A 115,343-nucleotide genomic window follows, 5' to 3' on the forward strand; every position below is an offset into this window, starting at 1 on the left:
GCGCTTATCTTAGACAGCAAAATTGCTTCGCCTCATGATCCAAAAACACTTTCTGCCAATTTACCAAACATTTTGAAGGATCAGACGCAACCTATCCAGCCAGAGCACACTCAACCCTCAACCGTGCAGAGTGTAATACAAGGCCAACAGCACAAGCTTGACAAGGCAACCCAGAAAATCGATCCGACAACAAAAGATGCCGCTGCTTTTGTTGATTCCAAAGCTGTGTTATCCACCCTTGAAGAGAAGATTAAGCCGCTCAAGCACGTCGAACTGAGTCATCGCTCAGAGTCGGAGGCTAAGTTGCCACCGACAATAAACCCGGGCCAGTCACCAACACAAGGTGACAGTATTCTTAGGAACATTGAAACACAAGCGCCGAGTAGCAGAACGCAAGACGTGACAGAGTTGATTAACAAATTAGTTAAAGAGATCCACGTTTCTCTTCCTTCAGTCAACGCGAAAGAAGTGAGGCTGCTTATCAATGAAGGTCAGTTAAAAGGTGGCGAGATCTCCATTAAACAAGACAACTTTGGCTACAGTGTTGTAATTAGGCAAGAACACGCCCTGTCTCTGATCAGTCAGACAGCAAAACAAGATTTAACCAACCGCCTAAATAGCTTAGGGATTGAACAGCCGATACGAGTTACCGTAAGCGAACAAATGAACCACCAGCAAAACCAACAAGATCAACAAGATCAACAGCGTTCACGACAGCAACGCAGCATTTATGATGAATGGCAACCTGAGGACGAAATATGATCGCTGATTTCCCAAAGGTCGATCCTTCAAGTATCACACTGAGCAATCAACTGTGCGCAAAACAATGCCACTTTCAAGATAGCCAGAGTAATAGTTTGTCACTCACTCTTGGACAAAAGCCCGAATTTTCGGGCCACCGTTTGACGCTACTCATAGGCGGACAAACCATTCAAATTGATTTCAGTGGTGCGCAATTACAGCAATGGTTGCATGGCATTCTTGACTCAACGGCATTTGAATCACTACCGAACTCATTGCAACTATCATTGCTAAACAACCAAATTGACCCCTACGCCGATGTGATTAAAGGTCTATTTGGTCAGCTTCCAGTGTTGAGCAAGCTACAAGCTTATGAACAGCAAACCTCGCAAGAAAACGTCTTACTGATCACCATCAACCGTGAGGATGTATCTCTTAGCTTGTGGGTCCACGAAGGGCGAGATGTGCTGATTGATACACTGCCGCAAGCCCCATCTTACCTGAGTCAAAACATTGAACTGCCTTTGTGGTTGAGCTTTGGTAAAACACGTTTGACACTCAGTCAATTCGATCAACTGGAACTGGGCGACGTGGTATTTTTCGATGATTGCTACATCGCTCAACACCAAGTGCTGCTTCAGGTATCCAGTCAAAACCTTTGGCGAGGCCAACTCGACAATACAACTCTCCATATCCAAGAAAAAGAATCCAATATGAATGATATCAATAGCTCTGAAGCACTCACCGACCACCAGCAATTGCCAATTGAACTGACTTTCGATGTTGGTCAGCAAACCATTACTTTAGAACAGCTTAATGCGCTGCAGCCGGGTTTCACCTTTGAGCTAAACCAGCCAGTTTCTAACCCTGTGACCATGCGAGCAAATGGCAAAATTATTGGTGAATGCGAGCTTGTGAACATCAATGAACGCTTAGGTGTACGTGTACTCGAACTGTTTGGCGGCAGTCAGGAGCCAGTATGATCCAGTTACCTGATGAACTGAACCTCATCGTCTCACTCGCTCTACTTGCTTTGATTCCTTTTATTGCAATGATGGCGACTTCTTTCGTCAAGCTCGCTGTGGTTTTCTCCCTGCTGAGAAATGCACTGGGTGTGCAACAAATTCCACCCAACATGGCGCTGTACGGGTTGGCGATCATTTTGTCGATCTTCATCATGGCACCCGTTGGTTTTGAAACCTATGACTATGTGAAGCAACATGATATCTCGCTCGAGGATTCAGAGACTATTGAAGGCTTGATTGAAAGTGGATTACAGCCATATCGTGAATTTCTGAAAAAGCACATTCGTGAAACTGAGTCAGCCTTTTTTACCGATGCAGCAAAAACCTTGTGGCCACAAAAATACGTCGACCGCCTGGAATCAGACAGCTTATTGTTACTCCTCCCCGCCTTTACGGTCAGCGAATTGACGAGGGCTTTTGAAATTGGTTTCTTGTTGTACCTACCATTCATCGCTATCGACTTGATCGTATCCAACATCTTATTGGCGATGGGCATGATGATGGTTTCACCAATGACCATATCACTGCCATTTAAGCTTTTGCTCTTCGTATTGCTAGACGGGTGGACCAAGCTGACCCATGGCTTAGTGCTCAGTTACGGGTAAAAGGAAAGAAGTATGAATCCAGCTGAAATCATCCACTTTACGACTCAAGCTCTAACACTTGTTCTTTTCTTGTCGCTACCACCAATTTTGGTAGCGGCACTTGTCGGTACTTTGGTCTCTTTGATCCAAGCGCTGACACAAGTGCAAGAACAGACATTGGGATTTGTCGTCAAACTGATTGCCGTCATCATTACCTTATTTGTCACTACTCAATGGTTGGGCGCAGAACTACACTCATTTGCCACATTGACTTTGGATAAAATCCCTTACATACGATGAGTTATGATGACTTACACCAAGCCCTATTCCTATACAGCTTGACGCTTCCTAGGCTAATGGCCTGCTTTATATTTTTGCCCATCTTAAACAAGCAAATGTTGGGTGGCACCATGGTAAGAAATGGAGTCTTGTGCTCGCTTGCACTGTTTATCTTCCCAATGATCAACCAACAAACCCTGCCCGAAGAAACCGATGGGATTTGGTTAATGGTGATATTAGGTAAAGAGATACTATTGGGCCTGCTGATCGGGTTTGTTGCGGCGATACCTTTTTGGGCAATTGATGCAGCAGGCTTTCTTGTGGATAACCAACGTGGCGCTGCAATGGCGAGTATGTTCAATCCTACTCTCGGCTCACAATCAACACCAACGGCCGTGCTATTAACTCAAACGTTGATTACCTTATTCTTCTCAGGTGGTGGCTTCATTGCTTTTATGTATGCGCTGTTTCAAAGTTACGTCTCGTGGCCCGTGGTCAGCTTTTTCCCAACTGTCACCGAGGAATGGGTACACTTTTTCTACGCTCAATTCGAGCAATTGATGTGGTTGGGCGTTTTGATGTCTGCGCCTCTGGTTCTTGCCATGTTCCTTGCAGAATTTGGACTTGCGCTGATTAGCCGATTCGCACCGCAACTGAATGTATTCTCGTTAGCCATGCCGATCAAAAGTGCTGTCGCTAGCTTGCTATTGATTGTCTATTTGGCATTGATGATAAATCACTTTGAAGCACTTTTCTTTGAAATCATCCTGTTCAAAGAACAGCTCAACACCATATGGTAAAATAAACAGGAAAAGTAATGAGCGGAGAAAAAACCGAACTCCCCACCCCGAAAAAGCTTAGGGATGCCAGAAAAAAAGGGCAGGTAGCAAAAAGTCAGGAAGTCGTCTCTTCGGCGCTCATCCTAGCTTTGATTGCTGTCTTATTTGCCTTTGCCGATTACTATATGTCGCACATCTCCGCCCTACTCTTGCTGCCGAGTAAGTTAGCCTATCAGGGGTTTCATGATGCGTTAATCGACGTTGCTATCGCTATCGCTGAAGAAATAATTTACCTGCTGGCACCAATCCTAATCGTTGCAGCCTTGGTTGCGATTATGTCTAACATGGCACAGTTCGGCCTGTTATTTAGCGGTGAATCTGTTAAGCCGGACATCAAGAAGGTCAACCCTGCAGAAGGAGCAAAACGGATTTTTTCGCTCAAAAGTATTATTGAGTTTATTAAATCCATTCTCAAAGTCTCGCTACTTTCCTGCATTATTTGGGTAACACTGCGCGGAAACTTAAACACACTACTGCAAATACCTACCTGCGGATTGGAGTGTGTCCCAGCCATCACTGGGGTGTTGGTAAAACAGCTCATGATCATCTCTTCCGTCGGATTTATCGTCATTGCAGCCGTCGATTATGCTTACCAAAAATTTAACCACACCAAGCAGTTGAAGATGTCCAAAGATGAGGTAAAACGCGAATACAAAGAGATGGAAGGCAGCCCTGAAATCAAGAGTAAACGGCGTCAGCTGCACCAAGAAATGCAATCTTCAAACCAGAGAGATAACGTAAAACGATCGAATGTATTGGTCACCAACCCAACTCACATCGCTATTGGTTTGTATTATAAAAAAGATGAAACGCCATTGCCTATCATTACCCTCAAAGAAACCGATGCGATGGCGAAACGTATGATTGCAATTGCCCGCGAGGAAGGAATCCCTGTTATGCAGAAAGTACCTCTCGCACGTGCGCTGTATGCCGACGGCCAGTTAGATCAGTACATCCCAGGTGAACTTATTGAATCCACCGCCGAGATACTGCGTTGGGTTGCTTCTTTAGAACAATCTGAGGAGTCTTGAAGGAAAAACTCTTTTAAGACTCCCCAGTCATGCTTGTCGTTCTCATGAATAAAATAGTAACGATCAAAACAAGTACAGTTAACTAATTTAATTACTATTTTATGAAAATAAAAGCATGCGATGTACTCCTAATACTTAACCCATAATCTTTTGGTTATTGTTTGTTGAAGAGTAGGCGTTTTGTCCATAAAACTGTAAAGTTGACGCATAAGCTTTGTCTAGTAAATCCCTGATAGCAGTTTTGTCATCGTGTTTTGCAAGGGAGACAATGTCTTCGTAATTAATATGATAATTATTAAGAATTGTTTCTCTGTCATCCCCCTCAACTTGCAGCGCTTTGTATACAGACATACTTTCATTAAGAGAGTGGCCTCCATCGAAAGTCAGGAAAGCGAGTGTATTTAATTGGCTCTGTTCTGTAGAAAAGTCATCATTAATTTCTGCTAAATATTTTGCCATATGGGTCAAAATATTGGTTGAACCAGATGCACCAGTAACAACTGCAACACCATTTTCAATCGCATTTTTATCATGTTGACTTAGTTCATCTACTCTGATTGCTTTTGAATCAGGAACACTCCTGCCACTAATGAAATTATCGTATACAGTACCCTTGGGTTGATACGCTAAACCTGTACCATAATGTTTGGTTTGTGGTGTTTCGGCGGGGGTTTGACCTGAAGGTGAACGAGCCTTAGTGATCGGCCGACCGTAGAACCTATCTCCCTCCAACTTGTAGGATTTAACATCAAACCCCATGTTAGCATCGGTATGCATTTTAACAGCAAGAAAAGGCATTTTTATCACACCAAAGCCGTCGTCAACGTGACTCATCATCTTTTCAAAGTTTTCCATTGTAGGAGAATCGATATAAGTCGTGACTTCGGGTACTTGGCTAAACCAAGGTCGAACATCACTATTAATCGTTCTTGCAAAAGATCTTAATGTTCTGTCAACTGACGATTTATCTTTGTTTTCCATCCTCGCAGTGAAATCATTCAGTAAGTATTCTCCAATTTTCTTGGCATTATCTAATGCCCCTTTCGATGGAGATTTAACCATTTCATGGGCGATTTCTGAGTCAAAACGTCGATTGAAGATTGCGTCCATATATTGGTTGGTATGTTTTTCTTTTTTTGCATCTGAAATTTGTTTACTCACCAAATTTTGTAATGGGTCATCACTTGATAACTTACTTTTTGCTTTTTCTAATAAGTTCAGTAATGAGTTTTTATTTACACCTCCCATCCATAAAGACTTCGCCTCATTCGCTAACTCCTTTGCTTCGGTAGAGCTACTTTGAGAAAATTTAAAAGCAAATTCAATGATACTTTCACTTTCTGTTTTAGGCGCTGTTCGTTCAGCCATTGAATTCAATTCAGTCAACGGTGTAGTAGCACTATTCTTTAGAATATCGAGTTTAGCCTGAGAGATTTGACCTAGTCCTTGTACTCTACCTAAATGATCAAAAGTCACTGAGCCACTATGAAATAATTCCGCTTTATTAGGATCAACAGAAAGATTCAGCACTCCAGCATCTTCAGCTCTATTAGCTTGAATTTTTTGTACTAAACCTTTAATTTCATATTGTAACTCTTGGATTCTACTACCTCTATCCTCTACCTCTTTAGGATTATTTTCTTGCCATATTTTCAGGGCACTCTCCAACTTAAATAGATTAGCTTCAGATGGCGTTTTTTGAACAATTTTTATCTGTTGAACTATATTTTTCAGCTCTTTGCTTTGATGATGAGTGATATTTCTTGTCACTGACTGTTCAAAATTATTGTTGCCTTTCTCTAGTAATCCAAACGAAAAGCCTCTCGTATCTTTTTCTTTGTTAAATTGAGATTCATTGTAGAGTATTTTCAAATCTTTCTTGTGAGTAGCCGAGATAGGATCGTGGTTTCGTGCCAGATGAATTGCCTCAGCAGAGGGGGCTGTTGTTGACACACTTTTTTCCCCCAGTTTACCTGAAATTTGTTGATTTCCCTGACTATACTGAGTGTTTATATCTTGCGCTTTATTAATTATTTTCAATTTTAGGCCTTTTCAGTTCATACTTTTAAATATTTGTCTGATTTAGAAATCTGTATGTCATTAGGTATCTCAGATTCTCTCAGCCATATCTGATCGAGTGTTTCACTAATAAATGTCAGCTGTTCCTCTATTGAAATAGAATCCGCATTATTAATGTCGATTCTATTCCATAATATCCAACTTTGTGTTTTTTCAGATTTACCTAATACAGGCTTCATCGCAATTTGACTAAACATATTCTGCTGGCTGAAGGATTCTTCCGTCGGAGAAAACTCTTTCGGTAAGTTAGCAAACATTAAAAGCTTACCTAAAGGATATTCGGTAATACTGATTTCTTGCCCATCAAGTAAGAAGCTAACAACTTCGTCAACTTTTAACGGCTTCTTGATAGATAATAGAAGGTGCAGTCTTTCGATAACACTTAAAAACTCTTTACTTAGACTCATGACATTACTTATAAATTAAATCATTTCCATAAGTTTATAATATGTAACGAAATAAATAAAGATAACTTGAGTTAAACTTGATTTTTACTAGTATGCGATCGTTAGGATATCTAATTGATCTGCTTCAACCAATTCATGTATATCGAAGGCCCCCATATAGCCTTTAGTATTAAATTTTTTAAACCCGGCACTAATTGCAAAATATCACTTTATCTTTTAAAAATAAGAGCAACCTCTATCTGATAAGGTCTGGAGTCGCTCCTAACCCCGCTCAATTAGCACAAGGGTTTCTGCTACTTGCGCCAATTTATAATTAAAATGCTGCCAAAACAAAGCTTCCTGTTACGATGGAATAATCACCATCATATTCTTACCATCCTACATACGTAAATCTTCATCGGGTAAAAATCCCCCCTGATGATAGCTGTAAAAAAGTAAGTTAGCAGACCGTGGATTTATCGCGAAATACATGACTAGAGGGAAACGATTGACAAGGCTGTCATTGTTCTAGTTGTTTCTCAGTAGCTAGCAACTGAGAAGCAAAAAAAAACCCAGCAGAGCTGGGCTTTCAGGGAATAGAGGAAAGAGGTTAAAGGTGTATCTTCTGACGCTCACTCAATTGCTTGGTAATGGCCTGTTTGAGCGCTTGAAGCTGTCCATCAATACTTGCATCGATAATACCAACTTCGGTCTCTAGAATGCAGCCGCCATTTTTTAAACGTGCATCGGCGATGACGTCAACATAACCCACTTCAGGAAAATCACTGAGTATTGAGGAAACCTTCTCGCGCACATCAGCAACCTGATCCGGATGCACGTGGAGAATGACTTGCTTTTGATTGCTCACCAGTTGAAGCGCCTCTCTTACAACACTGGCGGTGGTATCCACATCATCAAAACTACTAATGATCTTCCTTACCGCATCAAGCACAACGCCTGTCATTTTCTGTTCGACTTGCAAATAGTATTCGTTGCATCGATCAAGGGTTGCCAACATAGTTTCGGCATTTTCAGCCTTAGCCTGGTCAATACCATCCTGATAGCCACGCTGCCTCTCTAGCTCATAAGCTTCGTCTGCTTTGGCAACAATACTCTCCGCTTTGGAGTGTGCCGCTTCGACCAAATGCTGCGAATCTAAGTAACTCACATAATCTTTTGCTTTGAGCACTTTTAAGCCCGGCGCTAATTGCAAGTTGTCCGTTTTTATTTCAACAAATGAAACCATTGAGGAATTACCTGTTTTGCGATTTTCTTAATAAGTCGATATGCAAGATCTCGATGCGCATCATCTAACCAGTCGGTCCTGAGATCAGTGAGGGTCAACTGACGATTGACCTTAAATTGCCATCGTTGTACTAGCTCTGATGGCGATTTCTCCAGTAAAAATCTTACCCACAAATAACCAAGCTCTCTGGCTGTGTTTTCAAAGCTCTTTTCATCGAAACTTTCTGGCAGCGCTTTTTGCCAACCGGTGGGCCAGTTGGAAATCATCATCGGCCCTTGTTGAATGAAAAAACGCGTTTCATCCACACCAAAGATCTGGTTGAGGCACTGCTTGGGCTGTTTTAGCACCACTTGACGCATCGCGTGACAATGCATTATTCCACCAATCATTAACAGTAGTCGGTTTGTCGCCTCAACAGGCAGTAGTACCAAGCTACTGTACGGATGATTAAAGACATGGTCAGTGATTGGTGACAGTGCCCAATTTTCAATACACCACTGATTGATCGCCGCCTGCTCTCTCCAACCTTGAAGGTTCAGTAACCAAGGTTGGTTCTCGGTTATCCAGCTTTCATCTATATAGCTACAAGGGCGATAATTAAACTGATGCTCAGCTTTTGAAACCATCGCATCGGAATCAACCACGTTTGGCATTCCTGCGACACAAAGCATAGGTCGCCAAGTTAGAACCGATGATGAGGAATACCAAGAAAACAAGAATAGCAATCAAATGACTTGCAGTATCTTTGGTCACTTGAATCGACAATATACTTTCAAATTGGCTCCCCTGAGAGGTAATACGAGCCTCTGAAGATGGAACCATCACCACGCTAATACGATCGTAATTGAGTCCTTCAATACTGTGGTTCACCAGCAATTTAATTTGAGGAACATAAGCATCCAGCGCCACATCAGCAGCATGCTTAATGAAGACCGAAGCTGATGCTGGCGTTGGTCGCTCTCCTGGACGAAGATTTTGATCTTCCAAGACAACGTGCACACGTGCGACTAATACACCATCAATTTGTGACAATGTAGAAGACAACTCTTGTGATTTCGCGTAAATAAGTCTTGCTCGTTCGGCAAGTGGGGACGAAATCAAGTCGTCTTTCGGAAACACTTCTTTTAACGTCGAGAACTGTTCTTTTGGGTAGCCGTTTCGCTTAAGCGCATCAACAGCAAACGCTATTTGCGCGTTGTCCACCAGCAACTTTACGGTATTGTCTTTATCCGGCTCTTTCGTTGCAACCACCCCCTCGGAAAGTAAGATTGACAACATTTCATTACCTTCTTGCTGGTCTACACCTGTATAAAGTTCCGTCTGACAACCCACCAAAAAGACAACCAGCAACATGCCTAAAGCACGCATTGTTTTGATCATGACTATTGTTTTCATTATGGATATTATTTTCATTATGGCTATTGTGCCTTCAGTAGTGTTTCTACGTTTTGCGTCGTTTTACCTACCGTTTTGGCGATCAGCTCCTCTTGAAAGGTAATTCGAGTCAATGCCCATTGCATTTGCAAAAGCTCAGCAGGATTGTCACCCACCACTTTCATGCTATCGGTTAAAGTGCTTTTAGCGGTATCAATGGTGTTTTTAAGTTCGCTGATGTTCTCTAAAAAGCCGCCCTCTAAGCCATTGTTTCCCTCTGAAGCCGACATTGCCTGATCAAAACGTTCGCTAAGCCCATCTTGAGGTTGAGCATCTTGTAATTGCTCAAGGTTCGTCTGAATAACTTCGGTGTACTGCGTATTGATCATATGCGTTCCTATGAGAAATCGATTTTATGGCTGTTATTCAGCATGTTTTTGACCAAGGAATTAATTTGCATGACCGTGACCGTCTCTTTCCTAACCATCTCTAACAATGCGTCTTGGTCAGAGGCACCTTTCAATTCAGCCCAGCTACGCCAAAGAGCTTGCTCTTTTTGAGCGTTAAAAGGAAAGTGCTCAGACAACAGAGCTTTTAGCTCTGCACGGTCTTGGGGGGGATCCGCTAACAAGCGTCTAGAAAAACTGCCCAACAACTCTTGTTCGAGTGACACGAATAGCTCAGGTGATGCGTTATCGGTACCTTTTAAGCTCTTTTCCTGGTTAAAGGCATACCACAGTGCATCCCTCATAGCACTAGAAGAAGTAAACCTCCCCTCAAGTGAGCGGCTAACCGCGGTTGCGCTGAAGTTTCCGGAATTTTTTAGCGACTCATACCACTCTTTTAATGGTTTAACCTTGGCCTCAACTTGAGCGGGAATCTCGGAAGTTTTTTGCACTGTTGATGTATGATTGGCCGATAAACTTTCACTCATTAGACGGCTCATCTTGTCTGCCTCATAAGGATCAACTCTCGAAGGGAGAGGCGTGTCGCTACGCGTATAGTGCGCGATGTTGTCTTCAATCTTCATTAAAAGTTCCGGATATCTTGAGAAAAACTCATTGCAAAAGCTTGACTCTCTTGACTGCCTTTTGAGGCTATCGCTAACCAAGATTCCGCTTTACTGGCTAATCCGGCTTTACCCGCAGCCAGTGCCGCCAAGCAGATCAAGTCCGGATAATTCGCGCACATAGGTTCAAGCAGCTGATGAGCCTCTTCGTAACGACCACGATTCATCAAACTCGTAGAACGAATCATCGATACGACTTCTGCTGTATCATCATGAGATTCCAAGCAAGATGCGATAGTCTCTGCCTCTTCGTGGCGATGTATACCTGTTGCCATCAAAGCCGTTTCGGCGAGAAGTCGACGCATGTCTTTTTCCATAACTTACACCTTCTGCAGAATCGATTGCATCACATCCTTAATGGCTCGAGTGGTGGTAGCATTAATGTTGTAAATCATCGACCACTTGTTGATTGTGTGTTGCAATTCGGCCAGCTTTGATGGATCGTCGGCGTTTTCGCTAAGATTATCGATTGCGGCATTGACGGCCTCATTTGCGAGCTTAGCTTGTTCCTGTAATTTATCTTTAACCTCGTCAAGATAAACACTGCTATTTTTATCATAAAATGAACTGGTAGTAGTTGCCATAATTAACCCCTCTTATTTGTTGTATTTAATCGTTTCTATTACAGCCAAAGCCGCTTGATACGCTTTATGTTGTTCTAACAGTGACTGGTATTCTCGAGGTGAACAACCAAGATCAAGCTGGCGCTTAACCGTCGATTGAGCTTGCTTGAACTTGAGGAGAACTGCCTCTTTATGTTCCTGCCCTGATTCACTTTGTAGTAGTTTTTCAAGATTTGTCATTGGTATTTCCAGCTTTGAAACCTAAATCGATTGAGATCACTCGCCCACCTTTCACTAGCTCTATTCCTTCTGGGGTCACACTAGAAATACGATACCCTTGAGGGGTTCGTGACCCAACCATATAACGCACATTATCCGTAAGAATGACGTATGGGACTTGGCCAAAATTCACACTGCGAAATGGAAAATCGATGTTAGTACCTTTGCTTACTTTAGGAATAGACTTCAAAACTAAGTAAGGCTTTTCACCATACTGCTCTCGAAAATCCCTCGTTACGCCATAAAAGCGAGTACTCTCAATATCATCCAACTCACCGCGAGCTTCGATACGATCGCCACTTGTTACTAACTGAACCTTCTTTAGTAACTCAGCTTTTTCGAGTAATGATCTGAGCGTATCCATGTAAGCGCCGGCTCTTTGCAACTCAACCTTCCAAGCCACCAAACCAGGAACGTCGCGTTCGAGTATCTGCTCAACTTGGCTCCAACGTCCCGCATCGTCGATGTAGCCCGTTAAGAGCAATGTGCCTGTCTCTTCGCCATTCTCAACTTTGACTTGGTGATAACCGAGGTTACGTAAGATAAAACTTACACCACGGCGGATCTCCTCCATGGTTCGCAAATCACTCTTGTAGTTAATGCCCAAAATATCAATTCGACCAAGCAATTGAAGCTTTTGCGTTCTATCTTCGACATAACCTTCTAGAATTGCCTGCTTTGCCATGGCATTCCATTCGACACGTACATCATCCAGCTTCAATTCACTCAAAATATTACGTACTAAGGCAATGGGTTCAGCTTCAGAGATAACTTCAGTATCGTTTGCTCGAATTTGACTATACCAAATACCCGAAAATATGAAGGTCGGTAACAAGCTAAACAGCAATCCCAAACTAAGCGTTCTCTTCCAGCCTGAAAACGGTTTGTGACTAACGGGGGGTGTTTGTTTATCAACGACATCTGTAGCATCGACAGCCAAATCATCACCCTGGTATCCCACAGCAAAGGTTAAGCGGCCTACAGAAATGAGGGCGTTACGCGCTAACTCAACACCCTCAGTGTCGACAGTAACGCTCTCATTATTGACTGTGACATCTTCGCAATCACGCAGTAGAACGGTTTCACCATCGCACACCAACACGAGGTGACTCTCCTTGATATCCGAGTCCGTTAACACAAGATCTGCGGTAAAATCGTCGCTGCCCAATACCAATGAGTCATGAGGTAAGGTCACCTCTACCCCGGCATGGACGCCAGAAAGAATTCGAATTTTCCATTGCTGCATTGAGGCTACTGCTCCTCTAATGGTTGAACGCAATGATTTTGTGACTCATCACACTCTTTAATTTGCACCCGCCATCCTGTCTTTCCTGAAGGTAGCTCACATTGTGATAACAACGACGACTTGCCCTGTGACGATAAGTCTTGCTGATGGCGTTCCGCTTGTATTTGATTTGTACAGCTATACAGTGCGAGGGCTGATTTCAAATCCTGGCTGTTATTGGAAATATTGTTCAATGTGCCGAGCTTGGGTCTCAAATCATGTTCATTACCGACAAGCACGTTATCTCCGATTCCATCAACAACAATTCGCGGCTCAATAATAAACATGCGGACCGTTCTTCTGGTGGTATCGGTGGTGCTTCGAAACAACGCACCAAGGTAAGGTATGTCGCCTAACAAAGGTACTTTACGCAATTGGTGACTTATCTCATCACGGTAGACACCACCGATGAGTAAACTCTGCCCTTGCTTCACTGTTGCCAACGTGCTGATTTCTGTCTTTCGAATAGATGGCACATCATCAACACCACCATCTGGAATTTGAGCGCCATCTTCAAGATGCAAACTTAAGTTGATTTCAGGCCGCTCAACAAATCGGTCTCCTACGATTCGTGGGACGATTCGTAGTAAGGTGCCGTAAGTTACTTCTTCGAGCGCTGCGGTCTCTTTACCAATTAACTTGACGTAGAACGTGCTGCTGTTATTCAGGACCGCTTCAACGTTTTCTTGAGTTAACAAGGTCGGTCGAGAGACGACTTGAGCACTACCCTGAGATTCCAGCAGACGGATTTGAGCCAACAGGTAATTTAAGTTGGTTACATCAAGCAATGATTTAAAAGTTTGCCCACTTCCGAGTGTCACATCACCACCAGCAACGTCACCTGTGGTTTTGATGTCTAGAACACTATTGTTTCCTGCCCCGATACCCGCTCGCCAATCGATACCAAGTTGACTCAAATCGTTCGCGCTAATGTCGACAATTGAGAGCGCCACTTCAATTCGTGACTGCGGCTGATCCAATTGAGCCACTAACTTATGATACAAAGGTAGTCTTGCTTGCGTATCACGGACGATGATGGCATTCAAACCAGGTTCAGCCTCAACTGACGCTCCACCATGAACCGAAACATTTTTTGAAGTAGTTGCAGTCGTATTCGCGCCCGCTTCGTCACCTTGATTGGTTGTCTTAATTTGAGTTTGCACACCAGACAATACTCGGCTCAACACCGATGCAATACCCGGGACCGTAACCTCTTGGTCACGATAACTGATCTGTCTATCCGTTGCCGAAGCGTACTTCAAAGGAATAATTTCAACATACAGCTCATCGGTAGAGTTAGATTTTTGAACCAATCGGCTCTCTAACGCTTCTGCCGTTTGCACAACCAAATCGACATACCGAGGAGGGCCAGCTAAGTATACTAGACCTTTATTTTCTGCTGCACGCCAACCGTAGCGAGGATCCCAGATACCCGTCGATATTAGCGTGCTGCGCAACTCACGCGCAGTCAAAAGCTCAAGTTGTAGTAACCGTGAACGGGTTTCTGTCGCTTTGTATACGTGCAACACCGCGCCATCGAAGAACCACATCAAGTTGTATACCTGCGCGAGGTAATCAAGAAACTCTGCCGGGTCTTCTGGCGTAAATCGACCACTTACACGTTCGTTCACCTTGTCACTGACCGATACAGAAATACGATAATTTGCGCCAAAGTTATTTAATAGATCTTTTAATGAATCGTTGTCCGCATAATAACGAAACGGTTGATCGGGCCAATTAAGCTCTGATGAGTGTGAAGGCAGTGCCACCAATAAACTCAGAGTAAATGAGACAGACCAAGCAAGTTGGCCTAATTGTCTTTTTAGAACGGCAAGCATTATGGAATCCAGATACTGTGACTGACGGTATGATTAACACGTTGATGCTCGAGCACTTCACTAAACAACTCCACCAAATTCACATGCTTGGAAAGCTCTGCACATAGTGCTTCTGTTGTTGTCGTTTCCATGTTCATCTTTCCTTGCACTATCAACTGCTCTTGATCATTGACAGTCAATGTACTTTTCGTATCACGCAGTGTTTTCAGAGAGAGCTGCATACAGCGCTTTAGTGCCTGCTCTTTTTGGTAATCAAGGGGCTGTACAAACTGAAAAGGGAGTATGGTTTCCCACAGGACCCATGATGATTGCTGCCGAATGTTAAGCAACATTTGGTCAACTTCAATATCGTAGGAACCATTTTTTGAGGAAACAAAGCCTCCCGTCCCCAACGTTGCCGCAAGAGATTTCATCATTTGATCTAACATATTTGGCTCTATTTAAATCTGTCTGAGATAGTTATAAGCTTTCCCACACTGGTTGCTCTGAACATCAAAATAATAGTGATCGACTTTGCCAACAGTTTGCATGTCTTGAAACCAATGCCAAATCTTCGCAGCGGCATTTAAATCGCTGTACACATGTTCGCAAGCATCCCACACATCGTTAAGTTCAGGCGCATGCAATCTGGCTTCAACGCACCAGATTTTCCACTTAGAAATAAATTTATCTGATGTCTCAGTGTATTGAGATAAGCCTTTTAGCTCATCAAGTGTTGGCTTCCACTCTTCCAACATGACACGATGAGATTCAATCACTTGGTATTGTTGATCATTGAGAATATTTAGCTGCTCATACAGTTCACTTTGCTGGCTCTGAATAAGCGCCAACTGCTGCTCTGCAAAAATCGCGCTGTTTTCCTCTATCGATAATCTAGACCAGTACTCTTTTTGAATACTTAACTGATTGATCAATTGCTCAAGCTTAATGGTGTCACTCAACACAGTTTGATCTGTCTGGCTGTTAAGCCATTCGTTCAATGTCAAATGCATTGATAGGATCAACGTTCTAGGAGACGCTAAATTAAAACAAAATCCCAATCGATTATTAATGAAATCCAGCCTTTGCTCGAAAGTGCTCAACAGATGATTGTCACTCAGCTGTCCACCTATTTCGAGAAAAAGGCGCATAGCGAACTTGTCTATAGAAGCACCGAGCTTCTGATAGGTTTTCATCACTTGGCTAGCACATAAACAATCGACAACGTTGCGATCAAGTAAGCGTTGCAGCAAAGATAAATTTTCGCTACTTAAAGTGTCTTCACTGAGAAGCTGTCGGTGGTTAACATTAACAACATTAGGCACTTGCGATGATTGAGTTAAACCTTCGTATCTTGTGCCTTTCTGCAATACAGTGACCTTCCTTTGCGTCACAATGTTGTTAGGAAAAAGCGAACGGCGTCGCCAATGCAGCTTTTTCATCGGTTTTGTTCTCCGCATCTACTCCGAACAATCCAGAAGGAAGTAGAGGTAATAGTTTTGTTCGTTTTCACTCTGTACATAATAGAGTTTAAGTAAGTTCATGCCTTGCAAAATTAGTCAGAAAATTTTAGACGTCAGACATTTTACCTAAGAAATTGTCACTTGTTCGTCACCAGATCGAACCCGACTTGGTGTTGTACCAAAACGACGTCGATAGCTTTGCGTAAAGTAGGATTGGCTGGAAAAGCCTGCTTCCATCGCAACATCGACAATACTCATTTTGCTGGTTAGCAATAATTTATGGGCATGCAGCAGGCGACGCTCACTGATCCATGCTCTAGGAGACATACCATAGTGCTCATTGAAAAGCTCTTTAAACGTCGTCAGACTTGCACCAAATTCTTGCGCATAATCCGTCAGCTTCCACTCTTTCAGATAGTGAAGCTCCATAAAGCGGCGAAGTCGGTCTGAGACCTTATTGGTAAGTTGTGACAATAACGCGTACAGGTGCTCACCTTGCTCACCATGCAAAAGTAAGATGAGCATTTCCTCGTACTTTAAGCGCATAATGGTCTCTGGGTAAGATTGCTCTTCCAGGGTTTTCATTCCTGATAGCGTATGCTCTATCAATAAATTGAGAGTAAACGGGAACAATCCAGATTGAACATTTTCAACTTTAGACAACGACATCAACAAGTCACTGTGCTTTTGTAAAAACTGACTGATAAGCTCATTATCAAATTCAATCACTGACGCCGTATATTGACCATCTAACGGCGTACACTCTAATAGGTAATCCCCTTGGGAAAGATAAACTCCACTGCCAGCGACAACATCTAGCGTGCAATCTCCCGTCTGAACTCGCAATTGTCCATGATGAACAACAACAATATGAGATTGATGAGAATGAAAAACTTCATCATATTTTTCGTAGTAACAAGTACTATGGACTTTTCGCGATAGCGAGTTGACCTTTTCTGTGTTTAGTTGGCCTAACACATCCATTTTCTACCCTTCATAATTCTAATTTCTCTAATACAACTAGAGAAAAGCCAAAGCTCGACTCACACCTAGAAAACGTACTTACAGATGTGTAATCAGAACGATGTCAATTAAAGAAGCAAAGAAAAGAGCATAGCTGCAATAGCACACCAATACTCCCCGAATAAAATTATAAATAGCTCAAAAAACTACCAGAGGTAGTAAAGTTTTTTGGTAAAATTATCGAGATTGATTTGTTATATTTTCGACAATTAATAAGGTTTTGCTAAAGTTCATCTTATTACTAGTGATACTAAAGCAATCAAAGCCATTCTTATATTAGAATAAGTGAAAGTACCAATGTTGAGTCTACTTTCACCTTTATCGTTTTTATAGAAAAATGGAATGCTTCGTTGAAGCACTCTATCTAGCCAACTTCTCAAAAATGAGGGATATAAACATAAAACTTATAGTAAGTACAACTGATATTCTTACCTATAGCTACTGAGACAATGACTAACCCATTGCTATTTGAAGCTGAAGCACTGGTTTTAGCTTCATTTATCTTGTTTATTAAAAAATAAAACCAATTATTTTTTTAGTCATTATTGTAATGTTCTTAGCCTCAAGTCTTTGTGCACACTACCTTGCGTAAAAACATAATCTACTTCTTTGTGAGCTCTGATTTCCCCTTGAGAACGTAATTTCGCTCGGATTTTCATTTCACCCTTACCTGCTTGTATCGGCGCGATAACAAATGAGTATTGCACAGGCAACTGCACACCTTGATATGATTGTTTTGCGACAACGACGCAATTCTCTCCGTTGACTTGGCATACATCAATATCGACAGACGTACTCACTGGTGCAATATACTCGTCAAAGGTTACCCACCCATACAGAACAGCTTGAGAATGACCAACCCCTCCATCCTTTGATGAGTTGTTGTAAGTGCAAGCACTCAAGAAACACATGGTCAGCAACCCGGTAATCAACCTAAATTTCACTATAGACTCGATCTAATTATCTTTTTTCTATAAAAATTACAACCGCAATTTTGGTACAGAAATAGACAAAAAATCAACCTGTATTTTATATAATACTCAAAAAATAAATCTTGAATGATAAGAAGCGTCTCATTAGCGTCGAACTCGTTAGCTTGACAATTTGATATTAGTTCCATAAATCTAATCGCACAGGGTATAATTTAAAAGCTCACACCTCAGATTCATAAGCAATCATGTTAGTAAAAACGCTACTTATATACCAGAAAACCCTTGTTATAAAAAAGTCCAACTAATTTTGATAAACATATTAGTTAGCTTCTCATATCTTGGACCATAAAATTCATAAAAGGATGACTTCTATGTCTGCGCGCCAAATCGTAGATGAGGTTTTACTTAAATTTGCTCATCAAATAGGGTTACCTAAATTACAGTTGATTGAAGATGAGTTGGGTTTAGCTTTTGATGACAACTTAAAAGTCCATTTAATTTTTCACCCAACGACAGGGATGCTTCAATTAGAAGCCGAAATCGTCGATTTACAAATTGTCAATTCAGAACTTTATCGTTCTTTTGTAGCTTTTAACTACCATTGGTCTGAACATCAATTATTTTTTAGCCTAGACAACCACAGGCACAAACTTTGTCTGAATAGATTGCTTCAAGCAGAGTTGCTAGACAACGATCTATTTGAGCATGCTCTCTCTGAGCTGCTTACACAAAGCGAATCTTGGGAAGACTTATTATCCGCTCATATCGCCGTGGAAACTTTACCCCCCCAACTTCAAGGCTCGGATTTAAGAGTTTAGGTAATCTATGTCCAATGATATCCAATCAACACAGCGCCACATACCTATTGATTGTATCAATAGCAATAGGCAAACCACCTCGCTACAGAAGGGAATCTTTCTAGGCAGAGAGGTGGTTCAAATAGATCATAAAGAAAGAGAACAAAACCGCGCTAACTCAAAACTTGAGTTGAGCGAAACGCTTTCTATGCTTACGAGTACTGAGCTTACCAACGAGGTGTTAAGCTTTGAAAAGGATACGAACGCAGTGCAGAGCCTGTTTAATAGAAAGGTTCAAGTGATCACGCCCAATAGGACAGTGAGTTAGGGTCACCACTCTCTTTTCGAAAAAAGCTCCAAGTGTTGGAGCTTTTTTTCTAGATGACAAACGCCAACTCATGTTTGCACACAGTGGATCCTATTTGTGAATCATCTGTTGTAAATAGCTTGGGGCGCACTGGCTAGTAACTTGGGCGGTAGGTTTTATTGAGTGGAAGAAACTCACTAGATAGGTAAGTCATATTCAAGGCATAAAAAAAGACGTCCTAGGACGTCTTTTTTTATGAATGTGGCGGTGAGTGAGAGATTCGAACTCTCGATACGTTGCCGTATACACACTTTCCAGGCGTGCTCCTTCAGCCACTCGGACAACTCACCGAATCAAATTTTGGTTGGCATTGCTGACCAACGAGGCGACAATTTAATGATTATCTGCACGATGGTCAAGGCTAAAAACGAAAAAAAACACCTCTTTTCGTTTTTTTGATTATAATTTCGCTAAATTGCATACAAAACAGGCTATTACACGCAAGTAGCCTCAAGATGCTTGTTTCTGTGAGAGTAACTGTATATTGCTTAATAGTAAGTTAGCACTTGGAACCACATCGACATAAGGTGAGAGCTTAACTGACCATTCTCCCACGCATTTTCGAGACGCATACTTGCCATTACTCGCTTTAAAGGAATTATTGATCTGCCAACAATATGGTGAGCTTATCGATATCTTCTTGCTTAGGGGATAATGCTTTGACTAAGTGGCTCTCAATACGCTCTATCACGCCTCTCAACTCCGCTGTCATGCTCGGCTGCACACTATCGAGAATATAAGAAAGCGTCGTAAGCGCTTGCGAAAGGTTTTCTTCATCTAATTCCATATAAAAGGTCAAAAGCAACGCCTCTAGATTACTTGGGGTTACTTTCTCATTCTCCTCGCGCGCTCTGTATTGAAACAGGATTGAGGCGTGACGATACAAAGCATCATCCAACTCAGACTCAACAATAGGTTTAGCGATGATGTGGTTCGCGCCAACATCAAGCAGACGCTCTTGTGTTTCTTTGAAAACATCAGCGGTACAGCCGAAGATCAATACAGAGTTTGCACGAGAATCCATGGCGCGTATTACCGTGATTGCACCAACGCCATCAAGCACAGGCATATGGTTATCCATTAATACCAAATCAAAATCCTGACTTGCCACCTGCTCTACCGCTTGTTTTCCATTATCGACACACACACAAATGAATCCCTTTGAGCGCAAGAAAGTTTCCATAATAATGGTGTTGGTGCGGTTATCTTCGACAATAAGCGCACGTAAACCCTGGCAATTGATCTTATGTGTACTTTGAGGCTCCAATACTCCAGCTTCACAAGGATTTAGTTCAAGTTCAACAACAAAATTGGTACCGATATATTCTTGGCTTTGTACAGTAACACTACCGCCCATGTGATCAGAAATCTGTTTAACAATCGCCAATCCAAGCCCTGTCCCCCCATATCGACGTGTGGTTGAGGACTCCGCCTGCTCAAACGGGCGGAAAATACGTTTCTGAGCATCAGGGCGAATCCCTATACCTGTGTCTTTTACACTAATATAAAGGTGAGTTTGGTCCCCACTTACCTGCTCCGTCAGCTCTACCTCCACATAACCTTGATCGGTGAACTTAACCGCGTTATTGATCAAATTGAACAATACTTGACGCAATCGCGCTTTATCATTGTTGTACCAACGTCCCTCTGGCACATTCGAGATCACTCGGAATTCAAGCCCCTTCTCTGCACACAAAGAATCATAGATGCTGTTAATACTGCCCAAAATCGAATCAATCGGAAATGGCGTGTTATCGATCTCGATATGTCCTTGCTCAATCTTAGAATAATCCAAGATTTCGTTAAGCAGCGTCATCATATGATCGCCAGAGTCATACAGAGTATTAAGGTACTTTCTTTGCTCTTCGTTTAACCGGGTTTTCAGCAGTATTTGCGCCGTCCCTAATACACCATTCATCGGCGTTCGAATTTCATGGGATAAGGTTGCCAAAAATGCAGTTTTCGCGTTTGTCGATGCCAATGCTTTGGCTCGCTCTTGTTCTAGGTACACGGTTTTCTCATTGAACTTAGTGATCAAGTGCCCGATTTCGTCTGCGCTGTCATAACCAATATCTATGATGCTTCCAGCTTTAGAATCATCGATTTTTTGCGCGATACGGACGATGGGTTCAACAATATAACGATTGAGTAGGTAGTAGCCCACCAGCACGCAGACCAATAAGAAAGGTATGATGCCCCGCTCTACACTCATGACTTGTTCAAACACTTGTTCAGAAACTTGAACCTTGGCATTCACAACGTCCATTTTCCAATGAAAAGCACCAAATTCAAGCTGGCTGATGTAAATGTCTTTCGTGAGATTGAAATTATGCTCAACCACAACTTGCCCATCCGCATCACGTATCACTACGCCTAAAGAGTAGTGGTTAGTATGCTCGCGAATGAATTGGAGTAAAGCTTCAAGCGATACATCGACAGTAGCCACACCAGCAAACACGCCCTCTCTGTAGTAAGGCGCAGAAGCAGTGATCATCTGAACTTGGGTGAAGGTATCGATGTAAACACCAGACCAACTTACATAGCCCGCAGGTTTATTCACCGCAGATTGATACCATGCCTCATTGTCATAACCTCCAGACTCTGGATTATTGTAAGAATGGATGAGATCTAAGCTGCCATGCTCATTCTTATTGAAGAATAAGCTTGAGTATGACCAACGTTCACCCTCAAATCTTGGCTTCGGCCACAAGCCTCCACTAACAATAATATCATCACTCACAGCGAGCAGTTGGGGGATGGTATCTTGCAGGGAAACATCAGCCGCCGCTGTTTGCCCTAACCCGACCAAACTATTGAGCAAACCGACAGAATTAGTCAACGGCCGCTCAATGTGAGACGCGAGTAACTGGGTACGTAAATTCAGGTTACGTTCAAGCTTCGCTCTTACTGGTGGCTCGACCACAAGGTACACAACTGAACCAATGGTCGCGATGAAAAAACACAAATAAAGCGTTAGAGCGAGAATACTTTTTTTTCTGAGTGACGAACGAATATCCATAGATTTAAACGAATCATTCCCTAATATCGATTTATCGATGATTGATTGGTAACATGAGCACAATTAATCAGCCCGTTAACAGATGGTATTCGATTTTGAAACTACAAGACATCCTTTCTCTTCCAGAACTTGATGGAAAACTACTTAACCTAGCGAAAACTCAAGGCTTTGTAACGTCAATGGCTTGTGCGCCAAACGTTCTAAATCCTCAAGAGTGGCTGCCATTTCTATGGGGAGGGGAAGAAACTGCGCCCTTTTCAGATGGTGAACAACTAGAGCAGTACATTGATGAGATAGTTCAAATGTGGAACCAAGCTCGCCCTGCACTACTGGAAAGTACATGGCAATGGCCAGAAGGTTGTCAACTGGATGATCAAGATATCGTGTCGGCAAGCGCACGTGACTTCTGCGAAGGCGTACTTCAAGGCTGGCAAATCACCCGCGACGATTGGGAAACATTAATGCCTGAAGACAGCGAAGACAACGCGCTGCTTGGGGGCGTTCTGCTTTCTCTCACCATGCTTTACGATCCAGAAACCACGATCGCAACACTGGCAGACCAAGGCATGGAAGGTTTGGAGCAGTTTGAAGAGATCTTCAATGCAATGCCGACGATGCTTTCCGGCCTCACTCAGCGTGGTGTCATACTGGCAGAAGCAGAATAAGCTGTCTGCTCTGCCGATGCAAAATGCATAGCATGAAAAGCTCTCCAAAACGGAGAGCTTTTTTGATCAGTCTAAAATAACGTGTGGGATATAACGTGCCATATCTTGCGTAACCAGACTGTTGTCTTCTCGAATCGAAATGCCTGCGGCTTTGTCATTGACTAACCAGCTGCCAATCAAGGTATGGCTTTGACCAAATTTCGGTAGCGGATGATATTGCTGGACGATGTTGTGACACGAATCATACGGTCCGGGCGTTTTAACTAAGCGCTGTCCGTTTTTGATGATCTCTATGTTCGCGCCTTCGCGAGAAAATAGTGGCTTGATGACATAATCTTTCAAACTGTTCGCTTGGGGATCGTTGGCAAAATACGCAGGCAGAAGGTTAGGGTGATTCGGAAAGCGTTCCCATAGCAAAGGTAACACCGCTTTATTAGACAGAATCGATTTCCACATCGGCTCTAACCAGTTCACACTCGATGTTGCAAGGTACTTGCTGTATTCCTCTTCGAACATGAACTCCCACGGGTAAAGTTTAAACATCCAGCGGATGGCTCGGTCGTCAGCATCAACAAAGTAGCCCTGTTCGGTCACACCAATATCTTCAACAAAAACAAATGCTGTGGTTAAGCCTGCTTCACGTGCACAATCTTCCAGATACTGCACTGTTCCTTTGTCTTCTTCGGTGTATTTACAGCAACTAAAATGCAGTATTTGGCCAGGGTGTAGTTTGGCGATATCAGCAAAGCGCTCGATAAGAAAATCTTGCAGAATATTAAACTGATCCGCACTTTGGTGGATTCGGCCTTTGTTGACAACGTCCTCTAACCACACCCACTGCCAAAAGCCCGTTTCAAATAAAGAGGTTGGCGTGTCAGCATTATTTTCTAATAACTTTGCTGGCGATAAGCCGTTGTAAGCAAAATCCATTCTTGAATATAGCGACGGCTCTCTTCGTTGCCAAGAAGACGCGACTTGAGCCCACATGGTCTCTGGAATCGCGCACCGAGTCAGTAATCGCTCGCTTCGTACCACTTCATCCACAATCTCAAGGCACATTTGATGAAGCTCCTCGGTAGGCGCTTCAATGTCTCGCTCTATTTGCTCAAGGTTAAATTGGTAGTAAGCGCTCTCATCCCAGTAAGGTTGATCGTACATGGAGTGGAAGCCGAAACCAAACTGGCGTGCCAAATCACGCCAGTTTTCTCTTTCTTGTATCTCTCGTCGAAACATAGTTGTTAACCGCCACGACTCACGGACACTGCTTTACCGAAGCCACCTCGGGACATGGCACGCCCAATCGTACCACCACCACGCTTGTTTAGGTTGCTACTAGCGACTTTGGTCGCTTGATTGCGGTAAGAGCCATAGAACTGCCCTGCTCCGTTGTAATACTTAGACTTATAGCGATACATAGGTTCTGAATAGTAACTTTTGTTGTAACCGCTTAGACCACTGATTGCGCGACTGAAGAAATACCCCCCCACAAACGGGACGTAAGAACGATGTCGTGAGCTGTAATAACAATCATCCTCATAAAAATCATCTTCACATTCGAACTGGTTGTTATAACGCGGAGCGTTGTCTTCCGCTCTCGCCATCGCCTCTTGATAAGCTATGTCACACTGTTCGCTAAATTCAGGAGAATCCGATTTACACTCATCGGCATTCGCGTATATGTAGCCTTCTGTTTTGGACTCATGCGTTGCTAAAAAGAAGATTCCGCCAAAAGCAACGAATGGGATAATTCGCCCAACTTTAAAGCTTTTATCCATTGAAGAACGTTTGACGTTAGAACTGCGTTTCATCGCTCCTCCTAATACGTCATGCAAGCCGCGTTCAACACGCCGACAGAGACAGAGACAGCCGCAAGCACAATACCCGCTGGCACTTCATTATTCTCGATACGCTCTGAGACTTTTGGTAACAGAATAAAACGCACGATACCAAAGGCTATGAGCTGGGCAAGCATGGCCACTATTCCCCAAACCATAAAGTCGATGATGTTCACTGAGTTCGTCGCAGCCCCTGAAATCGCCAAACAGTAACCAAGAAACGCACCACTTAACGCAATCGCGGCCGCGGTATTTTTCTCTTCTTTGATCAGGTGCCATTCATCGTACGGTGTCAGTTTTACATAAACGAACTTGAACGCCAGAACGAAAATAATCGAAACGGAGAAATAGATAAGAAAGTTAGGAAAACCTGCCAACAGGTCTGCAATTATGTGCATTATTTGTCCTTATTCATGTCTGTCCAAGCAAAAGCATCAATTCGCTCATCAGCAATATAAAACAGTTTAGTGCTCGGTGGTACTTGAGCACCGAGGTCAGGGTTCAGCTCAATACCGCCGCCAAGATCAAAAGCGATCAAGGTAGCTTGATGGTGCTTCTTAATAAACCCAAAAATCGTCTCGACATTCGTCGTTGGTTGATCTTCCGGGTAAACCACGGAGTACTGGGTCATGCCTCGGGTCGAAGCAAGTAGCTCTTGATGCAGCGCACTTGATCCCGGATCCACTGCCGCTTTAGCGAGCATCTCGGCCCCAACTGCCGGAATACATTCCGCTCTCGGGCAATGCTGGCTCAGTAGTCGCCCCAACGCGTCATCTTTAAAATAGGCAAGTAAATGTGCATCTGGGTTTACAGAGGCACAATATAAAGCAGCTGAGAGCGTAATGTCATCGGTGAGGTTATCAACGATGATACAGTTTGCTTCGGTGATGTTGGCGTTCTTCATCTCCTGTGCGTCAGTATAGCTGTTGACCTTGATAAAACCGATCTCACCCGGCAATGGGTTTTCAATATCAGAACGGCTGCACAACACAATCGGACGCTTGCCATCCTCTTCATGTTGTAACATTCGAATCAGATGCATGGTACGTGCACCATTCCAACCCAATAATACGATATGGTTTTCCACTCTTACTCTCCGTTTGCCCAGTATTCCCGCTCGCCAATAGTCAATTGCTCCACCTGCTACTCGCCCCAAAATAGCAGCAAATAAGCTCAAACCACCCGGGATAATAAATAACACCACAACCCATTTACCCAAATCCGTAACGGGTGAATGATCGCCATAGCCAACTGTAGAGGCCGTAACCATTAAGTAGTAAATAAAGTTTGAGAAGCTATCAGTTAATGCATGCTCTCCCGCAAGGTCTAACAATATCCATGAAATGATAATGTAAGCGCCACTGATAACGAGGAGGTTTCGGTTACTCAATTTGAAAAGATGACCTCTCAGCCACTTTTTCATTACCAGCCATACAGCCATAGATCTCAGATCCCTCTCTGATTACAATAACTTAATACTAACTCATTGATTGTAAAAAACAAAAAAACCAGCCATATTTGGCTGGTTTTTGAGGATAATCTTAGCAAACCGCTGTGTTTACAATAAAATACTTAAGCGTTGCCTTTTACTTGTAAATTAAGCTGATCTGCGAAATCTAGCATGCGGTTCAGTGGGATCAGAGATTTCACACGTAGCGCTTCATCAACAAAGATTTCGTGCTCTGCACCACCTTCGCTCAATGCTTTTTCAATCGCTTTAAGGCCATTCATTGCCATCCAAGGACAGTGTGCACAGCTGCGACACGTTGCACCCGCACCTGCTGTTGGTGCTTCAATCAGCTCTTTTTCTGGCACTAGCTGCTGCATCTTGAAGAAGATGCCTTTATCAGTAGCCACGATCATTTGTTGCTGAGGAAGCTCTTTCGCCGCTTTGATTAGCTGACTTGTAGAACCCACTGCATCCGCAAGTTCCACCACACTCGCAGGAGACTCTGGGTGCACTAGGATAGCGGCATCTGGGTATACGCTCTTCATCTTGCGTAGAGCGTCTGCGGAGAACTCATCATGAACCACACATTCACCTTGCCATAGCAACATGTCGGCGCCAGTCTGGTTTGCGATGTAGGAGCCTAGGTGACGGTCAGGCCCCCAGATAATTGGCTTATCTTCTGCATCTAAGTGCTCAACGATTTCAAGGGCGATACTTGATGTTACGACCCAATCTGCGCGCGCTTTTACCGCTGCGGACGTGTTGGCGTATACGACAACGGTATGGTCTGGGTGGGCATCACAGAATTCACTGAACTTATCTGCCGGGCAGCCAAGGTCGAGAGAACATTCTGCTTCTAACGTTGGCATTAAAATGCGTTTTTCAGGCGTAAGAATCTTTGCAGATTCGCCCATGAATCGTACACCACCAATGATCAGTGTGCTTGCTGGGTGACGGTTACCAAATTTCGCCATTTCCAGCGAATCACCAACAAAACCGCCGGTCTCTTCAGCCAAAGCTTGGATCTCAGGATCGGTGTAGTAATGCGCGATCAAAACCGCGTCTTTCTCTTTAAGCAGCTTTTTGATTCGCTCGATGTAATCGGCTTTTTCTTCTTGGCTTAGTGGGATTGGTTTTGGCGGGAATGGGTAAACTGTCTCGATTTTATCTAGTATGTGGCTCATTGCTCTTGCTCTACGCAACTTCCTTTAATCCGCATATTGTAACCTCGTTGATTTTTAAACACCAACCCGTAACTAGAATTTATAGCAGTCTAGCCGTATATCTTTGTTGTAAATAATAATTCTAACTGTAGATAATGTGCACTTTCTTACCAAAGTCAGCAGATCGGAGACTGACAAAAACAAACTGTAAAGAAAAAGGGAGCCTAAGCTCCCTTTATTATCTTGATGTTAATTTAGCGTAATTACTTCAGCTTGGAGCCTGCCACTTTCGCCGAGGCACTGCCTGGGTATTCATCCACGACTTGCTGATAGTACTTCTTCGCTTGCGCGTCATTGTTGTTGCGCTCTGCGATATCGCCTAGCTTAACAAGTGCGTCTGCACGCTTGTTGGAACCTTTGTCAGAAACCACAGCAGCAAAACTTTTCACTGCTTCTTTGTCCTGTTTCTTCGCGAAGTACAACTGACCTAACCAGTAATTCGAGTTCGCAGAATAAGTGGAGTCAGGGTAGTCCTTTTGAAACTGTTGAAATGCAGCAATAGCGCCGCTGTAATCTCGTTTCTTGAGGATCAAGTCCACCGCATCTTGGTAAGCGGTTTGCTCATCAGCGTTGGATGAGTACTTACCTACCTTCTCCGCTGGTTTGGTTTCTTTTGCTGGCGCTGCTTTGATTTCACCACGCACTCGATCTAACTCAACGAACAACTCTCTCTGACGTTTCAGCATTTGTTGCATTTCGTAGCTGTTGCGTTCTAGCTGACCACGTAGTTCACTGATCTCTTGTGACATTTGGTCAATATGCTCTTGCATTTGAAGCTGGACGCGATTGCGATTTTTCAACAAACGCTCTAAACGCTCGACGTCACTTTCAGAGGAAGACCGAGTGTATGCTGATGTTGTGCTGTTGAGATCGGATACTGGAGCTGGTGCAGCGAACGCGAAGTTCGCTGCACTTGCCAGCAACGTAAGCGTAACAGCGCGCTTAGTGTTACTGAACATGAGGTCTACCTCTATTAGTATACTAGAACCGCACGACGGTTCTTAGCGTAAACATCTTCAGATTGACCCAGAAGAAGTGGCTTCTCTTCACCGTAGCTAACGATAGAGACTTGGTCGGCTTGAACACCTAGCGCTTGAAGGTAGTTCGATACTGCTTCAGCACGACGCTCGCCCAGTGCGATGTTGTACTCAGGCGTACCACGCTCATCCGCGTGACCTTCAATCGTTACGTTTAGACCAGGGTTCTTGCTTAGGTAAGAAGCATGTGCCGCTAGCATTTCTTCGTAATCGCCCGCAATGGTTGAGTTATCAAATGCAAAATAGATAGTTTGAGTTTCACGTAGCGCTTGCTCTTTTAGCTCTTGCTCAGCTAGCTGACTATTTTGATCGATCGGCGTTACTACTGTTGTTTCTGAAACACCAGTATTCATGTTTGTTTCGGCACCAGCGTTAGACGCCGCGTCATCGCTTGAGCTACATGCTGTCATAGCCATAACAGGAATCGCGATTAGTAGTCCTTTTAGAACCTTGTTCAGTTGCATCTTATTTTCCTTTATTAATCAATTTTTCTTAACTACAAGAACGGTGACCAAGCGGGTGCTCTTACACGCCCATTTGTTGCGGGTAATCTGGCTTTGAATCGACCATCAATTGATACCATTGAAAGTACGTTTTTCTTGTTGTAGATCGAGCTATAGATGACCATGCCACCATTTGGAGCAATACTTGGAGACTCATCAAGTAATGTTTGCGTAAGAACCTGAAGAGCACCTGTTTCCAAATCTTGTTTCGCCAAGTTGAAACCCGAATCACTGCGGTTCACCATGACCAGAAATCGACCATCAGGGGTGATTTGACCACCTAAGTTTTGGCTACCTTGCCAAGTTAAACGGTTAGTCGAACCGCTGGCCAAATCTACTTTATAAATCTGAGGTTTACCACCCCTGTCAGAGGTGAAAATCAGTGATTTACCATCAGGGTGCCAGAAGGGTTCTGTATTATTTGATCTGCCACGCGTAATTTGTGACAGCTTGCGAGTTTTTAGATCCAAGGTGTAAACCTGAAGCGAACCAGTCTTAGATAGAACCAGCGCTAACTGGCTGCCATCAGGTGAGAATTTTGGCGCACCATTATGACGAGGGTATGACGTGATCTTTTCTCTTTCACCCGTGTAAATATTCATGATGAAGATTTCGGCTTGGCCATTTTGGAAACTGACATAAGCCAATTTTTTGCCATCTGGAGACCATGCGGGAGACATCAGGGGCTGCTTAGACCTAAGTACCAAACGCTCGTTATAACCGTCATAATCTGATATGCGAAGTTGGTAAGGGAAGCTATCTTTGTCGTTCACTACCACGTAAGCAATACGCGTCATAAACGCACCACGATCTCCGGTGAGCTGCTCGTAAACCAAGTCAGAGATGCGGTGTGCATATTCACGCATGCGTGGGCCTTGGACCGTCGCAACCTTGTTGAAAAGAATATGATCTTTCGAGAGGACCAGTTCACCATCGCCCAATGCTTTGCTCTTACCGCCAGTTAGCTGGCCGCGTACTACATCGACCAATTGGTAGTTAACCACGAAGTTGCCCTGCTCGTTCTTTTTGATTGAGCCCGTCAGCAATGCGTCCACACCTAGGCCCGTCCACGCATCAAAGTTCACCTCTGATTCGTTGAATGGCGTCTGGGGCATTTTGTTGGTCGGTACCGGGCTGAATTTACCACTGCGTTGCAAGTCAGAAGCAATCACAGCAGAAATATCAGTCGGAAGAGGCTCACTGCCTTCCCACTTAAAGGGAACAACAGCGATTGGTCGCGCTGAATCAATACCATCGGTAATCACCAGCTCTAATGCAGCGTGAGCTACACTCGTTAGACTGCCAAGCAGTACAAACATTCCTAGTAAAAGACGTTTAATCACGGCTTATCCCTTATCGTTTTAGTTCGACCGTAAGATTAATATCCTTCAGCCTTTGGTTAACTGTTGAATCGGTAGACATTGGAAAACTTGGCACTTGCGCGATTGCACTTTTTGCCGCTGCACACACTCTAGAGTCTCCAGAAAGCACACTCACCGATGAGACGATCATGTCTGCCCCTGTCGGAATCAGCTTAATGTCAACTCTACACTTCTTTCCCAATAGGTAGTCATCCTTTAGCAACTTACTTTGAATAAGCTGAGTATAGATTGAGCTATAGCGAGACACTTCATCAGCCACAAATTTCCCCTGCGCCTGTTGGTTTGCACTCGACTCACTCTCTAAACCAGCAAAGATGTCATCCAATGCCGCTTCTTGCTCTTTACGCTCACGCTCTATTCGCTCAAGACGCTGTTTTTCTTTGCGTGCTTTCTCTGCGGCCTCTTTGGCAGCCTTTTCTTTTGCGATGCGTTCTTGTTCGGCTTTTGCCGCGGCTTCGCGTTCACGCTTCGCTTTTTCTTCCGCATCTTTGGCGGCTTTCTCACGCGCTAAACGTTGCTGCTCCGCTTTACGTACTGCCTCTTCTTTGGCTTTACGCTCTTGCTCGGCTTTTGCCGCTTGCTGTTTCGCTTTGCGAGTGCGTTCTTCTTCGGCCTTACGTTCTTGTTCTTTCTTCTTACGAACCGCTTCGGCTTCTCGAGCGGCTTTAGCGTCTTTCGCCTGCTGCTCTTTTAGTTTACGAATCTGCGCTTCTTCTGCTTTGCGGTTTTTCTCTAACTGCTCCGCTTCGCGGCGAAGCTTATCGAGACGGTTTTGCTCTTTCTTCGCTGCTTTTTCACGTTGCTGACGAATTTCTTTGGCTTGTTGTTGGACAAGTTTAGGATCAATCACCACAGCCTGAACCATCTGACCTGTCGGCTCTGGCTTGGTCATGTTGAAATCCGTCCCCCAAAGCAGAGCTACAACAAGCAGCATGTGCAAACCAACCGATATTGCTATCGGTTTGGTGTATTCTTTGGTTTTCTTCTTATTGTCTTTCATAGATGCTCGATGTCTATTCTTTGATATCGGTCATCAGACCCACTTTCGGGATGCCTGCACGACTAAGCTCATCAAGCAAAAGTACCACGTCAGCGTATGGCGTTGCCGCATCACCACCGACGGCAACAGGAGAGTCAGGTTTAATTTCACGTTCAGCTTTTACTCTTACGATCACGTCTTGTAAGGATAGACCGCGTTGCACCTCTTCATCATTCACGCTCAGGCCTAAATTCCCGTCACGATCAATCTCAATGATAATGAAACTGCTGTCAGTATCACCCGCCAGGTCTTGCATGGACTCAGCCGTCGAAGTTTGTGGAAGATCGACATCCACCCCCTGAGTCACAAATGGAGCGGTCGCCATGAAAATGATCAACAGAACAAGCATTACGTCGATATAAGGTACAACGTTGATCTCTGCCGTCATTTTTCGCTTTTTAGGTTGGTAACCCGCCATGACTTATTCCTTACTTGCGCTGTCTCGACCCGCCATCGCTTGACGGTGCAAAATGCTGTGGAATTCTTCAGAGAAAGTGGCATAGGTATGTTCTAGCTTGCTTACTTTATTGCTTAAGCGGTTGTAGAACATAACGGCAGGGATTGCTGCAAATAGGCCCATGGCTGTTGCAATCAGTGCTTCTGCAATACCTGGTGCGACCATCGAAAGTGTCGCTTGCTTTACTTCGCCTAATGCGATGAAGGCGTGCATGATGCCCCAAACGGTACCAAACAGACCTATGTAAGGGCTGATGGACCCTACCGTTGCCAAAAATGGTAAGCTCGTTTCAAGTTCATCCACTTCACGAGCGACTGCCACACGCATGGCGCGACCAGTACCCTCCATAACGTAATCTGGTGAGTTCGCGTTGCTCTTACGCAGACGTGCAAACTCGGTAAAACCCGCGTAGAAGATTTCTTCTGTGCCGGTAATCTCGTCTTTACGGCCTTTCACTTTTTGATAAAGCAGCGAAAGGTCTGTGCCCGACCAAAATTTGTCTTCAAATGACTCAGCACTTTTTGACTCTTGAGATAAGACCTTGCTGCGTTTAATGATCATAGCCCATGATGCGATAGACATGCCTAGCAGTGTCAACATCACAAGCTTAACCAATAGACTGGCCTGAAGAAAAAGATCTAAGATGGAAATATCAGCAGTCACTATTTGTTAGCTCCGAATTGATAAAGGATGGAATCGCAATTGGCTTCATTTTCTTATTATCGATACATGCTACCTTAACCATTGCCTTGCACAATGTTCTGCCTTCATCATTGACTAACTCTTGACAGAATTGCAGAGATGCACGTTTGACCTCTGACACTCGGGTTAAGACAGTTAAATGCTCGTCCAACCTTGCGCCATGATTAAAATCGATATCCATATGTCGGACAACAAAGCCAATGTTTTGTTCCAGTAACACATGTTGAGAAATGCCTTTTGCACGCAACATCTCGGTGCGTGCTCGTTCAAAGAATTTCAAATAATTTGAGTGATATACAACGCCACCCGCATCAGTATCTTCATAATACACGGTGATTGGCCAGTGGAAAGGGTTTGATGTGCCTTGCAAGGGAGTACCAGTTATTTCAATTCTTTAAAGCGATTACTATAACTGAAGCGTCAGTAATTGGTACTGAGCGAAGAAAATATTTTTGAAATTTGTGGAAAAAATAAAAGCCAGACGAGTTGTCTGGCTTTTATTCGATGATTTAGTAACCGACTTTATTTCAGGATGTCACGTTTACATGAAATACAGTGCAGTCAGATAAATTAAGATAGCGAATGAGAAGTATGGGCTGAACAATACTTGCCAGTACCACTTTCTCGGCTTGAAGCCAACACCATATACCATGCTTGAACATACTGCCCAAATCAATGCAGGCGCGATAAACGCATTAAAGCCACCAATTTCTAGATGGTACGCGTTTGGATCCCACATCACCAATCCCACGTGCAAACCGCCGAGGATTAAGGCCAAGACCCTCAAAAGAGTCTTGTCCATTGGTAAGTGAAACTGCGCTATCTTATCAGCGAGGTTAGTCACTATCTTTATCCATCATTTCAGAATGCTCTAACCAAAGAGCGTTGATGATACCGAATGCGCAAGCAAGCAGTACACCTAGAATCCATGCGAAATACCACATAATTGTCGCTCCTTAGTAAAGTGAGTTTTTGTTGTCTTCGATGAACTGATCATCCAAGCGACCAAACATCTTGTAGTAAGTCCAAGACGTGTAAGCCAAGATGATCGGAACCATAACAAAGGCTACCCCCGTCATTAGGTTCAGAGTTAGCTCAGATGACGTGGCATCCCACATTGTCAAGCTATGTGCGTAAACCTCACTTGAGGGCATAACGAATGGGAACATTGAAATACCTGCAGTAAAGATAATGCCCGCAATTGCCAAACTAGACGTCAAAAACGCAATACCACACTTCTCTAGGCGAGATGCCAAGATAGCAAGCAGCGGCATTGCAACCCCTAGTACAGGCGCAGCCCATAGTAGCGGATAAGTTTCGAAGTTTGCCATCCACGCACCAGCTTGACGGATAACCTCTTTGTTTAGCGGGTTAGATGGTCCAGCGGTGTCAATGCCACCTACGATGACGTAGCCTTCAATGTTTTGGATCCAGAAACCAGCTGCAACAAAAGCAACGATCGTCAGTAGACCAGTAAGCTGAGCGACGTTGCGAGCGCGGGTATGTACCTCGCCCGTTGTTTTCATCTGTAACCAAGTCGAGCCTTGCATCAGGATCATAAACAAACTGACTAGACCACATAGCAATGCAAATGGGTTAAGAAGACTGAAGAACGAACCGTGGTATGTTGGCATTAGGAATTCGTTCAGTTCGAACGGAACGCCTTGTAGCAAATTACCAAACGCTACACCAAAGATGATTGGTGGAACGAAACCACTGATTGAGATACAAATATCCCAGGTGTTACGCCATTTTTTATCTTCAATCTTCGAGCGGTAATCAAGTCCAAGTGGACGAAGCCAAAGTGCTGCTAGCGTTAAGATCATCGCCAGATAGAAACCAGAGAACGATGTCGCGTAAACAAGAGGCCATGCAGCGAACAATGCACCACCAGCTGTGATAAGCCATACTTGGTTACCATCCCAGTGTGGAGCGATTGAGTTGATCATCACACGACGTTGCGTGTCGTTTTTACCGATGACAGGGACGAGCGCGCCCACCCCCATATCGAAACCGTCAGTGACAGCGAAACCAACGAGTAAAACGCCGATCAACACCCACCAGATGAATCGCAATATTTCGTAATCAAACATTTTGTTTTCTCCTTAACTTACGCTTCTACTTGGCGGCTAACTTTGTCTTCAATAGAGTCAGCGTTTTGCTCGAAGTGGTAACGGCCAGTTTTCAGGCTGCTTGGACCTTTACGAGCGAATTTCACCATCAGGTATACTTCTGCAATTAAGAACACAGTGTAAAGCGCCAGGATTGCAAATAATGAAGTCCAGATTTGACCTGCAGAAAGCGCTGAAGCAGCAACATTGACCGGTAGAATTTCACCAACAGCCCATGGCTGACGACCAAATTCCGCAACGAACCAACCTGCTTCGATAGCAATCCATGGCAGTGGAATGCTCAACAGTGCCGCTTTTAGAATCCATGGTTTCTGTTCAATCTTCTGACGACATGTCTGGATGAATGATGCACCAAAAACAAATAGCATGATAAATCCACAACCAACCATAATACGGAACGCGCTAAACAACGGCCATACAGTTGGAATTGAGTCATCAGCTGCTGCTTGGATTTGATCTTCTGTCGCGTCAACAACTTTGTCTGTGTAACGTTTTAGAAGTAGACCGTAACCCAAGTCACCTTTCACTTCGTCAAACGCGGTCATGTTTGCTTCAGACTTATCACCCGCACGCAATTTCTCTAGTAGCTCGTAAGCGTACATACCATTGCGGATGCGATCCACGTGCTCATCTCGAAGGTCACGTAGACCTGTTACTTGTTCATCAAATGAACGTGTCGCGATGATACCCATGACGAAAGGAATCTTGATGGCGTAGTCGGTTTCCATTGTTTCTTGATTTGGAATGCCAAACAGCGTGAATGCGGCTGGTGCAGGCTCTGTGTGCCATTCTGATTCGACAGCAGCTAGCTTCACTTTTTGAACTTCACCCAACTCGTAACCAGATTCGTCACCTAGAACGATTGTCGATAGGATCGCAGCCATACCGAAAGAAGCAGCGATAGCAAATGAACGGCGAGCGAACGCAACATCACGACCTTTCAGGAGGTAGTATGAGCTGATACCTAGCACAAACATTGCACCACACGTGTAACCAGACGCTACTGTGTGTACAAATTTAACCTGCGCAACCGGGTTGAATACCACTTCAGCAAAACTCACCATTTCCATACGCATGGTTTCGAAGTTGAATTCTGCGCCTACTGGGTTTTGCATCCAGCCGTTGGCGATAAGAATCCAAAGTGCAGAGAAGTTAGAACCCAGAGCAACCAGCCAAGTGACGGCTAAGTGTTGACGTTTTGATAGACGATCCCATCCGAAGAAGAACAGACCAACAAAAGTAGACTCCAAGAAGAAAGCAACCAGTGCTTCGATCGCAAGTGGTGCACCGAAAATGTCACCTACATAGTGGGAGTAGTAAGACCAGTTCGTACCAAACTGGAATTCCATGGTAAGGCCTGTAGCCACACCAAGTGCAAAGTTAATACCGAAAAGCTTACCCCAGAACTTAGTCATGTCCTTGTAGATTTGCTTATTCGTCATTACGTACATTGATTCCATAATGGCCAAAAGGAAGGCCATACCAAGGGTCAATGGTACGAATAGGAAGTGATACATCGCAGTAAGTGCAAACTGCAACCGCGACAGATCAACGACGTCAATCATGGTAACTCCTATGTGTCGGCTGAATGACACTCTCTAGATATTGCAATCCATATACAAGTGTTATTCACACCCGAAAAATGTTGAATTATCACAACGCTTTGTTGCAAAAATGTGCTTTATTAGTTAGTTAATTGTTAAGCATGAGCTAATATAGCTTGGACTAATATTACTGCTAAAAACGGATTGTTTCAAAAGGTTTATAGTGAGGAAACGTTTTGATGTATATCAATCTTTCCTTTTTGAATTTGGACAAAAATCCACCAAATTGATCCAGATCAAAAAAGTCAGATTGGTATGTTAATGAAGGGTAATCAGGAGAGGTATCTATCACCAAGGCAACTACACAGAGTTAACAATAGATAGATTTTTATTATCAAATGAGAATAAAAATAGAGTCAATAAATGAGATATAAGTCAAAAATACGTCAACACCGAGCACCATGCACTCAGTGTTGAAATCTTACTTTTCAATTCCGAAATGCAAATAAGCACGATCAGTGGCAATTCTGCCCCGCGGAGTGCGTTGCAAATAGCCTTGTTGGATCAAATATGGTTCAAGAACGTCTTCTATGGTGTCTTTTTCTTCACCAATGGCTGCCGCCATGTTATCTAAGCCTACTGGACCACCGCCAAATTTCTCCATGATCGCCAACAGCAGCTTACGGTCCATATAATCAAAACCTTTGGCATCCACATCAAGCATATTCAGCGCTTTGTCTGCGGTATCGGCACAAATATGACCATTCCCTTTCACTTCAGCATAGTCACGAACGCGGCGAAGCAGCCGATTGGCTATACGCGGCGTACCACGAGCACGACGAGCAACTTCTAGCGCACCTTCCGGCTCCATTGATAAGCCCAAGCAATCAGCGCTGCGCTGAACAATATCTTTTAGGTCCTGTACTTTGTAATATTCAAGACGCTGTGTGATTCCGAAACGATCACGAAGAGGTGACGTCAAAGAACCTGCACGTGTCGTTGCACCTATCAGAGTAAAAGGCGGCAAATCAATCTTGATTGAGCGCGCTGCAGGGCCTTCACCAATCATGATGTCTAATTGGTAGTCCTCCATAGCTGGATATAACACCTCTTCAACCATTGGGCTTAATCGGTGGATCTCATCAATGAACAAAACATCGTTTTCTTCTAAGTTAGTCAGCAGAGCGGCTAAGTCCCCTGCTTTCTCTAACACAGGTCCCGAAGTGGTTCGAATGTTCACTTCCATCTCATTGGCGACGATATTCGCAAGCGTGGTTTTACCCAAACCCGGAGGACCAAAAATTAAAAGGTGGTCGAGCGCTTCATTTCGCTGTTGAGCGGCTTTGATGAAAATTTCCATCTGATCACGCACATGATCCTGACCTTGGTAATCCGCCAGTTTCTTAGGACGAATCGCACGGTCGATGACATCTTCATCACGAAACGAAGGATTCTCTGGCGCGATTAAACGATCGGCTTCAATCATATTGTTCCCTTGAACTTTCCATTACACCATTGATTTTAGTGCTTCACGGATCAGTTGCTCACTGGTCATATCCGGTTTAGCGATCTGAGACACGACTTTCGATGCCTGAGTTGGCTTGTAGCCTAAAGCAAGAAGCGCACTTATCGCCTCTTCTTCTGCGTTGTTGGACGCTGCAGAACCGGAGTCTGCTGGTGCCGCATCCGTAAACGGAGTAAATAGGTCGCCGGCGCTCCACCCTTTCAAGCGATCTTTCATTTCTACGACCAGTCGTTCAGCCGTTTTCTTTCCAACACCTGGTAGCTTCACAAGCGTTGATATGTCCTCACGCTCCACGCAAGAAACAAATTGGCTGGCTGTCATGCCAGAAAGAATCCCCAAGCCTAACTTAGGACCGACACCATTCGCTTTAATGACTTCGCGGAAGAGCGCGCGCTCTTTTACTGTATTGAAACCATAAAGCAATTGTGCGTCTTCACGAACAACAAAATGAGTATAAATAATGGCTTCTTCGCCTACATTTGGCAGTTCGTAGAAACAGCTCATAGGCATCTGAACTTCATAACCTATGCCATTAACTTCAATTAAAACTTCAGGTGGTTGTTTTTCAAGCAGCGTGCCGCGAAGACGTCCAATCACTATAGATACTCTTTGGAAATGAATTTGCGACAGGATAATAAAGAACTGGATAGACATCCAGTCCTTTATGCGGATGGGTGAGACTTTGCAGGCAACTTAATCATCAAACCTGGCTGATATTTCACATTTTTAATATGAGAACACACTTAACGATAGCGGCCTTTTCTTGCACTGGTCGCTTTACCTGCAAGCGCCACTAGCGTCTTATTCGTGTTAGCGTGACAAATGGCTACGCCCAACGCATCAGCTGCATCGGCTTGAGGTTTCGCTGGCAACTTAAGCATGTGCTGAACCATATGCTGAACCTGTACTTTGTCAGCGCCGCCTGTGCCAGTTACCGCTTGTTTAATGAGTCGAGCAGCGTATTCATACACCGGAAGATCGGCATTCACGGCAGCAACAATTGCACTACCACGTGCCTGTCCAAGCTTGAGTGCTGAGTCAGCATTCTTTGCCATAAACACCTGCTCAATGGCAAAAACATCAGGCTGGAACTGGGTGATGATTTCCGTAACACCAGCATATATTTGCTTGAGTCGACCTGGCAACTCTTTTTCAGAAGTACGGATACAACCGCTGCCCAGATATTGAAGATGACGACCTTGTTGGCGAATCACGCCATAGCCAGTGATACGAGAGCCTGGGTCAATGCCCAAAATAATCGACATGAAGAGTCCTAATTAATCACTCACTAAATTTATAACAATATATGCCATTAAAACAAAAACTCCCGCAAGTGCGGGAGTATTTTCTTTAATTGCGGGGCGCTTATTCTGCGTCTTTTTCTTTCGCAACGGTTACTGCAATCGCTAGCTCCTCTAGAGCCGCTGGGTTTGCAAGGCTTGGAGCGTCTGTTAGTAGACAAGCCGCCGCCGTGGTTTTAGGGAACGCGATAACATCACGGATGTTTTCTGTACCACATAGCAGCATAACTAGACGGTCTAGACCAAATGCTAGTCCAGCGTGTGGAGGCGTACCGAATTTTAGCGCGTCCAGCAGGAAGCCGAATTTCAGTTGTTGCTCTTCTGCATTAATACCTAGGATATCGAATACTGCAGCTTGCATTTCTGCGTTGTGAATACGTACAGAACCACCGCCTACCTCGTAGCCGTTTAGAACCATGTCGTATGCGTTTGAGTTCGCCGCTGCTGGGTTCGCTTTTAGCTCTTCCGCAGACACACCTAGAGGCGATGTGAATGGGTGGTGCATAGCGTGCAGGTTGCCTTCGTCGTCTTCTTCGAACATTGGGAAGTCAACAACCCATAGAGGAGCCCATGTGCCTTCTTTAGTTAGACCTAGGTCTTTACCAAGTTTAAGACGAAGTGCGCCTAGTGCTTCTGCAACGATGTTAGCTTTGTCTGCGCCAAATAGGATGATGTCGCCAGATTCCGCTTGAGTGCGATCTAGGATGCCGTTGATCACGTCTTCGTTTAGGAATTTAGCTACTGGAGATTGGATGCCTTCCATGCCTGCTGCACGGTCGTTAACCTTCATCCATGCTAGACCTTTCGCACCGTAGATACCTACGAATTCTGCGTAGCCGTCGATTTGCTTACGAGTAAGCTCAGCACCACCTGGTACGCGGATAACGGCAACGCGACCTTTCTCGTCGTTTGCTGGACCAGAGAATACTTTGAACTCAACGTCTTTCACTAGGTCAGCAACGTCTACGAGTTCTAGTGGGTTACGTAGGTCTGGCTTATCAGAACCGAAACGACGAATCGCTTCGCTGAACGGCATTACTGGGAATTCACCTAGGTCAACGTTCAGTAGCTCTTGCCACATTTCACGAACCATTTTCTCAGTCGTTGCACGAACTTGGTCAGCCGTCATGAATGACGTTTCGATATCGATCTGAGTGAATTCTGGTTGACGGTCAGCACGCAAGTCTTCGTCACGGAAACACTTAACGATTTGGTAGTAACGGTCAAAACCAGACATCATTAGCAGCTGTTTGAATAGCTGTGGAGACTGAGGAAGCGCGTAGAAGCTGCCTTTGTGAACACGGCTAGGTACTAGGTAGTCACGAGCACCCTCTGGTGTCGCTTTGGTTAGTACTGGTGTTTCTATATCTAGGAAACCGTTGTCATCTAGGAAACGACGAACAAAGCTAGACGCTTTAGCACGTAGCTTGATGCGGTCGCTCATTTCTGGGCGACGTAGATCTAGGTAACGGTACTTCAAACGTTGCTCTTCAGAGTTCTTTTGGTTGAAGTCGAGAGGCAGAACGTCAGAACGGTTGATGATTTCAAGACCTTTCGCCAGGATCTCAACTTCACCTGTTGCCATGTCCTTGTTTGCTTGACTTTCTGGACGAACGCGGACTTCACCAGTTAGTTTGATACAGAATTCATTACGAAGTGTGTTAGCCACTTCATACGCATCTGCCATATCTGGATCAACTACTACCTGAACGATACCTTCGCGATCTCGCATATCGATGAAAATAAGACCGCCTAAATCACGACGACGGTTAACCCAGCCGCAAAGTTCTACAGTTTGTCCTGCAAGGGACTTGTTCAGGTGACCACAGTAATGGGTACGCATAATGAAATTCCCAATCTCTAAAATATTGTTAACTACCCTCTGTCAGCCTTATTACTGAGCAGAGTAAAGATCCATTTATACGCTGAAAGCCTATGAAAATCGACTACTCAACATACAATTAAGTGTGTTTTATCATTCATTGGTGTTTTTTAGTACAACAAATGTTCAAAAGCGCACCAAAGCGAAAAAATTGCTTGAGATTATAGCGTGAAATTACCTATTTCAGCAAAACTCTCGTAAAGTGGGCGCAGGAAAAAACGTAAAGCAAAGATATGGAAAATTTACCTCTTCGACTTGGATTGACCATGTGGTCACACAACCAGTGGCAACAAAGCTTTTATGGCAGTGGTACCAGACCCGCTGAGCGGCTAGAGAAGTATGCTCAGGTGTTCCACACCGTAGAGGGCAACACCACCTTTTATGCCACACCAACGCTCAACACGGTTCAAAACTGGAAAGCCGCGACTCACGACGATTTCAAATTCACCTTTAAGTTGCCAAAAGCCATCACTCACGAACAGATGCTCCGAGGTTGCGACGAACAGTTACGCGACTTTATGAAGGTTATGGAACCGCTTCACCATCGTGTCGGTCAATGGACAATCCAGCTCCCTGCCGCTTTTGGTCCTGAGCATCTTGAGCGCCTGAAGAAGTTCTGTGCCAGCTTTCCGCCGAACTTCCCGCTTGGAGTGGAAGTTCGCCATATGGCGTTTTTCTCCAAAGGTGAAGAAGAGCGTGCGCTGAACCAGTGGCTGTTAGAGAGCGGCATTGACCGCATTATCATGGACAGTCGCCCTGTATTCGCTGCGCAGCCTACGACTGAAGCGGTAATCGATGCCCACCAGAAAAAGCCTCGCGTCCCAGTGCATGCCATCGCAACTGCTAAGCACCCGGTGATTCGTTTTATCGGTCATCCAGATATGGACGACAACCTGCGCTTTTTTGAACCTTGGTTGAAAAAGTTACCGGTATGGATTGAACAAGATATCCAGCCGTACTTGATGATCCACACACCGGATAACGTCTTAGCCCCAGAACTTGCTGAAAAACTTTATAAACAGCTGCAACTTAAGCTTCCACTACCAAATTTGTCTGTATTTCCGGCCAACGATGGCAACTCGCAAATACAAATGTTTTAGCCAAGCTTATAATTAAGAAAATGACAGAGGCGCGAATTTCCCATAAAATACGCGCCTTTTTTGATGCCTGATCTTTCAGGCGGTTTATATGCAGAGATTTGATTATGAACCCTAAGACCAATCCAGATACCATTTTTTCGGCGCCAATCGATAAAATTGGGGATTTCACGTTCGATGAACGCGTAGCGGAAGTTTTCCCTGACATGATTCAACGATCAGTGCCGGGTTACAGTAATATCATTTCTGCAATTGGTATGTTGGCAGAGCGGTTTGTTAAGCCTCACTCAAACATTTACGACCTAGGGTGTTCTTTGGGTGCCGCAACGCTGTCTATGCGTCGTCATATCAAACAAGAAGGTTGTCAAATCATTGCAGTGGACAACTCCCCCGCGATGGTCGATCGCTGCAAGCTTCACATCAACGCATACCGCAGCGATACCCCAGTTGATGTAGTAAAAGCAGACATTCGTCATATCGAGATCGAAAACGCATCCGTTGTGGTGTTGAACTTCACGCTACAATTCCTTTCTCCAGACGATCGCTATGCGCTACTAGAGAAGATCTACGCGGGCCTGCGTCCGGGCGGTATTTTGATTTTGTCTGAGAAGTTCGTGTTTGCAGATGAAGCCTCCAACGCACTATTGATTGACCTTCATCACGACTTTAAGCGTGCCAATGGCTACAGCGAGCTAGAGATCAGTCAAAAACGCAGCGCCATTGAAAACGTGATGCGCCCTGATTCTAAGAAAGATCATAAAAAGCGTTTTGAAGAAATTGGGTTCTCAAGCTTCGATGTTTGGTTCCAGTGCTTTAACTTTGGTTCGATGTTTGCGATCAAATAGCGAAAAAGTCTTAACGATTCGCATTTAGTCTCAATTTTTTAATTTACTAATCAGTGAAAAACTATGTTTAATTTTGCTAATTTTTATCAGTTAATCGCGCAAGACACTCGTCTTCAGCCGTGGCTAAACGTATTACCTCAACAATTAACAGATTGGCAAAATGCTGAGCACGGTGACTTTGGTCGCTGGCTGAAAGCGCTGAACAAGATCCCACAAGGTGCACCAAACCAAGTGGACATCAAAAACTCAGTGACCATCAGCAACGATACGCCTTTTCATGAAGGTGAGCTGAAAAAGCTAGAAAGCCTGCTACGTACATTCCACCCTTGGCGTAAAGGTCCATACACAGTGCACGGTATTCATATTGATACCGAATGGCGCAGTGACTGGAAATGGGATCGTGTTCTTCCACACATCTCGCCACTGAAAAACCGCAGCGTATTAGATGTGGGTTGTGGAAACGGCTACCACATGTGGCGCATGCTGGGCGAAGGTGCACGCCTAACGGTTGGTATCGATCCTTCTCACCTGTTCCTAATTCAGTTCGAAGCAATCCGCAAGTTAATGGGCGATGACCAACGTGCTCACCTTCTTCCACTAGGGATTGAACAGCTGCCCAAGTTAGAAGCGTTCGACACCGTATTCAGCATGGGCGTGCTTTACCACCGTCGCTCTCCACTGGATCACTTAGTGCAACTAAAAGACCAGTTGGTATCAGGTGGTGAACTTGTCCTAGAGACGCTAGTAATCGAAGGCGATGAGAATGCAGTGTTGGTACCGACTTCTCGCTACGCACAAATGCGTAATGTGTACTTCTTCCCTTCCGCAAAAGCACTAAAAGTGTGGCTAGAACTGGTTGGTTTTAACGATGTGCGCATCGTAGATGAAAACGTAACGACTGTTGGTGAGCAGCGCACAACCAGTTGGATGACCCATAATTCCCTGCCGGACTACCTAGATCCAAACGATCCAAGCAAAACGGTGGAAGGCTATCCTGCCCCTCGCCGAGCAGTGCTTGTTGCGATCAAGCCATAATTAACTGAGATTTCTGACATTGTCTTAACTCACTCCCCCAGTTTAGACATTAACCTCTTTCAAATCTAATTAAGGATGCGTATCGTATCCTTAATTTTTTGGCTTTTCGTCACTCGTTCTCATTCTGCAAGAGACTATCTCAGATTCTTGCTTGTGAGCGATTGTCGATAACGCTAAACTCCTAAAAAACAAACAACTTATTCCAATCCCAAGGTTATCAATGTTTATACGATTGACTCCGGTTGTTGCCATCGCCTTACTGTCTGGATGTACTTTAACCAAAGGCGAACAGTACCACCAAGAAACGTTAGCTGCTATTCAAGCTTCCGAAACAAATTTCAATACTCGCGTTACTAATTTAGAGCTTCAACTCAGTAAGCAGTCGAATCACATCGAAAATCTGGAAGGGCAAGTGGATAAGTTGAGTGATGAACTTAGTACCTTCCGCAAAGAGGCGATGACTCAAGTCGGCAAATTAAAAGAACCTATCATTGTTCAAGCGCCTGCTCCTGTTCTTGCTACTCCTACCCATGACATTGTTCTTGGTTCAATTGAGCGAGTGACCATCGATTCTATCAAACAGACATTTGACGCTCGCGTGGATACGGGCGCAGCGACTTCTTCGATGAATGCTATCGATATCGAAAAGTTCGAAAGAAATGGCAAAAACTGGGTACGCTTTCACCTCGCTGACAATACCAAGTCAGAGGAAGAAAAAGATATTTGGATTGAAGCGCCAATCATTCGCTACGTGAAAATCCGCCAAGCAACCAATGAAGAACCGGAGCGTAGAGCGGTTGTTGAACTTTGGATACGCGTTGGAAAAATTCATGAAAAAGCGCAGTTTACGTTGGCAGATCGCTCTCAAATGAACCATCCTGTGTTACTGGGAAGAGAATTTATGCGTGACATCGCACTAGTAGATGTCAGCCATAAATACATTCAAACGGAAGAAGAGAAGAAATAATAAGGTAGATTATGACGTCCAGAATACCCTTTTATCTGTCAATCATTTTTTTGGTTGTAGCGGGCATCGCTTTGAGTGTTTTCAGACATCAGAATTATGGTGTCCCTTGGACTCCAGGCGAAACTCGTCAAGTATGGGATGTTGAAGCCCGAGTAGAATTTAATGCAAACGGCGGCGAAATAAAAGCTTCCCTCGCCGCTCCTCATACACAAAAAGGTTTTACCTTAATCCGAGAGTCAGCGTCGTCTCCAGGGTACGGTGTTTCTTACTTAAACTCTGATTCAGGTCGCCGAGCTGAATGGTCAATCCGTCAAGCAACTGGCGCACAGACCATTTACTACAAAGCGCAGTTCTTGGTTGACCCTCAAGCGAAAGTGGATGAACTGCCTCCAACAGGCGAAATCATCAAGCCAACCCTTTCCGCACCACAACAAGCGGCAGCGAACGCGTTGATCGAGCGTGCAATGAGCCGCTCTGCAGACAATGAAACTTTCGCTCGTGAGCTGATCAAAACACTCAACGACCCAGACAGCCAAAATGCGGCACTGATTTTAAACGATTTTGACCGCACCGATGCACTGCACAAAATACTGCTCACCGCGGGTGTGCAAAGCAAAACGGTGGGTGTCATCGAACTAGAAGATGGTCGTCGTCGTCAAACCATTCAACCTATGGTCCAAGTTTGGTCTGGTGACAATTGGGTTCTGTTCTCACCAAACTCAGAGCAAGCCGCAGCACAACCTAACCTTCTTGTTTGGGATGAATCAAACGTTTCTCTGCTTGACCTTGTGGGCGGTAAGAACAGCCAAGTTCACTTCTCGATGATTAAACAAGAGTTGACACCAAAAGAAGCGACCAACAATAAAGTGGAAGCTGATGGTTTATTGAATCTATCAATCCACAGTTTGCCACTTGAAGAGCAAGCGATGTTTAAAACCATTATGCTGGTGCCAATTGGTGCGCTGATTGTTGTATTCCTTCGCGTCATCATCGGTCTTAAAACATCCGGTACCTTTATGCCTGTTCTGATTGCAGTTGCCTTCGTTCAAACGCAACTAATCACTGGTATTGTTGGTTTCCTATTGATTGTGGGCACGGGTCTGATAATACGAAGTTACTTATCAAGGCTGAACTTACTTCTGGTCGCGAGGATATCCGCCGTTATCATCACGGTCATTCTGATCATCTCCGTATTCACCGTGGTGGCATTCAAGATTGGTCTAACTGAAGGCCTAACCATTACTTTCTTCCCGATGATCATTTTGTCATGGACAATCGAACGTATGTCGATTCTATGGGAAGAAGAAGGCGCAAAAGAAGTCGCGCTTCAAGGTGGTGGCTCACTGCTGACGGCTGTGCTGGTTTACTTGGCGATGACCAACCCGTACATCCAACACCTGACGTTTAACTTTATTGGCCTTCAGCTCATTGTACTGGCAGGAATTCTACTACTCGGTACATACACAGGCTACCGTCTAACTGAGCTGCGTCGCTTTAAACCACTAGCGGAGGACTAAACGATGTTTGAACGTTTTACCTCGCCAGCGAAACTCCGCCATAAAGGTATTATGGGGATGAACAAGCGCAACCACAGCTACATTGGTCGCTATAATGATCGTTCCAAATACCCTTTAGTGGATGACAAGCTAAAAACCAAAATCATCGCTGAAGCAGCAGGTGCAACTGTGCCTGCTCTCATTGGCGTGATTGCCAGCCAAGCCGAAGTGAAAAAGATCCACAAGATGGTTGAAAACTGGCCTGGTTTTGTCATCAAGCCAGCACAAGGCAGTGGTGGTAAAGGTATCTTAGTTATCACTTCACACAAAGATGGCGTATATACAAAACCATCAGGGGCAACCTGCAACAAAGCAGAAGTTGAGCGTCATATCAGTAACGCACTCGCGGGCCTTTTCTCCCTCGGTGGTAAAAATGATGTTGCTGTGGTGGAAAACTTAATTAAGTTTGATGACTGCTTCGATGGCTTTAGTTACGAAGGAGTGCCAGACGTACGTATCATCGTATTCAAAGGCTACCCTGTTATGGCGATGATGCGTTGTTCTACGGCAGCATCCGATGGAAAGGCGAACCTCCACCAAGGCGCCGTTGGTGTTGGTATCGACATTGCCACAGGTCAAGCCATTCGCGCAGTACAGTTCGATCAGCCAGTGACGCATCACCCAGATACTGGGAAAGACTTGTCGACACTGAAAGTGCCCCATTGGGAGCGTTTGTTAGAACTGGCTTCCAGTGCCTGGGAAATGACGGGCCTTGGCTACATGGGAACTGACATGGTGCTGGACAGAGAAGAAGGCCCAATGGTGCTCGAGTTGAATGCTCGTCCTGGCCTGGCAATCCAAATTGCCAATGGTGCTGGTCTACTGCCTCGTTTAAAGCATATTGAAAACCTAGGTGTACCGGCAGAGTATCCCAAGCCAAAAGAACGTGTTGCTTACGCCGCCAAGCAATTTGGTGTAAAGCCTCAGTTCTAATCTTCTCGCTAGCAGCCATCATTTTGGCTGCTAGCTTGCTTTTCCTAATGACTTGGTTAAGTTTGATAGCAAACGAGCCATTTGACGCAGTAAGTCGCCTTTCATTCCCTTTCTCATGGTATCGCCACTGTTAAAATGGCCTCAGAGCATCAACGAATGTAAAAAGTACTACTGACCGCGTGGTGATCAGAGAGATCCCATCCCCCCCACATAGCAGCATCAAAATTACGTAATACTTCAATTTTTGCTGTGCTTGATGCTATTGCGCCGTTATCAACATAAAGTAGGTAATCTAACCGCTCACGTTCAGCAGCATCGCCACCAGCTAAGTTTATATTTACCAACGGGTCGTAACTGTACTTCAAAGGCCCGGTTAATTCCGGCTCTAATAAATTCAAAGAGTCCAGCAACATGGAAAAGTCCAGTGGAAACTTATACTTCGCAATGTTGAAATCCCCACCTAAAATGATTGGCTCGCCATCAGGTATGCTCAACTGCTCTAGAAAAGCTTTTATTTCATATATCTGTAATATTCTAACATCCCTATGACTTCTTGAGTTCCAAGAGCCTAAGTGGAGATTAAGTAGGTGAAAATTGTGATCATCTTTCAAGATTTTTGTATAAAGAACACCTTTATCAGCAGCGCAGTCAGTACCGATACAGTTATTGAAGACATACTGCGATTGAGTAATTATAGGAAACTTACTAAATGTAACCACACCACCATCGTAGGTATTACTGCCACCACCATCCAACTTGTCACTTATATAATCAAAGTGTTCATTCATAGTAAAATATATATCTTCTTCGTTTTTTCGACGAAAAACTTCTTGCATAAATACAATATCATGATCTTTCACTTCTTCCGCAATCCTGGTTGCTCTTATATCCATATTAGATCCAACATGTGGTAGCATCCATACGTTATACGTCAGGACTTTGAGGCTATCCCTCTCGGTAGGCTTTACTGCCTTTTTCTTATCGACGACGAAAGTAACGTTATCATACCCTCCGGTATAACTAGCCTTATAATAATATTGATACTCACCTTTCACGTCTGAATAAACATTTCGATCAGATTTAAACCCACTTGCATGAGTGGTTTCAGGGTCAGCGAGAGTAAATGACATATTTGAACCAAATACATTTCCATCTAGCTTCAACGCGAGTGTGAGGTGCTCATACCCTAAGAAAAAGAAGAAATAGTAGCTCTTACCTGCTTCTATGTTGCTGTACCGACTTACATTTGCAACGCGATAATATTGATATGGATTTACAACCTCAACATCATTTGCATTTATTATATTTGAATCGCCAGAAGAAAAAACTCTTATCTCCTCATCTGTATTATTTAATACGTATATATCACTTCCTGCTTCGGCAAAACTTATAATAAAAAGATTAATTATATTAACAATGATTATTTTCCTAGCCATAAGTTTATACTCACATTAATTTTAAGTTAGTAGATGTTTTCTATTTATTTGTCTTTCCTTAATATTATGGTATCAGCCACCCTTTTTATAAATAATAAGAGTTTCAGTATATACCCAAGTGACTTCAAGATGCAGGGTTCAGGACATAGTCATTGATTCCCTATTTACCGAAAGTAACCAAGGCAAGGAAAATAAAAATGGAATAACGACTCTTGCTAACTTATTCGACGAGGCAATGGCTGGCTCTTGGAAAAGTATGTTTAACGGGTACGACCTGAATGGCGTAAGGCTGAGTCAGGTTAGGCAGCAATACATACAAAAACGCCCGCAATGATGCGGGCGTCGTATTAAATTCGGAGTTTAGGATTCAAACTCTTCGATCATCTCTTGCGCTTCAGTCTTAAGCTTATCGTTTTGACCAAAACCACGAAGGCCAACCACGTGTACATGCTCATGATCTTTAAACACCTTACGCACCAGTTTGTAGGTCGTCCCTTTCTCTGGGCTGATGTTTTCCGGCGCTGCGATAAGAAGCTGCATATCCAAACGGTCACAAAGTTCAAACAATGTTGCGATCGATTTAGTATCCAGACGGGCGGCTTCATCTAAGAAGAGTAAACGACAAGGCACAATGTCTTTGCTACGCAATCGACGAGACTCTTCTTCCCAACTCTGAACTACCATCAACAGAATGGATTGACCTGTACCGATCGCTTCCCCTGTCGACAACGCGCCAGATTCAGCTTGTAGCCAACCATCTGTACCACGGTTAACTTCCACGCTTAGCTCTAGGTAGTTGCGGTAATCCAATAGCTCTTCGCCCAGAACCTGCGGAGAACGTTGTCCCATGTCGATATGTGGGTTCACGCGCTGGAACAGCTTCGCCATTGCTTCAGAGAAGGTAAAACGAGTCGACTCAAACAGGTCTCTATGCTGCTCTTGCTGCGTTGCTAGACCGTTCAATAGCACCTCGTGGCTTTCGCGGATCTTCACATTTAGGCGAACACCCTTGACCTGACCAAATGAGATGTTCGACAGGCCTTGGTTAAGCATACGAATACGGTTTTGCTCACGCTGAATCGTCTTTTTGATGATACTAGCGACTGAATCAGAACTGATCGCTAAGCGGTTTTCACGTTGCGTCAATTCTTCTGTTAGACGCGCCAGTTCCACTTCCATCTCTTCGATGGCTTCCACTGGATCATCCGTGCGGATGATATCCTGACGAATACGCTCACGAAGGTGTTGATAAACCGCAATGTAAAACAGAACTTTACGCTCTGGGCGTGCGTTGTCTTCAGATAGACGCAGCGCATCACGCAGATCATCATTATTTGCAACCGCCAAACGCAGCGCACCCAAAGATTTATCCGACATTGAACGCAGCTCATCTGCCGACAAGTAGGCCAGTTCACGTTTGTGCAAGCGACGTTCAACATCGTTCTCACGCGCTAAGCGAAGTACCGAGCACCAACCCGCTTTCGCAGCAACAACAAAAGTTCGTAGCTCAACGTATTCTTTCTGAACTTTCTTCAGACGTTTCGCTAAACCTTTCATCTCGAGTTCGGTCGAAGTGATCGTTCGCTCATATCCGCTCTTACGACCACGAGAAGTGTGCAGACGCTCATGCAATTCGTCACGACGACGCATTGCACGCTCTTCCGCACCTTCGTCAGCGTTAACGCCAAACTCTTGCAATTCTTGTTTGAATTCTTGAACCGTTTCCAGTTTTGCTTGGTGTGAACTTTTCAACGACGCCAATACTTGGTTGTATTGATTCATTTGGCCTTGCGACTGTTTTAACTCTTCACGAGAGCGTGAACGCATTTGCTCAGCTTGAACCAGTTTCGCTTTTAGCTGCTCGCTCAGTTCGCTGCTCTTATTCAGCAAATCAACTGAATCTGAATAAGTAAAGTAGTGACGACGTTCAACCAAATCCGCCAACGCAAAGATTTGCTTCTTAAGATCTTGCAGCTGTTGATCCGCCGCTTTGTATTCTGCCTCTAGCGCATCGAATTGCTCTGGGTCAGCGTCTAAAGCAACCGCGACTTTTTCCAGTTCCGCCACCGCTTTGGCGTGGTTGTTTAGAAACACTTTTGCTTCTGAAAGCTGAGCGATTTTCTCTTCCAACTCATCAAAGCGCGCTTGCAATGACTCATCTTCAACCAGCGTCATGTTGGGTGCGAGCTTATCTAGAGAGGTCAAAGCTTGCTTGCTGATTTGAAGCTGAGAACGTTGCTGCTGCTCTTTTGCGTCTAGATCAGCCAGTACGCGAGCGATTAGGTTACGCTTATCGCGAATGGTTGCTAGCGCTTGCTCTGGGTCCGCTTCGAATGCCACTTGAATGTGGCTTGCTACAAACTGGTTGAAGGCTTGGTATAGGCGCTGCATTTTTTGTGAGTCGAATGCCGCTTTGGCATGATTCTCAATCACCTCTTCACGTTCGTTACGCAACAGTTCTAAACGCTGCTCACGTGCCGCGCGACCAAATAATGGGATCTCAGGCAAACGAGAATAACGCAGTTGGCGTGCATTCATACGCACGCAAACCGCACCTTCTAACTCTTCCGTATCAAATGAACTGTCATCAAAGGCATCAATGTCACCTTCAATGATGTACAAATCTTCAGGACAGTCGTCTAATTCAACCAATTTCTCTTCGATATCAGACAGGTCAGAAACGACAATTGCATGACGGGCTGGACCGTACATGGCACTGAAATATGGCGCGTCATCAATCGTGATGTCATCGTAGATTTCAGACAGCAATACACCGCCTAGCGTATCTGCTAAACCTTTTAGACGAGGGTCGTTTGAACCACCAGGAGATGCTAAAAGTTCAATTTCACCATCTAACTGAGCGCGACGCTCTGCCAGTTTCTCTTTGGCCAGAGAAAGGGTTTTCTCTTGCTCAAGCACGACTTGCATCTGGCTCATGACCGACTGGCTATCAGCAAGATCAGCTTCACTTTGTTCGCGCAGTTTTTCTAGCGCATCGTTCGCCGCAATCCACGTCGGCGCAATGGCTTCTAGCTTGCTGATTTCCGCTGCGGCATCTTGCTCTACACGACGCTGTTCGCTACGTTGTTCACGCACATCTTCTTGCGTCACTTCTAGTGATTCAATTTGCATCGCATGACGTTCACGTTCTTGTTCAAACGTGATTTCATCAGTCAATTCAACATGGAACTGCTTCTGGTATTCAGATGCGAGTTCGCGTGCTTGACGTTGCTGGTTCAGGCTACGCTCAAGGTCACGGTGCTGTGCGCGCCATTGTTGTTCATTTTGTGCTACTTGCTGAGATTCACGCGCTTTTGCAATAACGATTTTCGCATGCTCAGCTGCGTCTTTACGCTCAACTTGACCAACGATGCTCTGTACCAGTTTCAGTGCGGTTTCAAACTGCTCTGCCGCAGCAGAAGACATGTCCAACTTGTGTTTGACTGACAGTAGCGCGTTGGTGTTTTGTGATTCTTTGTTCTTAAGCTCAGAGACAAGCGCTTGCGCGGATTCTGCCGTTAGGCTGTCATCGCCCAGTAGTTGTTTCGCTTTTTCCAGCGCTTGAACCGCCTGCTGGTATTGAAGTGCGCGAGTTTGCTGAACGTCGAGTGCTTGTTGGTAGTCCGCCAGTTGCGTCTTAAGGCTATCCACCTCTTCTTCTGCAACGTTTGCTTGCTCTTCCACCATCACCACACGTTCTTGCGCTTCTTCCACCACCATCATTTGTTCTTCAAGACGCTCACTCAGCTCTTCAAGATCTTCTTGGTAGCGCTCGATCTTCTCTTGCTGACGCAGTGCGTTTTGCACCAGTTGTAAGTGATCCGATGCTGCTTGGTAATCTTGCTCTAATGCCGCTTCCGACTCGACTAACTGTTCGAGTTCTTCTTGGACACGGTTAAGCAAGTTGTTTTGCTCAACTAAGGTTTCACGAGAGCCGAATAGCTCTGAACGCAACGACAGTGTCTTATCCAGCTTATTGCGACGATCGTTCGCGTGACGCATGTAGTCTGCTGCCACGTAGTTAGTCGATTCTGTGATCAAGTGCTTGAACAAGTCACGATCTGCCTGCGTGGTTTTGATCGCTTCTAGCGTCATGCGGTTTTCACGCAGCGCCGATTCCATATCTTGGAACGCTTTCTTCACGCCGCCGTTTTGTGGCAGAAGGTAGTCACGGAGTGAGCGTGTGATCGCGCTTGAAATACCACCGTAAAGCGATGCTTCAATTAAACGGTAGAACTTAGAGCGATCACCAGAGTTACGCAGCTTCTTCGGAATCACACCAAATTCGAACATCTGCGAGTGGTAATCCACAATAGAGGAGAAGGCTTTAAATTGAACACCTTCAAATTCCGCGATCGATTCTTTTACTTCATTGATTTGACGTACACGAGCTTGCGTCTCCGACACGCTTTCTACCAAAATGTCCGTTGGTTTCACATGGCTTGGAAGGCCTTGGATAACAAACGGTTTGATGTCTACTTTCTTATCACGACCCGCGACTTGCTGCAGTTTAACCGCAAACAGTAGGCGTTGGTTACGTGAGTTTACTACGTCTAATGCTGCGTAACACGCACCCGGTTGCAGCTTACCGTACAAACCTTTGTCGCGAGACGATTGGCTACTACCCGCTTCTGTCGTATTACGGAAATGCAGTAGGGTTTGGTCAGGGATCAGAGCGGTGATAAATGCCGCCATTGTGGTTGATTTACCTGCACCGTTACCACCTGACAACGTAGTTACCAGACCATCAATGTCAAACGTACGGGCAAAGAAGCCGTTCCAGTTTACCATGGTCAGCGATTGATATTTACCGCGTTCAATCATGCTCATGCTTCACCCTCTTGCATCATTTCTTCTTGGGCTTGGTCGTCTTGATCTTCTTCAGACAGCAAGCTGCCTTGGCTTGGCTCTTTAGTGTGTACGACCGCCTCACCATCACGGATAAGACGTAACTGCGCTTCACGCATATCGTCACCAACACGCACATCGGCACCAAAACGGAATACCGCTTCACTGATGCTAAATTTGCCCGTTTCACCAACATTGATGATCATACCAAGGCGACGCAGTCGACGAAGTGACGTACGTACTTTCTCAAACAGCTTTTCTTTATCAAGGTCAGAACCGGTTGCACGGTTAGTGACTAGCTTCATCAGCTTGTTTTCATCAGCCAGAGCAAGCAACTCATCGTAAAGCTCTTGATTAGTGAAGATACCTTCATGCGCCAAACGCTCTGGGCTAAGGTAAAGGAAACACAACACCTTACCCACCAGCATATCCAATTCAGAAAGCACACTACGACCAATCAACGAGGTTGAACGAGGGCGGAGGTAAAAAAAGCCTTCTGGTGCTTTCACCAATTCGGTATTGTAGCGCTGGTAAAAACAAGAAAGTTCAAGCTCGAAATCCGACAACAAAGCGTGGTTGTCCAGATCTTCACTTGAGACATGGCGCCCTGCTCGAAGCATGCTATCAAGCGCAGGGAACAGAGGGTTAGAAATTGCTTTTGCCAGATTCTCTGACATGTATTCATTAGTATCGGTCGATGACATTCGCTTGTACCTTTGCCCCAAATTCGTTGATTGCTTTCCAGTCTGGCTGAACGGCTTGATAGTCGGATTCTGAGTAACCCAGACGTACCGCCTGATCAACGACAATGCGAGCTAAATCAAAGTGATGAGTGTGAGGGTGCTGTGCAAGGTAATCTCGCAGAACCACGCTCAAGTCGATTGGTGCGCCTTGGTCTTTATGCGCTTTCAGCATGTCACCAATTCGCTCTGCCAACTCATCATTGACTTGTTGAAACTCTTCGTATTCCACTTCCATCGGAACTTGACCTGTTACCTCGTCATCACGCAGTACTAGGGCTTCATCACGAAGGTCAGAAAGCCTTTCCGCATCTGCATAAGTCAGATACCAAGGCAAATCAAAGTAGTCTTTAACGGACTGACGCAGACGCGAGCTAAACGCACGATTCTTATCCATATCGATGGCGGTACGGATGAACTTATGCACGTGTCGGTCGTAGCCAATCCAAAGGTCGATCGTTTGCTGGCCCCAGCTGGTGATTCGGTCCAGCTTCATTTGGAGGCCAAATAACGCCTCCTCAATAAACTCAAGCTCAGGGTCACCATAGACTATCTCTTGAATATCTAGGATCTGAGTTTGCAGTTCATCACTGGCGGCTTGCAGCGTATCCTGGAGTTCACGCAACGTGCTCGATGTTTCTGACAGCAGCGCTTCACAATTATTGATCGCTTCTCGCCAATCTTTGTTAAGCAAGTCAGCAATCTGTTGTTTTACAGATTGTTGCTGCTCATCCATCACGCGCTGGTTGAGGTCAATTTGATCGAAAATTTCGCCTACAGAATATTTCAAAACTCCATAAACGTTCTTCTTCCAGTGGCCGGGAGTGCCACCTTTTTGTGCTGCTTCAATCGCTTTCGACATTTCATCCGCTACCATTGATAGCTGAATAGAGAGACGCAGTTTCGAGAACTCACGATGACGCACGTAGTAGTCGGTTATTCCTATCGCTAATGGCGATAGGCGGTAAATGCTCGCACCGTCGGTAATTTCACTGACAAAACGGCTAACTAGCCGCTGTTTCACCATTTCATTAATGGCATTGTTGGCACGGAAAGCAGAAGCTTCACCTGTCTCATCAAAAAGTCGAGTGACGATGGCAAATGCGTCATGCAATTCACCTTCACCCAATTCTTCATCAAACCTTTCGTTACTTAATACCGCGATAGCAATCAAAAATGCAAGTCGCTCAGTGGTCAGGTTCAACGAGAAATCGTGCTGCTTTACCCAGCCAACCAACTCATCGATTGGTTGCTCGGCAGCATTGAGAGTCATCTCACTCATCGTTATTCCTGTTTATCGTTCTTCTTAGCCCACACATGAATATAGCGGCCTAATGAGAGGTATGGCTCTTGTCGACACAATTGTTTTTCTAGCGCCAATACATCTTCAAACTCGTAATCGCCCATGTATTCCATATTACCTATGTAATCACTAAATGAGCGAATACCAGACTTTCCACAAATACTAAAACCAGAATCTTCTATCCATTGATAAACCTCTTCGGGTTTTAGGCCTTTTTGTGGCTGTAGTTTAAATCTTTTTCGGTGAGGCATGCCGTCCAAAACATGAGGAATGTTGCCACAAACCACATTTTTATAGACTAAGCCGTGGTGGTTGTAGAACATAACCGAAGCAATGCCCCCCGGTTTGACCTGTTCCAAAACAGTGTCGAGGGCGGCTTTTGGATCAACCAACCACTCCATCACAGCATGGAACATAACAAGATCCACCTGCTCTTCCATAAAATCGCCTATGGATTGGACAGGTGAATGAATTAGGCGATACTGCTCAAGCAAACCATTTTTTTCAATATCCAGTTTTGCTAGTTGCAACATTTCCGAAGATAGATCACATAAAGCGACGTGATGTCCGAGCTCAGCAAGCTTTTGCGACATTTGTGCTAAGCCGCCACCTGCATCAAGGACTTGTAGTGCTTGATGGTCGGCATCTAATTCACTTAGAATCTGTAGAAAATCTTCCCACACAATGATTTGCCGGATCTCCCCTTTATCGGAGCCGTAAATATTTTTTGCAAATTTGTGGGCGATATCGTCGAAATTGCGGTCTTCTGTCACTTCTGCTGAGTTATCATAACGGATTATGCCGCTATTCTGTCACAAGGAAAGCAGGAATAAAGAGGGTTATCCTCATTTTTGTTATCAATTGATGTTTTTTCGGACTATTTATGTATGTTTGAGCTGAAAAAAGTAATGTCAGCCTTGTTAATGCCACTTCCGGCATTGCTTATCATAGGCTTGTTAGGTCTTATTCTTATAAGTTTTACCACAAAACGTAAAACTGGCTGCTTTGTTGTTTTGTTCTCTTTTGTCGGCATTTTTCTTGTTGCCTTCCAGCCTGTTTCAACCAAACTGTTAATGCCTCTTGAGCGTGAATACAAAGCGTTTCTGCCCGTATCCGGCAGTATTGACTATGTGATGGTGCTTGGTAATGGCCACGTGGTGGATAATGAGATCCCTCCCACGTCACAGCTCAGTCGCACAGCGCTAATGCGATTAACCGAAGGCATCCGTATTTTGCGCATGTACCCAGGCGCAAAACTTATTCTGTCTGGCTATGCTGGTGGTTCTGAAATCAGCCATGCCCGCATGATGGCGAACGTTGCACTTTCCCTTGGTGTGGCCAAATCCGATATCATCTTGTTGGAAGATGCCGAAGACACTTGGGAAGAAGCCCGCCAAGCTGCAGCCTTTGTTAAACAGAAAGATATCGTATTGGTGACTTCCGCCAGTCATATGAAACGTGCCTTGTATGAGTTCCACGCAGCAGGCATTAAACCGATCCCAGCACCAACGAACTTTATGGCGATTGATGAGATCGAGCAATCATGGCAAAAATACGCACCGAAAGCGCGCTACTTAGAACAAACCGAACTTTATTGGTATGAATTCCTTGGTGGATTGTGGCAAAAACTGCGTGACAATGTCGGTCAAACTCCAATGGTTGAAGTGGAAGACCCGGAAATAGCGAAGCCCTAAATACAGCGCACGAACGCAAGTAAGCTCCGGTTTCTATATAAAATCTCAAATAAAAAGGAGAGCTAATGCTCTCCTTTTTATTTCCCTGACCTTTTTCTAGCCACTCGCTGGCTTACCTATGTTGCCAGCCAGAGTATCGTTAACATTGGGCCTTTGATTACTGGCGAACATATTAGTCACCAGCGAACATGTAGCCTTCACCATGAACCGTCACAAAGATTTGAGGATTCTTTGGATCAAACTCCATCTTAGCGCGCATACGTCGAATCAGTACATCGATAGTACGATCATTTGGCGCATCCACTCGATGGCTGATCATATTCAAAATACGTTCACGACTTAATACCTGGTTCGGGTACGAGGACAATGCAACGAGCAGTTCATACTCTGCTTTTGTGAGTTTTACCGGCTCACCATTGCGGCTCAAAGCGCGACGCTGAATATCAAAGGTCCACTCACCGAAACGTACAATGTATTCATCATTAGCGTCACTGGCTACTTTTTGAGAACCGTTACGAGCCGCAGAAATGCGCCACAGCAAGTTCTTGACTCGAACCAGTAACTCCCTAAGTTCAAAGGGCTTAGTGACATAATCGTCCGCGCCCATTTCTAGACCAACGATTTTGTCAATGCTATCCGTGCGTCCTGTCACTAATATGATGCCGATATCTGATTGGCTGCGTAATTCACGCGTAAGCATTAAACCATCTTCGCCAGACAAATTAATATCCAGCATGATCAAATCTACATCGCCCCCCTGAAGCACTTCACGCATTTCTGCACCGCTTTCTGCTTCACTGACTTTGTAGCCTTCGTTTTGGAAATAGCCCGCAAGCTTACTACGAGTAACAACATCATCTTCTACGACTAATACGTGATAGCTCATTTACACCACTTTCTGTCTTTTTTATTATCCAAAACTTATTCTATTCATAATTCGTCACATTTCTAGTCGTAGAGCCATTAAAAAGAAAGATTTTGTGATTTTATTGATTCTAAGCAAACTTGTTTAGAGTCATTCATAACCACGAATATTTTTCCATAAATCATCAACAATTATAGTTACTGCTATTCATCTTAATTGTTTACACTTAGGGAAAATTGTTCAGGAGCAAAAAAATGCAAGAAGTGAAAGCTTTTAACGAAAAACGCGCCGAAATCTATTGGTGGTTTTCTAGTCTGTTCGCAAAAGAGCTGACAGAAAATGATTTGGAAACTTACCACAGTGTGAAAATTCGAAGCTTTTTGACTGGTCTCGGTGAAAACGAATCACTCAAACCTTGTGTCGATTCCCTTGTTGATGCACTCAATCGCCTGCAAGATCGAGAAGACGCACAGCTAGAATTAGCGGCAGACTTCTGCGAACTTTTCCTTAAGACAGAAAAGCACGGCGCACTGCCCTATGCCTCAATGTACATTGGTAAATCTGGCCTGCTAAATGATAAGCCAGCAGAAGAGATGGAAAAGCTGATGGCGGATTTTGGTTTTCAGGTAGACGAGAACCTTAAAGAGCCAGCAGACCATCTGGCGGTGGAATTAGACTTTTTGGGCAACATGATCATTCGCTCGAATGAATTAGAACAAGAAAAGCACATGGAGGAGGCATTCGAGAAGCAAAACGAATTCATCCAACAACACCTTATGACATGGCTGCCTCAGTTTGCTGCCAAATGTAAGCAACTTGATGAGTTTGGTTTCTATATTAGCGTTACACAGTTATTAATTGCTTTTTGCAAACTGGACAGCACCTACCTTCTTGGTGAATAATTGCCGCCTCACTTAGGGAGCCTGCTATTTAGGCTCCCTATTATATTCGTTTATTTTTAATCTGGCTCAGAGAAACGCAACAAATTTCGCCGTTAAAATGTGACCTCAAAGGCGCAAAACAATCGCTGAAAATATTGCCAGTCTGCACACATCAGTCTAAAATGTGAGCGCAAACGATTAAATATGATTTATATGTAAACCGCTGAAATATAGGCGGTTTTTGTGTTTATTAACATACTTACTGATCAATTCCTTACTCATGTAAAAAGGAATAGGCGTTTCAGTAACAAATGTTGCTACAAACCTTTTATACCGATTCAGACTAGCCGCTGCCATATATCTCAGTAATGTTCTGTCGCAATAGCTTGACTTGCGCAAGAATTTAAAGGCACAGGCTGCCTGACTACGGTTTAAGTAGATTGATACAGGACATCATTTATGGCCACTATTAAAGACGTTGCTCGCTTAGCTGGCGTTTCTACCACAACAGTTTCGCACGTAATTAACAAAACTCGCTTTGTTGCAGAGACAACCCAAGAAAAAGTAATGAAAGCGGTGGATGAACTCAATTACGCACCAAGCGCCGTTGCTCGTAGTTTAAAATGCAACTCGACTCGTACAATCGGTATGTTAGTCACTCAATCAACTAACCTGTTCTTCTCCGAAGTGATCGATGGCGTTGAAAGTTACTGTTACCGTCAGGGTTACACGCTGATCTTATGTAACACTGGTGGTATTTATGAGAAACAACGTGACTACATCCGTATGCTAGCTGAGAAGCGCGTAGACGGCATCCTAGTAATGTGTTCAGACCTTACGGAAGAGCTAAAACAGATGCTTGACCGCCATTCAGACATTCCTAAAGTCGTCATGGACTGGGGCCCAGAAAGCTCACAGGCAGACAAAATCATTGATAACTCTGAGGAAGGCGGTTACATCGCAACAAAATACCTGATCGACAGCGGTCACATTGACATCGCTTGTTTGAGTGGTCACTTTGAAAAAGCAGCATGTAAAGAGCGTATTGCAGGCTATCGTCGCGCCATGGCAGAGGCAAACCTTGCAGTCAATGAAGATTGGGTTCTTGAGGGTAACTTTGAATGTGATACAGCAGTTCTTGCTGCAGATAATATCACTGCAATGGAAAAACGCCCAACGGCAGTATTCTGCTTTAACGATACTATGGCGTTGGGCTTGATGAGCCGACTACAGCAAAATGGTATTAAAGTACCAGACGACATCTCAGTCATCGGCTACGACAATATTGAGCTCGCTGAATACTTCTCACCACCACTCACGACAATCCACCAACCAAAACGTCGTGTAGGCAAGAACGCGTTTGAAATTCTATTGGAGCGCATCAAAGACAAAGAGCACGAAAAGCGCGTGTTCGAGATGCAACCAGAGATCGTAGTTCGTAATACAGTAAAGAAGTTAAACTGACCCCCTGCAAAACTTTAAAAGAGCGCCCGCAAGGGCGTTTTTTTTTTTCACAAAATAACCCAACAAAATACTTTACACTAATTACATAAGCAAAAACTAAGATAAGTTACTGTTTTTACAGGCTTGTAGTCCATTTCTTACATCTGCTTTTTGTGCGGCAATTAGACACACCTGTATATGAAAGTGAACACATTAAAACAGCACTATTTCCTGAAGTAAGATCACGTTTTTAAATTTGAAGCGTGATGTTAATTCAATATACAAAGTATTCTCAAATGGTCACGCACAGGGCAAACCTCTCGAAAGGGGGGGACGCAAAGCCTCCGGCCTGAACCATCGAATTAGATGGAAGGTAGCGGGGTTACCGATGGCAAATTTGCATTAAGTAAGTTTACCCTTTTATGACATTGTGTCTGCATGCATTTGCTAATCTTTCGGACCTGATTTTTGGTGGCGTAATATTAATTACACCGAGATAAACATCATGGATAAACCGATACTCAAAGACTCAATGAAGCTGTTTGAGGTACTTGGAAACATCAAGTCACGCTCAATGTTTGGCGGCTTCGGGCTGTTCGCCGATGAAACGATGTTTGCACTAGTTGTGAACAATCAACTTCATATTAGAGCGGACCAACAAACGTCTTCTGATTTTGAGGCTCAAGGGTTGAAACCCTACGTCTACAAGAAACGCGGGTTCCCCGTTGTCACGAAATACTACGCTATTTCTGATGATCTGTGGGATTCTATCGACCGCTTGATTGAAGTTGCAAAGCATTCTTTACAAACTGCTAAGCAAGAGAAAAAACAACAAGCGAGCACCAAACCTAACCGATTGAAAGACCTTCCAAATCTTCGCCTAGCAACTGAACGTATGTTGAAGAAAGCTGGCATTGACTCTGTCGAGCAATTAGAGGAAGAAGGGGCCTTAAGTGCTTACAAAGCAATTCAAAATACGCATGCCTCAACGGTAAGCCTTGAATTGCTATGGGCACTCGAGGGCGCAATCAAAGGAACACATTGGAGCGTCGTACCTAAGTCCCGCCGAGAAGAGTTGATGAGCGCCCTCTCGTAGCGTGCTCATATCGGTATAATGTTGAGTAAAAACCGCAGTTTTCATGCTGCGGTTTTTTTTTGAAATTTTTTCTTGTTTTCTTCTGTCTTATTATTCGTACCCAAGTAACCGTAAGATACTTTATTGATTCAGAGAATATAAATTGGGTATAACAAGCCAAACGGAGCAATTAATATGAATAAGAAACTGATTTTAGGACTCGTCCTGATCGCGACCATTATCTTTTTAGGCATCAACTTTGGTCAATACCTAACCTTAGAGAATGCCAAAGCGCAACAAGCAGCATTGAACACTTTTATTAACCAAAACTTTGTACTTGCTGCTGCTACATACTTCTTCGCTTACATCGCGATTACCGCATTTTCTATTCCGGGCGCGGCTGTGGTTACCTTGCTCGGTGCTGCACTATTTGGTTTTTGGACCAGTTTGATATTAGTGTCGTTCGCTAGCACAATAGGCGCAACCATTGCTTTTCTGAGTAGCCGTTACTTGCTGCGTGAATGGGTACAAAATAAGTTTGGAGACAAGCTGAGTGCCATCAATCAAGGCGTAGAGAAAGATGGTGCCTTTTACCTATTTTCTCTGCGTTTGATTCCTATCTTCCCATTTTTCCTTATCAACTTGTTGATGGGGTTAACGCCAATGACCATTGCACGTTTCTACTTAACCAGCCAAATTGGTATGTTGCCAGGCACCGCAGTTTACTTAAATGCAGGCACTCAGTTGGCCACGATTAACAGTCTTTCTGGAATCGTATCACCAACCGTACTCGCCTCATTCGCTTTGCTAGGTTTATTCCCTATCATCACTAAGTGGGTGATGAAAAAAATTCGTCCCGCATCCGTTCAGAATGGAAACGTCTAATGAAAATATTCGTCGCCAAAAATCCAACAGAAGCTCACATCGTTTGCGAACTTCTGAAAAGCGAACAGATAGCTTGTGTGGTGCGCGGCGAGGGACTCTTCGGCTTAAAAGGCGAGCTACCATTTGGCGATGATACCGATCCTTATGTTTGGCTTTTGCACCCAGAGCAGCAGTTGAAAGCATCAGCCATTGTTGAAGATTATCGACGACAGGCAGAACAAACTCACCAAGATTGGCAATGCCCACAATGCTCAGAACAAAACGAAGGTCAATTTGGGGCATGTTGGCAGTGTGGATATCAAATAGGGGAGTCTTAACGACTTCCCTATTTGATTATCATCACTGGGTTTGGGTCGCTGAGCTTTAATGGCCAAGCTCTAATCGTTGAGCGCTTTGGCTCTGCTGCTTAATGAATGCAATAGAACGTTGGTTAAAGTCATCAGGCCTTTCGACATTACATACATGACCGCAATCTGGAATTTCATGTAAAACGCTCTCATGATGAGCAGCAACCATCTCTTTAACAGGTTTGATGAACATGTAGTCTCTATCGCCCATCAAGTAAAGAGTTGGAATTGGTAATTCACGATCTTTAAAATATCGCATCAGCGGGTTAACATCTGCCGCTAAAATGAACCAACGTTTAAACTCCTTCTCGCATAATTTCTTGGCTTCACGAATGAATAAATGTCGCGATTCACGTTGGCTTTTCTGAGGCATAACAATGTAGGCAAACAGCTTATATAGCCACATGTAAGGTAGAAAGTGTTTACTTAAGTTCCCTAATTTTACTAGTATTTGTGAACGTATATTTAGACGAGTCACAGCCCCGCCAAGAACCATTGAACGCACTCGCTCAGATGCCATCTCGGCTAAGTTACGCACTATAATGGTTCCAAGAGACATACCAACAAAATGTGCTGATTGAATCTTAAGATGGTCCAAGACTTTCAATATATCCTGAGTAATCGCGGTAAACGTATAACGACTCGTAATCAGCTCTTTAAGCAGTTGGTTGGACTTTCCATGACCTCGAAGGTCGATCAACAGTAAATTGAAATGCCGCTTGTAATCCTTGATTTGTTTAAACCAAATCGAGGAACTGCCACCAGCACCATGTACGAAAACGACCCACTCTTTGCTCGTAGGATGTAAATAGGTTTTGTGGAATAAAAGTGGCTGAGTCATGTACCTGTATGAGAAGGTTTGTTTGTGAACGGAATTAAATCCTACCACACTCTCATAAGACGCGAGTAACAAAGGCACCCAATTTGGTGCCTTTGGTTACAATTTCTAAAAAATTTCCGTCAATTTAATGCGGCTCTGTATAGCAGCAAATACTCTTCAGCCGCTTTGCGCCAACAAAAATCTTTTTGCATAGCATGCAGTTGTATTCGCCTTACTTCTCTCATATTTTGTTCATACAGCAATAATGCTCGAAGCATAGTAAGTAGCAATCCTTGTGGCGTCGGATCATAGAAAACAAAACCAGTCGCATTGGTTGGGTCTTCATCGTAGTCATTCACACTGTCTTTTAAGCCACCTACCCCACGAACGATGGGCAAGGTACCATAAGCCATGCTGTAGATTTGATTTAAACCACAAGGCTCAAATTCTGAGGGCATTAGGAAGAAATCAGAGCCAGCTTCGACCAAATGCGCCAGCTCGTTGTCATAAGCTTCAACAAAAACAAACTTATCCGCAAAGCGCGCTGCAATTTCTCTTAGTTGAGCGGCAAGGACCAGATCCCCAGTGCCAACCACAACAAGTTGAACATCATGCTTTAGAAAGTCCGCCAGTGCAGGCAACAGATAGTGGATGCCTTTTTGCTGGGTAAGACGGCACACCATACCAAACATGGCACCACTTGACATTTCAAGTCCCAGTTTCTCTTGCAGAGCTTTCTTACAAGCATTCTTGCCACGTACCATACTTTGTCGATTGGCTTTGTAGTTCAACGGCAAATTAAGGTCAGTTTCTGGGTTCCACGCACTGTAATCACAACCGTTAAGTATTCCAACTAAATCATGACCACGTTGTTGAAATTCCCACGCCATACCATGGCTACCAAGCTCGGTTTTCAACTCTTGTGCATACGTCGGGCTGACTGCATTAATTTTATCTGCACTCATCACCCCGGCTTTTAACATAGCAATGTGTGTTTCACTGACTGACGCATTTGGCACATTCCGACTATGAAACTCCGGGAGACACTGGAGATCATCATAACTAAATACCCCTTTGAATACTGCATTATGAATAGAGATAACACTGCGCGTATTGGCAAAGAAGGCATCGTTAGCATAGCGATGCTTGAGTAAGAATGGAACTAATCCTGTGTGCCAGTCGTTAGCGTGAACAATATCTGGTTGAAAGCCAAGCTTAGGCAGCATATCAAGGCAGGCTGCGCTAAAAAACGCAAAGCGCTCACCGTTATCCGGGTAAGCTTGATTACTTTCTGCGTACATGGAAGGACGATTGAAATAGGGTGGGCAATCAATCAAGTAAACGGGCGTCTCTCCCAAGGTTAATCTGAGGACACGATAGGACGTGTAAGGCCAACACGTCAAATCAGCCTCCAGTACCGTCTCTGCTTGTGAGAGCTGCTCAATGCCAGTATAGGCAGGTATAGCAATTCGTACGTCTTGCTGAAGGTCACGAAGGGCCTTTGGTAGCGCCTTGGCGACATCAGCCAGACCACCACTTTTGATCAGCCCTTCAACTTCAGACGCTACAAACAAAACAGATAAATTGTCAGTAGCCAACACGCGCCCCTTTTGGAATAACAACAATACCATCATCCGACACGTGGTAGTGTTTTTTATCTTCTTGTAGATTTACACCAATTTGTGTGCCCGGCGCGATATCCGCATTTTTGTCGACGATCACACGGTGAAGAACACAACCCTCTCCAACCTTCACGTCACCGAGCAAAATGCACTGGCTAATATCACAGGCCGAAGCGATGTTGCTTCGGAACCCAAGTACTGACTTCTCAATACGAGAGCCGCGCACGTAACTGCCACTGCATACCAAGCTGTCGATGATTTGAACTCGACCATTGTCTGAGTCAGTAAACGTGGCAGGCGGTAATGGTGGGTAATAGGTATGCAGTGGCCATTTTCGGTTGTATAGCGAAAACGGAGCATCCTTCTCCAACAAGTCCATATGGGCTTGCCAGTACGCGTCAATCGAACCGACATCACGCCAGTAAACCTCTTCTCTCTCACCAGTGATGCGGTTGGTACTGAAGTCATAAACGAAAACATCACCACGTGGGAACATTTTAGGAATAATGTCCTTGCCGAAGTCATGAGAAGAGGCCTCGTTGTCTGCATCCTCAATGAGTTCGGCAAACAAAACCTTAGCTTCAAAAACATAGTTCCCCATCGAAACGAGCGCGTGTTTTGGGTCACCAGGAATAGATTTAGGATGGGCCGGCTTCTCTTCAAAGCCAATCATACGACCTTGGTTGTCGACTTCGATCACACCAAATTGAGACGCTTCTGAAAGCGGCATTCTCAGTGCTGAAACCGTCAACGACGCCTCTCTCTCCTGATGAAAAGCCAACATCTGCTTGATGTCCATTTTGTAAATATGATCTGAACCGAAGATGCAGACTTGCTCCGGTTCGGCCAGCTCCATAAACCGCAGGTTTTGATAGATGGCGTCCGCGGTACCTTCATACCAACGCTTACCGGTACGCATTTGCGCAGGAATTGGGTCGATAAAACGGTCGGTAATACCATTGATGTTCCATCCTTTTTTTAAGTGATGGAAAAGAGATTGAGATTTAAATTGAGTAAGGACGTAAATTCGCATGAGATCCGCATTTGCGAAGTTATTTAAAGCGAAATCAATCAGTCGATAGCTCCCACCGAAAGGGACCGAAGGTTTACTGCGGGATTCTGTCAAAGGCCTCAGGCGAGAGCCTTCACCACCCGCAAGAATCATTCCCAAAACACCAGCCATTCGTTATTCTCCATATAAAATTGTAGCTTGTAACTGGTAATCACTTGATATGAGCAGAACTCAGTGAGTCAAGTTAAAACATTAGTCGTGACGTACTAACAAGTTTCTGCGAACCCTTACAGCACAAGTACAAAAAACCATCGAACACCCTCGTACACCAACCCGTTAGTTGTCCTCTATGCTTGTAACAGCAAGCTGCACTCAGTTGCATTTGCTTCGCTATACGTTATCGGACTGGAATTAAATTACAATTTAAAATATGCCATACTGTGCAATATACAGATGTTGCTTACTCAATACGGTATATCGATCACATATCGGTGAGTAAGCCATTACATTGTGAAAACAATTTACAAACGGATTAACTACCCAAGTGCAGATTTGCGAAAGGTTACTTATAGACTTTGAACTAACGATGAAAACAAAATAGAGAAAATTTGGAGGGATGACATAGCTAGGCAGGGTGACTTTCGAATAACAGGCAAAAAAAAGGCAGCGATATCGCTGCCTCATTCATTGAAACGAGATGTTTAGGCTTTGGCTTTTTTGCGCTTATCTGTGATTTCCCACTTGCCATCGATAAACAATGCTGTCCAACCGCTTGGTTTACCATTGTCTTCGGTACGCACGTAGTTTTCCTTGCTCTTACGACTAAAACGTATCACTGCAGGGCGACCATCAGGGTCAGCAGCTGGCGCTGTAGTCAGATACTTAAACTTCTCAGGAAGACGTTCTTCAAAACGAGCAAGTTCAGATACCAAGGGAGCACGTGTTTCACGTGATTTAGGGAAATTGCTCGCTGCCATAAACAGACCAGAAGCGCCATCACGCAGAACAAAGTAAGCGTCTGAGTTTTCACACGGTAGCTCAGGGAAATGAACTGGATCTTCTTTTGGAGGCGCAACTTCACCATTCTTCAAAATTTTACGAGTGTTCTTACATGTTTCACTCGTACAATCCATGTATTTACCAAAGCGGCCAGTTTTCAGCACCATATCAGTGCCACACTTATCACACTCAACAACCGGACCATCGTAGCCCTTCACTTTAAACTCGCCGTGTTCAACAACGTAGCCTTCACAGTTCGGGTTGTTACCACAAACATGCATTTTGCGCTTATCGTCAATCAGATACGCATCCATCGCAGTTTCACAGATAGGACAACGCTTCTTGGCACGCAGTGCAGCGGTTTCCACATCTTCTTCTAGAACGTTGATGATGCCATCTTCGTCACCTAGGTTGATGGTTGTCTTACAACGCTCTTTCGGAGGCAATGCATAGCCAGAGCAGCCAAGGAATACCCCTGTAGATGCGGTACGAATACCCATTGGACGGCTACAAGTCGGACACTCAATGTCTGTCTCAACGATGTGGTTAAGCTTCATGCCACCTTCGTTTTCGTCTTGTTCTGCTTTCTCGAGGTCACCAGTGAAGTCAGTGAAAAAGTTGTCTAGGACATCTTTCCACATCACATCGCCTTCGGCGATTTGGTCAAGTTTTTGTTCCATACGAGCAGTAAAGTCGTAGTTCATTAGGTCGTTAAAGCTGTCATCAAGACGATCAGAGACGATCTCTCCCATCTTCTCTGCGTAAAAACGACGCTGCTCGACTTTAACGTAACCGCGGTCTTGGATCGTGGAGATAATTGAAGCATAAGTAGAAGGACGGCCGATGCCACGCTTCTCTAGTTCTTTAACCAGTGCTGCTTCTGTGAAACGCGCTGGTGGCTTAGTAAAGTGCTGCTTAGGCTCTAGTGACTCTAGAGAAAGCTTATCGCCTAGTTGAACAGCTGGAAGAATCGTATCTTCGTTTTTGCCCATTGGACGTTGTACGCGAGTCCAACCATCAAACTTAAGAATACGACCTTTCGCTTTAAGCGTGTATTCCGCCGCTTTGACACTGATTGTCGTCGAGTCGTATTCTGCTGGCGTCATTTGACATGCAACAAACTGATTCCAGATCAATGAGTAAAGTTTATGTGCGTCTGCATCAACACCTTGTAGATCTTCCGCTTTCACAACAACATCAGATGGACGAATCGCTTCGTGTGCCTCTTGCGCACCCTCTTTGCTGCCATATTTAAGCGGCTTAGAAGGAAGATATTTGTCACCATATTCAGAACCAATGAATCCACGAACGGCATCCACAGCTTCCGCACTCAAATTAGTAGAGTCAGTACGCATATAAGTGATGTAACCCGCTTCGTACAAGCGCTGTGCCAGCATCATTGTCTTTTTCACACCGTAACCAAGACGAGTACTTGCGGCTTGCTGCAGCGTTGAAGTGATGTACGGTGCAGACGGCTTGCTCTTTGTTGGACGGTCTTCACGCTTACATACTTCGTAGCTCGCCTTTTCCAGCTCAGATAGCGCAGCTTTGGCTTCTGTCTCGTTCACTGGCTTAAACGCAACGCCATCTTTTTGCGCAACAAGAAGTCTGAATGCAACCTTATCTTTGGTGTGCGTGTTCGCGTTGATATCCCAAAACTCTTCAGGAATGAAAGCGTTAATTTCACGCTCACGCTCAACCAGCAGCTTAACCGCTACTGACTGTACGCGGCCTGCGGACAGACCACGCGCCACTTTCTTCCATAGCAATGGAGAAACCATGAAACCCACCACGCGATCCATGAACCGACGCGCTTGCTGTGCGTTTACACCATCCATGTTGAGCTCACCGGGCGTTTGGAAAGCTTGTTGAATTGCATTCTTGGTAATCTCGTTAAATACCACGCGTTTGTATCGCTCTTCATCGCCACCGATGATCTCACGAAGGTGCCATGCGATAGCTTCTCCCTCGCGGTCCAAATCGGTTGCGAGGTAAACAAAATCAGCATCTTTGGCTAATTTTTGTAGTTCGCTAACGACTTTTTCCTTGCCTGGAAGGATTTGATAATTCGCATCCCAGTCATGATATGGGTTGATCCCCATTTTTTTGATTAGCGCTTTACGATCTTTTTCTTTTTTGACACGCGCTTTCTCTTCCGGGCTCATTCCTTTCGTAGAAATGGCAGCGGCTTTTTTCTCACCAGTGCTTTGTCCGGCCGTAGGCAGGTCACGCACGTGACCGACACTAGATTTAACAATAAAGTCTTTTCCAAGATATTTATTTATCGTCTTAGCCTTGGCTGGTGATTCCACTATAACGAGCGATTTACCCATAACTGACTCTAACGTCCTTCATTATAATGCGGGTAAATGACCTCAGAAGAGGTTACCCGCATAATGTTCTATTTGATTGCTTCTTTTTTTACTATTGTGCGAGATGAAAAGAAGATCAACTGCTTTTTTGAAATTCAGACCCGATTGGTTGACAATTCATCGCCTTTGCATGTTGACGAAGCGAGATTCTAATAAGGCCTTGAGCGGCATATACTAAGCAGGCAATTATTTTTCTCACTAGTCGGATTCAATAAATTATGCCTCACATCACAAATATTTTTCCTCTCGCGTTCAGAGCATAACCTCAGCCCACGGCTAAGATCCACTCTATTTCCAAGATATTCAATCTCGACCATCTTCTATCGAAGGCGCGAAGAGCAAGCTCGCAATCAGAGATTTAGGTATGCAAAACCATGACATTTGTGGGTATACTTCACCAACACGAGTTTCATTGAATAACGAGAGCGCCATGTCTGACAAAAAATGTATTGGAGAATTCGACCTTCTTTTAATTGCAAACCAAATCATTCAAGATCACGAAGATTACATCGAAGGTATGCGTGCGACAAGTGTAGAAGAAAAAGACGGTGTGTTGGTATTTAAAGGTGAATACTTCCTCGATGAAAAAGGTCTTCCAACACCCAACACAACAGCCGTATTCAATATGTTTAAGTACTTAGCGCTCCACCTTTCAAAGGCGTTTACATTGAACAAGTAAGCACTAAATATTCAATAAAAAAGCCAGAGTACACCTCTGGCTTCTCCTTTTTTAAAAGGCAAATTAGCAGCTCAATGAGCTCAACTTATCAAAGTAATCCGGAAACGTTTTCGACGTACACTTAGGATCATTAATTGTCACAGGCGTGTCGCTCAGCGCCACCAACGAGAAACACATTGCCATACGGTGATCATCGTAGGTATCAATCGCAGCGTGTTCGAGCTGAGGTACAGGTTTCACTATGATGTAATCTTCGCCCTCTTCCACCTCTGCGCCGACTTTACGCAATTCAGTCGCCATTGCTGATAGACGGTCAGTCTCTTTTACTCGCCAATTATACACGTTACGTATTGCGGTCGTGCCTTCGGCAAACAGTGCCGTGGTCGCTATGGTCATTGCTGCATCAGGAATATGGTTATAATCCATATCAATGCCTTTCAATTGACCCACGCGAGAGATAACGTAATCATTACCCCATTCAATTTCTGCGCCCATTTTTTCTAGCGCATCAGCAAACCGGATGTCGCCTTGGATGCTGTTTTTACCTATGCCAGTCACTTTAACTTCACCGCCTTTAATAGCAGCTGCGGCCAAGAAGTAAGAAGCAGACGATGCATCACCTTCCACTAAAAAATCACCCGGTGCGATGTATTGTTGGCCAGCAGGGATCACAAACTCTTGGTAATCATTATTGATCACATCCACACCGAACTGTTTCATGATGTGTAGCGTGATATCGATGTACGGCTTCGAGACTAATTCACCCTCAATGTTGATACGAAGTTCACCTTCAGCTAATGGCGCTGACATCAAAAATGCCGTTAAAAATTGGCTAGAAATAGAGCCATCAATCGACACAGAACCGGACTTTAGTCCAGTGCCTACAATTTTCAGTGGTGGGTAGTTTTCGTTTTCAAGGTACGTTACGTCTGCGCCAGCTGCCTTCAGAGCTGCCACTAAGTGACCAATTGGGCGCTCTTTCATGCGAGGTTCGCCTGTCAGAACATATTCGCCTTCACCCAAACATAGAGCCGCAGCAAGAGGACGCATTGCTGTACCAGCATTCCCCAAAAACAGTTCTACAGACTCTGAAACAGAAAATGGGCGACCGAGGCCTTCTACGACACACTCCGTTTTGTCTCCTGACAAGTGGTATTGAACACCAAGCTTAGTCAGCGCATTCAACATGTGACGGATATCATCACTGTCGAGAAGGTTGGTCAACCGAGTCGTACCTTTTGCTAGTGCAGCAAGCAGTAACGCACGATTTGAAACACTCTTGGAACCGGGAAGATTCACTTCCCCTTGAATTTTATTGATAGGTTGTAACGTTAGGCTTTCCATTAAAAGTTGATAATCCTTTGTGCCCTCACTTGAAGGTATTTGAGAGCTAAATAATTCTTCGTAAATTCAGACTAACGAAAAATTCTCTACAAAACCAGAGTAAATCCATGCTAATTTTTGAATAATTAGTCAGCTCAAACATTGGGCCGTAAAACATTAACTTAATATGCGATATCAACCCGTACACCATCATCAAAATACAGGATTCGCACTTCGTCACCCCGTTTGAACAACATACTATTATCAACATCTTGAATAACGTTGATCAATTTATTACCTTTGACCTTGACCAATAACTCGACGAGCTTATATTCAACCGTGTATTCATAATTGCTGCGATTTCTTACTACCGCTGCACCTGCCAGTGCACCGACTGCGGTCGCCACTTCTCTACCCGTACCGCCACCAAATTGGTTACCGACTAAACCACCTATCGTCGCCCCTAATAAGGTTTCCCAGCCGTTACTTTGAGACCGCTTAACATCCTGTTGGGTTATGTATCGCACTGAATCAACTTTGCCATACATCACTTGGTTAACTGGCTTAGCTACATTTCTTTCATAAGCGGCATTGGCGAAAAATGGTAAAAAAAGTATTATCACTACCCATCGTTTTATATTAATTGTTACTCCGCGCATAATAAGCTCCCCTAGGCTCTGATGTTGGTAAAGTTTTCTTTATGACTATCTATTTAACTGAACTTGATGATTCTCATTTGTTTCCGTCGCCATACGACGCATTGGATGACCCAAATGGCTTACTGGCATTTGGTGGCGACCTCAACCCTACTCGCATTCTAAAGGGTTATCATCAAGGTATATTTCCTTGGTATGGCCCTGGTGAACCGATTCTATGGTGGAGCCCGTCTCCAAGAGCAGTTTTTGACCCTTTGCTATTTAAGCCATCAAAAAGCTTAAAAAAGTTTCAGCGCAAACAACAGTATAAAGTAACGCTAAACAATGCAACTGAACGCGTTATTCAACTGTGCTCTTGTACTCGACCAGCAGAAGAAACTTGGCTAAATGAAGAGATGCAAGCCTCTTACACCCAACTCGCAAAACACGGGCACTGCCACTCAGTAGAAGTATGGCACGATGAACAGCTTATCGGCGGCTTGTACGGGATCAGTGTGGGCCAGCTTTTTTGTGGTGAGTCTATGTTTAGCCTTAAGGACAACGCGTCCAAAATCGCATTATGGTATCTTTGCGACCACTTGGCGACAAACCTAGGTCAATTAATTGATTGCCAAGTCATGAATCCACATCTTGCTTCACTTGGCGCGTTAGAACTGGATCGCGACGATTTTATACAAAAACTACTATCTTTAAGAGATAAGAAAATGAATGTGGGCACGCTTGAACCACAGATTTTGCAGGGCGCGTTATCATGAGCACAGATCTCCAACACATTCGTATCGGATTAACTAATGACCATCCATGCAGTTACTTACCTGATCGTAAAGAGCGAGTCGCCGTGGCGCTCGACGACAACTTACACACAGAAGATAACTATCAGCTATTGATGGCAAACGGTTTTCGACGCAGTGGAGACACTATCTATAAACCTCATTGCCAGCACTGCAAAGCATGCCAACCCATTCGAATTGCAGTGGCCGACTTCATCCCCTCAAAAAGTCAAAAGCGTTTGCTAAATAAAGGAAAAGGCTTGCGTTGGGAGATGAAAACGGAGCTAGACCTAAATTGGTTCGATATTTACAGCCGCTACATCTGTGAACGACACAAAGATGGCACTATGTTCCCGCCAAGAGAAGATGAATTTGCTCGGTTCGCAAAGACGACTTGGTTAACCACTGGGTTTCTTCATATCTATGATGAGACTGATCGACTACTCGCGGTCGCCATCACCGATATAATGGACAAATGTGCAAGCGCATTCTATACCTTCTTCGACCCAAACTTTTCTTTATCTCTTGGAACGTTAGGGGTTCTTTTCCAGCTAGAATATTGCCAACAACACAGCAAACATTGGCTATATTTGGGTTATCAGATCGATGAGTGTCCGGCGATGAACTATAAAACTCGCTTTCAACGACACCAAAAGCTAGTAAATCAGCGTTGGCAAGGGTAGAATACGCCACAACTTTACATAATTACTGTTTAGCGGCAAAATAAGCGCGCTAATACCGCCTAATTTCTAAAGAGGATTAAATGGCTAAAGAAGACGTAATTGAGATGCAAGGCACTGTGCTTGACACTCTACCAAACACTATGTTCCGCGTTGAACTTGAAAACGGTCACGTTGTGACTGCACACATCTCTGGCAAGATGCGTAAGAACTACATCCGTATCCTTACTGGTGATAAAGTAACTGTAGAGATGACTCCATACGACCTATCTAAAGGCCGCATCGTCTTCCGTGCTCGTTAATCTCTGATTTTCGAATACAATAAAAAACGGAGCCTATGGCTCCGTTTTTTATTGTCTGTGATTAACGAGTCTGCCTCTTCTCCTAATGAGAATTTTCGGACACAAAAAAGCGCGACTATTCGCGCGCTTTTGCAATTAGTTTCAACCGTTTTGTTATTGGCTTCAACAAAAAATAGCTAGAGTAAAGCAAAGAACTAGTGAAGCGCCGCTTCTTTCTCGCTTAAGTACTCAAACTTCAGCTCATCTTTAACCAGCGAAACCTTCACTGTGCCTCCATCAACCAGTGAGCCGAACAGAAGTTCATTCGCCAAAGGCTTCTTCAGCTGCTCTTGGATAACACGCCCCATTGGACGCGCACCCATTGCTTTATCGTAGCCTTTATGAGCCAACCAATGGCGAGCATCTTGCGATACTTCCATTGAAACACCTCTGGCGTCTAGCTGCACTTGCAGTTCAACAATAAACTTGTCAACCACTTGATGAATGACATCTTCATCTAGGCTGTTAAACCAGATGATGTTGTCGAGACGGTTACGGAACTCCGGTGTGAAGACTTTCTTGATTTCCGCCATTGCGTCATGGCTATTGTCTTGCTGAATAAGACCGATCGATTTTTTCTCGGTTTCAGCCACACCCGCATTCGTTGTCATCACCAGGATAATATTACGGAAGTCCGCTTTTCGTCCGTTGTTATCTGTCAGCGTACCATTGTCCATCACTTGAAGTAGCAAGTTAAAGATATCTGGATGCGCTTTTTCGATTTCATCAAGCAAAACTACCGAATGAGGATGCTTAAGCACTGCGTCGGTCAACAAACCGCCTTGGTCATACCCCACATAGCCTGGAGGAGCACCGATAAGACGACTCACTGAGTGGCGCTCGCCGTACTCAGACATGTCGAAGCGGAGCAGTTCAATGCCAAGCAGCTTCGACAACTGAACCGTAACTTCTGTTTTACCAACCCCCGTAGGACCAGCAAACAAGAATGAACCTACAGGCTTATTGTCGACACCAAGACCCGCACGAGACAGCTTGATGGCTTCAGACAGAGCATCTATCGCTGTGTCTTGACCGAAAACAAGCATCTTCATTTTATCATCCAGTTTCTTCAGAATATCTTTGTCTGAAGACGACACTGACTTTTCTGGGATACGAGCCATCCTCGCGACCATAGATTCAATGTCTGCAACGCCAACGGTCTTTTTGCGACGGCTCGCTGGTGCTAGGCGGCTTCGTGCCCCCGCCTCATCAATCACGTCAATCGCTTTATCAGGCAGGTGGCGTTCATTAATGTACTTAGCAGATAGCTCTACCGCAGCACGCAACGCTTTGTTGGTGTATCGCACCTCATGGTGAGCCTCATACTTAGGTTTCAGACCAATTAATATCTTAGTCGTGTCATCCAAAGAGGGTTCCACAACATCAATCTTTTGGAAACGACGAGACAACGCGCGTTCTTTCTCAAAAATATTGCTGTACTCTTGGTATGTTGTCGAACCGATACAACGCAGTTTACCGCTGCTGAGTAGCGGCTTAATAAGGTTAGCAGCATCAACTTGACCGCCAGACGCCGCCCCCGCTCCGATGATGGTATGAATTTCATCGATGAACAGGATCGCATCCTCTTCTTTTTCAAGCTGCTTGAGAACAGACTTGAAACGTTTCTCGAAATCACCGCGATACTTAGTACCCGCAAGTAAAGAGCCAATGTCGAGCGAGTAAATCACACTATTTTGAATCACCTCTGGTACTTGACCCTCGACGATTCTCCACGCTAAGCCTTCCGCGATGGCAGTTTTACCCACGCCAGCTTCGCCCACAAGCAATGGGTTATTCTTGCGACGGCGGCAAAGCACTTGAATCGTGCGCTCTAATTCTTTGTCACGACCGATTAGAGGGTCGATATTACCCGCTTTTGCAACCTGATTTAGGTTAGTTGCAAAGCTGTCTAAACGTTCTTCTGGATTCACGTCTTCTGGCGTCTCAGATCCAAATGAATCGGATGACGACGCATCCTCATTTGAGCCAGACGCCTTAGTGATACCGTGAGATATAAAGTTAACAATGTCTAAGCGAGAAATGTCATTCTTCTTCAACAAATAGGCGGCATGCGACTCTTGCTCACTAAAAATGGCAACCAAGACGTTTGCCCCAGTGACTTCACTGCGGCCGGACGACTGAACGTGAAAAACGGCTCGTTGAAGTACACGCTGAAAACTCAATGTCGGCTGAGTTTCACGCGTCTCATCGCTTTCCGGAATGAGCGGCGTTGTCTGGTCGATAAAAATATCGAGTTCATTTCGCAAAGCATTAAGGTCAGCTTTGCAAGCTAGGAGAGCTTCCTTAGCTGCATCATTTTCCAATAATGCAAGTAGGAGGTGTTCGACAGTCATAAACTCGTGGCGTTTGTCACGCGCTCGAGCGAATGCACCGTTAAGGCTTGATTCTAGTTCTTTATTTAGCATAAGTACCTCCCGAAAGAACAACTTGGGTTGTCCGAGCAAGTCTTCTTATTACGCTTGCTCCATAGTACATAGTAGCGGATGCTCATTTTCCCTTGAGTACATCGTCACTTGCGCTACTTTGGTTTCAGCAATTTCTGCACTATAAGTGCCACAAATTGCCTTTCCGTCATAGTGGATCTTGAGCATGATTTGCGTCGCTTTATCGATATCATGCGAAAAGAACCTCTCAAGTACCTCTATGACGAAATCCATAGGTGTGTAGTCATCGTTATTAAGCACAACGTTGTAAAGCTTTGGCGGCTGAACTTTTGTACTTTCTCTCTCCAGAAGATCAGAGTCTGGAGTAACCCATTCAAAATTTTTACTCATGGCTTTCAAAGATATCGTATCAAAGGGTTGATGTGTTCGACCTATAAGAACAATCTACCATAACCATACCACGTGGTGTAGTGAGCCGTTGCACCTAATTCGAATTTGATTGATAAAATTTACACCCTTATATAGAGACTAATGCACCTCTGGCAGGCGCGCAAATAAAAGATTTCTATCACTGGCACAGAATATTTTTGAAGTTAAATTCAAAAATCTCAGACACACTTCACTTTCTATTTACTTTTTCTAAGGCCAAGCTCAGAGTGATAAAGAAATCACTAATTATTGCAAAAATCATACTTTTTATTCACTCAATAGTAATATTTCGATGCATCAGCCCAATCTAGCATTCACCCTGCTTATATCAGTGACTTATAGGTACCATCACAAAACTTCGCCAAACTATGTCAAGTTAGCTTGCATATTCATCAATTTAAAAACAATTTATTTTAAAATTTGTATCTGATTGTTCTGTTTCACTATTGACTGTCGGGATTCATTGACTACATTGGAATGTGTTGATGCATAAATCCTCATTCTGGCTTCGTTGATTTATAACAACCAGATGATATGGGTATGCTCGCTCGACGTGTGTTAGCTATGACGAACACCGCAATGGCTAACAATGAGGCCAAGCTGAAGGGATAGCTTGGAGAAGTAACAACATCAGTAAAATGCATGAAGGATGTAAAAGCATGGCGACAGGTACAGTAAAGTGGTTTAACAATGCAAAAGGATTTGGTTTTATTTGTTCGGACGAGGAAGAAGGAGATATTTTCGCCCACTACTCAACTATCCAAATGGACGGGTATCGCACACTGAAAGCGGGCCAACAAGTCTCGTACGAGATAGAGAAAGGCCCTAAAGGTTCACACGCAAGTAGCGTTGTGCCGATAGAATGTCAGGCCAAATGAATCGAGCACTGTCAGAAAGACAAACCATTTGCTCTCATGAAAGCACGTATTACCTGCTTTCATGAAGAGAAAAATAAACCCGCATAAAGCGGGTTTATTGTTTTTATAAGTCTTAACTACGCGCTACCGAAATAGCGCGTACAAGGTTACTTATTGATGATTGCGTTTAGCGTTTCGCTCGGACGCATCAACGTGGACGTTAATGTATCATCAAGAGCGTAGTAACCGCCTAATTCACCTTTCACACCCTGCGCGTTGTTTAGCTCGGAAACAATCGCTTCTTCTTGCTGCGCAAGCTCTGCTGCTACTGGCGCAAACTCAGCGGCTAAATCAGCATCTGCCGTCTGTTCTGCTAGTGCTTTCGCCCAGTAAGACGCAAGGTAGTAGTGGCTACCACGATTATCTAGCTCACCAACTTTACGTGATGGTGACTTATTGTTGTCCAAGAACTCACCCGTTGCTTTGTCCAATGCATCAGCAAGTACCTGGGCTTTTGCATTCCCTGTAACACTGCTTAAATGCTCAAGAGATGCAGCTAGTGCAAGGAACTCACCTAGAGAATCCCAACGTAAATGATTTTCTTTTTCTACCTGCTGAACATGCTTAGGCGCAGAGCCACCTGCTCCCGTTTCAAACAGTCCGCCACCATTCATTAATGGCACGATAGATAGCATCTTCGCTGAAGTGCCAAGCTCTAGAATTGGGAATAAATCCGTCAAGTAGTCACGAAGCACGTTACCAGTTACCGAAATGGTATCTAGACCTTCTTTGGTGCGCTCCAGAGAAAATTTACATGCATCAATTGGTGCAAGGATCTTAATTTCAAGGCCTGAAGTGTCATGCTCAGGAAGGTAGGCATTCACTTTCTTGATAAGTTCCGCATCATGAGCACGAGCTTCATCTAGCCAGAATACCGCTGGAGCACCCGAGGCACGGGCGCGAGTAACGGCAAGTTTGACCCAGTCTTGAATTGGCGCGTCTTTGACCTGACACATACGGAATATGTCGCCCTCTTCTACCGCTTGTTCAAGAAGAACGGCACCAGAGGCGTCTACAACACGCACGTTGCCTGCTGCATCTAGGATGAAGGTCTTATCATGTGAACCGTACTCTTCAGCCTTTTGAGCCATTAGACCTACATTTGGCACACTGCCCATGGTCGTGGGATCAAAAGCACCGTGTTCTTTACAGAAATCGATAACCGCTTGGTAAATACCCGCGTAGCTACGATCTGGGATCATTGCTTTGGTGTCTTTTTGCTTACCGTCTGGCCCCCACATTTGGCCAGAAGCACGAAGCATTGCTGGCATTGAAGCATCAACGATAATGTCGCTTGGTACGTGTAGATTGGTGATGCCACGATCTGAGTCCACCATCGCCAGTGCCGGTTGTGTTTCGTATACCGCAAAGATAGCCGCTTCGATTTCCGCTTTTTGGTCCGCAGGAAGCGACTCAATCTTAGCGTACACGTCGCCAATACCGTTGTTTACATCAACGCCTAGCTCTTCAAACAGCTTGCCGTATTTCGCAAATACATCTTTGTAGTAAACCTTGACTGCGTGGCCGAAGATAACGGGATCCGATACCTTCATCATGGTCGCTTTCATATGCAAAGAGAGCAAAACATCTTGCTGTTTCGCTTCTGCAATTTCTTTCTCAAAGAACTCAACCAGTGCTTTCTTGTTCATTACTGAACAGTCGATCACTTCTTTGTCTTGCAAAGGGAATGCGGGTTTCAGTTCTTTTACCGTACCGTCAGCAGAGACGAACTCAATTTTAACGTTAGTCGCACCAGAAATGGTCGTCGATTTTTCGCTGCCGAAAAAGTCGTTGTCAGCCATGCTTGAAACATGAGACTGAGAATCGGCTGACCACGCGCCCATTGAGTGTGGATTTTTCTTCGCGTAGTTCTTCACCGAGAGTGGTGCGCGACGGTCTGAGTTCCCCTCACGCAGTACCGGGTTAACGGCACTGCCTTTGATTTTGTCGTAGGTTGCTTTAATCGATTCTTCTTCGTACGTGCTTGGTTCTTCTGGATAATTTGGTAGTTCGTAGCCTTTTGCTTGTAGCTCTTTTATTGCGGACTTTAACTGCGGGATTGACGCTGAAATGTTTGGCAACTTGATGATGTTTGCTTCGGGCGTTTTCGCCAACTCGCCTAATTCTGCCAGCGCGTCACCGATACGCTGACCTGCTTTTAAATGTTCAGGGAAGCTAGCAATAATTCGCCCCGCAAGCGAAATATCACGTGTGTCTACATTGATGCCAGACGATGCCGTAAATGATTGGATGATCGGTAGTAATGAATAAGTTGCTAACGCCGGGGCTTCATCAGTGATGGTGTAGATAATGGTAGGTTTTTCTGTAGGCATGAAATTTCCCTATTTTTACTCAACTAAGCTGAACAACTCAGCAACTGAGTTGGTTGAATTTACGCATTGCTTAACGTTAGTAGTGCATTCCTCCATACCAACGCGAGATGCGGTTTACACTCTTTCTTATAGTTTGAAGCTCTGTGGCTTTCTATCCATGAGTGGTTTGTGCCAAGTTTGCTTTCATTAAGTTCTTTACAAAAACACCTTACTAAAAGCAACTTGGCTATATCATTAAACAAATAACACGAAATAGTCTATTATTCTGTGCGCTTTTGCTAGTTTTAGGCGCGCAAATGATAGCCGATATAAAGAAAACATAAAACTTTCAAACACAGTTTATTTACATTTTTGCAAGGTAGTTAACATGTCATCTCGCACAGGTCATGAAAAGAGTCGCCATAATCCCAAATCCAAACCAAGCCATTTTAAACGCTCTGGCAAGCCAAGCCACACAAATGGACAAGCGACAAATCGACCTGGTAGGCCAACTCGTTCTTCAAAGCCTGCGAAGCCACGTATCGCTCCAAAAGACCGTAAAGTGGTCATCTTTAACAAGCCTTATGACACATTGAGCCAGTTTACTGATGGCGATGGTCGAAAAACGCTTGCTGACTATATTCCAGTAAAAGATGTTTATGCCGCAGGTCGACTAGACAGAGACAGCGAAGGGTTGATGGTGCTGACCAACGACGGCATTTTGCAGGCTAAATTGACTCAACCACAATCAAAGTCACCCAAGACGTATTGGGTACAAGTGGACGGCGCTCCAACTGAAGAAGACTTAGAAAAACTGCGTAAAGGTGTTGAGTTGAAAGATGGCATAACCTTACCAGCAATCGTTGAAGTCATGCCTGAACCTGAGATTTGGGAAAGAAACCCACCCGTTAGATTTCGAGCAAATATCCCGACAACTTGGCTAGCAATCACTATTATAGAGGGTCGAAACCGCCAAGTAAGACGCATGACTGCGCACATAGGTTTCCCGACACTGCGTTTAGTTCGCTATTCTATGGGCAGTATTGTTTTAGATAACTTAAAACCAGGCGAATGGCGAGAGATAAACCTCTGAGCTCGAATCCCACAAAGAGCCCAATTAAAAAGAAATAAAAAAAGCAGGTCAACGCCTGCTTTTTTTATTTTGACCCTTATCAACCCTGCTTATTGTTGCTTGACCCAAGTCATGAATGCCTGACGTTCTTCGTCTGTCATTTCTAGGTAAGCAATCTTAGCCTTGGTTACTGGTGACGTCACTCTTGGTGTACTTTTGTTGGTAGACATAGCAGTGTTTGCCTGCAGTTCAGGCAAGTCAACGTTTTTTCCGCCCGCAAAGAAAATACCATTCGCTTGATTGTATTGCGCTAATTGCTCATCAAGATTGGAGTATGGGAACGCTCCTTTCTTGCCTGGCATTTTATATTGCGAGTAATCAATAGACTTATCGTTGAAACTTACTTTCCAGTCCATTTTATCTTGCTCAAACAGCTTGTCTGCCTGACGTTTTTCTCTAAAAGATGGCGCATCAATATAAAGCTCGCCCGCACTAGAACGGAAACCGATGATGTACGGTGCTGAGTAAACTTGAGTACGTTTATCACCACGCCCAATCGCTTTGTTTACTTTAACGACCACTTGATTCAAACCATCAACCAGACCAAACGGCTCACTCAAATCATCCGCACTAATACCATTGACAAACAGCACCTGAACACTTTGAGCGGTGCTGAGGATCGCTGATGCATCTGTTTTATTGGTTGTGTCTGCATTTGCGGTTGTACCAAACAGCCCTAGCACAAATGACAACATCAAAGCTTTTAGTTTCATATTCCTAGTAACCTTAAAATTCAATTAATGACATCAAAAACGTTAAATCTCGCTTACCATTCATCACAGTGAAGCACTCATTGATAAAAAGCCAATCATTACTTAAATAATTCACTATCAATAATTGGTAAGCGCATTCAAGTTTCTAGCCTAATGCTCACCCTCTCTGTGCTTACTCGCTAGCAAGAAGCCGAGGCACTTGAATGCAAAAAAGGCCGCAATGACTGCGACCTTTACAATATCTACTTAAGTTCTGTAATTAGAACGTGTAGTAAACACCAGCAACAACTAAGTCACCTTCAGTTTTAGAAGAAACAGCTTTGTTGTCTTCTTCGCTTGCAGTGTACTCGATGAAAGATAGAACGTTACCAGTTAGAGCGTAGTCAGCACCAAACGTGTAGTAAGATTGGTCGTGGTTACCTTCGTAATCAGTGAAACCGAATGAAGTGTAAACGCGTGCTTCATTCATTTGGTAAGCTGCAACTGCAGACCATGTATCTTGGTCAGCTTTGTTTAGCTCTTCAGCAACGTAGTTAACTGCCGCAGAGAAGTTGTCCATGTTGAAACGAACAGCCGCACCCATTACTTGGTAATCAGTACCAGCAACGTCACGGTTCTCTTGATCTTGGTAAGAAGCACCAACCGTAAACATATCATTGATTGCGTATTGTGCAGATAGACCAAATGCAGTGTCAATATTCTCGTCTTGGTTCAAGTATGCGTCAGCGATAACAGTTAGCTTGTCAAAGCTGCCTTTAACCGAAACAGCATGGCCGTCACTTTCTTTTGATTTTACGAAATCATCAACGTAGCCAAGCCCTTCGTTAGTGTTGTCGATAGTGATTGCGTCTAGAGAATCACCGAAGTCGCCGATTTCACCGACAGCCACACCCCAGTTTTCACCAAAGTTAGCGCCGAAGTAAAGATCATCAGTGCGAACGCGAGCGTGGTCAGCGTTACTATCTTTGTCGAAGAACTCACCGTTTTCTAGCTCAAATGAGCCGAAAAGCGTTACGTCTTCGTTTAGTTTGTGCTCAGAGTCGATTTGAATCTTAGCCCAAAGGTCAACGTCTACATCACGTTTAGTTGTAGTTGCGCCGTTTTCTTTGACTTCTACAGTACTTACGTAAGTATCAATTTCACCTTTAACATTGAAAGATGTTGTACCGTTATCGTAGATGTTGCCTGCTGCTAGTGCAGACGAAGAGATACCTGCTACTGCTAGAGCTACTAGAGTCTTTTTCATAATTAATCCACTGCCTTTTCTTAGATTGGGATATCCTTTCCGATTCCCTTTTTTATATTTTTGAGGTTGGCTGTTATCAATTTATAACAACGTATTACCTGCAAAATCTGGGCACTAGAGTGCAAAAGATTATTCTGACTGTCAAATTTTCTAAAAAACAACATCAAAAAACACAAACCATTTAAAAACAACAACTTACAGTGTTGCATTTAAAACATTCGACAAGGTTATAAACAATCAGCTTCGTTTTCATTAATTTAGCAATCCATAAACAACAAATATAAAACACTATACAATTGAAAGAACCCCACTACTATAAAGAACTTTCCACTACCAATTGGGCTTTTTTGAAGGTTTATATTTTTCAAGCTGCGAATTTATTTTCACTCAGTTTGAGTTCAACATTTTTTTGTGAACAAGATCTACATTCCGTACAAAAGCATTCCATTTTGTCAACTACTGTCGAGGCAGGGATATGTGCTATTATGCGCTACCAACGTACTTGAGGCCCGTATGCTTACTAGTAACATCCAAAAATCGATTCGAACCAGTTATCAGAATTTACAAGCCCAACTGGATAACTTTGTTCCGAGAAGAGCTCAAAACTACCTTGTCGCAGAAATCGCAAAAACGCTATGCGGGCAGTACCACAAATCAAATCGTATGCTAGTCGCCGAGGCAGGTACTGGCATCGGTAAATCTCTCTCTTATTTAATGGCCGCGATCCCAGTAGCGGTGCACAATAATCGCAAGGTGGTCATTTCAACCGCAACCGTGGCATTGCAAGAGCAGTTAGTGAATAAAGACCTTCCTCTTTTTCGAAGAATTACAGATCAAGAGTTTTCTTTTATTCTTGCGAAAGGGCGTCAACGCTACTGCTGCGCAGAAAAACTTGCCACAGCCAGTGGTGTGGATGGTGGTCAACTTGCCATGTTTGAAACTAAGCCAAAGAAGAATGACATCGAGCTTTTGGAGACCATGTATCGCTCTCTCGCTCAAGGCAAATGGGATGGTGACCGTGATTCTTGGCCGAAGCCAATTGATGATCGTCTATGGCAGCTGATAGTGAGTGACAAGCACAGTTGCAACAACAGTTTGCCCGCTCACCGCAACTGCCCGTTCCAGAAAGCTCGAGCTGAGTTAGACAAGAATGACGTCATCATAGCAAACCATTCTTTAGTCATGGCTGATGCAGACTTGGGCGGTGGCGTGATTCTTCCAGAGCCTGAAAATACCATTTATGTATTTGACGAAGCTCACCACCTCCCTCACGTCGCTCGTGACCATGCTTCGGCGTCTGCAAGTTTAAAAGGTGCTGCAGCTTGGTTAGAAAAGCTCAATCAATCCACCAGCAAATTTTCATCAATGGCAGATGAAAAACGTGTCGCACGTTTTCGTAATGATTTGCAACAATCAGTGCAAGAGCTTATTCCTGCATTGAACCAACTAGCCAAACAGTTTGACCCTGCGCAGTTTGAAGAGAATATTTATCGCTTTGAACATGGCGAGCTACCCGAGTGGTTAGAAAACCAATCTAAAGACCTCAAGCAACTGAGTAAAAAGGCCAACCAAAGTGTCGCAAAGATCGCTGATCTTATATCCGAACGAGTTAAAGATGGTGAACTCTCATCAAGGCTGGCCGAACCCGCACTCGCTGAATTAGGTTTTTACATTCAGCGCTTGGAAAACCTTGCACAAGTGTGGAACCTGATGGCAGAGCCAACCCGTGACAAAGGTGCACCATTAGCTCGCTGGCTGGAGAAACACCCAGACCAAGAGGGCGATTACATAGTTAATGTCTCCCCGCTGGAAATTGGCTGGCAACTCGAACAGAAAATTTGGAGCCGTTGTATTGGTGCTGTCCTACTCTCTGCCACAATGCGAGCGCTAAACTCGTTCAGCTATTTCTGCCATCAAGTTGGTATCGATGCGAAACCTGAATCGGGCACTCAGTTTTTAGCACTGGCCTCTCCGTTCGACTATCAGAACCAAGCCGAGCTTTTGATTCCAGCAATGAAGTATGAGCCACAAGCGCCTCAATTTACCGAATATCTTATTGAAGTTTTGCCTAAGTATTTAGAAGACAAAAAAGCCAACTTGGTTTTATTCTCCTCTTATTGGCAAATGAACAAAGTGGCGGATGCGTTGAGTTCAGACTTCATAAAGCGAGGCTGGGCTCTGCAAGTGCAGGGTGAGAGTTCACGTTCGGAAATTCTAAAAAAACATAAAAAGCTTATTGAACAGCACAAAACTAGCATTCTATTTGGTACGGGTAGCTTCTCCGAAGGTCTTGATTTACCTGGTGAGCAGCTAGAAAACCTTATTATCACTAAAATTCCATTTGGCGTACCGACTTCTCCAGTAGAGCAAGCGCATTCAGAATATATAGAGAAGAAAGGTGGAAATCCGTTTATGCAGATCACCGTTCCGGAGGCAAGCAAAAAGCTGATCCAAAGTGTCGGTCGTTTACTGCGCAAAGAACGTGATTCTGGTAGAGTAACTATCCTTGACAGACGCTTAGTCACAAAACGCTATGGACAAGCTTTAATTGACTCGCTTCCTCCGTTTAAACGCAAGATCGAATATTAGAAGAATAATTTTTTATGGAAATGATTGAGCCAACCATGCTGTTGGTGTTGGCGCTCGTCGCTTTTGTTGCTGGATTTATAGATGCTGTTGCCGGCGGTGGCGGTATGCTTACTGTACCCGCGTTGCTCTCATTGGGTCTGCCGCCACATGTCGCTCTGGGTACCAACAAACTAGCCGCGTCTTTTGCTTCTTCGACTGCTGCATTCACCTACTACAAGAAACGCCTGTTCAAACCTCAGTGCTGGGGTCGAGCCTTTATCTCTACCCTTATTGGTGCAACGTTAGGAACACTCTTGGTTGATGCCATTAGCACAGAATGGTTAGAAAAGGCACTGCCTCTTATTATTCTTGCGGCAGCAATGTACACCGTTTTCCATAAAACACCTCAGTCAACAAATCAGAGCCCAACACCTGAACCTTGTCCTATGCTAAATAGAAAGCAGTATGCCCAAGGATTTACCATCGGCTTTTATGATGGCCTAGCAGGGCCTGGCACTGGCGCTTTTTGGACGGTAAGCTCGATGGCACTTTATCGAATGAACATCCTACTGGCTTCCGGTCTTGCAAAGGCAATGAACTTTACCAGTAACTTTACCTCTCTTATTACTTTTGCGGTATTAGGTCATATCAACTGGTTACTTGGCTTAACCATGGGGCTCTGCTTAATGGCTGGCGCTTTCGTTGGTGCGCATTCAGCAATTCGGTTTGGCTCTAAATTTATTCGTCCGGTGTTTGTTACCGTGGTAAGTGTGTTAGCGATAAAACTTGCTTACGACGCTTGGTTTGTGGGATTAACATGAACATTAAACAACTTTCTGAAAACCTAACACAGATGTCTAACCAAGCTGCGGTGCTTGACAGGCAGCGCGGCGAACATCATGTTTACCTTTTTGATGAGCGGTTGTTTCATTGTCGGTCTCGCTTGCTCACCCCCTGTGTCAAAGAAGCAAATACCACACTTGATACCATCATAAGAGAGCAAGATGAAGGCAAGCTGACCGCGCTTCGAGCTGAATACTTGACGGAACGTTTGGTGGCACAAATCACGGCGATTCAGCGTGAAATATCCACCACCAAGATTCGTAAAGGTGAAATCAAGCACCGCAGCCACTTCAGAAAACCCATCAATTTGTTATACCAAGAGTTAGCACAGCATCAAGAGTGGGCTCGACGTTTGCGTGAAATGGTGTTGGAGAAACAACATGCTGTTGAAGTGGCCCCCAGTTTTGCTAGAGCAGAAGCGCAAAAGGTCTTAATAGCAACAGAGAAAAGGCTGGAACGTTGTGAGGCCGCTTTGCTTAAATTAGAAAACCAAATAACTCATAGGGAAAAGAATCAATAATGTCAGAACAGCCAAAATCTCCTCTTGATAACGCACCACCAGAGATCAAACTCGCTGTTGATTTAATTTATTTACTCGAAAGCAATGAGATTGAGCCAGAGATAGCACTCAGAGCAGTAAAGATCGTACAAAATGATTTGGAGAATAAGCTTAAGACAGAGTAGTAAATCGCTGTTGGATCCTTTCTTGATGTATGCTGATGTCTTGCAACCTACTCATTGTTCACTGTCTACTACTTTTTACCAGGTACCCATTTCTCACTCTTTGCCTGCTACTGACAATATGACAACATCTCACGACTTCTCACCCTTGCATGAGAACCATTTGCACCTTCCAATTGCAATGGTAACATCTTACGCAAACACGCCCCTTGAGAAGGATAGAAAATGAAAGTAATCAGCTTTAACATCAATGGACTTCGAGCACGTCTGCATCAACTTCAGGCGCTTATCGACAAGCACCAACCGGACGTAATTGGCCTTCAAGAAATCAAAGTTCACGATGAAGCATTCCCTATCAAAGATGTCGAAGCAATGGGGTATAAGGTTTACTTTCACGGCCAAAAGGCCCACTACGGTGTGGCAATGCTGTGTAAACAAGAACCTGTCAGCGTGCAAAAAGGGTTCCCAACCGATAATGAAGAACACCAAAAACGCATGATAATGGCGACATTTGAAGATGAGAACGGCGAGAAGGTAACGGTTCTAAATGGTTACTTCCCTCAAGGTGACAATATTGCTCATGAAACCAAATACCCATACAAGCGCCAGTTCTACAAAGATTTAATGACCTATTTGACTGACTATCACTCTAACGATGAACAACTTATCGTTATGGGAGACATTAATATCAGCTCAATCGACGCGGACATAGGTATCGGTGAACCAAACCGCAAGCGTTGGTTGAAGACAGGGAAATGTTCTTTCCAACCAGAGGAACGCGAATGGTTGCAAACGTTGCTAAGCTGGGGTTTCGAGGATACTTTCCGCAACCTACACCCAGAAGTGGACGACCGTTTCTCATGGTTTGATTACCGGTCTCGTGGCTTCGATGACAACCGCGGCCTGCGTATCGACGTAATTCTAGCCACCCCATCGCTAGCGAAGAAATGTATTGAGTCCGATATCGACTACGAACTTCGCGGTATTGAAAAGCCTTCTGACCACGCACCGATTTGGTCGACGTTTAAATAGCCGAACACCTCTCCCAAATACCAAAAAGAAAGAGCGCCAATTCGCGCTCTTTCTTTTTGGTCGCAGTAAAGTGACTGGCGGTTTAGCTTAATGGTTTTAGATAAGCTAAAAAGCGCTTCTCTGCCATTTTAAAGCACCATAAAATAATGAAGGTCAATGCCATATAAAACAGCCCAGCCGCTAAAAATGACTCGAATGGTGCGTAATATCGAGCGTTGACTAAACGAGCTGCCCCTGTCAAATCCATGATGGTGATGATACCGGCGACCGCGCTACCATGAAGCATAAAAATGACTTCGTTGGAGTAAGCTGGTAATGCGCGACGCAGCGCACTTGGCAAAATAATGCGGCGATAAGTCATAAACTTGCTCATACCGTACGCTTTCGCTGCCTCCACTTCACCACTAGGTAGTCCATTGATTGCACCACGAATAATTTCGGCTGTGTAGGCAGATGTGTTCAATACGAAAGCCACCAGCGCGCAGAACCAAGCGTTCTCCCACAGTGTGTCTTTTACCGGAAAGAATTGGTCCATACCGTAGTAGATAAGATAAAGCTGAACGAGCAAAGGGGTTCCACGAAAAAAGTAGATAAATGCCCATGATGGCAGGCTCAATACGTAGTTCTCACTATTACGTGCTATTGCGAGAGGAATCGATATCACTAGACCGATGACCAACGCTATAGCAACCAGCCATACCGTTGTCCACAGGCCATCAAGGTAGATTGGCAAACTTTCAACAATCAATGAGAAGTCCATGGTTACCTCGCGTGAATACTGAATTTGCGTTCGACGAGCTTGAGCAAGCCTGTCGAAATACTGGTGAAAAACAAGAAGATGATCGCGACGGCCATATAGAAAGTGAAAGGCATTTTGGTCGTACCGGCCGCCAACGAACTCACTCGCACCATATCTTCCAAACCAATAATTGACACTAAAGCCGTCGTTTTCAGTAGCACCAACCAGTTGTTACCAAAGCCGGGTAAGGCATGTCGAATCATTTGAGGTAATAGGATTCTACGAAACGACATTAATGGACTCATACCATAAGCTTTTGCGGCCTCCAGTTCCCCCTTGTCCACGGCCATGATCGCACCACGGAATGTCTCGGCCATGTAAGCGCCAAAGATAAACCCAATCGTCAGCACACCAGCAATAAAAGGGCTGACGTCAATGTAATCGGGTAAGTAAGAGGTCCACTCATGGCTCGGGTCACTGGCAATGAACCACTCGTTGAGCGTTTCATTGATCGAATAAAGACTATTGTTTAATAAGATCTGACCACCGAAGAAAATCAGCATCATTAGAACGAGGTCTGGAATACCGCGAATGATGGTGGTGTATAGTGTTGCGATGGCTCTCGCCCACTTGTAAGGCGCCAGTTTTGCCAGTGCACCAAGCATTCCAAGAACCACGGCTAAAAGTAAAGAAAGTACGGCAACCTCTATCGTTACCAGAGCCCCTTTTAAAATTGAGGCTTCATATCCTTGTAGGTCCAGCATAGGTAAGTTCCTAATCCCTAAACTCAAAAGACCGACCGTCGACGACTTCTAGGAACAAGCCAACGGTCGCTCAGCGGCAGCTTAATCACCGTAAACATCATAGTTAAAGTACTTACCTGCAATTTCTTGGTAAACACCTTTCTCACGCAATGACAAGATGGCAGCATCTAGCTTCTTAGTTAAGTCTTTATCTTGCTTACGAACCGCAATACCAAAACCCTCACCGAACCATTTTGGATCCGTTAGAGAAGGGCCAACAAATTCGTATGCGTCACCACCCTCTTTATTCAATACGCCCGCTTCAAGCGCCGATGCGTCGCCCAGTACTGCCGCAACACGACCGCTTGCAAGATCTAAGTAAGCTTCATCAAATGAGCCGTAACGTACGATTTCAACTTTGTCGCCGTAGTTGTCTGTCAGGAACTTATCGTGAGTGGTCGCACGCTGAACAGCGATTTTTTGACCGTCAAGGTTATTAAAGTCTAAGTTCGCACCTTTTTTTGCAATGTATTTATTTGGAATCAGTGCGTATTTCCCTGTGAAATCAACTCTCTTCTTACGCTCTTCAGTGATCGACATTGCCGCGATAATCGCATCGTATTTTCGAGCAAGTAAAGAGGGGATGATGCCGTCCCAATCTTGCGCAACGATCTCACATTCCACTTTCATCTCTGCGCAAAGTGCATTCGCCATGTCCACGTCAAAACCTGTCAAAGAACCATCGGGTTCAGTCTGGCTAAACGGCGGGTAAGCTCCCTCGATGCCAAATCGTACGGTACTCCACTCCTTCGCCTGTACGGCACCAGACACAACTGCGGCAGCAAGCGTTGCTGCAAATAACCACTTTTTCATTTCCATACTCCTGTGATTGTTTTGTTTGATTTTAATTATTGTGCTCAATGGGAGGCAAAAAACTGCCGCCTGAAAAATTTTAGTAGATAGACGAGATAAATTGCTGTAACCGCTCCGAATCTGGGTTTGTAAATAGCTTAGCTGGATCTCCCTGTTCTTCCACTAAACCTTGATGTAAAAACATCACATGGTTAGATACGTCACGTGCAAAGGCCATTTCATGGGTAACAACGAGCATGGTCCGACCTTCATCTGCCAAATCTCGCATCACACCCAACACCTCTCCAACCAGCTCAGGATCGAGTGCGGAGGTAGGTTCATCGAACAGCATCACTTCGGGATCAACAGCAAGAGCACGAGCGATGGCCGCGCGTTGCTGCTGACCACCAGACAGGTGTCCTGGGTAATAGTCTTTTCGCTCGTACAACCCTACTTTTTTCAAGATTAACTCTGCGTTTTCGATAGCTTGCATCTTAGGTACACCGAGAACATGTACTGGTGCTTCAATCACATTTTCTAGTACCGTTAAATGTGACCAAAGGTTAAAGCCCTGAAACACCATGGCCAAGCGTGATCGAATACGTTGGACTTGTTTTTCGTCGACTGGGATAGGCTCCCCTGCTCGGTTATCTTTCATCTGGATAAGCTCGCCCTTTACCCAAATTTCTCCGGCAGTTGGGGTTTCGAGAAGGTTAATACATCTTAGGAAGGTACTCTTGCCGGACCCGGAAGAGCCAATGATAGAAATAACATCGCCTTTGTGAGCGGCAAGTGAGATGCCTTTGAGGACTTCATTCGGTCCAAATGTTTTGTGCAGGTCTTTTATATCTAGCGCTGGTACATCATTCATTGCGCCTTACTCCCTGTGTTCTAGTCACTGCAATAAGGGACTCCGCCCTCCTTTCGTTAAAATAAGCTATCATCACCCTTACTGAGTTGCAACAAATTATCAACCTTGCAAACACGACTATACATACAAAAAATATGGAACAATATGCAACTTATAGCCAATAAGTCTTTAAATGTTGAATATTAAACACAAAAAGCCCCTCAGTTGAGGGGCTTAACAAACAAATAATTAACAACTAGTTTTTGCCATTCTCGATAATGACTACATTTTCTTTTAGGAGGCGCAATTTACGCTTTTTCACGTCGCTGGCAGTTGAAACTAAACCATTTACATCCGAAAAGTCAGAAACTGATGCAGTAACTACACTCTGAATATCAAAGCTGTTATTTAAAAAGTACATGATAGAGTCACTTTTGAGTGAATCTAGAGCAGCAGCACTTACCTCTAACCTGTCCACACTATTATTTGGCACTAGCACTTCTTCTGAACTTTCCATGAACACTTGGTTGCTATTAGGTTTAGCAAAGATACTTTGATAGAAGTTACGATTACCATTGTTCGTCGAAGAGCGTATGTGAGTACGTTGGATGTCAAAATCATCTGTATTAAAACCTACTGCATTTAAACAAATTTTGCCCAAAGAGCAGTTTGCCAAAACCATAGATGAATCGAAATTGCTTACGAATGGCGCGTAAATATTCAAGTCAGAACCATCGTATGAGTGCAACGAAGAATAATTCCAATTGCCTGACGTGGTTGTCCCGCCTAGCTCAGCAGTCCATCCACTCGCACTAAGGTTTGAGTTTGTGTAAGAAAGCGAATTCGTTGAATTGTAGATTGGCTGCCATTGGTATATCTCATTATGTAAACCAACCTCTACAGCACTATTGTTGTTAAGCGTAATACCATTCACAGTGAGATTAACATCGTTACGACTAACCGGATTCATAAAAATCGTAGGAGCACTCGCTGGAGGGTTATTTACATCATAAATAGCCGAACCATCTGCCAACACAAAATAATTTAAGTCGCCATACTGACCGGAAGAAAGCGAATCGAAGGCAGTAATCAAAACCTTTTTAGTCGTATTTAACGGAGCAGCAACCGGAATGTTTGACGCAACCGAATGACCATCAACTTGAGCATCCACATAACTACTTTGATAGAACTTAGTGGCACTGCTGTTCTGCGCAACCGTAATTACAGCATTGTCAGAACGATTTTGTTTATTGTTCTGTTCGCCCAATAAACACGCATTCGAAGAACTCTGCAACTGCCTTACATTGACGATCATGCTCTGCAAAAATTCTTTTTGAACAGCAAACATATAAACGTCTTGAGTTCCACCTATGGTCCCATCCAACTCTTCAAGTGAGACATAACCTTCATTTGGCACTTTTGCTGAATCAATCGTTACCTTTCCGTTAGAGGGAATATTGTCAATGGTTTGATCGGAAATAACAGTACCATCAGCATTGTGAAACAGAACTTTAAATCCAGCATTTGCCACTTTTGCCGTGATTACCTTATCGGTACTGCCTGCCAACTCATCGTAAATAACACAACCAGCTTTCACATTACTCTTATTTTCAGCATATAAGTGGACAACTTGCCACGTGTATTTCGGTGCGGGAGCTGGACCACCACCGCCACCGCCACCACCGCCGCCTCCGCAGCCGACCATTAATCCGGAAATAATTGCCACTAGCGGCAGTGTTGTAAGCTGTTTCATGTCTTCTTCCTAAACTGAGCGGCAATGATTAGCCAAAAAATCGTCTTTGCAAATCTTTAGCAAAAATGAAGCCAGTTTTTAATGCCTTTTATTGATGTCATCAATAAAGTCACGATTCATTCGCCGTTTGAAGACAGGGTTGTGCTCCCGATCGGTTTCATCGTTGTCGGTTAAGAAAATAAACTTTCGCCAAATATGCACATAGCCGCATAAAAAATAAAAGTTTGTCTATAATGTACGCGTTAAAAAAAGTTTAGGTAGCGCTGATCGAACGCCAATATTTATCGAGATTTTTGAGCATTTATTGATTTAGTTTAAGGTTTACAGCATTTTTTTAGTTTAGTGTTGAGTTGTGGTTAGGGAAAACCTCATTGTCAGTAGTGACCATATTTATAGTTTTATGCCCGCGCATGTGTCTGTTTAAGACTATACATATTGTTATTCATTAAGTGTGTACTGCTCTCCACCTAACCATGGAGATAGCTGGCTCAACGGCGAATCAGTACGAGTTTTTTTCTACTAATAAGGTAGGTATGTCATGGCAGAGCAATTTGCTAAAGCTTGGGAAGGTTTTGCGGCAGGCGACTGGCAAAACGAAGTAAACGTTCGTGATTTCATTCAGAAGAACTACACTCCGTACGAAGGCGACGAATCTTTCCTAGTTTCTGAGGGCACTGAAGCGACAAACAAGCTTTGGGCCAAGGTAATGGAAGGTATCAAAATAGAGAACGCAACTCACGCGCCTGTTGATTTCGATACTTCAGTTATCTCTACCGTTACTGCGCACGATGCAGGCTACATCGAAAAAGACCTAGAAACTATCGTAGGTTTACAAACTGAGGCTCCTTTAAAGCGTGCAATCATTCCTAACGGTGGCATCCGTATGGTTGAGGCTTCTTGTAAAGCTTATGATCGCGAGCTTGACCCACAAGTTAAGAAGATCTTTACAGAATACCGTAAAACGCACAACACTGGCGTATTCGATATCTATACTCCAGATATTCTAGCATGCCGTAAATCAGGCGTTCTAACCGGGCTTCCTGATGCTTACGGACGTGGTCGTATCATTGGTGACTACCGTCGTATTGCTCTGTACGGTATCGACCGCCTAATGGAAGATAAGCTAGCTCAATTCAAGTCTCTACAAGTGCGTTTTGAGAATGGTGAAGATCTACAAATGACGATGCAGCTTCGCGAAGAGATCGCTGAACAGCACCGTGCACTTGGCCAAATGAAAGTGATGGCTGAGAAATATGGTTGTGATATCTCTCGTCCAGCAGAAACGGCACAAGAAGCAATCCAATGGACTTACTTTGGTTACCTAGCTGCGGTTAAGTCTCAAAACGGCGCAGCAATGTCTCTAGGTCGTACTTCTACTTTCCTCGATATCTACATCGAACGTGATATCGCAGAAGGTAAGATCACTGAAGTCGACGCACAAGAGATGATCGACCACTTCGTAATGAAACTTCGTATGGTTCGTTTCCTACGTACTCCTGAGTACGATGATCTGTTCTCTGGCGACCCAATCTGGGCAACAGAGTCTATGGGTGGTATGGGCCTTGACGGTCGTACGCTAGTGACGCGTTCAAACTTCCGTTTCCTAAACTCTCTGTACACTATGGGCCCTTCTCCAGAGCCAAACATCACTGTACTTTGGTCTGAGCAATTACCTGAAGGCTTCAAAAAATTCTGTGCAAAAGTGTCTATCGATACTTCATCAATCCAGTACGAGAACGATGACCTGATGCGTCCGGACTTCGAGTCTGATGACTACGCTATCGCATGTTGTGTATCACCAATGATCATTGGTAAACACATGCAATTCTTCGGTGCTCGCGCTAACCTAGCTAAGACTCTTCTATACGTTATCAACGGTGGTGTGGATGAGAAACTGAAGATCCAGGTTGGTCCTGAGATGCCTAAGATCACTGATGAAGTTCTCGATTTTGATGATGTGTGGGGCAAGCTAGACCACTTCATGGATTGGCTGGCAAAACAGTACGTAACTGCACTAAACAGCATCCACTTCATGCACGACAAGTACAGCTACGAAGCAGCACTAATGGCTCTGCATGACCGCGACGTTCGTCGTACTATGGCTTGTGGTATCGCTGGTCTGTCTGTTGCAGCAGACTCACTATCTGCAATCAAGCACGCGAAAGTTAAACCAGTTCGTGACGAAGATGGCATAGCAATCGACTTTGAAATCGATGGCGATTACCCTAAATTTGGTAACAACGATGCTCGCGTAGATGACATCGCTTGTGAACTTGTTGAAGTATTCATGAACAAGATTCGTCAGCTGAAGACTTATCGTGACTCAATCCCAACTCAGTCTATCCTGACTATCACTTCAAACGTGGTATATGGTAAGAAGACGGGTAACACACCTGACGGCCGTCGCGCGGGTGCTCCTTTCGCACCAGGTGCTAACCCTATGCACGGCCGTGACGAAAAAGGCGCAGTTGCATCTCTAACGTCTGTTGGTAAATTGCCGTTTGCCCATGCAAAAGATGGTATCTCTTACACGTTCTCTATCGTACCTAACGCTCTAGGTAAAGATGAAGGTTCACAACGCGCTAACCTTGCAGGCCTAATGGATGGCTATTTCCACCATGAATCTGGTATTGAAGGTGGCCAGCATTTAAACGTGAACGTGCTTAACCGTGAAACCCTAGAAGACGCGGTGAAGCACCCAGAGAAATACCCTCAGCTAACCATCCGTGTATCGGGTTACGCTGTACGCTTCAATTCTCTGACTGCAGAGCAGCAAGCTGACGTAATCGCACGTACATTCACTGAGTCTCTATAAGACCGATTGAATTAGCACTCTGAGTAATAATTAAAAGGCCGATGCTTAGCAACATCGGCCTTTTTTCGTTTCTTGGACTAAAGTTGCGACATTGTGGGAGATTTTGTGTGTGATCTTCCGTATGATGCGAAAAAAGCTGGCAAAAAAAATATATGAAACTTAGTAAATTACTCGTCCTTGCTCTGCTGTCTCCTGCGGCAGTTGCTTCCACCAAATCCACAGTCTCCTTTACTCTAGATAACGATGGTATCTTTGGCGTTGACCAAGACTACACCAATGGCATTTTCCTTTCTTACGCGACAGAAAAACTTCGTGAAGATAAAGAGTGGAATTGGTTTACACTCAATAATAACAGCCAAAATAACGTCGATAAAATTGAAATCGTGCTCGGTCATAAGATGTTCACACCCAGTCAAATCGAAGCTGATTACCCTCTTACGAACGAACGACCTTACGCTGGCTACCTTCATACCGAAATCAACTACATCTCATTGACTGATGATAAAGCCGTTCGCTACAACTTCACGGTAGGTGCAACAGGTGAGAGCTCGTTTTCAGAGAAAGCGCAGGAACTAGTACACGGCATTACAGGCTCACCGGACCCTAAAGGTTGGGATTACCAGATTGATGATGGAATCGCCTTCAGCGTTGGTTACCGCGCATTCAACAAATTGATACGCAGTGAAGGTGAAGACACACAGTGGGAAATCACCAATGTAAACGATATCAATGCAGGTAACTTCCGAAGTGATGTTTCACAAGGTGTGATGTTCCGTTGGGGTACTGACCTAGCAAGCAGCATTGGCGCTGCAAACATCAGTGTTGAGAGCCCATTCCATGCCAGTATGCTGGCCAAAAGCTCTTCTAGTTGGTTCTTATTTACTGGTTTTGAAGGTCGCTACCGCTTCAATGATATCACCATTGAAGGTGATCGCTCCGGTTTACCTGAGCCATCTGAACAATATGATGTGACGTTACAAAACTGGCAAGCGAGTGCTGTCGCTGGTGCCACTTGGTATAACCAAAACTATGGCGCAAGTTTAACATTTACCGTGAAAACACCGGACTATGAAGAAGCCCAAACCGACGTTTACGGTACTGGCTCTCTATCTTTGTTTGCTTTCTTTTAACGAAAAGCCACTTCGATGGCGTGTGAGCCTTCACTCGCCATTTTCTTCACTCATTATCTCGCCAACAAACTCCGCTTTGACTGTTTTAACCCTTCAATTTGTAATAAAATAACGCCTAGAATTGATTATAAATGAGAGCAAAAGATGTCAACTACTGGTCGTATTCACTCGTTCGAGTCATGTGGTACCGTAGACGGGCCTGGTATTCGTTTTATCGTCTTCTTGCAAGGCTGCTTAATGCGCTGTAAATATTGCCACAACCGTGATACTTGGGATACGCATGACGGCAAGGAAGTGACAGTAGAAGAGATTATTGCTGAAGCAAAAACCTATCGTCATTTCATGAATGCATCAGGTGGCGGCATTACTTGTTCTGGCGGCGAAGCAATGCTTCAGCCTGAATTTGTGCGTGACTTCTTCCGCGCAGCTAAAGCTGAGGGCATTCATACCTGCCTAGACACTAACGGCTATGTCCGCAAGCATACCGAGGTTATCGACGAAGTGTTGGATGCGACTGACCTTGTCATGCTTGACCTTAAGCATATGAAAGACGAGACCCATCAGGAATTCATCGGCGTCTCTAATCGCCGCGTTTTAGATTTTGCTCGTTACCTCCATAAGGTTGGTCAAAAAACTTGGATCCGTTATGTCGTTGTTCCGGGCTACACTGACGAGCCCGAAGCTGCGCACATGCTTGGTGAGTTCATTGAAAACATGGATAACATAGAGAAGGTCGAACTTCTGCCTTACCATAAGCTTGGCGCACACAAATGGGAAGCGCTTGGTATTGAATATCCGCTTGAGGGTGTCAATCCCCCATCAAAAGAGACCATGGATGAAATCCAATCAATCCTTTCCCAATATCATCCAAATGTGAAATACTAAATGACATTCAGCTATTAAGTTGAACGTTACATTAGGCTTATGAACAGATTGAAGATACCAGCAGATTGCTGGTATTTTTTTACCCATACACCACACTGGTATTTGGTTCGAACAAACAAATGGAATGAGCCTCATGCCCTATCGTACTCATATTGGACGTATTAAAAAATACTAAGCCGTAAGCAGAGCACAAAGGAAAAACGTAGGACAACACATGGATTGGTTTAATTTCGTTTCGGTCATCATTGTTTGCTGGGTCGCCGTCATTTACTGCCTACCGGATTGGCGACAAGTCGTCTGGCCGAAAATGGAACAAGAAAAGCCATTCCAACATTTGGTCTTCGCGACACTGTTCCTTCTTAGTATTTTGTGGACAGCTAAAGCTGGGGTGAAAGAAGGGTTACAAATCCATTTTCTGGCTGTAACAACGCTAACCTTGATGTACGGTTGGCGGATGGCTTTTCTGATGTGTATCCCTGTTATAGTGGTCAATTATCTGATTTATGACATTCCACTCCCTACACTACCAAGCGCGCTTATACTTTCTGCGCTGGTGCCAATACTCATTAGCCACCTCATTTTTCTGCTCAGCTATCAATACCTACCACGCAATATATTTGTTTTCATTTTTGCGGCAGGGTTCTTCAATGGTGCGCTCACTGGTAGCCTACATTTACTTATCAACGCTTTTTATTACCTTACTGTCGGTGATTACGACTGGCAAACCATCCAACATAACTACTTTGTTTTCGTCCCATTACTTGCTTTCCCGGAGGGGCTCCTGAACGGAATGTCACTGGCCGTGTTAACGGTTTTCAAACCAGAGTGGTTAAGAGTCTTTTCAGACCGAGACTATATATACAACCATTATCGTAAATAAGCAGTCACCACCAAAGAGGCTCGGTATTTGCGGACAGAATAAATTCAGCAATTCTTAGTATTTTCTATATTAAATAGGTGTTGAGATCATGTTTCACCTTCGCTCGAAACGTTAAGCTAAGCACATTAATAATGTATTAGATTATTTAGTGAGGTCATCATGGAAATGTCAAACGCTCAACGTTTGATCCTATCAAACCAATACAACCTAATGTCTCAACTTGACCCTAGCAACTCGGCGAAATACAGCCGCCTGCGAACTATTGTAGAACGTGGCTACGAACTGCAAATGCACGAACTGAACAAAAACTTTGGCTGCATCACTGAAGCCGAATGTCGCGAAGTCATTGACATCATGGAGATGTACCACGCGATGCAAGAGTCAAACAAAATGCTGGACGACGAGGAACGCGACAAATTTGATCAACGTCGTCAACAATTCCTTGGCTTTGATATCGCCACAGAAGCACAACAAGTCCACTACGTTCGCTTTCTCGTGGACTCTGAAGGCCTCTACCCTCAGTTTGATAAGGCAGACCATCACTTTAACAGCCAAATACCAATGCTAGACAAATACCGCCGCATGCTTAAAACATGGCGCAATTGTCCGCGTCAATACCACTTGTGCGCAAACGAACTGGCGCAAATCTTTAACGCATAGTTCATCAAACATCTGAAAAGGAGCGAAAATGCGCTCCTTTTTCTTTACCCCTATCACATCTCAGCCCTCTCGTTAGACCTGATTAAGGCGTTTCTTCTCCGCAATTTAAGAACGTACCACTAGTAATATTGTTCTTACACTTGCTAGCGGATTTCTATTGCATCGTTCCCTTGCTCAAATTGTTAAATCTCTAAACAGTGATTTAACTTTCACTTTTACAATAAATTCATAATTGTTAAGCAAAATTGGAAATCCCCGACTAGGCTTAAAGTGGGAAAGGGAGAGATTGAATAACGCTTATCCATCGCTTTCTGTTGCACTGAAAAATAGTCCACAAAGCAAAATCTATGGTGTGATCTGGCTTGTGTCCAGTACAAACCAAACGTGATAACAGGACGTATAACTCGTACAACGAAAGGCATAAAAAGAGTGGGTAAGCCTGCGTAAACGTTTGTCGGTAGACTGACTAGTTAAAGGGGAAAGCGACATGAGTATTTTTGACCACTATCAATCAAGATATGAAGCAGCAAAAGATGAAGAGATGTCGTTACAGGATTTCTTGGCCCTGTGTAAAGACGACAAAAGTGCTTACGCTAATGCAGCAGAGCGCCTGCTTCTGGCTATCGGAGAGCCTGAAGTCATTGACACTGCTAAAGACCCAACGCTGAGCCGTATATTCTCCAATCGTGTCATCTCACGCTATGAAACCTTCAAAGACTTTTACGGTATGGAAGACGCAATTGAACAGATTGTTTCTTACCTCAAACACGCAGCGCAAGGTTTAGAAGAACGCAAACAAATCTTATATCTGCTCGGCCCTGTTGGTGGTGGTAAATCGTCACTTGCCGAGAAGCTAAAAGCGTTAATGGAAAAAATGCCAGTTTATGTATTGAGTGCTAACGGCGTACGAAGCCCGGTTAACGACCACCCATTCTGCCTTTTTAACCCAACGGAAGATGGTGAGATCCTTAAGAAAGAGTACGGTATTGAACACCGTTACTTACGCTCAATCATGTCACCATGGGCAGCGAAACGTCTGCATGAATTTGGTGGCGACATCACCAAATTCAAAGTGCTTAAAGTTAGACCTTCCATTCTCGACCAAGTAGCGATTGCGAAAACCGAGCCCGGCGATGAAAATAACCAAGACATTTCATCTTTAGTTGGTAAAGTCGATATTCGTCAGCTCGAGCATTACTCGCAAGACGACCCAGATGCCTACAGCTACTCTGGCGCCCTGTGTAAAGCGAACCAAGGCTTGATGGAATTCGTTGAGATGTTCAAAGCGCCAATCAAGGTTCTTCACCCACTTTTGACGGCAACCCAAGAAGGTAACTTCAACGGCACCGAAGGTTTATCGGCGATTCCATTCGATGGCATGATACTAGCGCACTCAAACGAATCGGAGTGGCAAACCTTCCGTAACAACAAGAATAATGAAGCGTTCTTGGACCGTGTATACATAGTGAAGGTACCTTACTGCCTACGTGTATCGGAAGAAGTGAAGATCTACCAGAAACTGCTTGAAAACAGTGAACTTTCCAAAGCGCCTTGTTCTCCGAGTACACTCGAGACTCTGGCCCAATTCAGTATACTTTCTCGACTTAAAGAGCCTGAAAACTCATCCCTCTTTTCTAAAATGCGAGTGTACGACGGTGAGACACTGAAAGACACGGATCCAAAAGCGAAGAGCTACCAAGAGTACCGTGACTATGCAGGTGTCGATGAAGGCATGAATGGCCTATCTACACGTTTCGCGTTTAAAATCTTATCGCGGGTATTTAACTTCGACCAGACTGAAGTGGCGGCCAACCCTGTTCATCTGTTCTACGTCATTGAACAGCAAGTAGAACGCGAGCAATTTCCTCCTGAAGCGGCCGAGAAATACCTTGAGTTTTTGAAAGGTTACCTAGTACCTCGCTATGTCGAGTTCATCGGCAAAGAAGTTCAGACTGCATATTTAGAATCGTACTCAGAATACGGTCAGAACATTTTCGACCGCTACGTAACGTACGCTGATTTTTGGATCCAAGACCAAGAATACCGCGATCCAGAAACTGGACAGCTGTTCGATCGCGCTTCTCTTAACGCTGAACTAGAGAAAATCGAAAAAACGGCTGGCATCTCCAATCCAAAAGATTTCCGCAACGAAATCGTTAACTTTGTGCTTCGTGCGAAGGCCAATAACAATGGTCTCAACCCGGTTTGGACCAGCTACGAAAAACTGCGCACAGTAATCGAGAAAAAAATGTTCTCTAACACAGAAGAACTGCTTCCGGTTATTTCATTCAATGCGAAAACCTCTTCTGAAGATCAGAAGAAACACGACGACTTTGTCGCTCGCATGATGGAAAAAGGTTACACAGAGAAACAGGTTCGCCTGCTTTCTGAGTGGTACCTACGAGTACGTAAGTCATCCTAACCAATTTGAGTTAGGTCGCTTGTGAAACATGAAGAGGGCTATTTCATGGCGCAATTTATAGACCGAAGGCTCAATGGCAAAAACAAGAGCGCTGTTAATCGACAGCGCTTCTTGAAGCGTCATAAAGAGCAGATTAAAGAGTCGGTAGCTGACGCAGTGAATCGACGCTCAATCACGAACACGGAAACGGGCGAAGACGTTGCAATACCGCACAAAGATATCAACGAACCTATGTTCCATCAGGGCAAAGGGGGTGAACGAGAGCGCGTGCACCCAGGCAACGACCAATTTATCACTGGTGACAAAATAGAACGTCCGAAAGGCGGTGGCCAAGGTGGTGGTGCTGGTGAAGGCAATGCTAGCCCCGACGGCGAAGGTCAGGATGAGTTCGTTTTCCAAATTTCAAAAGATGAGTATCTCGACATCCTATTTGAAGATTTAGAACTACCGAACCTTGAAAAAAATCAAATTGCTAAAATTACCGAGTGGAAAACACACCGCGCGGGTTATCAAACTGCTGGCATGCCGTCCAACATTGCGATTGTTCGTTCACTGCAACAATCGTTAGCACGACGCACTGCAATGACCGCAGGTAAAAAACGTCTTCTCACCGAGTTGGAGGATGAACTAACTCGCATCAAAAACATCGAGCCTGCTCAACAACTTGAAGAAAATCGCCTGAAGAAAGAAATTCAAGATCTGCGCAAGACCATTGAAAACGTACCATTCATCGATACTTTCGACTTACGTTTTAAAAACTATGAGAAGCGCCCTGTACCATCCAGTCAAGCAGTGATGTTCTGCCTGATGGACGTGTCAGGTTCTATGGACCAAGCCACCAAAGACATGGCAAAACGCTTCTATGTGCTTCTTTACCTATTTTTAACACGTACCTATGAGAACGTTGAAGTGGTATTCATTCGACATCATACCCAAGCCAAAGAAGTCGACGAGCATGAGTTTTTCTATTCACAGGAAACAGGGGGCACCATTGTGTCGAGCGCGCTCAAACTAATGCACGAGATCGTACAAGAACGCTACCCCGTAGGCCAGTGGAACATCTATGCCGCTCAAGCATCTGATGGGGATAACTGGGCGGATGATTCACCTCGTTGCCGAGAACTACTCATTAACAAGTTACTCCCCAACTGTCAGTACTATTCATACATCGAGATTACACGACGTACGCATCAAACCCTGTGGCATGAATATGAAAAGCTGTTTGAAGCCTTTCCAAACTTCGCCATGAAAAACATCCGCTCTGTAGAAGATATCTTCCCGGTCTTCCGAGAACTATTCCAAAAAGAAACAGCGTAAGGGGGCTAGCGATGAACACCGCAACGACAAACCTTTCGGGGGAGGCCCCGAAAAAGCGTAGAGAAAATATGCTACCAGATGGCCCCGACTGGACGTTTGAGCTGCTGGAACGCTACCATAAAGAAATAAAACGTGTCGCAGAACATTACCGTCTCGATACCTACCCCAATCAGATCGAGGTAATCACCTCGGAACAAATGATGGACGCGTACTCGAGCATAGGTATGCCCATCAACTACAACCACTGGTCTTTCGGTAAAAAGTTCATCCAGACGGAACAAAACTATAAGCACGGACAGATGGGATTGGCATACGAGATCGTCATTAACTCTGATCCATGCATCGCCTATTTAATGGAAGAAAATACCATTACCATGCAGGCACTGGTTATTGCTCATGCTTGTTATGGGCATAACTCCTTCTTTAAAGGTAATTACCTATTCCAAACTTGGACCGATGCTGGCTCAATTATAGATTATCTCCTGTTCGCTAAAAACTACATTGCGAAATGCGAGGAACGCTACGGGGTACATGAAGTCGAACAGCTGCTCGACTCTTGCCATGCCTTAATGAATTTTGGTGTGGACCGTTATAAACGCCCTGAAAAAATTTCTATCAACGAGGAGAAAGCGCGTCAGGAAGAGCGTGAGGCATACCTACAATCGCAAGTGAATCAGCTATGGCGAACTGTTCCGCAATCAAAAACGGAAGAGGAAGACACAAAAATTCGCTTCCCCAGTGAGCCGCAAGAGAACTTACTCTATTTCTTTGAGAAACACGCCCCTCTTCTTGAACCATGGCAACGTGAGATTTTGCGTATCGTGCGCAAGGTAAGTCAATACTTCTACCCACAGAAGCAAACTCAGGTCATGAATGAGGGCTGGGCGACTTTCTGGCACTACACCATACTTAATCATCTTTATGATGACGGCTTAGTGTCTGAGAAGTTCATTCTCGAGTTTCTACACAGCCACACTAGCGTGGTTGCGCAGCCATCATATAACAGTCCGTACTTTAGCGGCATTAACCCTTACGCACTTGGCTTTGCGATGTTTCGCGACATCAAACGTATCTGTGAAGAGCCAACAAACGAAGACAAAGAGTGGTTCCCTGAGTTAGCAGGATCAGACTGGCTAGAAGCGGTTCACTTTGCGATGCATAACTTCAAGGACGAGAGCTTTATTAGCCAATATTTGTCACCGAAACTCATGCGTGATTTTAAATTGTTTGCCATCAACGATGATGATCGCAAAAATTTCATCGAAGTTGCAGCCATTCATGATGAGATGGGGTACCGACGCATACGCGAAACTCTGGCGGCGCAGTACAACTTGGCGAATCTGGAGCCGAACATTCAAGTCTTTAACGTGGATGTCCGTGGTGACCGTTCGCTCACGTTACAATACGTCCCTCATAACCGAATTCCTTTGGATAACAGTTACGAAGAGGTATTGAAGCACGTGTATCGCTTATGGGGCTTCGATGTCATTTTAGAAGAAGTCAAAGACACAGGACACCGAGAAATCCTCTCAACCTGTCCGAAACGAAATCAATACGACACCAATATCTAGCTTGTATATCAGCTAAGTTTTGTGGAATCTATCCCACCGTCATGAAAAAAGGCTCCTAGAAAAGGAGCCTTACTAATCTAAAAAACCACAGTGGCAAACATATTATGCTTGCGTAGCAACAAATGCTCGCACTAACTCTAAATCTTCTGGTGTGTCGACACCCGCCGCTGGCGCTTCTTTTGCAACCTCAACATGAATATTTTCTCCGTACCAAAGCACTCGAAGTTGCTCCAAGCACTCGATTTGCTCAAGGGGGCTTGGCTGCCAATTCACATAAGTATTGATAAAGCCTGCACGATAAGCATAGATGCCGATATGACGCATCAATGGATTCACGATCGTTTTGTCTTGTTGAGAAAAATGGTCACGATCCCAAGGAATCGTTGCTCGACTGAAGTACATGGCATAACCACGCTTGTCCGTCACCACTTTTACTGCGTTCGGGTTGAAGACTTCCAGCTCCGATTCAATCTCAACCGCAAGCGTTGCCATTGGTGCATCGCAACCTGCTAAGTTATCAGCCACTTGACGAATAATAGACGGCGGAATTAACGGTTCATCACCCTGAACATTCACCACAATGTGATCGGCAGGAATAGCCATTTTTTCTACCACTTCTGCAAGTCGCTCAGTACCAGATTCATGATGGGGAGAAGTCATACAGACCTTACCACCAAACTGCTCTGCTGCCGCCGACACGCGCTCATCGTCGGTTGCAATAATCACATCTTCAGCGCCTGCTTGTAATGCTTGTTCGTAAACCCATTGGATCATTGGTTTACCACCAATATCCGCCAATGGCTTACCCGGTAAGCGGCTTGACGCGTAACGCGCAGGAATAACAACCGTAAAAGACATTAGCGCCCCTCGTCCATACTCATGGTTCTTGCTTCTGGCTCCAACAGAACTGGAATACCCTCTTTGATTGGGTAAGCAAGGCGATCCAGTTTGCAGATCAACTCTTGATTTTCTTTATCGTACGTCAGCTTACCTTTGCACACAGGGCAAGCTACAATCTCAAGCAGACGGTGATCCATAAGTCGCTTTAACCTCTTTTATTCGCTTTAAAATTCGTTCTGCATCGCTGATTTCAAATTGAGCAGAAACGGGCAGATACCACCAATTGTCTTGCGCATAACTGTCGCATTTGACGGCATCCTTTTCTGTCATAATCACATTTGCTCCCTGTAGAGCCAATGCCTGTAATTCTTGCTGGTCAAAGTCTTGATGATCGGCAAAGCCTTTCGTCACTTTGATGTCCGCATTCATTGCGGTAAGTGTATTAAAAAATCTTGGTGGATGCCCAATTCCTGCAAACGCAACAAGATCATGCAGTTCACGCACCTCAACTTGCTGCTTAGTCTTTAAATTTATCGCTTTAGCGGGCGATAACAACATGGGCATTTCATTTTGCAGCGCTTGACCACCATTGGTAATGATAAAGTCGACCTCAGCAAGACGCTCTACCCCTTCACGAAGTGGTCCAAGGGGAATTAGGCTTTCATTACCAAAGCGGCGATTACCATCAACGATAACAAACTCGATATCTCGCTCTAAGGCGTAATGCTGCAGCCCATCGTCAGTAATGATGATGTCGACGCCCATTCCTATTAATGCTTTCACTGCATTGGCACGAACCGGATCCACTGCCACAGGCGCACCGGTACGGCGATGAATCAGTTTTGGCTCGTCACCACAGTGTTTCGCTGGCGTATTATCATTCAGAACGAGCGGATACTGCGGCGCTTTTGCACCATAGCCTCGAGACACGACACCAGGCTTAAAGCCAAGTTGTTGCAATTGTTCGACCAGCCATACCACAACTGGTGTTTTACCATTACCACCAGCGGTAATATTACCAACCACAACAACAGGCACAGGCGCTCTGTACGCTTGTTTTTTCCCAGATTGATATTGCTGTCGCTTAGACCGACTAATCACGCCAAATAACAGGCTCAGTGGCCACAATAATGGCCAAAGCAAGTATTTGAGGGGATGGTTTTCAAACCAGATCTTTTCAACCACGTTTGTTAAGCGCCAAACTGGATACGGTGAAGCTGAGCATATGCACCATCTTTTGCAATTAAATCTGCGTGGCTACCGCGCTCAACAATTTCCCCTTCATCGACAACCAAAATTTCATCCGCATTCTCAATCGTAGATAAGCGGTGGGCAATGACTAATACCGTTCTGTCTTTTTGTAGCTCATCCAAAGCGGACTGGATTGCACGCTCTGATTCAGTATCTAGAGCAGATGTTGCCTCGTCAAGGATCAGGACTGGCGCATCACGCAGCAAGGCTCGAGCAATCGCGACACGTTGACGCTGACCGCCAGAAAGACTTGCACCATTCTCGCCAATCATTGCATCTAGCCCGTTATCCATTTTGCTGATGAACTCCATTGCATGAGCGAGACTAGCGGCACGTTCAATATCTTCACGTGAGTACTTGTCTTCTGTCGCGTAAGCAATATTGTTAGCAATCGTATCGTTGAACAGATGCACATTTTGCGAGACGAGAGCAAACTGCTCTCGTAAGTTTTTGAGCTCAAAATCACGGATATCGTGTCCATCGAGCGTTATTTCACCACTGTTCACATCGTAAAAACGGTTAAATAAGTTCGCTATCGTACTTTTACCTGAGCCTGAGCGCCCTACCAAAGCAACGGTTTTACCTCTTGGGATATCAAAGCTGACATTATTCAATGCAGGCTTCTCTGTCCCTTCGTAGGTAAAGCTCACATTCTTTACTGAAACATCGCCAAGCACACGATCTACCGTGAACTTACCTTCGTTCTTCTCTGGTTCTAAGTCGACCAATGCAAACAAGGTCTGGCTCGCTGCCATACCTCGTTGAAACTGTGATGTTACGTTTGTCAGTGCTTTAAGCGGACGCATCAAACCAAACATCGCAGAGAATACAACGGTAAAGGTACCCGGAGTTAACTGCTCTTTGATTGAATCAATACTTGCTAAGTACAGCACCACAACAATGGCTATCGACGCGATCATTTGAATAATTGGGTTTGCTGCGGCTTGAGCTGTGACCAACTTCATGCTTTGTTGGCGCATTTGGTTACTGACTTTTTCAAAGCGCTTGCCTTCAATATCTTGACCACCGTAGCTCAATACGACTTTGTGACCTTTCAGCATTTGCTCTGCCGAGGCAGTTACATTGCCCATCATCGTCTGCATGTTTTTTGAGATCTTTCTGAATCGTTTGGAAACAACACTAATACCAAACGCGACGACAGGTGCAACGGCAAACAAAACCAGTGACAGTTGCCAGCTGTTATAGAACATCAAAACCAGCAAACCAATAATACTCGCGCCTTCACGCACTATGCTCACTAACGCTTGGCTGGTCGCCGCAGAAACTTGCTCAGAGTCGTAAGTAATACGAGAAAGTAGACTGCCTGTTTGTTCTTTATCAAAGTAAGAAACTGGCATATGCATAAAGTGATTAAACACCATGCGGCGAATTTTCATCACTACATTGCCGGATACCCAGCTCAAGCAGTAGGTGGAGACAAAACCACTCACACCACGAATAAACATCATGGCGAAAACAATTAATGGAAGCGTACGTAGGAAATCTGACTCAGCGCTACCAAAACCCTCATCAAGCAATGGTTTTAGTAAAGAGATCATATAAGTATCAGAGGCAGCATTAACAACCAATGCTACAACAGCAACGATTAGACCTGATTTATATAAGCGGATAAATTGCCATAGACGCTTAAACGTCTGCCAAGTTGTTTCATCAGTATTTATCGACATAGAAGTGCTTTATTTCCTTACATTAAGACTATTATTCTACTCCCTTACGCAGCATCTGCCTATACCAAGGCTCAATTGTCTCACTACGTTTCACTGCAAAGTACCAATTGTCTCGCTCAATAAACACCGATACCTGGCCATGATTTCCCGTATCCAGCCAATGGGCATTCACTTCCTGATACGCCGATAAGACATTTTCCGCAGGCATGCCCCATTGATTATTTTTTGCTAAAGAGGCTATCGCTAATGTTGGAGATACGACTTGAACCAATGCGGGATTCGAAGAACTCTTGCTGCCATGGTGGGGAACCAACATCACATCACTGACTAGCTTCTGCGGCTCACGCATGAGTATCCACTCGCTGACCGCTTCAATATCCCCCGTTAGTAACAGTTTAAAATCCGATCCTTTATCAACAACTCGAACAACACAGGAGTGGGGGTTATAAGCTCGTTGTACTTGGTTTGGAGGCCAAAGAACCTCAAAGTCTAATCCTTGCCAGAGCCAGCGTTCACCAGCAATACAAGATTGGTAATTTGAATAATTTTGGCTACTGAATTTCTGCGTTGGCGAAAAATGCTGCTCTATGTACTCTTTCCCCCCAGCATGGTCCGAATCAGCGTGACTAATAATGAATTTATCGATGAAATCAAAGCCTCTGCGGTGCAATATAGGTGCGATCACTTGCTGCGCGATACTTCCTGACTGCCAAATTTTCCCAGTGTCATAAAGAGCCACCTTTCCTTGCTTCTCGATTAATACAGCAAGACCGTGTCCGACATCTAACACATCGACACGCCAAGCGCTGGTTCCACGTTCATAAAAAATGCTGACACCAGTGACGACCGAAATAATCGGAAACAATGCTCTTTTGCTCAAAAATCGCTTCAACAGCCCACAAAGAGCCAGTGCAGACATAGATAAAGTCAAAGGCAAACTTAAGGTATACCAACTCCCTACCGCAAACTGTAGCGACCATGTCAGTGGTAACAACACCCAATCAAGTAGTTGCCAAAGGGCCTCTGCCAGTTGAGAAATAATTGGGGTTGCAATCAACGCCAGGAATATCAGAGGGACGACCAAAAAGCCAAAAAAAGGAATGAAGATCAGATTGTAAGCGATGGAGACCAAACTCGTGCCTGAGAAAAACACACCACTTATCGGTATGATAAGAAAAGTAAGTATTAACTGTATTTTTAGCAGATGGCTTAGCTTGGTTTGCCAGCTGCCACGTGGATGTTGAACCACATTCACGGCCAAAAGCACAGCAACGACGGATAAATAAGACAGCCAGAAACTCAGAGTGAATGAAGCAAAGGGCTCAATGAAAAGTTGTATTGAGACAGCAAGCAATAACACTTGCCAAGGTGACCAATAAACCCTGGCAGACTTGTGAACGAGATAAATAACACAAACTGAAAAAGCACGCGTTGTCGGCAAAGAAAAGTCTGCCAACCACGCATAAATTAACGCAGACAGTAACCCAATAACAAAAGGAAGGTATATGTACTTGGGTAAACATAGTCGAATAACAAAACCTAAGCTCATGCCAAACGCAAACGCCATACCAATGTGCAATCCAGAAATGGAGACCAAATGCAGCAATCCGCTGTCTCGTAAAGACTGCCAATCCGACTTGGTAAGCTGTGAGCGGTCACTAAAGGCCAACGCGCTAATTAAAGGAAAATGGTCAAGTTCAGAAATATAACCATGAACGGCTTGAATAATTTGCTGTCGAAATGTAGAACGGGTGCGGATACGCCAAGTGGCGTCGGCAGAGGCGACGGCTCTTGCGACAATGCCCCTTCCGATCGCTTGCTTTTCTGCATCGTATCCCGCCTCATTCCTTAAACCCAAAATAGGTTTTATGGTCACCTGAGTAGTAAACTCACTGTTAACAGGCAGTGGGAAAGCGGTTATTAATCGGATTTTTGGTTTAAGAAACGGTAACAGATTTTGAGAATTGACCTGATTGATCTGCGCAATGCCTTCATATCCATGACTTATTTTCCGAAAAGGGCTGTCAACTTTACCATTTATGGTAATATTCACCTCTGATTGAAATAGGGCTTGTCTTTGATGTTTCATCACATTGCCGTGGATAACGACAACCATACAGCCCCAAATTGCGCCTATGCTCAATAAGCCACGACGTAATTTGATAATTGTACCAGTGGTAATTATGCCCAGCAGCAACCATCGCCAATCTGGCATCGTCGGCCACCACACAGACGAAATAACGCTCGCTACAAATAACGCCAAGGTCAAACTTTTTTCCAAGAGAGTCATGTCGTCCTATGCCTAGAAAGCTGATAAAACGCTTCATGCCAGATCATGAAATGATCAAACGCCAAAAAGCACTGAAGGTCTTCGGCAACGTTTTATACAACCCAAACTTGTGGTGTTTAAATCGTCGCTCTGCGTCCGGTGCCTTCGCTGTTGGTCTGTTTATGGCGTTTGTTCCGCTCCCGAGCCAGATGATAATGGCGGCAGGTCTAGCCGTTATGCTTGGAGTTAACTTACCTCTATCGATTGCTCTTGTCTGGGTCAGTAACCCAATCACCATGCCTGTGCTGTTCTACTTCGCTTACAAACTTGGCGCTCTAGTCATGCATATGCCGCCACAGCCGTTCCATTTTGAACTGTCGTGGGAATTCATTATGCAGCAAATGAACACCATTGGACCTCCTTTCCTGCTCGGCTGCGCAATCTGTGGCGTGGTATCAGCCATCATCGGTTACTTTGGTATTCGCGGAATTTGGCGCTACTCAGTGGTAAGAAGCTGGCAAAAACGCAGAATAAGATAAACGCTTATTCTTCAGTTAGCAGCTTGTAGAATATCGAATGGAAAGCAGTTAACGTTCGACGTGCAAGTTGATGTAACTCAAGTATGAGGGCTAATGAGCCACAGCAGAGATAGTTTGATACCGATCGCTAAGAATGAAAAAGGACCGAGATTCGGTCCTTTTTTGTGTCTTTTATTTACAGCAGTTCACTAAACTTTGCTGATTACTTAGAACTCAATACCGTAGCAGGGTTAAGTTTTGCGGCGCGAGATGCTGGGTACCAAGTCGCCAGCAAACTCAGAACGATTGCCGTCATTGAAACCATAGCAACATCAGGCCAATGCAATTGCGATGGTAAGAAATCGACAAAGTAGATATCACCAGAGAGAAACTGGTGACCAATTAACGCTTCTAATACCTTGATGATCGGCGTGAGGTTGAGGGCAACTAAAACACCAACGACACTGCCAACAAGGCTGCCAAACACGCCTGAAAACACACCTTGCCAGATAAAAATACGCTTAATCAAACCATCTTTTGCACCCATAGTACGTAAGATGGCGATCTCGGCTGCGCGATCTTTCACTGCCATCATCAATGTCGATACTATGTTAAAACAAGCTACGCCGATAACCAACACCATCACCAAGTACATGATAGTGCGCACAAGCTGAATATCGCGATACAAGAAGCCAAACTGTTGCTGCCAGCTTTTCAAGTAAACATAAACGTCAATCCGGCTCCCCACTTCACGCACTATGGAGGGCGCGTTCAGTACATCATCGGTCTTAAGCGAAATACCGGTCACACCATCCCCCAAGCGCGCATAGGCTTGAGCATCTTTTAATGGCACCAAGGCCAATGAGTGATCGATTTGCCCATTCAGTGTGAGGAATCCAGAGACCTTCACGCGAACTCGTTTTGGTGCTTGAACCTTGTTGGTGCCTCCGGTCTGCGGAATCATCAAAGTAATGTAATCACCGATTTCCACTTTGAGCTCTTTCGCAACACCACGACCTAAAATCACTTGCTGCTGACCAGCGTTAAAGCTGTGCCATGCCTCTGGAGCAATGAACTCAGACATACTCGACACCGCTTGTTCAAAAGCAGGATCCACACCACGAACTTCAATCGCTTTAAGCTTACTGCCCTTCTCTGCTAGCCCAGTAAATCGAACGTAAGGTGCCGCAGCGACAACGTGTTCGTGACTTAAGGCTTGATTCATGGTTTTGGTATAGTTGTGCAGTGGACCATTCACCCCCTCCAACTCGCCGTGGGGAATTACCGACAGCACGCGCGATTGCAACTCACGTTCAAAACCGTTCATGGCAGATAGACCAATAATGATCACCGCAACACCAACAGCAATACCAATAGTCGAAGAAAGAGAAATGAACGACACCATCTTGTTACGCTTTTTTGCACGACTAAAGCGACCACCGATCATCAATGCTAAAGATGAAAACAAAATTAGCCCTCCGCAACCAGAGTTTGAGTGGTAAAACTGTCTACCAGCAAACCATCTTGCATATGCATTTGACGATCCATTTTCGCTGCTAACTCGTTATCGTGCGTCACCACCAAAAAAGCAATGTTTGACTCTTGGTTTAGCTCACGCATCAAATCATAAATCGCTAGTGCCGTCTTGTGATCTAGGTTACCTGTTGGCTCATCAGCCAGAACCAAATCCGGCTTATTAACCAAAGCACGGGCGATAGCCACACGCTGGCGTTCACCGCCGGACAACTCTGAAGGGCGATGGTCCATACGGTGTCCTAAGCCAACCTTCTCAAGCAGAGCTTTTGCTTTTTCTTTCGCATCCGCTGCTTTTGCACCACCAATCAATAGTGGCATCGCAACGTTTTCTACCGCAGTAAAATCAGCCAGCAAGTGGTGGAACTGATAAACAAAACCAAGATGTTTGTTGCGCAGTGCCGCTTGCTTGTTTGAGCTTAGCGCTGACAAATTCTGCCCTAGAAAATCCACCTCTCCTTGCGAGGCATCATCCAACGCACCAAGGATGTGAAGCAAGGTACTTTTACCTGAACCAGAAGAACCGACAATAGAAACCAGTTCACCTTTGTCAATCTCGAAGCTCACGCCTTTCAACACTTCCGTATCTAGCGAGCCCTCTCGGTAGACTTTACGAATATCACGACATTCTAATAGCTTATTCATAGCGAAGTGCCTCAGCAGGTTTAACAGAAGATGCTCGGTAAGAAGGGTAAACCGTTGCGGCTAGGCTTAGAGCAATCGCCAGCACTACCACTAATAAAATTTGGAATGAGTCAATCACGATGGGCAAGTGGCCTCCGAAGCTAAACAGGGCAACGCCTGCGGCTTCCAGAATGGCATTAAGGTTGAGCGATAAAGCAACGCCGGCAACACCACCAACAATCGCACCAATCACACCACTGCTCGCCCCCTGTACCATGAAAATCGCCATCACCTGAGATTGCTTCATGCCTTGGGTTTTGAGAATCGCGACTTCTGATTGCTTCTCCATGACCACCATAATCAACGCAGAAATGATGTTAAATGCCGCCACGCCGACAATCAGACCAAGCATTAAGCCCATCATGTTCTTCTCCATTTTCACCGCTTGGAAAAGTTCACCACGCTGCTCGCGCCAGTCACTCCATTGCCAACCTTCCGGCAATGGTTTGTCTGCAAACTCCGTCACCGTAAATGGGTCAGCAAAGAACACACGCCAACCGGATACTGTCTCTTTTGGTAAACGCATCAGCTTTGAGGCATCGGTCATATTGACAATCATAAGCTGGCCATCCACATCTGAGCCAGTGTTAAAGATACCCGCCACTGTGAAGTTACGCTGGCTAGGAATTCGTCCTAGCGGCGTAAATTGCGTCGCATTGGTGACCATCAAGCGGACTTTGTCGCCCATCGACACTTTAAGCGCACGCGCCAAGCTGTGACCAAGAAAAACGTTATACTCACCGGCTTGAAGCGAAGATAAACGGCCCGCGATCAAATGATTAGAAATAGGATCGCCAAGTTTAGGCTCGATACCAATCAAGTAACCTGCTGTGAGCTGTGCTGAACTTTGAATCACCGCTTCACCACGAACGATCGGTTCTGGTTTCGCGATAGTCGACATGTTTGCAATGAATGGAGGCACAGCCCCGCCGTTGACAGGCGTTTTACCATCGTGCTGAGAAACGACAGCATGAGGAAGCACACCTAAAATGCGCTCTTTAAGCTGGCTTTCAAAACCATTCATCACAGAAAGAACAGTTACCAGCGCCATCACACCAATTGTGATACCTGCGGTCGACATGTAAGAAACGAATCGACTGAACCTATCCCCGGAGCGTCCCCGAAGATACCTCAAGCCAACAAACAAAGAGATAGGATGATACATATAGGACAAACCAACTGGTTTTCTAATAATGGAGCCAATACATACTGGGTATCTTACCTTACTCTCACGATGAAGAAGACAAGATAATCGCTTAATTTGTCAAGGACATGCAATAAGTCCCCATTTAGTGCAAAAAGTTAAGCCACAAAAACAGGTAAACTTGATAACTTACCCTGATTAGCGATAATCAGTCTCCTATCCTCCTCATTCTTCAATGAAATGAGAGTGCTCGTTGGCAGAAAAGGACCAAACTATGACAGAGCAAGAGTACTTCAGCGTACACCACAATCTGACGATCAACGTCGAAACGTTAGGGACGGACTTTGTTCTGCCAGATGAGACCACTTTCGTCACTGAGATTCCAGCACCATTTATTGTCGCAAGTGAATTTAGCCACTTAG

The 115,343-nt window shown here is 44.5% G+C and carries 109 protein-coding genes, 1 tRNA gene and 1 riboswitch (2 of these 111 cut by a window edge); of the genes, 42 read left to right on the plus strand and 68 right to left on the minus strand.

What is annotated here, in order from left to right:
* The 6 genes in view from AND4_RS09160 to sctU are tightly spaced (at most 17 nt apart) and all read left to right on the plus strand, a layout consistent with a single transcriptional unit that may run on beyond the window.
* Nucleotides 1-762 carry the 3' portion of a type III secretion system needle length determinant gene (locus tag AND4_RS09160; protein ID WP_009842683.1) on the plus strand. The gene continues 273 nt to the left of window position 1, outside the view, so the window shows 762 of its 1,035 coding nt (coding positions 274-1,035); the start codon falls outside the window, past its left edge; it ends in the stop codon at nt 760-762.
* A complete protein-coding gene (gene sctQ, locus AND4_RS09165; protein WP_009842684.1) occupies nt 759-1,724 on the plus strand; it encodes a type III secretion system cytoplasmic ring protein SctQ in 966 nt (321 codons plus the stop codon). Before AND4_RS09160 ends, sctQ begins: the two co-directional genes overlap by 4 nt.
* Nucleotides 1,721-2,371, plus strand: a complete 651-nt coding sequence (gene vscR, locus AND4_RS09170) for a SctR family type III secretion system export apparatus subunit VscR (protein ID WP_009842685.1) — start codon at nt 1,721-1,723, stop codon at nt 2,369-2,371. The genes sctQ and vscR overlap by 4 nt, the downstream gene beginning before the upstream one ends.
* A 12-nt stretch (nt 2,372-2,383) precedes the next feature.
* Nucleotides 2,384-2,650, plus strand: coding sequence for a SctS family type III secretion system export apparatus subunit VscS (vscS, locus tag AND4_RS09175; protein ID WP_009842686.1), 267 nt, complete (start codon nt 2,384-2,386; stop codon nt 2,648-2,650).
* Complete coding sequence (gene sctT / locus AND4_RS09180) at nt 2,647-3,429, plus strand: type III secretion system export apparatus subunit SctT (RefSeq protein ID WP_009842687.1); 783 nt, start codon at nt 2,647-2,649, stop codon at nt 3,427-3,429. The genes vscS and sctT overlap by 4 nt, the downstream gene beginning before the upstream one ends.
* A gap of 17 nt (nt 3,430-3,446) precedes the next feature.
* Complete coding sequence (sctU, locus tag AND4_RS09185) at nt 3,447-4,499, plus strand: type III secretion system export apparatus subunit SctU (RefSeq protein WP_009842688.1); 1,053 nt, start codon at nt 3,447-3,449, stop codon at nt 4,497-4,499.
* 135 nt (nt 4,500-4,634) lie between these two features.
* Here sctU and AND4_RS09190 read toward each other — a convergent pair whose 3' ends face one another.
* From AND4_RS09190 to AND4_RS09265, 16 genes are all read right to left on the minus strand, one after another.
* Entirely contained in the window at nt 4,635-6,539 is a 1,905-nt protein-coding gene (locus AND4_RS09190) for a hypothetical protein (protein ID WP_009842689.1), read from the minus strand.
* A gap of 17 nt (nt 6,540-6,556) precedes the next feature.
* A complete protein-coding gene (locus tag AND4_RS09195; RefSeq protein WP_009842690.1) occupies nt 6,557-6,985 on the minus strand; it encodes a CesT family type III secretion system chaperone in 429 nt (142 codons plus the stop codon).
* A gap of 589 nt (nt 6,986-7,574) precedes the next feature.
* Entirely contained in the window at nt 7,575-8,210 is a 636-nt protein-coding gene (locus tag AND4_RS09200; RefSeq protein ID WP_009842691.1) for an HrpE/YscL family type III secretion apparatus protein, read from the minus strand.
* Nucleotides 8,189-8,854 (minus strand): SctK family type III secretion system sorting platform protein VscK, encoded by a 666-nt coding sequence (gene vscK / locus AND4_RS09205; protein WP_009842692.1) that lies wholly within the window; start codon nt 8,852-8,854, stop codon nt 8,189-8,191. Before vscK ends, AND4_RS09200 begins: the two co-directional genes overlap by 22 nt.
* Nucleotides 8,847-9,590 carry a type III secretion inner membrane ring lipoprotein SctJ gene (gene sctJ, locus AND4_RS09210; RefSeq protein WP_009842693.1) on the minus strand — a complete coding sequence of 248 codons (744 nt, stop codon included), beginning with the start codon at nt 9,588-9,590 and terminating at the stop codon, nt 8,847-8,849. The genes vscK and sctJ overlap by 8 nt, the downstream gene beginning before the upstream one ends.
* Before the next feature lie 38 nt (nt 9,591-9,628).
* The gene (gene sctI, locus AND4_RS09215; RefSeq protein ID WP_009842694.1) at nt 9,629-9,973 is read right to left on the minus strand and encodes a type III secretion system inner rod subunit SctI; all 345 of its coding nucleotides are present in this window, start codon (nt 9,971-9,973) and stop codon (nt 9,629-9,631) included.
* A gap of 8 nt (nt 9,974-9,981) precedes the next feature.
* Nucleotides 9,982-10,614: a YopR/YscH family type III secretion effector gene (locus AND4_RS09220; protein ID WP_009842695.1), complete on the minus strand. Its 633-nt coding sequence runs from the start codon at nt 10,612-10,614 to the stop codon at nt 9,982-9,984.
* Nucleotides 10,614-10,970: a YscG family type III secretion system chaperone gene (locus tag AND4_RS09225; protein WP_009842696.1), complete on the minus strand. Its 357-nt coding sequence runs from the start codon at nt 10,968-10,970 to the stop codon at nt 10,614-10,616. Before AND4_RS09225 ends, AND4_RS09220 begins: the two co-directional genes overlap by 1 nt.
* A gap of 3 nt (nt 10,971-10,973) precedes the next feature.
* On the minus strand, nt 10,974-11,237 hold the full coding sequence (gene sctF / locus AND4_RS09230) for a type III secretion system needle filament subunit SctF (protein WP_009842697.1): 264 nt from the start codon (nt 11,235-11,237) through the stop codon (nt 10,974-10,976).
* Between the two features lie 12 nt (nt 11,238-11,249).
* Nucleotides 11,250-11,456, minus strand: coding sequence for an EscE/YscE/SsaE family type III secretion system needle protein co-chaperone (locus AND4_RS09235; protein ID WP_009842698.1), 207 nt, complete (start codon nt 11,454-11,456; stop codon nt 11,250-11,252).
* Nucleotides 11,443-12,741 carry a type III secretion system inner membrane ring subunit SctD gene (gene sctD / locus AND4_RS09240; RefSeq protein ID WP_009842699.1) on the minus strand — a complete coding sequence of 433 codons (1,299 nt, stop codon included), beginning with the start codon at nt 12,739-12,741 and terminating at the stop codon, nt 11,443-11,445. Before sctD ends, AND4_RS09235 begins: the two co-directional genes overlap by 14 nt.
* A 5-nt stretch (nt 12,742-12,746) precedes the next feature.
* Nucleotides 12,747-14,618, minus strand: coding sequence for a type III secretion system outer membrane ring subunit SctC (gene sctC, locus AND4_RS09245; RefSeq protein ID WP_009842700.1), 1,872 nt, complete (start codon nt 14,616-14,618; stop codon nt 12,747-12,749).
* Nucleotides 14,618-15,046, minus strand: a complete 429-nt coding sequence (locus AND4_RS09250) for a YscB family type III secretion system chaperone (protein WP_009842701.1) — start codon at nt 15,044-15,046, stop codon at nt 14,618-14,620. The genes sctC and AND4_RS09250 overlap by 1 nt, the downstream gene beginning before the upstream one ends.
* A gap of 12 nt (nt 15,047-15,058) precedes the next feature.
* The gene (locus tag AND4_RS09255; RefSeq protein WP_009842702.1) at nt 15,059-16,039 is read right to left on the minus strand and encodes a T3SS regulon anti-activator ExsD domain-containing protein; all 981 of its coding nucleotides are present in this window, start codon (nt 16,037-16,039) and stop codon (nt 15,059-15,061) included.
* A 147-nt stretch (nt 16,040-16,186) separates the two neighbouring features.
* On the minus strand, nt 16,187-17,044 hold the full coding sequence (locus tag AND4_RS09260) for an AraC family transcriptional regulator (RefSeq protein WP_009842703.1): 858 nt from the start codon (nt 17,042-17,044) through the stop codon (nt 16,187-16,189).
* 581 nt (nt 17,045-17,625) lie between these two features.
* Nucleotides 17,626-18,027 carry a YscW family type III secretion system pilotin gene (locus AND4_RS09265; protein ID WP_241210255.1) on the minus strand — a complete coding sequence of 134 codons (402 nt, stop codon included), beginning with the start codon at nt 18,025-18,027 and terminating at the stop codon, nt 17,626-17,628.
* A 359-nt stretch (nt 18,028-18,386) separates the two neighbouring features.
* Between AND4_RS09265 and AND4_RS09270 the strand changes: the two genes are divergently transcribed.
* Both AND4_RS09270 and exsE2 read left to right on the plus strand, forming a co-directional pair.
* Nucleotides 18,387-18,833 (plus strand): CesT family type III secretion system chaperone, encoded by a 447-nt coding sequence (locus tag AND4_RS09270; RefSeq protein ID WP_009842705.1) that lies wholly within the window; start codon nt 18,387-18,389, stop codon nt 18,831-18,833.
* A gap of 7 nt (nt 18,834-18,840) precedes the next feature.
* Nucleotides 18,841-19,140: a T3SS regulon translocated regulator ExsE2 gene (exsE2, locus tag AND4_RS09275; RefSeq protein WP_009842706.1), complete on the plus strand. Its 300-nt coding sequence runs from the start codon at nt 18,841-18,843 to the stop codon at nt 19,138-19,140.
* A gap of 241 nt (nt 19,141-19,381) precedes the next feature.
* Here the strand turns inward: exsE2 and AND4_RS09280 are convergent.
* Together AND4_RS09280 and AND4_RS09285 are read right to left on the minus strand one after the other, a co-directional pair.
* Nucleotides 19,382-19,469: transfer RNA gene (locus AND4_RS09280), tRNA-Ser, on the minus strand.
* 308 nt (nt 19,470-19,777) lie between these two features.
* The gene (locus tag AND4_RS09285; protein ID WP_009842707.1) at nt 19,778-22,198 is read right to left on the minus strand and encodes a hybrid sensor histidine kinase/response regulator; all 2,421 of its coding nucleotides are present in this window, start codon (nt 22,196-22,198) and stop codon (nt 19,778-19,780) included.
* A gap of 53 nt (nt 22,199-22,251) precedes the next feature.
* On the opposite strand from AND4_RS09285, the gene AND4_RS09290 reads away from it, so the two are divergent.
* Nucleotides 22,252-22,863: a YecA family protein gene (locus tag AND4_RS09290; protein WP_086026810.1), complete on the plus strand. Its 612-nt coding sequence runs from the start codon at nt 22,252-22,254 to the stop codon at nt 22,861-22,863.
* 66 nt (nt 22,864-22,929) lie between these two features.
* Here the strand turns inward: AND4_RS09290 and AND4_RS09295 are convergent, their stop codons facing one another.
* From AND4_RS09295 to aspS, 20 genes are all read right to left on the minus strand, one after another.
* Nucleotides 22,930-24,096: a glutathionylspermidine synthase family protein gene (locus tag AND4_RS09295; protein WP_009842709.1), complete on the minus strand. Its 1,167-nt coding sequence runs from the start codon at nt 24,094-24,096 to the stop codon at nt 22,930-22,932.
* 5 nt (nt 24,097-24,101) lie between these two features.
* On the minus strand, nt 24,102-24,671 hold the full coding sequence (locus AND4_RS09300) for a DUF1190 domain-containing protein (protein ID WP_009842710.1): 570 nt from the start codon (nt 24,669-24,671) through the stop codon (nt 24,102-24,104).
* 8 nt (nt 24,672-24,679) lie between these two features.
* Entirely contained in the window at nt 24,680-25,096 is a 417-nt protein-coding gene (locus AND4_RS09305) for a DUF350 domain-containing protein (RefSeq protein WP_009842711.1), read from the minus strand.
* Nucleotides 25,096-26,139 carry an ion channel gene (locus tag AND4_RS09310; RefSeq protein WP_009842712.1) on the minus strand — a complete coding sequence of 348 codons (1,044 nt, stop codon included), beginning with the start codon at nt 26,137-26,139 and terminating at the stop codon, nt 25,096-25,098. Before AND4_RS09310 ends, AND4_RS09305 begins: the two co-directional genes overlap by 1 nt.
* Before the next feature lie 131 nt (nt 26,140-26,270).
* On the minus strand, nt 26,271-27,332 hold the full coding sequence (nadA, locus tag AND4_RS09315; RefSeq protein WP_009842713.1) for a quinolinate synthase NadA: 1,062 nt from the start codon (nt 27,330-27,332) through the stop codon (nt 26,271-26,273).
* Nucleotides 27,333-27,574: 242 nt separating this feature from the next.
* The gene (gene ybgF / locus AND4_RS09320) at nt 27,575-28,330 is read right to left on the minus strand and encodes a tol-pal system protein YbgF (protein WP_009842714.1); all 756 of its coding nucleotides are present in this window, start codon (nt 28,328-28,330) and stop codon (nt 27,575-27,577) included.
* A gap of 14 nt (nt 28,331-28,344) precedes the next feature.
* Nucleotides 28,345-28,872 (minus strand): peptidoglycan-associated lipoprotein Pal, encoded by a 528-nt coding sequence (gene pal / locus AND4_RS09325; protein ID WP_009842716.1) that lies wholly within the window; start codon nt 28,870-28,872, stop codon nt 28,345-28,347.
* A gap of 32 nt (nt 28,873-28,904) precedes the next feature.
* Nucleotides 28,905-30,254, minus strand: coding sequence for a Tol-Pal system beta propeller repeat protein TolB (gene tolB / locus AND4_RS09330; protein ID WP_009842717.1), 1,350 nt, complete (start codon nt 30,252-30,254; stop codon nt 28,905-28,907).
* Nucleotides 30,255-30,264: 10 nt separating this feature from the next.
* On the minus strand, nt 30,265-31,293 hold the full coding sequence (gene tolA / locus AND4_RS09335) for a cell envelope integrity protein TolA (protein WP_009842718.1): 1,029 nt from the start codon (nt 31,291-31,293) through the stop codon (nt 30,265-30,267).
* Between the two features lie 13 nt (nt 31,294-31,306).
* Complete coding sequence (tolR, locus tag AND4_RS09340) at nt 31,307-31,750, minus strand: protein TolR (RefSeq protein WP_009842719.1); 444 nt, start codon at nt 31,748-31,750, stop codon at nt 31,307-31,309.
* A gap of 3 nt (nt 31,751-31,753) precedes the next feature.
* Nucleotides 31,754-32,452, minus strand: a complete 699-nt coding sequence (tolQ, locus tag AND4_RS09345) for a protein TolQ (RefSeq protein ID WP_009842720.1) — start codon at nt 32,450-32,452, stop codon at nt 31,754-31,756.
* The gene (gene ybgC / locus AND4_RS09350; RefSeq protein WP_009842721.1) at nt 32,442-32,861 is read right to left on the minus strand and encodes a tol-pal system-associated acyl-CoA thioesterase; all 420 of its coding nucleotides are present in this window, start codon (nt 32,859-32,861) and stop codon (nt 32,442-32,444) included. The genes tolQ and ybgC overlap by 11 nt, the downstream gene beginning before the upstream one ends.
* 171 nt (nt 32,862-33,032) lie before the next feature.
* Nucleotides 33,033-33,335: a cyd operon protein YbgE gene (gene ybgE, locus AND4_RS09355; protein WP_009842722.1), complete on the minus strand. Its 303-nt coding sequence runs from the start codon at nt 33,333-33,335 to the stop codon at nt 33,033-33,035.
* Nucleotides 33,328-33,435 (minus strand): cytochrome bd-I oxidase subunit CydX, encoded by a 108-nt coding sequence (gene cydX / locus AND4_RS19490; RefSeq protein ID WP_009842723.1) that lies wholly within the window; start codon nt 33,433-33,435, stop codon nt 33,328-33,330. Before cydX ends, ybgE begins: the two co-directional genes overlap by 8 nt.
* A gap of 12 nt (nt 33,436-33,447) precedes the next feature.
* Nucleotides 33,448-34,584, minus strand: coding sequence for a cytochrome d ubiquinol oxidase subunit II (cydB, locus tag AND4_RS09365; RefSeq protein WP_009842724.1), 1,137 nt, complete (start codon nt 34,582-34,584; stop codon nt 33,448-33,450).
* A 17-nt stretch (nt 34,585-34,601) separates the two neighbouring features.
* A complete protein-coding gene (gene cydA, locus AND4_RS09370; protein WP_009842725.1) occupies nt 34,602-36,188 on the minus strand; it encodes a cytochrome ubiquinol oxidase subunit I in 1,587 nt (528 codons plus the stop codon).
* Nucleotides 36,189-36,648: 460 nt separating this feature from the next.
* Entirely contained in the window at nt 36,649-37,653 is a 1,005-nt protein-coding gene (gene ruvB, locus AND4_RS09375; protein WP_009842726.1) for a Holliday junction branch migration DNA helicase RuvB, read from the minus strand.
* A 21-nt stretch (nt 37,654-37,674) separates the two neighbouring features.
* A complete protein-coding gene (gene ruvA / locus AND4_RS09380; RefSeq protein WP_009842727.1) occupies nt 37,675-38,289 on the minus strand; it encodes a Holliday junction branch migration protein RuvA in 615 nt (204 codons plus the stop codon).
* Nucleotides 38,290-38,435: 146 nt separating this feature from the next.
* Complete coding sequence (gene ruvC / locus AND4_RS09385) at nt 38,436-38,957, minus strand: crossover junction endodeoxyribonuclease RuvC (protein ID WP_009842728.1); 522 nt, start codon at nt 38,955-38,957, stop codon at nt 38,436-38,438.
* 100 nt (nt 38,958-39,057) lie between these two features.
* On the minus strand, nt 39,058-40,836 hold the full coding sequence (gene aspS, locus AND4_RS09390; protein WP_009842729.1) for an aspartate--tRNA ligase: 1,779 nt from the start codon (nt 40,834-40,836) through the stop codon (nt 39,058-39,060).
* Nucleotides 40,837-41,108: 272 nt separating this feature from the next.
* Here aspS and AND4_RS09395 point away from each other — a divergent pair, with 272 nt between their 5' ends.
* The 6 genes from AND4_RS09395 (at nt 41,109) to AND4_RS09420 (ending at nt 47,308) form a co-directional block, all read left to right on the plus strand.
* Nucleotides 41,109-41,975: a DUF72 domain-containing protein gene (locus AND4_RS09395; protein WP_009842730.1), complete on the plus strand. Its 867-nt coding sequence runs from the start codon at nt 41,109-41,111 to the stop codon at nt 41,973-41,975.
* A gap of 104 nt (nt 41,976-42,079) precedes the next feature.
* The gene (cmoA, locus tag AND4_RS09400) at nt 42,080-42,817 is read left to right on the plus strand and encodes a carboxy-S-adenosyl-L-methionine synthase CmoA (RefSeq protein WP_009842731.1); all 738 of its coding nucleotides are present in this window, start codon (nt 42,080-42,082) and stop codon (nt 42,815-42,817) included.
* Nucleotides 42,818-42,880: 63 nt separating this feature from the next.
* Entirely contained in the window at nt 42,881-43,852 is a 972-nt protein-coding gene (cmoB, locus tag AND4_RS09405) for a tRNA 5-methoxyuridine(34)/uridine 5-oxyacetic acid(34) synthase CmoB (protein ID WP_009842732.1), read from the plus strand.
* Between the two features lie 220 nt (nt 43,853-44,072).
* On the plus strand, nt 44,073-44,819 hold the full coding sequence (locus AND4_RS09410) for an ATP-dependent zinc protease (RefSeq protein ID WP_009842733.1): 747 nt from the start codon (nt 44,073-44,075) through the stop codon (nt 44,817-44,819).
* 11 nt (nt 44,820-44,830) lie between these two features.
* The gene (locus AND4_RS09415; RefSeq protein WP_009842734.1) at nt 44,831-46,336 is read left to right on the plus strand and encodes an inactive transglutaminase family protein; all 1,506 of its coding nucleotides are present in this window, start codon (nt 44,831-44,833) and stop codon (nt 46,334-46,336) included.
* A gap of 3 nt (nt 46,337-46,339) precedes the next feature.
* Nucleotides 46,340-47,308 (plus strand): alpha-L-glutamate ligase-like protein, encoded by a 969-nt coding sequence (locus AND4_RS09420; RefSeq protein WP_009842735.1) that lies wholly within the window; start codon nt 46,340-46,342, stop codon nt 47,306-47,308.
* Between the two features lie 149 nt (nt 47,309-47,457).
* Here the strand turns inward: AND4_RS09420 and AND4_RS09425 are convergent, their stop codons facing one another.
* From AND4_RS09425 to cmoM, 5 genes are all read right to left on the minus strand, one after another.
* Nucleotides 47,458-48,744 (minus strand): sphingomyelin phosphodiesterase, encoded by a 1,287-nt coding sequence (locus AND4_RS09425; protein WP_009842737.1) that lies wholly within the window; start codon nt 48,742-48,744, stop codon nt 47,458-47,460.
* 360 nt (nt 48,745-49,104) lie between these two features.
* Nucleotides 49,105-53,568 (minus strand): chromosome partition protein MukB, encoded by a 4,464-nt coding sequence (mukB, locus tag AND4_RS09435; RefSeq protein ID WP_043991595.1) that lies wholly within the window; start codon nt 53,566-53,568, stop codon nt 49,105-49,107.
* A 2-nt stretch (nt 53,569-53,570) separates the two neighbouring features.
* Nucleotides 53,571-54,296, minus strand: a complete 726-nt coding sequence (mukE, locus tag AND4_RS09440) for a chromosome partition protein MukE (RefSeq protein WP_009842740.1) — start codon at nt 54,294-54,296, stop codon at nt 53,571-53,573.
* Nucleotides 54,277-55,614: a chromosome partition protein MukF gene (gene mukF / locus AND4_RS09445; protein ID WP_009842741.1), complete on the minus strand. Its 1,338-nt coding sequence runs from the start codon at nt 55,612-55,614 to the stop codon at nt 54,277-54,279. The genes mukE and mukF overlap by 20 nt, the downstream gene beginning before the upstream one ends.
* A gap of 2 nt (nt 55,615-55,616) precedes the next feature.
* Nucleotides 55,617-56,408 (minus strand): tRNA uridine 5-oxyacetic acid(34) methyltransferase CmoM, encoded by a 792-nt coding sequence (gene cmoM / locus AND4_RS09450; RefSeq protein WP_009842742.1) that lies wholly within the window; start codon nt 56,406-56,408, stop codon nt 55,617-55,619.
* 114 nt (nt 56,409-56,522) lie between these two features.
* Between cmoM and elyC the strand changes: the two genes are divergently transcribed.
* Complete coding sequence (elyC, locus tag AND4_RS09455) at nt 56,523-57,329, plus strand: envelope biogenesis factor ElyC (protein WP_009842743.1); 807 nt, start codon at nt 56,523-56,525, stop codon at nt 57,327-57,329.
* Nucleotides 57,330-57,501: 172 nt separating this feature from the next.
* Here elyC and torR read toward each other — a convergent pair whose 3' ends face one another.
* Nucleotides 57,502-58,215: a two-component system response regulator TorR gene (gene torR / locus AND4_RS09460; RefSeq protein ID WP_009842744.1), complete on the minus strand. Its 714-nt coding sequence runs from the start codon at nt 58,213-58,215 to the stop codon at nt 57,502-57,504.
* A gap of 233 nt (nt 58,216-58,448) precedes the next feature.
* Between torR and torD the strand changes: the two genes are divergently transcribed.
* The 5 genes from torD to AND4_RS09485 all read left to right on the plus strand — a co-directional run bounded on the left by torD (nt 58,449) and on the right by AND4_RS09485 (nt 62,795).
* Nucleotides 58,449-59,096, plus strand: a complete 648-nt coding sequence (gene torD, locus AND4_RS09465) for a molecular chaperone TorD (protein ID WP_009842745.1) — start codon at nt 58,449-58,451, stop codon at nt 59,094-59,096.
* 438 nt (nt 59,097-59,534) lie between these two features.
* Nucleotides 59,535-60,539: an HTH-type transcriptional repressor PurR gene (gene purR, locus AND4_RS09470; RefSeq protein WP_009842746.1), complete on the plus strand. Its 1,005-nt coding sequence runs from the start codon at nt 59,535-59,537 to the stop codon at nt 60,537-60,539.
* A 279-nt stretch (nt 60,540-60,818) separates the two neighbouring features.
* A riboswitch (cyclic di-GMP riboswitch) is annotated at nt 60,819-60,908 on the plus strand.
* A gap of 115 nt (nt 60,909-61,023) precedes the next feature.
* Nucleotides 61,024-61,614: a TfoX/Sxy family DNA transformation protein gene (locus tag AND4_RS09475; protein ID WP_009842747.1), complete on the plus strand. Its 591-nt coding sequence runs from the start codon at nt 61,024-61,026 to the stop codon at nt 61,612-61,614.
* 174 nt (nt 61,615-61,788) lie between these two features.
* Nucleotides 61,789-62,478, plus strand: coding sequence for a TVP38/TMEM64 family protein (locus tag AND4_RS09480; RefSeq protein ID WP_009842748.1), 690 nt, complete (start codon nt 61,789-61,791; stop codon nt 62,476-62,478).
* Complete coding sequence (locus AND4_RS09485) at nt 62,478-62,795, plus strand: DUF2007 domain-containing protein (protein WP_009842749.1); 318 nt, start codon at nt 62,478-62,480, stop codon at nt 62,793-62,795. Before AND4_RS09480 ends, AND4_RS09485 begins: the two co-directional genes overlap by 1 nt.
* 46 nt (nt 62,796-62,841) lie before the next feature.
* On the opposite strand, the gene AND4_RS09490 is transcribed toward AND4_RS09485, so the two are convergent.
* From AND4_RS09490 to topA, 4 genes are all read right to left on the minus strand, one after another.
* Nucleotides 62,842-63,666, minus strand: coding sequence for an alpha/beta hydrolase (locus tag AND4_RS09490; protein WP_009842750.1), 825 nt, complete (start codon nt 63,664-63,666; stop codon nt 62,842-62,844).
* Between the two features lie 119 nt (nt 63,667-63,785).
* Nucleotides 63,786-65,243: a glycogen synthase GlgA gene (glgA, locus tag AND4_RS09495; protein ID WP_009842751.1), complete on the minus strand. Its 1,458-nt coding sequence runs from the start codon at nt 65,241-65,243 to the stop codon at nt 63,786-63,788.
* The gene (gene glgC, locus AND4_RS09500; protein WP_009842752.1) at nt 65,233-66,450 is read right to left on the minus strand and encodes a glucose-1-phosphate adenylyltransferase; all 1,218 of its coding nucleotides are present in this window, start codon (nt 66,448-66,450) and stop codon (nt 65,233-65,235) included. The genes glgA and glgC overlap by 11 nt, the downstream gene beginning before the upstream one ends.
* Nucleotides 66,451-66,980: 530 nt before the next feature.
* Nucleotides 66,981-69,611 (minus strand): type I DNA topoisomerase, encoded by a 2,631-nt coding sequence (gene topA / locus AND4_RS09505; protein ID WP_009842753.1) that lies wholly within the window; start codon nt 69,609-69,611, stop codon nt 66,981-66,983.
* 469 nt (nt 69,612-70,080) lie between these two features.
* Here topA and AND4_RS09510 point away from each other — a divergent pair, with 469 nt between their 5' ends.
* A complete protein-coding gene (locus tag AND4_RS09510; protein ID WP_009842754.1) occupies nt 70,081-70,329 on the plus strand; it encodes a YciN family protein in 249 nt (82 codons plus the stop codon).
* Between the two features lie 63 nt (nt 70,330-70,392).
* On the opposite strand, the gene aroA is transcribed toward AND4_RS09510, so the two are convergent.
* Together aroA and AND4_RS09520 are read right to left on the minus strand one after the other, a co-directional pair.
* Complete coding sequence (aroA, locus tag AND4_RS09515) at nt 70,393-71,673, minus strand: 3-phosphoshikimate 1-carboxyvinyltransferase (RefSeq protein ID WP_009842755.1); 1,281 nt, start codon at nt 71,671-71,673, stop codon at nt 70,393-70,395.
* 161 nt (nt 71,674-71,834) lie between these two features.
* Nucleotides 71,835-72,311, minus strand: coding sequence for a glycine zipper 2TM domain-containing protein (locus AND4_RS09520; protein WP_009842756.1), 477 nt, complete (start codon nt 72,309-72,311; stop codon nt 71,835-71,837).
* 41 nt (nt 72,312-72,352) lie between these two features.
* Between AND4_RS09520 and aat the strand changes: the two genes are divergently transcribed.
* The 3 genes from aat (at nt 72,353) to infA (ending at nt 74,060) form a co-directional block, all read left to right on the plus strand.
* Entirely contained in the window at nt 72,353-73,063 is a 711-nt protein-coding gene (gene aat / locus AND4_RS09525) for a leucyl/phenylalanyl-tRNA--protein transferase (RefSeq protein ID WP_009842757.1), read from the plus strand.
* The gene (locus tag AND4_RS09530; RefSeq protein WP_009842758.1) at nt 73,060-73,761 is read left to right on the plus strand and encodes an arginyltransferase; all 702 of its coding nucleotides are present in this window, start codon (nt 73,060-73,062) and stop codon (nt 73,759-73,761) included. The genes aat and AND4_RS09530 overlap by 4 nt, the downstream gene beginning before the upstream one ends.
* 80 nt (nt 73,762-73,841) lie before the next feature.
* Nucleotides 73,842-74,060: a translation initiation factor IF-1 gene (gene infA, locus AND4_RS09535; RefSeq protein WP_001040192.1), complete on the plus strand. Its 219-nt coding sequence runs from the start codon at nt 73,842-73,844 to the stop codon at nt 74,058-74,060.
* Nucleotides 74,061-74,254: 194 nt separating this feature from the next.
* Here infA and clpA read toward each other — a convergent pair whose 3' ends face one another.
* On the minus strand, nt 74,255-76,525 hold the full coding sequence (clpA, locus tag AND4_RS09540) for an ATP-dependent Clp protease ATP-binding subunit ClpA (protein WP_009842759.1): 2,271 nt from the start codon (nt 76,523-76,525) through the stop codon (nt 74,255-74,257).
* A 48-nt stretch (nt 76,526-76,573) separates the two neighbouring features.
* The gene (gene clpS, locus AND4_RS09545; protein ID WP_009842760.1) at nt 76,574-76,894 is read right to left on the minus strand and encodes an ATP-dependent Clp protease adapter ClpS; all 321 of its coding nucleotides are present in this window, start codon (nt 76,892-76,894) and stop codon (nt 76,574-76,576) included.
* Between the two features lie 698 nt (nt 76,895-77,592).
* On the opposite strand from clpS, the gene cspD reads away from it, so the two are divergent.
* The gene (gene cspD, locus AND4_RS09550; protein ID WP_009842761.1) at nt 77,593-77,811 is read left to right on the plus strand and encodes a cold shock domain-containing protein CspD; all 219 of its coding nucleotides are present in this window, start codon (nt 77,593-77,595) and stop codon (nt 77,809-77,811) included.
* A gap of 146 nt (nt 77,812-77,957) precedes the next feature.
* On the opposite strand, the gene AND4_RS09555 is transcribed toward cspD, so the two are convergent.
* The gene (locus AND4_RS09555) at nt 77,958-80,183 is read right to left on the minus strand and encodes an NADP-dependent isocitrate dehydrogenase (RefSeq protein WP_009842762.1); all 2,226 of its coding nucleotides are present in this window, start codon (nt 80,181-80,183) and stop codon (nt 77,958-77,960) included.
* Nucleotides 80,184-80,550: 367 nt separating this feature from the next.
* Between AND4_RS09555 and AND4_RS09560 the strand changes: the two genes are divergently transcribed.
* Nucleotides 80,551-81,255, plus strand: a complete 705-nt coding sequence (locus AND4_RS09560; protein ID WP_009842763.1) for a pseudouridine synthase — start codon at nt 80,551-80,553, stop codon at nt 81,253-81,255.
* Between the two features lie 89 nt (nt 81,256-81,344).
* Here AND4_RS09560 and AND4_RS09565 read toward each other — a convergent pair whose 3' ends face one another.
* Nucleotides 81,345-82,007 (minus strand): DUF2057 family protein, encoded by a 663-nt coding sequence (locus tag AND4_RS09565; RefSeq protein ID WP_009842764.1) that lies wholly within the window; start codon nt 82,005-82,007, stop codon nt 81,345-81,347.
* A gap of 259 nt (nt 82,008-82,266) precedes the next feature.
* Nucleotides 82,267-83,253 carry a porin gene (locus AND4_RS09570; protein WP_009842765.1) on the minus strand — a complete coding sequence of 329 codons (987 nt, stop codon included), beginning with the start codon at nt 83,251-83,253 and terminating at the stop codon, nt 82,267-82,269.
* A gap of 513 nt (nt 83,254-83,766) precedes the next feature.
* On the opposite strand from AND4_RS09570, the gene dinG reads away from it, so the two are divergent.
* From dinG to xthA, 5 genes are all read left to right on the plus strand, one after another.
* A complete protein-coding gene (gene dinG / locus AND4_RS09575; protein ID WP_009842766.1) occupies nt 83,767-85,842 on the plus strand; it encodes an ATP-dependent DNA helicase DinG in 2,076 nt (691 codons plus the stop codon).
* 14 nt (nt 85,843-85,856) lie between these two features.
* Nucleotides 85,857-86,642 (plus strand): TSUP family transporter, encoded by a 786-nt coding sequence (locus AND4_RS09580; protein ID WP_009842767.1) that lies wholly within the window; start codon nt 85,857-85,859, stop codon nt 86,640-86,642.
* Nucleotides 86,639-87,184 carry a primosomal replication protein gene (locus AND4_RS09585; protein ID WP_009842768.1) on the plus strand — a complete coding sequence of 182 codons (546 nt, stop codon included), beginning with the start codon at nt 86,639-86,641 and terminating at the stop codon, nt 87,182-87,184. The genes AND4_RS09580 and AND4_RS09585 overlap by 4 nt, the downstream gene beginning before the upstream one ends.
* On the plus strand, nt 87,184-87,348 hold the full coding sequence (rsmS, locus tag AND4_RS09590; protein ID WP_009842769.1) for a pleiotropic regulatory protein RsmS: 165 nt from the start codon (nt 87,184-87,186) through the stop codon (nt 87,346-87,348). The genes AND4_RS09585 and rsmS overlap by 1 nt, the downstream gene beginning before the upstream one ends.
* A gap of 222 nt (nt 87,349-87,570) precedes the next feature.
* Nucleotides 87,571-88,377, plus strand: a complete 807-nt coding sequence (xthA, locus tag AND4_RS09595; RefSeq protein ID WP_009842770.1) for an exodeoxyribonuclease III — start codon at nt 87,571-87,573, stop codon at nt 88,375-88,377.
* A gap of 82 nt (nt 88,378-88,459) precedes the next feature.
* Here xthA and AND4_RS09600 read toward each other — a convergent pair whose 3' ends face one another.
* The 5 genes from AND4_RS09600 to AND4_RS09620 all read right to left on the minus strand — a co-directional run bounded on the left by AND4_RS09600 (nt 88,460) and on the right by AND4_RS09620 (nt 93,314).
* Nucleotides 88,460-89,137 carry an ABC transporter permease gene (locus tag AND4_RS09600; protein ID WP_009842771.1) on the minus strand — a complete coding sequence of 226 codons (678 nt, stop codon included), beginning with the start codon at nt 89,135-89,137 and terminating at the stop codon, nt 88,460-88,462.
* A 2-nt stretch (nt 89,138-89,139) separates the two neighbouring features.
* A complete protein-coding gene (locus AND4_RS09605) occupies nt 89,140-89,880 on the minus strand; it encodes an ABC transporter permease (RefSeq protein WP_009842772.1) in 741 nt (246 codons plus the stop codon).
* Between the two features lie 81 nt (nt 89,881-89,961).
* Nucleotides 89,962-90,732, minus strand: a complete 771-nt coding sequence (locus AND4_RS09610; protein WP_009842773.1) for an ABC transporter substrate-binding protein — start codon at nt 90,730-90,732, stop codon at nt 89,962-89,964.
* A 79-nt stretch (nt 90,733-90,811) separates the two neighbouring features.
* Nucleotides 90,812-91,582, minus strand: a complete 771-nt coding sequence (locus AND4_RS09615; protein WP_009842774.1) for an ABC transporter ATP-binding protein — start codon at nt 91,580-91,582, stop codon at nt 90,812-90,814.
* A 235-nt stretch (nt 91,583-91,817) separates the two neighbouring features.
* Nucleotides 91,818-93,314 (minus strand): hypothetical protein, encoded by a 1,497-nt coding sequence (locus AND4_RS09620; protein WP_009842775.1) that lies wholly within the window; start codon nt 93,312-93,314, stop codon nt 91,818-91,820.
* A gap of 538 nt (nt 93,315-93,852) precedes the next feature.
* Here AND4_RS09620 and pflB point away from each other — a divergent pair.
* The 8 genes from pflB to AND4_RS09660 all read left to right on the plus strand — a co-directional run bounded on the left by pflB (nt 93,853) and on the right by AND4_RS09660 (nt 104,994).
* On the plus strand, nt 93,853-96,129 hold the full coding sequence (gene pflB / locus AND4_RS09625) for a formate C-acetyltransferase (protein WP_009842776.1): 2,277 nt from the start codon (nt 93,853-93,855) through the stop codon (nt 96,127-96,129).
* A gap of 152 nt (nt 96,130-96,281) precedes the next feature.
* Nucleotides 96,282-97,259, plus strand: a complete 978-nt coding sequence (locus tag AND4_RS09630; protein ID WP_009842777.1) for a lipid A deacylase LpxR family protein — start codon at nt 96,282-96,284, stop codon at nt 97,257-97,259.
* 144 nt (nt 97,260-97,403) lie between these two features.
* Nucleotides 97,404-98,144: a pyruvate formate lyase 1-activating protein gene (gene pflA, locus AND4_RS09635; protein WP_009842778.1), complete on the plus strand. Its 741-nt coding sequence runs from the start codon at nt 97,404-97,406 to the stop codon at nt 98,142-98,144.
* Nucleotides 98,145-98,358: 214 nt separating this feature from the next.
* Nucleotides 98,359-99,024: an energy-coupling factor ABC transporter permease gene (locus AND4_RS09640; RefSeq protein ID WP_009842779.1), complete on the plus strand. Its 666-nt coding sequence runs from the start codon at nt 98,359-98,361 to the stop codon at nt 99,022-99,024.
* 159 nt (nt 99,025-99,183) lie between these two features.
* Nucleotides 99,184-99,684 (plus strand): YfbU family protein, encoded by a 501-nt coding sequence (locus AND4_RS09645; RefSeq protein ID WP_009842780.1) that lies wholly within the window; start codon nt 99,184-99,186, stop codon nt 99,682-99,684.
* 487 nt (nt 99,685-100,171) lie between these two features.
* The gene (locus AND4_RS09650; protein WP_009842781.1) at nt 100,172-102,106 is read left to right on the plus strand and encodes a PrkA family serine protein kinase; all 1,935 of its coding nucleotides are present in this window, start codon (nt 100,172-100,174) and stop codon (nt 102,104-102,106) included.
* A 45-nt stretch (nt 102,107-102,151) separates the two neighbouring features.
* Nucleotides 102,152-103,423: a YeaH/YhbH family protein gene (locus AND4_RS09655; protein ID WP_009842782.1), complete on the plus strand. Its 1,272-nt coding sequence runs from the start codon at nt 102,152-102,154 to the stop codon at nt 103,421-103,423.
* 11 nt (nt 103,424-103,434) lie between these two features.
* Nucleotides 103,435-104,994 (plus strand): SpoVR family protein, encoded by a 1,560-nt coding sequence (locus tag AND4_RS09660; protein ID WP_009842783.1) that lies wholly within the window; start codon nt 103,435-103,437, stop codon nt 104,992-104,994.
* 102 nt (nt 104,995-105,096) lie between these two features.
* Here the strand turns inward: AND4_RS09660 and kdsB are convergent, their stop codons facing one another.
* Genes kdsB through AND4_RS09685 form a run of 5 tightly spaced genes read right to left on the minus strand, consistent with a single transcriptional unit; the run spans nt 105,097 to nt 111,063 of the window.
* Nucleotides 105,097-105,852 carry a 3-deoxy-manno-octulosonate cytidylyltransferase gene (kdsB, locus tag AND4_RS09665; protein ID WP_009842784.1) on the minus strand — a complete coding sequence of 252 codons (756 nt, stop codon included), beginning with the start codon at nt 105,850-105,852 and terminating at the stop codon, nt 105,097-105,099.
* Nucleotides 105,852-106,031 carry a Trm112 family protein gene (locus AND4_RS09670; protein WP_005390649.1) on the minus strand — a complete coding sequence of 60 codons (180 nt, stop codon included), beginning with the start codon at nt 106,029-106,031 and terminating at the stop codon, nt 105,852-105,854. The genes kdsB and AND4_RS09670 overlap by 1 nt, the downstream gene beginning before the upstream one ends.
* Nucleotides 106,012-107,019, minus strand: coding sequence for a tetraacyldisaccharide 4'-kinase (gene lpxK, locus AND4_RS09675; protein WP_009842785.1), 1,008 nt, complete (start codon nt 107,017-107,019; stop codon nt 106,012-106,014). The genes AND4_RS09670 and lpxK overlap by 20 nt, the downstream gene beginning before the upstream one ends.
* Nucleotides 107,020-107,024: 5 nt before the next feature.
* A complete protein-coding gene (gene msbA / locus AND4_RS09680) occupies nt 107,025-108,773 on the minus strand; it encodes a lipid A ABC transporter ATP-binding protein/permease MsbA (protein WP_009842786.1) in 1,749 nt (582 codons plus the stop codon).
* Between the two features lie 31 nt (nt 108,774-108,804).
* The gene (locus AND4_RS09685; protein WP_009842787.1) at nt 108,805-111,063 is read right to left on the minus strand and encodes a DNA internalization-related competence protein ComEC/Rec2; all 2,259 of its coding nucleotides are present in this window, start codon (nt 111,061-111,063) and stop codon (nt 108,805-108,807) included.
* An 8-nt stretch (nt 111,064-111,071) separates the two neighbouring features.
* Here AND4_RS09685 and AND4_RS09690 point away from each other — a divergent pair, with 8 nt between their 5' ends.
* Complete coding sequence (locus tag AND4_RS09690) at nt 111,072-111,581, plus strand: DUF2062 domain-containing protein (protein ID WP_009842788.1); 510 nt, start codon at nt 111,072-111,074, stop codon at nt 111,579-111,581.
* A 202-nt stretch (nt 111,582-111,783) separates the two neighbouring features.
* Here AND4_RS09690 and lolE read toward each other — a convergent pair whose 3' ends face one another.
* The 3 genes from lolE to lolC are packed head-to-tail and all read right to left on the minus strand — an operon-like array spanning nt 111,784 to nt 114,942.
* A complete protein-coding gene (gene lolE / locus AND4_RS09695) occupies nt 111,784-113,028 on the minus strand; it encodes a lipoprotein-releasing ABC transporter permease subunit LolE (protein ID WP_009842789.1) in 1,245 nt (414 codons plus the stop codon).
* Nucleotides 113,029-113,030: 2 nt separating this feature from the next.
* Complete coding sequence (gene lolD, locus AND4_RS09700; protein WP_009842790.1) at nt 113,031-113,738, minus strand: lipoprotein-releasing ABC transporter ATP-binding protein LolD; 708 nt, start codon at nt 113,736-113,738, stop codon at nt 113,031-113,033.
* Nucleotides 113,731-114,942 carry a lipoprotein-releasing ABC transporter permease subunit LolC gene (gene lolC / locus AND4_RS09705; protein ID WP_043991590.1) on the minus strand — a complete coding sequence of 404 codons (1,212 nt, stop codon included), beginning with the start codon at nt 114,940-114,942 and terminating at the stop codon, nt 113,731-113,733. The genes lolD and lolC overlap by 8 nt, the downstream gene beginning before the upstream one ends.
* 253 nt (nt 114,943-115,195) lie before the next feature.
* On the opposite strand from lolC, the gene AND4_RS09710 reads away from it, so the two are divergent.
* Nucleotides 115,196-115,343, plus strand: the start of a protein-coding gene (locus tag AND4_RS09710; RefSeq protein WP_009842792.1) for a hypothetical protein. 422 nt of this gene lie beyond the right edge of the window; only the first 148 of its 570 coding nucleotides appear in the window; its start codon is at nt 115,196-115,198; the stop codon falls past the right edge of the window.

The sequence above is a fragment of the Vibrio sp. AND4 genome (genome assembly GCF_000171815.1).
GTDB lineage: Bacteria > Pseudomonadota > Gammaproteobacteria > Enterobacterales > Vibrionaceae > Vibrio.

Excerpts from the sequence above, each read along its gene's own strand:
- sctQ (WP_009842684.1), top strand. The coding sequence starts at position 759 with ATGATCGCTGATTTCCCAAAGGTCGATCCTTCAAGTATCACACTGAGC.
- aspS (WP_009842729.1), bottom strand. The coding sequence starts at position 40,836 with ATGCGTACCCATTACTGTGGTCACCTGAACAAGTCCCTTGCAGGACAA.
- msbA (WP_009842786.1), bottom strand. The coding sequence starts at position 108,773 with ATGTCGATAAATACTGATGAAACAACTTGGCAGACGTTTAAGCGTCTA.
- AND4_RS09490 (WP_009842750.1), bottom strand. The coding sequence starts at position 63,666 with ATGACTCAGCCACTTTTATTCCACAAAACCTATTTACATCCTACGAGC.
- clpA (WP_009842759.1), bottom strand. The coding sequence starts at position 76,525 with ATGCTAAATAAAGAACTAGAATCAAGCCTTAACGGTGCATTCGCTCGA.
- cmoA (WP_009842731.1), top strand. The coding sequence starts at position 42,080 with ATGAACCCTAAGACCAATCCAGATACCATTTTTTCGGCGCCAATCGAT.
- pflB (WP_009842776.1), top strand. The coding sequence starts at position 93,853 with ATGGCAGAGCAATTTGCTAAAGCTTGGGAAGGTTTTGCGGCAGGCGAC.
- AND4_RS09605 (WP_009842772.1), bottom strand. The coding sequence starts at position 89,880 with ATGCTGGACCTACAAGGATATGAAGCCTCAATTTTAAAAGGGGCTCTG.
- AND4_RS09630 (WP_009842777.1), top strand. The coding sequence starts at position 96,282 with ATGAAACTTAGTAAATTACTCGTCCTTGCTCTGCTGTCTCCTGCGGCA.
- elyC (WP_009842743.1), top strand. The coding sequence starts at position 56,523 with ATGTTTGAGCTGAAAAAAGTAATGTCAGCCTTGTTAATGCCACTTCCG.
- AND4_RS09650 (WP_009842781.1), top strand. The coding sequence starts at position 100,172 with ATGAGTATTTTTGACCACTATCAATCAAGATATGAAGCAGCAAAAGAT.
- AND4_RS09480 (WP_009842748.1), top strand. The coding sequence starts at position 61,789 with ATGAATAAGAAACTGATTTTAGGACTCGTCCTGATCGCGACCATTATC.
- cmoB (WP_009842732.1), top strand. The coding sequence starts at position 42,881 with ATGTTTAATTTTGCTAATTTTTATCAGTTAATCGCGCAAGACACTCGT.
- pal (WP_009842716.1), bottom strand. The coding sequence starts at position 28,872 with ATGCAACTGAACAAGGTTCTAAAAGGACTACTAATCGCGATTCCTGTT.
- kdsB (WP_009842784.1), bottom strand. The coding sequence starts at position 105,852 with ATGTCTTTTACGGTTGTTATTCCTGCGCGTTACGCGTCAAGCCGCTTA.
- sctI (WP_009842694.1), bottom strand. The coding sequence starts at position 9,973 with ATGATCAATACGCAGTACACCGAAGTTATTCAGACGAACCTTGAGCAA.
- ybgF (WP_009842714.1), bottom strand. The coding sequence starts at position 28,330 with ATGTTCAGTAACACTAAGCGCGCTGTTACGCTTACGTTGCTGGCAAGT.
- mukF (WP_009842741.1), bottom strand. The coding sequence starts at position 55,614 with ATGAGTGAGATGACTCTCAATGCTGCCGAGCAACCAATCGATGAGTTG.
- sctC (WP_009842700.1), bottom strand. The coding sequence starts at position 14,618 with ATGCTTGCCGTTCTAAAAAGACAATTAGGCCAACTTGCTTGGTCTGTC.
- lolD (WP_009842790.1), bottom strand. The coding sequence starts at position 113,738 with ATGAATAAGCTATTAGAATGTCGTGATATTCGTAAAGTCTACCGAGAG.
- AND4_RS09600 (WP_009842771.1), bottom strand. The coding sequence starts at position 89,137 with ATGGACTTCTCATTGATTGTTGAAAGTTTGCCAATCTACCTTGATGGC.
- AND4_RS09305 (WP_009842711.1), bottom strand. The coding sequence starts at position 25,096 with ATGCACATAATTGCAGACCTGTTGGCAGGTTTTCCTAACTTTCTTATC.
- AND4_RS09220 (WP_009842695.1), bottom strand. The coding sequence starts at position 10,614 with ATGAAGATTGAAGACAACATCGCGCACTATACGCGTAGCGACACGCCT.
- AND4_RS09425 (WP_009842737.1), bottom strand. The coding sequence starts at position 48,744 with ATGGCTAGGAAAATAATCATTGTTAATATAATTAATCTTTTTATTATA.
- AND4_RS09310 (WP_009842712.1), bottom strand. The coding sequence starts at position 26,139 with ATGGCTGTATGGCTGGTAATGAAAAAGTGGCTGAGAGGTCATCTTTTC.
- AND4_RS09295 (WP_009842709.1), bottom strand. The coding sequence starts at position 24,096 with ATGTTTCGACGAGAGATACAAGAAAGAGAAAACTGGCGTGATTTGGCA.
- AND4_RS09415 (WP_009842734.1), top strand. The coding sequence starts at position 44,831 with ATGACGTCCAGAATACCCTTTTATCTGTCAATCATTTTTTTGGTTGTA.
- AND4_RS09420 (WP_009842735.1), top strand. The coding sequence starts at position 46,340 with ATGTTTGAACGTTTTACCTCGCCAGCGAAACTCCGCCATAAAGGTATT.
- AND4_RS09300 (WP_009842710.1), bottom strand. The coding sequence starts at position 24,671 with ATGAAACGCAGTTCTAACGTCAAACGTTCTTCAATGGATAAAAGCTTT.
- AND4_RS09510 (WP_009842754.1), top strand. The coding sequence starts at position 70,081 with ATGTCTGACAAAAAATGTATTGGAGAATTCGACCTTCTTTTAATTGCA.
- aroA (WP_009842755.1), bottom strand. The coding sequence starts at position 71,673 with ATGGAAAGCCTAACGTTACAACCTATCAATAAAATTCAAGGGGAAGTG.
- cydX (WP_009842723.1), bottom strand. The coding sequence starts at position 33,435 with ATGTGGTATTTCGCATGGATTCTAGGTGTACTGCTTGCTTGCGCATTC.
- AND4_RS09410 (WP_009842733.1), top strand. The coding sequence starts at position 44,073 with ATGTTTATACGATTGACTCCGGTTGTTGCCATCGCCTTACTGTCTGGA.
- AND4_RS09555 (WP_009842762.1), bottom strand. The coding sequence starts at position 80,183 with ATGCCTACAGAAAAACCTACCATTATCTACACCATCACTGATGAAGCC.
- torD (WP_009842745.1), top strand. The coding sequence starts at position 58,449 with ATGCAAGAAGTGAAAGCTTTTAACGAAAAACGCGCCGAAATCTATTGG.
- ruvC (WP_009842728.1), bottom strand. The coding sequence starts at position 38,957 with ATGTCGATTATTTTGGGCATTGACCCAGGCTCTCGTATCACTGGCTAT.
- exsE2 (WP_009842706.1), top strand. The coding sequence starts at position 18,841 with ATGTCCAATGATATCCAATCAACACAGCGCCACATACCTATTGATTGT.
- AND4_RS09195 (WP_009842690.1), bottom strand. The coding sequence starts at position 6,985 with ATGAGTCTAAGTAAAGAGTTTTTAAGTGTTATCGAAAGACTGCACCTT.
- nadA (WP_009842713.1), bottom strand. The coding sequence starts at position 27,332 with ATGAGCCACATACTAGATAAAATCGAGACAGTTTACCCATTCCCGCCA.
- clpS (WP_009842760.1), bottom strand. The coding sequence starts at position 76,894 with ATGAGTAAAAATTTTGAATGGGTTACTCCAGACTCTGATCTTCTGGAG.
- AND4_RS09690 (WP_009842788.1), top strand. The coding sequence starts at position 111,072 with ATGCCTAGAAAGCTGATAAAACGCTTCATGCCAGATCATGAAATGATC.
- AND4_RS09560 (WP_009842763.1), top strand. The coding sequence starts at position 80,551 with ATGTCATCTCGCACAGGTCATGAAAAGAGTCGCCATAATCCCAAATCC.
- AND4_RS09645 (WP_009842780.1), top strand. The coding sequence starts at position 99,184 with ATGGAAATGTCAAACGCTCAACGTTTGATCCTATCAAACCAATACAAC.
- AND4_RS09565 (WP_009842764.1), bottom strand. The coding sequence starts at position 82,007 with ATGAAACTAAAAGCTTTGATGTTGTCATTTGTGCTAGGGCTGTTTGGT.
- mukB (WP_043991595.1), bottom strand. The coding sequence starts at position 53,568 with ATGATTGAACGCGGTAAATATCAATCGCTGACCATGGTAAACTGGAAC.
- dinG (WP_009842766.1), top strand. The coding sequence starts at position 83,767 with ATGCTTACTAGTAACATCCAAAAATCGATTCGAACCAGTTATCAGAAT.
- AND4_RS09655 (WP_009842782.1), top strand. The coding sequence starts at position 102,152 with ATGGCGCAATTTATAGACCGAAGGCTCAATGGCAAAAACAAGAGCGCT.
- AND4_RS09200 (WP_009842691.1), bottom strand. The coding sequence starts at position 8,210 with ATGGTTTCATTTGTTGAAATAAAAACGGACAACTTGCAATTAGCGCCG.
- aat (WP_009842757.1), top strand. The coding sequence starts at position 72,353 with ATGACTATCTATTTAACTGAACTTGATGATTCTCATTTGTTTCCGTCG.
- tolA (WP_009842718.1), bottom strand. The coding sequence starts at position 31,293 with ATGAAAGACAATAAGAAGAAAACCAAAGAATACACCAAACCGATAGCA.
- AND4_RS09530 (WP_009842758.1), top strand. The coding sequence starts at position 73,060 with ATGAGCACAGATCTCCAACACATTCGTATCGGATTAACTAATGACCAT.
- AND4_RS09260 (WP_009842703.1), bottom strand. The coding sequence starts at position 17,044 with ATGGATGTGTTAGGCCAACTAAACACAGAAAAGGTCAACTCGCTATCG.
- vscS (WP_009842686.1), top strand. The coding sequence starts at position 2,384 with ATGAATCCAGCTGAAATCATCCACTTTACGACTCAAGCTCTAACACTT.
- cspD (WP_009842761.1), top strand. The coding sequence starts at position 77,593 with ATGGCGACAGGTACAGTAAAGTGGTTTAACAATGCAAAAGGATTTGGT.
- xthA (WP_009842770.1), top strand. The coding sequence starts at position 87,571 with ATGAAAGTAATCAGCTTTAACATCAATGGACTTCGAGCACGTCTGCAT.
- sctJ (WP_009842693.1), bottom strand. The coding sequence starts at position 9,590 with ATGATCAAAACAATGCGTGCTTTAGGCATGTTGCTGGTTGTCTTTTTG.
- torR (WP_009842744.1), bottom strand. The coding sequence starts at position 58,215 with ATGAGCTATCACGTATTAGTCGTAGAAGATGATGTTGTTACTCGTAGT.
- lolC (WP_043991590.1), bottom strand. The coding sequence starts at position 114,942 with ATGTATCATCCTATCTCTTTGTTTGTTGGCTTGAGGTATCTTCGGGGA.
- AND4_RS09670 (WP_005390649.1), bottom strand. The coding sequence starts at position 106,031 with ATGGATCACCGTCTGCTTGAGATTGTAGCTTGCCCTGTGTGCAAAGGT.
- AND4_RS09640 (WP_009842779.1), top strand. The coding sequence starts at position 98,359 with ATGGATTGGTTTAATTTCGTTTCGGTCATCATTGTTTGCTGGGTCGCC.
- AND4_RS09610 (WP_009842773.1), bottom strand. The coding sequence starts at position 90,732 with ATGAAAAAGTGGTTATTTGCAGCAACGCTTGCTGCCGCAGTTGTGTCT.
- tolR (WP_009842719.1), bottom strand. The coding sequence starts at position 31,750 with ATGGCGGGTTACCAACCTAAAAAGCGAAAAATGACGGCAGAGATCAAC.
- ruvB (WP_009842726.1), bottom strand. The coding sequence starts at position 37,653 with ATGATTGAAGCCGATCGTTTAATCGCGCCAGAGAATCCTTCGTTTCGT.
- cydA (WP_009842725.1), bottom strand. The coding sequence starts at position 36,188 with ATGATTGACGTCGTTGATCTGTCGCGGTTGCAGTTTGCACTTACTGCG.
- AND4_RS09250 (WP_009842701.1), bottom strand. The coding sequence starts at position 15,046 with ATGTTAGATCAAATGATGAAATCTCTTGCGGCAACGTTGGGGACGGGA.
- mukE (WP_009842740.1), bottom strand. The coding sequence starts at position 54,296 with ATGTCATCGACCGATACTAATGAATACATGTCAGAGAATCTGGCAAAA.
- AND4_RS09585 (WP_009842768.1), top strand. The coding sequence starts at position 86,639 with ATGAACATTAAACAACTTTCTGAAAACCTAACACAGATGTCTAACCAA.
- sctD (WP_009842699.1), bottom strand. The coding sequence starts at position 12,741 with ATGCAGCAATGGAAAATTCGAATTCTTTCTGGCGTCCATGCCGGGGTA.
- AND4_RS09485 (WP_009842749.1), top strand. The coding sequence starts at position 62,478 with ATGAAAATATTCGTCGCCAAAAATCCAACAGAAGCTCACATCGTTTGC.
- AND4_RS09235 (WP_009842698.1), bottom strand. The coding sequence starts at position 11,456 with ATGACAAATCTTGAAAAACTACTACAAAGTGAATCAGGGCAGGAACAT.
- purR (WP_009842746.1), top strand. The coding sequence starts at position 59,535 with ATGGCCACTATTAAAGACGTTGCTCGCTTAGCTGGCGTTTCTACCACA.
- AND4_RS09570 (WP_009842765.1), bottom strand. The coding sequence starts at position 83,253 with ATGAAAAAGACTCTAGTAGCTCTAGCAGTAGCAGGTATCTCTTCGTCT.
- AND4_RS09395 (WP_009842730.1), top strand. The coding sequence starts at position 41,109 with ATGGAAAATTTACCTCTTCGACTTGGATTGACCATGTGGTCACACAAC.
- AND4_RS09270 (WP_009842705.1), top strand. The coding sequence starts at position 18,387 with ATGTCTGCGCGCCAAATCGTAGATGAGGTTTTACTTAAATTTGCTCAT.
- AND4_RS09660 (WP_009842783.1), top strand. The coding sequence starts at position 103,435 with ATGAACACCGCAACGACAAACCTTTCGGGGGAGGCCCCGAAAAAGCGT.
- rsmS (WP_009842769.1), top strand. The coding sequence starts at position 87,184 with ATGTCAGAACAGCCAAAATCTCCTCTTGATAACGCACCACCAGAGATC.
- glgC (WP_009842752.1), bottom strand. The coding sequence starts at position 66,450 with ATGGCTGGTGTTTTGGGAATGATTCTTGCGGGTGGTGAAGGCTCTCGC.
- AND4_RS09685 (WP_009842787.1), bottom strand. The coding sequence starts at position 111,063 with ATGACTCTCTTGGAAAAAAGTTTGACCTTGGCGTTATTTGTAGCGAGC.
- AND4_RS09285 (WP_009842707.1), bottom strand. The coding sequence starts at position 22,198 with ATGGATATTCGTTCGTCACTCAGAAAAAAAAGTATTCTCGCTCTAACG.
- topA (WP_009842753.1), bottom strand. The coding sequence starts at position 69,611 with ATGGGTAAATCGCTCGTTATAGTGGAATCACCAGCCAAGGCTAAGACG.
- AND4_RS09615 (WP_009842774.1), bottom strand. The coding sequence starts at position 91,582 with ATGAATGATGTACCAGCGCTAGATATAAAAGACCTGCACAAAACATTT.
- cydB (WP_009842724.1), bottom strand. The coding sequence starts at position 34,584 with ATGTTTGATTACGAAATATTGCGATTCATCTGGTGGGTGTTGATCGGC.
- infA (WP_001040192.1), top strand. The coding sequence starts at position 73,842 with ATGGCTAAAGAAGACGTAATTGAGATGCAAGGCACTGTGCTTGACACT.
- AND4_RS09225 (WP_009842696.1), bottom strand. The coding sequence starts at position 10,970 with ATGGAAAAAGACATGCGTCGACTTCTCGCCGAAACGGCTTTGATGGCA.
- AND4_RS09255 (WP_009842702.1), bottom strand. The coding sequence starts at position 16,039 with ATGAAAAAGCTGCATTGGCGACGCCGTTCGCTTTTTCCTAACAACATT.
- AND4_RS09620 (WP_009842775.1), bottom strand. The coding sequence starts at position 93,314 with ATGAAACAGCTTACAACACTGCCGCTAGTGGCAATTATTTCCGGATTA.
- AND4_RS09290 (WP_086026810.1), top strand. The coding sequence starts at position 22,252 with ATGAGCACAATTAATCAGCCCGTTAACAGATGGTATTCGATTTTGAAA.
- AND4_RS09520 (WP_009842756.1), bottom strand. The coding sequence starts at position 72,311 with ATGCGCGGAGTAACAATTAATATAAAACGATGGGTAGTGATAATACTT.
- pflA (WP_009842778.1), top strand. The coding sequence starts at position 97,404 with ATGTCAACTACTGGTCGTATTCACTCGTTCGAGTCATGTGGTACCGTA.
- sctT (WP_009842687.1), top strand. The coding sequence starts at position 2,647 with ATGAGTTATGATGACTTACACCAAGCCCTATTCCTATACAGCTTGACG.
- sctU (WP_009842688.1), top strand. The coding sequence starts at position 3,447 with ATGAGCGGAGAAAAAACCGAACTCCCCACCCCGAAAAAGCTTAGGGAT.
- AND4_RS09475 (WP_009842747.1), top strand. The coding sequence starts at position 61,024 with ATGGATAAACCGATACTCAAAGACTCAATGAAGCTGTTTGAGGTACTT.
- AND4_RS09580 (WP_009842767.1), top strand. The coding sequence starts at position 85,857 with ATGGAAATGATTGAGCCAACCATGCTGTTGGTGTTGGCGCTCGTCGCT.
- sctF (WP_009842697.1), bottom strand. The coding sequence starts at position 11,237 with ATGGCAACTACTACCAGTTCATTTTATGATAAAAATAGCAGTGTTTAT.
- vscR (WP_009842685.1), top strand. The coding sequence starts at position 1,721 with ATGATCCAGTTACCTGATGAACTGAACCTCATCGTCTCACTCGCTCTA.